The sequence below is a fragment of the Nocardia sp. NBC_00881 genome (assembly GCF_045207455.1).
Taxonomy (GTDB): Bacteria; Actinomycetota; Actinomycetes; order Mycobacteriales; family Mycobacteriaceae; genus Nocardia.
This window is the reverse complement of sequence record NZ_CP108798.1, coordinates 8,104,939-8,220,281: the sequence shown is the minus strand read 5'-3', so window position 1 is coordinate 8,220,281 and position 115,343 is coordinate 8,104,939. Positions and strand designations below refer to the sequence as shown.

At 67.3% G+C, this 115,343-nt stretch carries 96 protein-coding genes and 2 pseudogenes (2 of these 98 only partly in view); 40 read left to right on the top strand and 58 right to left on the bottom strand.

The features are described 5' to 3' along the window. Positions 1-4,165 carry the 3' portion of a non-ribosomal peptide synthase/polyketide synthase gene (locus OH799_RS35000; RefSeq protein ID WP_406273447.1) on the top strand. The gene continues 14,723 nt to the left of window position 1, outside the view, so only the last 4,165 of its 18,888 coding nucleotides appear in the window; its start codon lies beyond the left edge, outside the window; its stop codon occupies positions 4,163-4,165. Positions 4,166-4,239: 74 nt separating this feature from the next. On the opposite strand, the gene OH799_RS34995 is transcribed toward OH799_RS35000, so the two are convergent. After that, positions 4,240-6,099 (bottom strand): hypothetical protein, encoded by a 1,860-nt coding sequence (locus OH799_RS34995; RefSeq protein WP_406273444.1) that lies wholly within the window; start codon positions 6,097-6,099, stop codon positions 4,240-4,242. Positions 6,100-6,449: 350 nt separating this feature from the next. On the opposite strand from OH799_RS34995, the gene OH799_RS34990 reads away from it, so the two are divergent. The 3 genes from OH799_RS34990 to OH799_RS34980 are packed head-to-tail and all read left to right on the top strand — an operon-like array spanning position 6,450 to position 9,395. Further along, positions 6,450-7,313, top strand: a complete 864-nt coding sequence (locus OH799_RS34990; RefSeq protein ID WP_406273441.1) for a carbohydrate ABC transporter permease — start codon at positions 6,450-6,452, stop codon at positions 7,311-7,313. Continuing rightward, positions 7,303-8,124 carry a carbohydrate ABC transporter permease gene (locus OH799_RS34985; protein ID WP_406273438.1) on the top strand — a complete coding sequence of 274 codons (822 nt, stop codon included), beginning with the start codon at positions 7,303-7,305 and terminating at the stop codon, positions 8,122-8,124. The genes OH799_RS34990 and OH799_RS34985 overlap by 11 nt, the downstream gene beginning before the upstream one ends. Beyond that, complete coding sequence (locus tag OH799_RS34980; protein ID WP_406273435.1) at positions 8,121-9,395, top strand: ABC transporter substrate-binding protein; 1,275 nt, start codon at positions 8,121-8,123, stop codon at positions 9,393-9,395. The genes OH799_RS34985 and OH799_RS34980 overlap by 4 nt, the downstream gene beginning before the upstream one ends. 219 nt (positions 9,396-9,614) lie before the next feature. Here OH799_RS34980 and nadC read toward each other — a convergent pair whose 3' ends face one another. The 3 genes from nadC to nadA all read right to left on the bottom strand — a co-directional run bounded on the left by nadC (position 9,615) and on the right by nadA (position 13,176). Then, on the bottom strand, positions 9,615-10,475 hold the full coding sequence (nadC, locus tag OH799_RS34975; RefSeq protein WP_406273432.1) for a carboxylating nicotinate-nucleotide diphosphorylase: 861 nt from the start codon (positions 10,473-10,475) through the stop codon (positions 9,615-9,617). Between the two features lie 69 nt (positions 10,476-10,544). Further along, positions 10,545-12,116 (bottom strand): L-aspartate oxidase, encoded by a 1,572-nt coding sequence (locus OH799_RS34970; RefSeq protein WP_406282886.1) that lies wholly within the window; start codon positions 12,114-12,116, stop codon positions 10,545-10,547. A 16-nt stretch (positions 12,117-12,132) separates the two neighbouring features. Further along, a complete protein-coding gene (gene nadA, locus OH799_RS34965; RefSeq protein ID WP_406273429.1) occupies positions 12,133-13,176 on the bottom strand; it encodes a quinolinate synthase NadA in 1,044 nt (347 codons plus the stop codon). 77 nt (positions 13,177-13,253) lie between these two features. Between nadA and OH799_RS34960 the strand changes: the two genes are divergently transcribed. Next, positions 13,254-14,012, top strand: a complete 759-nt coding sequence (locus tag OH799_RS34960) for an NUDIX hydrolase (RefSeq protein WP_406273426.1) — start codon at positions 13,254-13,256, stop codon at positions 14,010-14,012. An 87-nt stretch (positions 14,013-14,099) separates the two neighbouring features. On the opposite strand, the gene OH799_RS34955 is transcribed toward OH799_RS34960, so the two are convergent. The 6 genes from OH799_RS34955 to bioB all read right to left on the bottom strand — a co-directional run bounded on the left by OH799_RS34955 (position 14,100) and on the right by bioB (position 17,407). Beyond that, complete coding sequence (locus OH799_RS34955) at positions 14,100-14,279, bottom strand: hypothetical protein (protein ID WP_406273423.1); 180 nt, start codon at positions 14,277-14,279, stop codon at positions 14,100-14,102. A gap of 147 nt (positions 14,280-14,426) precedes the next feature. Then, on the bottom strand, positions 14,427-14,741 hold the full coding sequence (locus OH799_RS34950) for a hypothetical protein (RefSeq protein ID WP_406273420.1): 315 nt from the start codon (positions 14,739-14,741) through the stop codon (positions 14,427-14,429). A 112-nt stretch (positions 14,742-14,853) separates the two neighbouring features. Continuing rightward, positions 14,854-15,387 carry a DUF1353 domain-containing protein gene (locus OH799_RS34945; protein ID WP_406273417.1) on the bottom strand — a complete coding sequence of 178 codons (534 nt, stop codon included), beginning with the start codon at positions 15,385-15,387 and terminating at the stop codon, positions 14,854-14,856. Positions 15,388-15,480: 93 nt separating this feature from the next. After that, the gene (locus tag OH799_RS34940) at positions 15,481-16,134 is read right to left on the bottom strand and encodes a DUF2567 domain-containing protein (RefSeq protein ID WP_406273414.1); all 654 of its coding nucleotides are present in this window, start codon (positions 16,132-16,134) and stop codon (positions 15,481-15,483) included. Further along, positions 16,134-16,349, bottom strand: coding sequence for a hypothetical protein (locus OH799_RS34935; protein WP_406282883.1), 216 nt, complete (start codon positions 16,347-16,349; stop codon positions 16,134-16,136). Before OH799_RS34935 ends, OH799_RS34940 begins: the two co-directional genes overlap by 1 nt. Positions 16,350-16,393: 44 nt before the next feature. Beyond that, positions 16,394-17,407: a biotin synthase BioB gene (gene bioB / locus OH799_RS34930; RefSeq protein WP_406273411.1), complete on the bottom strand. Its 1,014-nt coding sequence runs from the start codon at positions 17,405-17,407 to the stop codon at positions 16,394-16,396. Between the two features lie 104 nt (positions 17,408-17,511). On the opposite strand from bioB, the gene OH799_RS34925 reads away from it, so the two are divergent. Continuing rightward, positions 17,512-18,096, top strand: coding sequence for a TetR/AcrR family transcriptional regulator C-terminal domain-containing protein (locus OH799_RS34925; protein ID WP_406273408.1), 585 nt, complete (start codon positions 17,512-17,514; stop codon positions 18,094-18,096). Here OH799_RS34925 and OH799_RS34920 read toward each other — a convergent pair. Both OH799_RS34920 and OH799_RS34915 read right to left on the bottom strand, forming a co-directional pair. Further along, positions 18,053-18,904: a zinc ribbon domain-containing protein gene (locus tag OH799_RS34920; RefSeq protein WP_406273405.1), complete on the bottom strand. Its 852-nt coding sequence runs from the start codon at positions 18,902-18,904 to the stop codon at positions 18,053-18,055. The two genes, OH799_RS34925 and OH799_RS34920, sit on opposite strands and share 44 nt — an antisense overlap. Continuing rightward, the gene (locus OH799_RS34915; RefSeq protein WP_406273402.1) at positions 18,873-20,036 is read right to left on the bottom strand and encodes an alpha/beta fold hydrolase; all 1,164 of its coding nucleotides are present in this window, start codon (positions 20,034-20,036) and stop codon (positions 18,873-18,875) included. Before OH799_RS34915 ends, OH799_RS34920 begins: the two co-directional genes overlap by 32 nt. Before the next feature lie 665 nt (positions 20,037-20,701). On the opposite strand from OH799_RS34915, the gene OH799_RS34910 reads away from it, so the two are divergent. Continuing rightward, positions 20,702-21,952, top strand: a complete 1,251-nt coding sequence (locus OH799_RS34910) for an MFS transporter (RefSeq protein WP_406273398.1) — start codon at positions 20,702-20,704, stop codon at positions 21,950-21,952. Positions 21,953-23,170: 1,218 nt separating this feature from the next. Next, positions 23,171-23,800, top strand: coding sequence for a hypothetical protein (locus OH799_RS34905; protein ID WP_406273395.1), 630 nt, complete (start codon positions 23,171-23,173; stop codon positions 23,798-23,800). Positions 23,801-24,206: 406 nt separating this feature from the next. On the opposite strand, the gene bioD is transcribed toward OH799_RS34905, so the two are convergent. From bioD to OH799_RS34890, 3 genes are all read right to left on the bottom strand, one after another. Beyond that, complete coding sequence (gene bioD / locus OH799_RS34900; RefSeq protein ID WP_406273392.1) at positions 24,207-24,881, bottom strand: dethiobiotin synthase; 675 nt, start codon at positions 24,879-24,881, stop codon at positions 24,207-24,209. 94 nt (positions 24,882-24,975) lie between these two features. Then, positions 24,976-26,130 (bottom strand): 8-amino-7-oxononanoate synthase, encoded by a 1,155-nt coding sequence (locus OH799_RS34895; RefSeq protein ID WP_406273390.1) that lies wholly within the window; start codon positions 26,128-26,130, stop codon positions 24,976-24,978. Between the two features lie 51 nt (positions 26,131-26,181). After that, entirely contained in the window at positions 26,182-26,664 is a 483-nt protein-coding gene (locus OH799_RS34890) for a MarR family winged helix-turn-helix transcriptional regulator (RefSeq protein WP_406273387.1), read from the bottom strand. 61 nt (positions 26,665-26,725) lie between these two features. Here OH799_RS34890 and OH799_RS34885 point away from each other — a divergent pair, with 61 nt between their 5' ends. Then, entirely contained in the window at positions 26,726-27,097 is a 372-nt protein-coding gene (locus tag OH799_RS34885) for a cupin domain-containing protein (RefSeq protein WP_406273384.1), read from the top strand. A gap of 13 nt (positions 27,098-27,110) precedes the next feature. On the opposite strand, the gene OH799_RS34880 is transcribed toward OH799_RS34885, so the two are convergent. Together OH799_RS34880 and OH799_RS34875 are read right to left on the bottom strand one after the other, a co-directional pair. Further along, positions 27,111-28,388 carry an adenosylmethionine--8-amino-7-oxononanoate transaminase gene (locus tag OH799_RS34880; protein ID WP_406273381.1) on the bottom strand — a complete coding sequence of 426 codons (1,278 nt, stop codon included), beginning with the start codon at positions 28,386-28,388 and terminating at the stop codon, positions 27,111-27,113. A 156-nt stretch (positions 28,389-28,544) separates the two neighbouring features. Then, on the bottom strand, positions 28,545-28,991 hold the full coding sequence (locus OH799_RS34875; protein ID WP_406273378.1) for a MarR family winged helix-turn-helix transcriptional regulator: 447 nt from the start codon (positions 28,989-28,991) through the stop codon (positions 28,545-28,547). A gap of 30 nt (positions 28,992-29,021) precedes the next feature. Between OH799_RS34875 and OH799_RS34870 the strand changes: the two genes are divergently transcribed. Genes OH799_RS34870 through treY form a run of 3 tightly spaced genes read left to right on the top strand, consistent with a single transcriptional unit; the run spans position 29,022 to position 34,193 of the window. Further along, positions 29,022-29,570, top strand: coding sequence for a cupin domain-containing protein (locus tag OH799_RS34870; RefSeq protein WP_406273375.1), 549 nt, complete (start codon positions 29,022-29,024; stop codon positions 29,568-29,570). 58 nt (positions 29,571-29,628) lie between these two features. Beyond that, positions 29,629-31,749, top strand: a complete 2,121-nt coding sequence (gene glgX, locus OH799_RS34865; protein ID WP_406273372.1) for a glycogen debranching protein GlgX — start codon at positions 29,629-29,631, stop codon at positions 31,747-31,749. 35 nt (positions 31,750-31,784) lie between these two features. After that, entirely contained in the window at positions 31,785-34,193 is a 2,409-nt protein-coding gene (gene treY / locus OH799_RS34860) for a malto-oligosyltrehalose synthase (protein ID WP_406282880.1), read from the top strand. 214 nt (positions 34,194-34,407) lie between these two features. Here the strand turns inward: treY and OH799_RS34855 are convergent, their stop codons facing one another. Beyond that, positions 34,408-34,653 carry a hypothetical protein gene (locus OH799_RS34855; protein ID WP_406273369.1) on the bottom strand — a complete coding sequence of 82 codons (246 nt, stop codon included), beginning with the start codon at positions 34,651-34,653 and terminating at the stop codon, positions 34,408-34,410. Positions 34,654-34,740: 87 nt separating this feature from the next. On the opposite strand from OH799_RS34855, the gene OH799_RS34850 reads away from it, so the two are divergent. Both OH799_RS34850 and ilvA read left to right on the top strand, forming a co-directional pair. After that, positions 34,741-35,175, top strand: coding sequence for a nitroreductase family deazaflavin-dependent oxidoreductase (locus OH799_RS34850; protein ID WP_406273367.1), 435 nt, complete (start codon positions 34,741-34,743; stop codon positions 35,173-35,175). Between the two features lie 60 nt (positions 35,176-35,235). Further along, entirely contained in the window at positions 35,236-36,591 is a 1,356-nt protein-coding gene (ilvA, locus tag OH799_RS34845) for a threonine ammonia-lyase IlvA (protein ID WP_406273364.1), read from the top strand. Positions 36,592-36,652: 61 nt separating this feature from the next. Here the strand turns inward: ilvA and OH799_RS34840 are convergent, their stop codons facing one another. Together OH799_RS34840 and treZ are read right to left on the bottom strand one after the other, a co-directional pair. Next, a complete protein-coding gene (locus OH799_RS34840; protein WP_406273361.1) occupies positions 36,653-37,897 on the bottom strand; it encodes a serine hydrolase domain-containing protein in 1,245 nt (414 codons plus the stop codon). A 115-nt stretch (positions 37,898-38,012) separates the two neighbouring features. Further along, the gene (treZ, locus tag OH799_RS34835; RefSeq protein WP_406273358.1) at positions 38,013-39,752 is read right to left on the bottom strand and encodes a malto-oligosyltrehalose trehalohydrolase; all 1,740 of its coding nucleotides are present in this window, start codon (positions 39,750-39,752) and stop codon (positions 38,013-38,015) included. A 614-nt stretch (positions 39,753-40,366) separates the two neighbouring features. On the opposite strand from treZ, the gene OH799_RS34830 reads away from it, so the two are divergent. From OH799_RS34830 to OH799_RS34820, 3 genes are read left to right on the top strand one after another with little or no spacing between them, the layout of a single operon-like run. Next, entirely contained in the window at positions 40,367-41,416 is a 1,050-nt protein-coding gene (locus OH799_RS34830; protein ID WP_406282877.1) for a tyrosine-type recombinase/integrase, read from the top strand. Between the two features lie 38 nt (positions 41,417-41,454). Then, positions 41,455-41,748, top strand: coding sequence for a helix-turn-helix domain-containing protein (locus OH799_RS34825; protein WP_406282874.1), 294 nt, complete (start codon positions 41,455-41,457; stop codon positions 41,746-41,748). Then, positions 41,745-44,609 (top strand): hypothetical protein, encoded by a 2,865-nt coding sequence (locus OH799_RS34820; protein WP_406273355.1) that lies wholly within the window; start codon positions 41,745-41,747, stop codon positions 44,607-44,609. Before OH799_RS34825 ends, OH799_RS34820 begins: the two co-directional genes overlap by 4 nt. A 265-nt stretch (positions 44,610-44,874) precedes the next feature. Here OH799_RS34820 and OH799_RS34815 read toward each other — a convergent pair whose 3' ends face one another. Next, on the bottom strand, positions 44,875-45,456 hold the full coding sequence (locus tag OH799_RS34815; protein ID WP_406273352.1) for a threonyl-tRNA synthetase editing domain-containing protein: 582 nt from the start codon (positions 45,454-45,456) through the stop codon (positions 44,875-44,877). Between the two features lie 226 nt (positions 45,457-45,682). Then, positions 45,683-46,417: a transposase gene (locus OH799_RS34810; RefSeq protein WP_406282807.1), complete on the bottom strand. Its 735-nt coding sequence runs from the start codon at positions 46,415-46,417 to the stop codon at positions 45,683-45,685. Between the two features lie 528 nt (positions 46,418-46,945). On the opposite strand from OH799_RS34810, the pseudogene OH799_RS34805 reads away from it, so the two are divergent. After that, positions 46,946-47,722 (top strand): annotated as a pseudogene (locus OH799_RS34805) (IS256 family transposase); the annotation flags it as partial. A gap of 9 nt (positions 47,723-47,731) precedes the next feature. Here the strand turns inward: OH799_RS34805 and OH799_RS34800 are convergent. After that, positions 47,732-48,508: a hypothetical protein gene (locus OH799_RS34800; protein WP_406273349.1), complete on the bottom strand. Its 777-nt coding sequence runs from the start codon at positions 48,506-48,508 to the stop codon at positions 47,732-47,734. A 120-nt stretch (positions 48,509-48,628) separates the two neighbouring features. On the opposite strand from OH799_RS34800, the pseudogene OH799_RS34795 reads away from it, so the two are divergent. Beyond that, positions 48,629-49,101: pseudogene (locus OH799_RS34795) on the top strand (transposase); the annotation flags it as partial. Between the two features lie 567 nt (positions 49,102-49,668). Here the strand turns inward: OH799_RS34795 and OH799_RS34790 are convergent. After that, positions 49,669-52,260, bottom strand: coding sequence for an ATP-binding protein (locus OH799_RS34790; protein WP_406273346.1), 2,592 nt, complete (start codon positions 52,258-52,260; stop codon positions 49,669-49,671). 696 nt (positions 52,261-52,956) lie between these two features. On the opposite strand from OH799_RS34790, the gene OH799_RS34785 reads away from it, so the two are divergent. The 3 genes from OH799_RS34785 (at position 52,957) to OH799_RS34775 (ending at position 55,673) form a co-directional block, all read left to right on the top strand. After that, the gene (locus OH799_RS34785; RefSeq protein WP_406273343.1) at positions 52,957-53,199 is read left to right on the top strand and encodes a hypothetical protein; all 243 of its coding nucleotides are present in this window, start codon (positions 52,957-52,959) and stop codon (positions 53,197-53,199) included. A gap of 569 nt (positions 53,200-53,768) precedes the next feature. After that, positions 53,769-54,341, top strand: a complete 573-nt coding sequence (locus OH799_RS34780; protein ID WP_406273340.1) for a TetR/AcrR family transcriptional regulator — start codon at positions 53,769-53,771, stop codon at positions 54,339-54,341. Between the two features lie 99 nt (positions 54,342-54,440). Then, positions 54,441-55,673 (top strand): Cmx/CmrA family chloramphenicol efflux MFS transporter, encoded by a 1,233-nt coding sequence (locus OH799_RS34775; protein WP_406273338.1) that lies wholly within the window; start codon positions 54,441-54,443, stop codon positions 55,671-55,673. Between the two features lie 2 nt (positions 55,674-55,675). Here the strand turns inward: OH799_RS34775 and OH799_RS34770 are convergent, their stop codons facing one another. Continuing rightward, entirely contained in the window at positions 55,676-57,226 is a 1,551-nt protein-coding gene (locus OH799_RS34770; protein ID WP_406273335.1) for a phthiocerol/phthiodiolone dimycocerosyl transferase family protein, read from the bottom strand. Between OH799_RS34770 and OH799_RS34765 the strand changes: the two genes are divergently transcribed. After that, a complete protein-coding gene (locus tag OH799_RS34765; RefSeq protein ID WP_406273332.1) occupies positions 57,173-57,649 on the top strand; it encodes a TetR family transcriptional regulator C-terminal domain-containing protein in 477 nt (158 codons plus the stop codon). The two genes, OH799_RS34770 and OH799_RS34765, sit on opposite strands and share 54 nt — an antisense overlap. A gap of 395 nt (positions 57,650-58,044) precedes the next feature. Here the strand turns inward: OH799_RS34765 and OH799_RS34760 are convergent, their stop codons facing one another. Beyond that, positions 58,045-58,458 carry a DUF6223 family protein gene (locus OH799_RS34760; RefSeq protein WP_406273329.1) on the bottom strand — a complete coding sequence of 138 codons (414 nt, stop codon included), beginning with the start codon at positions 58,456-58,458 and terminating at the stop codon, positions 58,045-58,047. Positions 58,459-58,674: 216 nt separating this feature from the next. Here OH799_RS34760 and OH799_RS34755 point away from each other — a divergent pair, with 216 nt between their 5' ends. Both OH799_RS34755 and OH799_RS34750 read left to right on the top strand, forming a co-directional pair. Then, on the top strand, positions 58,675-59,781 hold the full coding sequence (locus tag OH799_RS34755; RefSeq protein ID WP_406273327.1) for a sensor histidine kinase: 1,107 nt from the start codon (positions 58,675-58,677) through the stop codon (positions 59,779-59,781). Next, positions 59,778-60,440, top strand: coding sequence for a response regulator (locus OH799_RS34750; RefSeq protein ID WP_406273324.1), 663 nt, complete (start codon positions 59,778-59,780; stop codon positions 60,438-60,440). The genes OH799_RS34755 and OH799_RS34750 overlap by 4 nt, the downstream gene beginning before the upstream one ends. 113 nt (positions 60,441-60,553) lie before the next feature. Here OH799_RS34750 and dnaE read toward each other — a convergent pair whose 3' ends face one another. Then, complete coding sequence (gene dnaE / locus OH799_RS34745; RefSeq protein ID WP_406273322.1) at positions 60,554-64,102, bottom strand: DNA polymerase III subunit alpha; 3,549 nt, start codon at positions 64,100-64,102, stop codon at positions 60,554-60,556. Positions 64,103-64,489: 387 nt separating this feature from the next. Here dnaE and OH799_RS34740 point away from each other — a divergent pair, with 387 nt between their 5' ends. The 8 genes from OH799_RS34740 to acs all read left to right on the top strand — a co-directional run bounded on the left by OH799_RS34740 (position 64,490) and on the right by acs (position 73,634). Beyond that, a complete protein-coding gene (locus OH799_RS34740) occupies positions 64,490-64,969 on the top strand; it encodes a hypothetical protein (RefSeq protein ID WP_406273319.1) in 480 nt (159 codons plus the stop codon). Between the two features lie 140 nt (positions 64,970-65,109). Next, complete coding sequence (locus OH799_RS34735; RefSeq protein WP_406273317.1) at positions 65,110-66,300, top strand: sensor histidine kinase; 1,191 nt, start codon at positions 65,110-65,112, stop codon at positions 66,298-66,300. Positions 66,301-66,384: 84 nt separating this feature from the next. After that, on the top strand, positions 66,385-67,182 hold the full coding sequence (locus OH799_RS34730; protein ID WP_406273314.1) for a LytR/AlgR family response regulator transcription factor: 798 nt from the start codon (positions 66,385-66,387) through the stop codon (positions 67,180-67,182). After that, positions 67,179-67,544 (top strand): hypothetical protein, encoded by a 366-nt coding sequence (locus OH799_RS34725; RefSeq protein WP_406273311.1) that lies wholly within the window; start codon positions 67,179-67,181, stop codon positions 67,542-67,544. The genes OH799_RS34730 and OH799_RS34725 overlap by 4 nt, the downstream gene beginning before the upstream one ends. Positions 67,545-67,673: 129 nt before the next feature. Further along, positions 67,674-69,428 carry a cation acetate symporter gene (locus OH799_RS34720; protein WP_406282872.1) on the top strand — a complete coding sequence of 585 codons (1,755 nt, stop codon included), beginning with the start codon at positions 67,674-67,676 and terminating at the stop codon, positions 69,426-69,428. A 188-nt stretch (positions 69,429-69,616) separates the two neighbouring features. Further along, positions 69,617-69,973, top strand: coding sequence for a DUF485 domain-containing protein (locus tag OH799_RS34715; RefSeq protein ID WP_357268447.1), 357 nt, complete (start codon positions 69,617-69,619; stop codon positions 69,971-69,973). Positions 69,974-69,978: 5 nt separating this feature from the next. Continuing rightward, on the top strand, positions 69,979-71,607 hold the full coding sequence (locus OH799_RS34710; protein ID WP_406282869.1) for a cation acetate symporter: 1,629 nt from the start codon (positions 69,979-69,981) through the stop codon (positions 71,605-71,607). A gap of 50 nt (positions 71,608-71,657) precedes the next feature. Continuing rightward, positions 71,658-73,634, top strand: coding sequence for an acetate--CoA ligase (gene acs / locus OH799_RS34705; RefSeq protein WP_406273307.1), 1,977 nt, complete (start codon positions 71,658-71,660; stop codon positions 73,632-73,634). Between the two features lie 61 nt (positions 73,635-73,695). Here the strand turns inward: acs and OH799_RS34700 are convergent, their stop codons facing one another. From OH799_RS34700 to OH799_RS34675, 6 genes are all read right to left on the bottom strand, one after another. Next, positions 73,696-74,250, bottom strand: coding sequence for a dihydrofolate reductase family protein (locus tag OH799_RS34700; protein WP_406273305.1), 555 nt, complete (start codon positions 74,248-74,250; stop codon positions 73,696-73,698). A gap of 31 nt (positions 74,251-74,281) precedes the next feature. Further along, positions 74,282-74,452, bottom strand: coding sequence for a hypothetical protein (locus tag OH799_RS34695; protein WP_406273302.1), 171 nt, complete (start codon positions 74,450-74,452; stop codon positions 74,282-74,284). Between the two features lie 719 nt (positions 74,453-75,171). Continuing rightward, positions 75,172-75,432, bottom strand: a complete 261-nt coding sequence (locus tag OH799_RS34690; protein WP_406273300.1) for a hypothetical protein — start codon at positions 75,430-75,432, stop codon at positions 75,172-75,174. Positions 75,433-75,844: 412 nt separating this feature from the next. Next, on the bottom strand, positions 75,845-76,306 hold the full coding sequence (locus tag OH799_RS34685; protein ID WP_406273297.1) for a VOC family protein: 462 nt from the start codon (positions 76,304-76,306) through the stop codon (positions 75,845-75,847). Positions 76,307-76,387: 81 nt separating this feature from the next. After that, complete coding sequence (locus OH799_RS34680) at positions 76,388-77,122, bottom strand: hypothetical protein (protein WP_406273294.1); 735 nt, start codon at positions 77,120-77,122, stop codon at positions 76,388-76,390. Next, positions 77,110-78,000, bottom strand: a complete 891-nt coding sequence (locus OH799_RS34675) for a hypothetical protein (RefSeq protein WP_406282867.1) — start codon at positions 77,998-78,000, stop codon at positions 77,110-77,112. Before OH799_RS34675 ends, OH799_RS34680 begins: the two co-directional genes overlap by 13 nt. 186 nt (positions 78,001-78,186) lie before the next feature. On the opposite strand from OH799_RS34675, the gene lspA reads away from it, so the two are divergent. From lspA to OH799_RS34660, 3 genes are read left to right on the top strand one after another with little or no spacing between them, the layout of a single operon-like run. Further along, positions 78,187-78,783, top strand: a complete 597-nt coding sequence (gene lspA / locus OH799_RS34670; protein WP_406273291.1) for a signal peptidase II — start codon at positions 78,187-78,189, stop codon at positions 78,781-78,783. Next, positions 78,780-79,706: an RluA family pseudouridine synthase gene (locus OH799_RS34665; RefSeq protein ID WP_406273288.1), complete on the top strand. Its 927-nt coding sequence runs from the start codon at positions 78,780-78,782 to the stop codon at positions 79,704-79,706. The genes lspA and OH799_RS34665 overlap by 4 nt, the downstream gene beginning before the upstream one ends. Beyond that, positions 79,699-80,364: a hypothetical protein gene (locus OH799_RS34660; RefSeq protein WP_406273285.1), complete on the top strand. Its 666-nt coding sequence runs from the start codon at positions 79,699-79,701 to the stop codon at positions 80,362-80,364. Before OH799_RS34665 ends, OH799_RS34660 begins: the two co-directional genes overlap by 8 nt. Positions 80,365-80,771: 407 nt before the next feature. Here the strand turns inward: OH799_RS34660 and OH799_RS34655 are convergent, their stop codons facing one another. Beyond that, positions 80,772-81,590, bottom strand: coding sequence for a PhzF family phenazine biosynthesis protein (locus tag OH799_RS34655; RefSeq protein ID WP_406273282.1), 819 nt, complete (start codon positions 81,588-81,590; stop codon positions 80,772-80,774). A 63-nt stretch (positions 81,591-81,653) separates the two neighbouring features. Beyond that, entirely contained in the window at positions 81,654-84,092 is a 2,439-nt protein-coding gene (locus OH799_RS34650; RefSeq protein ID WP_406273280.1) for an HAD-IC family P-type ATPase, read from the bottom strand. A gap of 35 nt (positions 84,093-84,127) precedes the next feature. Here OH799_RS34650 and rarD point away from each other — a divergent pair, with 35 nt between their 5' ends. Then, complete coding sequence (gene rarD / locus OH799_RS34645; protein ID WP_406273277.1) at positions 84,128-85,057, top strand: EamA family transporter RarD; 930 nt, start codon at positions 84,128-84,130, stop codon at positions 85,055-85,057. Between the two features lie 150 nt (positions 85,058-85,207). Continuing rightward, positions 85,208-85,714 carry a PaaI family thioesterase gene (locus OH799_RS34640; RefSeq protein ID WP_406273274.1) on the top strand — a complete coding sequence of 169 codons (507 nt, stop codon included), beginning with the start codon at positions 85,208-85,210 and terminating at the stop codon, positions 85,712-85,714. Between the two features lie 242 nt (positions 85,715-85,956). Here OH799_RS34640 and OH799_RS34635 read toward each other — a convergent pair whose 3' ends face one another. The 3 genes from OH799_RS34635 to OH799_RS34625 form a co-directional block, all read right to left on the bottom strand. After that, a complete protein-coding gene (locus OH799_RS34635; RefSeq protein ID WP_406273271.1) occupies positions 85,957-86,457 on the bottom strand; it encodes a hypothetical protein in 501 nt (166 codons plus the stop codon). A 198-nt stretch (positions 86,458-86,655) separates the two neighbouring features. After that, on the bottom strand, positions 86,656-87,990 hold the full coding sequence (locus tag OH799_RS34630) for a DNA polymerase IV (RefSeq protein WP_406282866.1): 1,335 nt from the start codon (positions 87,988-87,990) through the stop codon (positions 86,656-86,658). A gap of 68 nt (positions 87,991-88,058) precedes the next feature. Next, entirely contained in the window at positions 88,059-88,280 is a 222-nt protein-coding gene (locus OH799_RS34625) for a hypothetical protein (RefSeq protein WP_406273268.1), read from the bottom strand. Positions 88,281-88,537: 257 nt separating this feature from the next. Here OH799_RS34625 and OH799_RS34620 point away from each other — a divergent pair, with 257 nt between their 5' ends. After that, positions 88,538-89,425, top strand: coding sequence for a UTP--glucose-1-phosphate uridylyltransferase (locus OH799_RS34620; RefSeq protein ID WP_406273266.1), 888 nt, complete (start codon positions 88,538-88,540; stop codon positions 89,423-89,425). Between the two features lie 153 nt (positions 89,426-89,578). Then, entirely contained in the window at positions 89,579-89,974 is a 396-nt protein-coding gene (locus OH799_RS34615; RefSeq protein WP_406273263.1) for a hypothetical protein, read from the top strand. Positions 89,975-90,112: 138 nt separating this feature from the next. Here OH799_RS34615 and OH799_RS34610 read toward each other — a convergent pair whose 3' ends face one another. The 20 genes from OH799_RS34610 to rsmH form a co-directional block, all read right to left on the bottom strand. After that, entirely contained in the window at positions 90,113-90,637 is a 525-nt protein-coding gene (locus OH799_RS34610) for an NlpC/P60 family protein (protein ID WP_406273260.1), read from the bottom strand. Between the two features lie 587 nt (positions 90,638-91,224). Continuing rightward, positions 91,225-94,392 carry an isoleucine--tRNA ligase gene (gene ileS / locus OH799_RS34605; RefSeq protein ID WP_406273257.1) on the bottom strand — a complete coding sequence of 1,056 codons (3,168 nt, stop codon included), beginning with the start codon at positions 94,390-94,392 and terminating at the stop codon, positions 91,225-91,227. Positions 94,393-94,662: 270 nt separating this feature from the next. Further along, on the bottom strand, positions 94,663-94,863 hold the full coding sequence (locus OH799_RS34600; protein WP_406273254.1) for a hypothetical protein: 201 nt from the start codon (positions 94,861-94,863) through the stop codon (positions 94,663-94,665). 76 nt (positions 94,864-94,939) lie between these two features. Then, positions 94,940-95,788: a DivIVA domain-containing protein gene (locus tag OH799_RS34595; RefSeq protein WP_406273251.1), complete on the bottom strand. Its 849-nt coding sequence runs from the start codon at positions 95,786-95,788 to the stop codon at positions 94,940-94,942. A 60-nt stretch (positions 95,789-95,848) separates the two neighbouring features. Next, entirely contained in the window at positions 95,849-96,151 is a 303-nt protein-coding gene (locus OH799_RS34590; RefSeq protein WP_357272264.1) for a YggT family protein, read from the bottom strand. 89 nt (positions 96,152-96,240) lie between these two features. After that, the gene (locus tag OH799_RS34585) at positions 96,241-97,023 is read right to left on the bottom strand and encodes a cell division protein SepF (protein ID WP_406273248.1); all 783 of its coding nucleotides are present in this window, start codon (positions 97,021-97,023) and stop codon (positions 96,241-96,243) included. Positions 97,024-97,211: 188 nt separating this feature from the next. Then, positions 97,212-97,973: a YggS family pyridoxal phosphate-dependent enzyme gene (locus OH799_RS34580; RefSeq protein ID WP_406273245.1), complete on the bottom strand. Its 762-nt coding sequence runs from the start codon at positions 97,971-97,973 to the stop codon at positions 97,212-97,214. Between the two features lie 237 nt (positions 97,974-98,210). Then, positions 98,211-98,939 (bottom strand): peptidoglycan editing factor PgeF, encoded by a 729-nt coding sequence (pgeF, locus tag OH799_RS34575; RefSeq protein WP_406273242.1) that lies wholly within the window; start codon positions 98,937-98,939, stop codon positions 98,211-98,213. A 242-nt stretch (positions 98,940-99,181) separates the two neighbouring features. Next, complete coding sequence (gene ftsZ / locus OH799_RS34570) at positions 99,182-100,414, bottom strand: cell division protein FtsZ (RefSeq protein WP_406273239.1); 1,233 nt, start codon at positions 100,412-100,414, stop codon at positions 99,182-99,184. A gap of 355 nt (positions 100,415-100,769) precedes the next feature. After that, the gene (locus tag OH799_RS34565) at positions 100,770-101,399 is read right to left on the bottom strand and encodes a cell division protein FtsQ/DivIB (RefSeq protein WP_406282863.1); all 630 of its coding nucleotides are present in this window, start codon (positions 101,397-101,399) and stop codon (positions 100,770-100,772) included. Positions 101,400-101,480: 81 nt separating this feature from the next. Beyond that, complete coding sequence (gene murC / locus OH799_RS34560) at positions 101,481-102,920, bottom strand: UDP-N-acetylmuramate--L-alanine ligase (RefSeq protein WP_406282860.1); 1,440 nt, start codon at positions 102,918-102,920, stop codon at positions 101,481-101,483. A 240-nt stretch (positions 102,921-103,160) separates the two neighbouring features. Then, entirely contained in the window at positions 103,161-104,273 is a 1,113-nt protein-coding gene (murG, locus tag OH799_RS34555; RefSeq protein ID WP_406273236.1) for an undecaprenyldiphospho-muramoylpentapeptide beta-N-acetylglucosaminyltransferase, read from the bottom strand. Beyond that, positions 104,270-105,718, bottom strand: a complete 1,449-nt coding sequence (gene ftsW, locus OH799_RS34550; protein WP_406273234.1) for a putative lipid II flippase FtsW — start codon at positions 105,716-105,718, stop codon at positions 104,270-104,272. Before ftsW ends, murG begins: the two co-directional genes overlap by 4 nt. Next, positions 105,715-107,157, bottom strand: a complete 1,443-nt coding sequence (murD, locus tag OH799_RS34545) for a UDP-N-acetylmuramoyl-L-alanine--D-glutamate ligase (RefSeq protein ID WP_406282857.1) — start codon at positions 107,155-107,157, stop codon at positions 105,715-105,717. Before murD ends, ftsW begins: the two co-directional genes overlap by 4 nt. 47 nt (positions 107,158-107,204) lie before the next feature. Next, on the bottom strand, positions 107,205-108,281 hold the full coding sequence (gene mraY, locus OH799_RS34540) for a phospho-N-acetylmuramoyl-pentapeptide-transferase (RefSeq protein WP_406273231.1): 1,077 nt from the start codon (positions 108,279-108,281) through the stop codon (positions 107,205-107,207). Further along, on the bottom strand, positions 108,278-109,819 hold the full coding sequence (gene murF / locus OH799_RS34535; RefSeq protein WP_406273227.1) for a UDP-N-acetylmuramoyl-tripeptide--D-alanyl-D-alanine ligase: 1,542 nt from the start codon (positions 109,817-109,819) through the stop codon (positions 108,278-108,280). Before murF ends, mraY begins: the two co-directional genes overlap by 4 nt. Beyond that, positions 109,816-111,399 carry a UDP-N-acetylmuramoyl-L-alanyl-D-glutamate--2,6-diaminopimelate ligase gene (locus OH799_RS34530; protein ID WP_406273224.1) on the bottom strand — a complete coding sequence of 528 codons (1,584 nt, stop codon included), beginning with the start codon at positions 111,397-111,399 and terminating at the stop codon, positions 109,816-109,818. The genes murF and OH799_RS34530 overlap by 4 nt, the downstream gene beginning before the upstream one ends. 202 nt (positions 111,400-111,601) lie before the next feature. Beyond that, on the bottom strand, positions 111,602-113,494 hold the full coding sequence (locus tag OH799_RS34525; protein ID WP_406273220.1) for a peptidoglycan D,D-transpeptidase FtsI family protein: 1,893 nt from the start codon (positions 113,492-113,494) through the stop codon (positions 111,602-111,604). Beyond that, entirely contained in the window at positions 113,491-114,330 is an 840-nt protein-coding gene (locus OH799_RS34520) for a hypothetical protein (RefSeq protein WP_406273217.1), read from the bottom strand. The genes OH799_RS34525 and OH799_RS34520 overlap by 4 nt, the downstream gene beginning before the upstream one ends. A 199-nt stretch (positions 114,331-114,529) precedes the next feature. Continuing rightward, positions 114,530-115,343 carry the 3' portion of a 16S rRNA (cytosine(1402)-N(4))-methyltransferase RsmH gene (gene rsmH / locus OH799_RS34515; protein ID WP_406273214.1) on the bottom strand. It continues 161 nt past the right edge of the window, so 814 of the gene's 975 nt are visible here — the last part of the coding sequence; its start codon lies off the right edge, out of view — the gene reads right to left on this strand; its stop codon occupies positions 114,530-114,532.

The following is a 115,343-nucleotide window of genomic DNA, read 5'->3' as shown; positions in this document are numbered from 1 at the left end:
GCGGTTCACCGTGTACCGCACCGAAGCGGAGGGACAAACGGGCCCGGAGACGGCACCCGACGTAACCACGAAGGGCCCCGTGGACGCCGCCATCGGCACGAATCGGTGGCGACTGGTGATAACCATCCATCACATCCTCCTCGATGGCTGGTCGATGCCGCTGCTGATGCGAGAACTGCTGATGTTGTATGCCGTTCGCGGCGATACCAGCGCACTGCCGCGGCCCGGCTCCTACCGCAGCTACCTCGCCTGGCTGGCCACGCGGGACCGGCAGGAATCGCTGAACACCTGGCGGCGGGCGCTGGCCGGGGTCGAGGAACCGACCCACCTGGCGCCGCGGCCCGCCCTGGACGAGACCTACGAGATCGGCAAGCGGGTCGTCGAGATCGATGCCGAGCGCACCCAGCAGCTGCAGCGGTTCTGCGCCGAGCTGGACGTCACGGTGAACACGCTGGTGCAGGCGGCGTGGGGTGTGTTGCTCGGTCGGATGACCGGCCGTGACGATGTGATGTTCGGTGCCACCGTATCGGGTCGCCCGGCCGAGCTGCCCGATATCGAGTCGATGGTGGGGTTGTTCATAAACACGCTTCCGGTGCGGGTGCACGTGGACGATCGGACGACCGTGACCGAGTTGCTGACCACGCTGCAGCGTGACCAAGCCGATCTGTTGGATCACCACTACGTAGGGTTGACCGATATTCAGCGGGCCGCCGGTAGGGATGTCCAGTTCGATTCGCTGCTGGTGTTCGAGTCGTATCCGGTGGACAAGGACTCGATCGCGGCGCTCAGCTCCATCGACGGCATATCGGTGGTCGATGTCGCCATCAACGACGACACGCACTACCCGCTCACGCTTCTTGTGCTGGCCGAGTCGACGATCGTGCTGACCATGAAGCACCTACTGAGCCGGTTCACCGCCGATGAGGTGCAGACACTCGCCGGGCGGCTGCTGCGGATCATCAACGAACTGCTGGACGACCCACAGAGACGGATCGGCGACATCGACGTGCTCGACGACGCCGAGCGCGATCTGCTCCCCGCACAGGAACATGCCGAGATCCTGCGCGTCCCGCAGGACAGTGGTGTCGATTCCGCGGACATCACGCTGGTCGATCTCCTCGATGCCAGTGTGACCACCCGTCCGCAGGCCATCGCGGTCCGGGCGGGTGCGACCGCGCTGACCTACGCCGAGCTGTCCACACGAGCGGATCTGCTGGCGCGACACCTGCTACGGGCAGGCGCCGGACCCGGGACCGTCATCGCGGTCGCACTGGAGCGAAGCGTGCAGCTGCCTATCGCACTGCTGGCGGTGCTGCGATCGGGAGCAGGCTACCTTCCACTCGATCCGTCCTCGCCCGGCCGGAGACTGGAATTCGTCTTCGCCGACGCGGCCCCCGCCCTCGTTGTCACGACCACCGATCTGGCCGCGGCGTTGCCGATCGGCGACCGGACGGTTGTGTTCATCGACGCGCCGGAGGAAACGGTCGCGGCCGGGTCGCCGGTGCGCGGAGCGGATCATGCTGTCCCAGTACGCGCCGACGACCTCGCCTACGTCATCTACACCTCCGGCTCCACCGGCACTCCGAAAGGCGTCGCGGTCACCCATCGCAATGTAGTGCAGTTGTTCCGAAACACACTGCTGCGCTTTGATTTCGGTGAGAACGAAGTGTGGACGGTGTTCCACTCGTTCGCCTTCGACTTCGCCGTCTGGGAGCTGTGGGGGGCCCTGGTCTCCGGCGGCACCGCGGTCATCGTCGACCATGCGACGTCCCGGTCCCCGGACAAGTTGCGGGAACTGCTGATCCATGAGCGGGTGACCGTTCTGAGCCAGACACCCACGGCGTTCTACCAGTTGATCGAGGCCGACCGCACCACAATGGCATCATCGCTCGCCCTGCGGTATGTCATCTTCGGCGGGGAGGCCCTGGACCTGCACCGACTGCGCGAATGGTACGACCGGCACGCCGAGTGCCGCCCGCGCTTGGTGAACATGTACGGGATCACCGAGACCACAGTGCATGTCACGATCCAGGAGCTGGACCGCCGCATGGTCGACGATCGAGTGCTCGGCAGCCCCATCGGCACCGCCCTCCCTGGTCTCTCCTGCCGTATCCTCGATTCCCGGTTGCGGCGTGTTCCACCGGGCGTCAGTGGTGAGCTGTACCCGGACGGGGCGCAGATCGCCCGCGGGTACCTGCACCACCCAGGACTGACCGCGACCCGCTTCGTCGCGAATCCCTACGGCCCACCGGGTTCGCGCATGTACCGATCGGGCGATCTCGCACGGTGGTGGCGCGAAAGCCTCCACTATCTGGGACGGAGCGACCAGCAGGTGCAGCTGCGCGGATTCCGCATCGAAGTCGGTGAGATCGAGGCAGTGCTGTCGCAATGCGATGGCGTGGGTGACGCCCGAGTCGTCGTGCGCGACGGTCGTCTGCTCGCCTATGTCCGTGGTACCGAGCCGGCCACGCTCGCGGATCTTCCGCAACGACTGGCCGAACACCTGCCGGAATATATGATTCCCGCGGCGATCACTCGTGTCGAAGCCTGGCCGCTGACCACCAACGGCAAGCTCGATCTACAGGCACTGCCGGAGCCCGATTTCGGTGCCGCGTCGACCGGCCGGCCACCGCGTAACGACCGGGAAAAGGCCTTGGTCGCGGCGTTCGCCGATGTTCTCGGTCTGCCGGCCATCGGCATCGACGACGACTTCTTCCGGCTGGGCGGCGACTCCGTGAGCGCGGTCCGACTACGCTCGCGCGCACGCACCGCTCTCGGTGCGGACATCACCATGCAGGATATCTTCGAGGCCCGCACAGTGGCAGCGCCTGCCGCCCTCTCGCCTCGGCCTGCCCGGCTGCCTGCTCGAACCGACGTCGTCCGTCCCGACACCGTTTCGCTGTCCTTCCCCCAGCAGCGACTGGCCGAGTTGAACAAGCGCGAACGAACCGATCGCGGCCCAGGCCGGGCCTACACGATCGTGCTTCGGTTGACCGAACCGATGAGTCCGGACACGGTGCGGGCCGCTCTCGTCGATCTGACCGCCCGGCACGAAGTGCTACGCACACTCTTTCCCGGGAACCAACAGGTCCTGGCAGTCGGTTCGGTCGATTTCGCCGCTACGACCACCTCGAACGCGTCAGAGGCCATCGCCACCTGTCTCGCACGGCCCTTCGACCTGCGGGCCGACCTGCCGTTGCGGGTCCGCATGTACGTGGATGCCGAGGGCTCGGTCCGACTGCTGATCCTCCTGCACCATATCGCCGCGGACGGCTGGTCGATCGCCCCATTGCTCCACGACTTCACCACCGCCCTGCTGGCCAGGCATGCGGATGTGCCGCCCGTATGGGAACCGTTGCCGATCCAGTACGCCGAGCACGCGACGTGGCAACGGAATCTGGTCACCGGGGCGGGTGGCAGCGAGTTCGACCGACAGCTGGCGTACTGGACCTCCCGTCTGGCCGCGCTGCCGGCAGCTCCACCAGCGCTGCGCCGCCGCCACGACGCACCACAGCCTTACGCCGCCGCGCGGCACCTGTACATCGACTCACACCGGTACCGGCGTCTGCAGGAGGTGGCCGATCGCCACGACATCGGTGTCTTCACGATCGTGCACGCCGCCTTCGCGCTGGTGCTGAAGCACTCCGGTTTCGGAGATGACCTCGCCGTCTGCGCACCCACGGCGGGCCGCACCGAAACCGGCCTCGAAAACGCGGTGGGCCGTTTCACCAACTTTCTCGTGCTGCGCACCGATCTCTCCCAGCGGCTGGACTTTCCGGAACTGCTGGCCGATCTCGGACGCCTCCGCGTCGAAGCATTGGACAACCAAGACATTCCGTTCGAATTCCTCACCGGCACCCTCGGAATCCGAGACCGGTTACGGATCCGGCTGGCTTTCCAAAACATCCCGGCCGCAGATCTCCGCCGATCCGGCCTGCCGGCCCAACTGGAGCCGGTAACGCCGGTCACGCCAGCCGATTTCGACCTGTCGCTGATCCTGTCCGAGCAGAAGAACGAGCACGGCCGACCGGAAGCACTGTTCGGAGTGCTGGAATACGCGAGGGATGTCATCGATACCGTCACGGCCGAGCGAATGGCCATCGAGTTCGAAGCGGTCCTCGACCGCAATACCGCCGGGGCCGAACCGATCGGCGAGAAACTGTGAGGCTTTGCCGTAGTTCGCATACCCGCCACACCGCGGCTCAACCCGAAACCAAACGCTTCGCGGTTTTCCGAAGCTCAGTTGTCATAGGACGCGACACCAACGGGGCCGACCCCAACACATAGGTCGAGACCTGTTGTGCGGGAATTGATTCGAAGCGCAGACCCGTCGCCGGCTACCCGGACGAATACTGTATTCAGACCTTTTCGAACCGGAGCCGCGACGGCGGCGCCGTGTTCGAAAGCAACGGTGATCTGACCATCCCGATTCGCGAGGTAGTTGAGTTGTACCGTCCATTCGTGTTCGAGCATCGGGCCGTCGAGGGGTAGGTAGACGGGCTCGGCACCGTGAATTCGATAACCACAGTCGGGCTCTGGTCCAGCGCGGATGCTTCGGTTCCACCAGACCGCCGCGTCGACGATCTCGCCGGTATCGGTGATCATCCGCAGGTGTGGCGTCGAGTCGGCGAATGTGCCTGGAGCTGCGATGGGTGCCAGCACCCGACTGGTCAGATTCTGTGGATACGCCAGCGGGTTCAGGACATTCCACGGCACCTCCTGCTCGAGCAGGGGCGCGCCATCCCACTCCGCCAGCACCGACGTCACGTTCGTGATATAGGTTCTGGTCGGGCCGGCGCGCCACGCTCGCGTGAAAGTGTAGGTGGACGCCATGCTGCTCACGAGGAACACCACCATCAGCGCAACCACCGCGCCCGGGCCAGGAAGCACCGTGCGTGTCCGACCACGCGGCAACCGCGGACGGGCACGCAACAACAGCGCACCCGCCGCGGTCGACACCACCCCGACGTCGGCAAAGTAGCGTAGGGACTGGGTCAGCTCCGCCGCGGTATTCGGTCCACTCCGGGCCAGCGCCACCGGTAGCTGGGCCACCAGAATGTACGCCGACACCATCAGCCAGACCGGCAGCACCCGGAGCCGGCAGCGTATCGACAGCACCACCAGAGCACCCAGCGCAACCCAGCCCGATACCACTGCCCAACCGGGGGCCACCGCCCATGGAGTCGACGGTAGCCACCGTTCCCACATCCATGGTCCGCCCAGCACCGTAGGCACGGCGCCCAGTGATGTCGCGCCGGGTAGCAAGTTCCGCACGTCATCCGGGCTGCTGTGTATGGCGGACACGTCCACCACCGTGAGATATCCGATCAACCAACAAGCGAGCACCGAGCCAGAGCCGATCCACAGCGCCGCACCACGTCGTACCACGACGCGAATCGCTGCCGCGTGACCGTCGACGTATCGAGCGAGTGCGGCAACCGCGAACGCGACGAACGGGACAATCACCGACTTCTCGAAGAACAGCAGTGCCACCATCAGCACCGCGATCCCCGAAACGGCGTACCGATGCCGACCACTGCCGACCAGCAGCACCGCGTCACCGATCACCCAGGCGAGGGCGAATTGCAACGGCAGCGCGTTCAGCGCAGCCGCCCACCACGCGAACGCCGGCAGCGTCAACGGGCAGAACAGGTAGAAGACCAGCGGAACCAAGATCGTCCACCGCGCACCCACCAGCACGATCAGCATGCGCAGGACGGCCACCGATGCCCCGAGTTGCAGTATCAGCAGCGACAGCACCGGTCCGGCCCACGCCAGCGGCGCCACTGCGGTCACCACCCACGCGGTGGCGAATGCCAATGGCATGAAATGCCCGTCATGGTTGTACAGCAGCAGATCCGTGGACCACAGCGGGTATCGGGCCGCCCTGCCGACCAGGATGAGATCGTCCCAATAGAAGTAGCCGCTGTCGGCAACCCACCATCGGATTGCCAGCTGCAGCACGATGAGGCACCCGGCCGCGACTACCACCGGCTGCGCATTCCGTATCTTCGACAGGAGCCGGATCCTCCCCGACGACGCCGGCGCCGGCGCCGGGGTACACGTATGCCCTGGTAGGGAGGCCGCGGCGGTGTCCATGACATCCCACCGTAGCGCCGATCGGGTACGGGAGGTGTCCACGCTCGAGCCGCGGCGTTTGCCTCCGGGATCGGCACAACCTCGACAATCGGCACGATCCACATCGAGATGTGGTCCGCTCGGCGACGCACCCGCAGCACAGTTCATGGGACACGCGCTGTAGGCGGCGAGGATGTAGTTCGGATGACGCTCGGGGTGGGTGCGGGCGCCGTCGTAGCGCACGGGGGTCCGTGGGTCGGTGTGCCGCGCGGCGATCTGGACATCGCTCAGATCGGACGCTGACGTCGAGCATGTTGTGACGAAGGTGTGCCGCGGCATCGGATTCCGGGTGACGGGTAGCGTAGCGGGACATGAATCGGCGTGGGGCTCGTGTCGTGACGAGCTATGTGTTGTTACTGCCGAGCCTGATCGGGGTCGGGGGGTTCCTGGTCCTGCCGATCGTGCTCGTGGCCTGGCTCAGTGTGCACAGCTGGAATTTGCTGGGGCCCATGGAGTTCGTGGGACTGCGGAACTGGCGCTCGGTGCTGGAGGATCGGGCGTTCGGCCACGCCCTGCTGGTGACGCTGGTGTTGACTGCGATCGTGGTGCCGGCGCAGACCGTGCTGGGATTCGCGGTCGCGGCGGCGCTGGCGCGACGGCGCGGTGCGACGGGGCTGCGGGTGATGTACGCGCTGCCGTGGATGTGCGCGCCGGTAGCGGTGGGTGTGGTGTGGCAATGGATGTTCGCGCCGACCGGGGGTGCGATCGACGCGGTGCTCGGCCACCGCATCGAATGGCTGTCCGATCCGGCGCTGGCGCTGCCCGCGGTGTCCGCCGTGAGCGTCTGGGCGAACTTCGGGTACGTGGCGCTGTTCTTCGTGGCCGGGATCCGGGCGATTCCGCGCGAAATCCTCGACGCGGGCGCGCTGGACGGCGCCACCGGCTGGCACCGGATCCGCTGGCTGATCCTGCCGCTGCTACGGCCCACCATGTTCTTCGTCCTAGTGACCGGCGTGCTGACCGCATTCCAGACCTTCGACATGGTCTACGCGTTGACCAAAGGCGGACCGGGCGATCGCACGGATGTGGTTGCTATGCGGATATTCTCCGAGGCGTTCGACGCGGCGCGGCCGGGCCGGGCCGCGGTGATGGCGATCGTGGTGTTCGCCCTGATGTTCGCGATCACCGTAGTGCAGCACCGCTACTTTCGGAATCGAACCACCCATGAATTCTGATCGTCTACGCTCGGCCGCGGTCTACACGGTGCTGCTGGCCGGGGCCTTGCTGACCGTGGCACCGTTATTGCTCAGCGCACTGACCGCGCTCGAGACGCCCGACCAGTTCGCCACCGGATCGCCGCTGGCCCTGCCACATCCGGTGACGGCGGACAATTTCCGGACCGTGCTGGACCACGGGCTCGGGCGGGCGGTGCTGGTGACCGCCCTGATGACGGCGTTCATCACCGGCGGTCAGCTGACCACGTCGGTGCTGGCAGCTTATGCGTTCGCCCGCACCGACTTCCCGGGCAGAGATGTCCTGTTCTGGGGCTATCTCGGCACCATGATGGTGCCACCCATGGTGACGCTGATCCCGCTGTATCTCATGTTCGCGAAACTGGGGTGGCTCAACACCTTCTGGGCGCTGGTGCTGCCGTACGCATTCGGCTCGCCGTACGCGATCTTCCTGCTGCGCCAGTACTTTCGCGCAATTCCGCAGGAGCTGATCGGCGCGGCGCGACTCGACGGCGCGAACACCCTCGACGTCATCGTGCACGTGATGGTGCCGATGAGCCGACCGGTGCTGGCGACGCTGACGCTCATCACGATCGTTTCGCAATGGAACAACTTCATGTGGCCGTTGGTCGCGAGTAGCGGGAGCAGGTGGCAGGTGCTGACCGCGGCGACGGCGAATCTGCAGACGCAGTACAACGCGCAGTGGACTCTGGTGATGGCGGCGACGACTCTGGCCATCGCGCCGTTGGTGGCGCTGTTCGTGATCTTTCAGCGGCAGGTGCTGCGCTCGATCGCGTGGACGGGGATGAAATGAGGACATCGACCCGCGGGGTCCTCGCCGTCGCGCTCACCGCGGCGCTGCTCGTCGCGGCAGCCCTGTGGCTCGGCCGCGTCGACGACGGGTCCGGCCGCACCGTGGTGGGGCTGCGGATCTGGGACGAGAATTTCGTGCCTGTCTACCGGGCCTCGCTCGAACGGTTCCAGCGCGCGAATCCGGACGTCGAGGTGCGAATCACGGTGGTGCCGTGGTCGTCCTATCAACAGAAGCTGCGCCTGGACGTGGCCGGTGGCACCGCAGACGACCTGTTCTGGACCAACTTGTACGAGGACTACGCCGACGCCGGGCGGTTGATCGACGTCGGGACAGCGCTCGGTCCCGACGCCACACAGTCCTGGGACCCGTCGGCGGTCGCGCAGTACACACGCAACGGAACCTTGTGGGCTGTGCCGCAATTCGTCGACGGCGGCACAGCGGTGTACTACAACCGCGACCTACTCGCAGCCGCACACGTCGATCCCGCCGAGCTGAATGCGGTGCGGTGGAGCCCCGGCGGCGACGACACGTTCCGCCCGCTGCTGCGCCGACTGGCCACGGTCGCGCCTTGGGCCTACAACGCGGCCCACGACTTCCAGTCCATCGAGCTGCCATATCTCGGATCAGCCGGGGCACAATTCCAGGACGACCGCGATCGCTTCGGCTTCGACAGCCCGCAGGGGATCACGGCGTTCGACTATCTGGTGCGGTTGATCGCCGACCGGCTCGCGCCCTCGCCGGCCGACACCAACACCAACCCCGACTTCGCGAAGAATGCCTTCCTGCGGGGCAAGCTGGCGCTGTTTCAATCCGGGACGTTCACTCTCGCGCAGATCTCCCAGCAGGCTCGTTTCGGGTGGGGTGTGGCGCTGCTACCGGAAGGGCCCGCAGGGCGGGTGAGTACGAACAACGCGGTCGGCGTCGCCGGAAACGCCGCGACTCGGCACCCGGATGCGGTGCGGCGGGTACTCGCCTGGCTGGGCAGCGGCGAGGGCAATCGTTATCTGGCCCGCGACGGCGCCACCATTCCGGCGGTCGTCTCCGAGCAGCAGGGCTACCGCGACTACTGGGCCAGGAAGGGTGTCGATGTGTCCCCGTTCTTCGATGTGCTCCGCGGGCCGCGCATCTCTTCCGGCGGTGGCGCTGGATTTCCGGCCGCGCTGCGGGCCATGGATCCGATCCTCGCCGAGATGTATCTGGGCCGGATTCCGGTGCCTGAGGCCTTGTCCGGCGCCCGCATCGCCGCCGAAGCCGCCGTCGCCCAGCGCTGAGCAGGGCCGATCACAGGAGCTGGCGAAACGCACCGCACGATGCCGGCAACCCCGCCGCGGCCCATCCGCCGATCGAACCGCTACCGTTCGGTTCACCCCTTCGCACCTGACTGCGGGACGACGTGGACCGCGCTGCCGACCAGGAACTGCCGCCGGTCCGGACGTGTCCCAGTGGCACAGCCGGAGCGGCGGCCGAGTCGGCGCACCGCCCGAGTGCGCCTACATGTCCAAGCCGAGGTCGAGCACCCGCACCGAGTGGGTGAGGGCGCCGACGGCGAGGTAGTCGACGCCGGTGCGGGCGTAGTCGGCGGCGATGTCGACGCTCAGGCCGCCAGAGGACTCCAGTTTCGTTTCCGGCGCCGCGGCGTTGCGGCGCTGCACGGCTGCCTGTGTCTGCCAGAGCGGGAAGTTGTCCAGCAGGACGAGTTCCACGTTCTCGGCGAGCACGGCGTCGAGTTGTTCGAGACTGTCGACCTCGACCTCGCAGGCGATGTCGGGAGCGACGGCGCGGACCGCGCGCAGCGCCTCGACCACCGACCCCGCGGCGACGACGTGGTTGTCCTTGATCAGTGCCGCATCACCGAGGCCCATGCGGTGGTTGACACCGCCACCGACCCGGACCGCGTACTTCTGCAGCGCACGTAGTCCCGGCAGGGTCTTGCGGCTGTCGCGGATACGGCATCCGGTGCCCGCGACCTCGTCGACCCAGGCGGCCGTCGCGCTCGCGATGCCGGACAGATGGCAGACGAGGTTGAGCATCGTGCGCTCCGCGGTGAGCAGGCCGCGGGTCGGCGCGACCACGGTCAGCACGGGCTGCCCCGGCTGCACTCTGGTTCCGTCGGCGACGCGGTCGGTGACCTCGTAGTCACCCACGCCGAGCACCTCGTCGAGCACAAGGAGCCCGACGTCGAGCCCCGCCACGGTCCCCGGTTGCCGCGACACCACCGACGCCTTCGCGACCGCGTCGGCGGGCACGGTGGCCGCCGTGGTGACATCCGGGCCGTAGCGCAGATCCTCATCCAGCGCCAGGCGGATGATCCGCAGGACCTCGTCACGATCCAAACCGGAATCCAGAGGCATCGAAGTGCTCCTCTCTCTGCCGAACGGAATGGGTGCACGCCACCGCGAAGTCCCGCTCGACGGCTGTGGTCAGGGGGTTGGTGTGGTGTGTTCGGGGGCGCCTTCGGTGTTCAGGCGCATCGGGAGGCTGTGCCGGAGGGACCGAACGGGTTCCGGATGGTCCGATCGGGTGTGGCAGCCACGGCTTTCGGTGCGGGCGACGGCGGCAAGTAGCAGGGTTCGTGCCGCGAGGGTGAGCGCGGCGTCCTCGATCCCGGCGATCGGGTGCGCGGCGCCGGAGAGCGTTTGGCGCCGGGTCACCACGTCGTCCAGCCGCTTGAGCGCTTCGTCGAGACCGGCGCCGTCGCGGACGACCGAGGCGTGCGTGGTCATCAGTTGCTGCACCAGGTCGCGGTCGGCGTGCTCGGTCACGCGGGCGCCGACCTCGGTCACCATGGCCCGCTCACCGAGCCGCTCGGCCGCGGCGGCGCCGGCGCGCTCGCCGACGACCAGGCCCTCCAGCAAGCTGTTGGAAGCCAACCGGTTCGCACCGTGCAAGCCGGTGCGCGCCACCTCTCCCGCCGCGTACAGACCCGGCACGCCGGTGCGGCCGTGGGTGTCGGTCACGAGGCCGCCGCACTGGTAGTGCGCGGCGGGTGCGACCGGGATCAGGTCCGTGCGCGGATCGATGGCCGCGGCCAGACAAGAGGCGGTGATCGTCGGAAACCGTTGCGGGAAGCCGTCGATCGCGCGCGCGTCGAGATAGACGTGGTCGGTGCCCAGGGCTCGCATCCGTGCGGCGATGGCGCGGGACACCACGTCACGTGGCGCGAGATCGCCGCGCGGATGAACGTCCGCGGTCACCGCGTTGCCCTCGGTGTCGACCAGCGTCGCGCCTTCACCGCGCACCGCCTCGCTGATCAGCGGCCGACGCCCGACCCCGCCCGGCGAGTACAGCACAGTCGGGTGGAACTGCACGAACTCGAGATCGGCCACGCTCGCGCCGGCCCACAGTCCGAGCGCGAGGCCATCCGCGGTGGCGCCGGGCGGGTTGGTGCTCAGCGCGTAGAGTTGGCCGAGCCCACCGGTGGCCAGCAGCACCGCAGGCGCGTGGACTACGCCGAATCCCTGGTCGGACACCGCGACAACACCCTGCACGCCACCGGGCCCGGTGACGATCTCACCGACCGCGGCGCCGAACAGCACCGGCAGACCAGCCTCGTTCAGCGCCCGCTGCACCTCCGCGCCCGTGGCGTCGCCACCGGCGTGGATGATCCGGCGCGTGCTGTGCCCGCCCTCACGGGTTCGCGAAATCTGGCCGTCACGGCCCAGATCGAAGACCGCGCCCAGGTCGGTCAGCGCCGTCACCGCGGCCTGACCGCCCTCGACGATGGAGCGGACGGCGTCCACGTCGCACAGCCCGGCGCCCGCCTCCACGGTGTCGTGCATGTGCGATTCCACCGAATCGCCGTGCGGTGCGACGACGGCGATACCGCCCTGTGCGTACTGCGTGGACGTGTCGGTGGGTCCGCCTTTGCTGAGCGTGAGCACCCGCAGGCCACGCAGTGACGCGGTCCGCGCCGCGGTCAACCCTGCGACGCCGCCGCCGATCACGACCAGGTCGGCCTCTGCCTCCCAGTCGATCGAAACCCGGGTGGTCATCGGCCCGGGCCCGGGCTCATTCACCACCACCCGGATTACCGATCTCGATCATCCGCTGCACGGAATTACGGCCGAGTGCCGCGGTTTCCGGATCGACGTGAACCTCGTCACGGCCCTCCACCAGGCAGCGAAGCAGCGCCGCCGGGGTGATCATCTTCATGTACTTGCACGAGGCCCGGTCGTTCACGGCTTGGAAGTCGATCCCCGGGGCGGCCTTGCGCAGCTGGTGCAGCATGCCGATCTCGGTGGCCACCAGTACCTGGGTCGACTTCGCCGTCTTGGCCGCGTCGATCATGCCGCCGGTGGACAGGATGTGCACCCGTTCGGCCGGAAAGGCGCCCTCGCCCGCGAGGTACAGCGCCGACGTCGCGCAACCGCATTCGGGGTGCACGAACAGCTCCGCGCCGGGGTGGGTGCGTGCCTGCTCGGTCAGCTCGTCGCCGTTGATGCCCGCGTGCACGTGGCATTCACCCGCCCAGATGTGCATGTTCTCCCGGCCGGTAACGCGCTTGACGTGCGCGCCGAGGAACTGGTCCGGCAGGAACAGCACCTCACGGTCGAGGTCGATCGAGGCGACCACGTCGACCGCGTTGGACGAGGTGCAGCAGATGTCGGTGAGCGCCTTCACCTCGGCGGTGGTGTTCACGTACGAGACCACCACCGCGTCCGGGTAATCGGCCTTCCAGGCGCGCAGGTCGTCGGCGGTGATGGAGTCGGCGAGCGAGCACCCCGCCCGCTGGTCCGGAATGAGGACCGTCTTGGCCGGGCTCAGGATCTTGGCGGTCTCGGCCATGAAGTGCACACCGCAGAACACGATCGTGTCCTCGGGCGCCTCGGTGGCGATCCGCGACAGTGCCAGTGAATCGCCGACGTGGTCGGCCACGTCCTGAATCTCCGGCAGCTGATAGTTGTGCGCGAGAATGGTCGCGTTGCGCTCCCTGGCCAGCCGCTTGACCTCCTGCGCCCATTCCGGCGTCGCCTCGACTCCGGCGAATCCCGCGGGTCCGTCGAATACCTGCCCCATCAGCGGGGGCGCAAGTTTCGCACCCATCGTCGCCATGGATGGCTCCCTTCCTCGTGCGGTCGGCTTCACCACCGATTCGCACCAAACCAGGTTTTCGACTTATAATCGAAAACGTGCCCCATAGTAGCACCATCCACGAATCGCTCACCGCGGTGTTCCAGGTTCGCCGCTTCCCGACAAAAATCGCCGCAGGTCCGAGCTCTGCTGACGGCGCTGAAGGCATGCTGCGGCGCTGCCCGCCCGACCAGAGGACCGAACTGGCGGTGTTGCTGTGGGAACGCGCGCTCGACCCGCAGAAGGGCACCTGGTCACTGCCCGGCGGACGGCTGCGCAACGACGAGGATCTCGACACCTCCGCGCGCCGCCAGCTCGCCGAGAAGGTCGACGTGCGCGAGCTGACCCATCTCGAACAGCTCTCGGTGTTCAGCGCCCCGGATCGGGTGCCGAACCCCCGTCGCATCGCCTCGGCCTACCTCGGCCTCGTGCCGCTGACCGCCGACCCGCAACTGCCGTCGGACACCGCGTGGCATCCGGTCTCGGCGCTGCCCGCAATGTCCTTCGACCACGGCACGGTCGTCGACCACGCCCGCACCCGGCTGGCCGCGAAGCTCTCGTACACCAATATCGCCTTCGCGCTGGCGCCGGACCGGTTCACCATGTCGACCTTGCGCGAAATCTACTGCGCCGCGCTCGGATACGACGTGGATACCACGAACCTCCAGCGAGTCCTCTCCCGCCGCAAGGTGATCACCCCCACCGGCGCGACCACCGCTCCAGGCCGCGCCGGCGGCCGCCCCGCCGCGGTCTACCGCTTCTCCGACTCCGGCCTGCGCGTGACGGACGAGTTCGCGGCGCTGCGCCCACCCACTTGAACGGGTTTCCGGCCTACCGCTTCACCGACTCCGACCTGCGCGTGACGGACGAATTCGCGGCCCTCCCTACCCAAGGGGCCTTCCGCTCTACTCAGTCACCGCTTTGCGGTGCTTGCGTTCGCGCCGATACTGCCGCTTGCTCGGCACGGGCCGTGCGGCATTGCTGCGCCGCAACGCATCCCGGCGTCGCCAACCGACCAGATCGGCCCGCTCACCACCCGTCACGGAGGGCGCATCCGCCGTAGCCCGCTGTATGCGATTTGCCACCGGACCTCCCTTCGACGCGTTCTCAACCAATTCCGCCAGACTACGGTACCGGCGAAATTCCCCGCCTCCACCCATTTTTCGCCGCCGAGTGACGACTGACCTGACCCCTGCGGTTCGGTCCTGGACCGATCGACGGGGTCCCGTCAGTCACCGCTTCGACTTTCGGCTGCGTTCGCGCATCGTCTTGCGGTCCCGGAGGTACTCGAAGTCGTTGCGGATCACGATAATTGCCGCGATGAGCGTGGCACACTGCGTGTGGTCGCAGTCGCGGTGGATCCGCCACGCCCGCACCGCGCTCTCGCGGCTCGAGACCGCCCATGCCGGATTGTCTTGCGCCAGCTTGGACCGCGTAGTCGTTGCACCAGACAGCCCCGCCTCCCGATGCCGTGCTTCGAGGTCGGCGGGGCTCTGCGCGTTGCCGATGTCCCCGAGAAGGGCCCTCCACCATGTGCCGTTGATCATGAGGCAGTTTCGGGGAACTGCCTCGTTTCCAGTAAATTCCGCCGCTCAGTGCCCACTCGAATCATCTCCGCTGTTCAGGGGACCATCACATCCCGACGGCGCACAGGGCAGGTCAGGCCGCCTTCATCTGCGGCTCAGGCGGCGGGGTCTCGGTGCGCTGACCCATCCGGCTCCCCGCCCAGAACAGCAGCTCGACCGCCCAGAACAGCGCGAGGAACACCGTCACCACGACCGCGGGGACGGCGAGGAAGATCACCGAGGGCACGGCGGTGAGGACGAACAAAGCGATGTCCCGGATGCTCGCGCCGCGCAACCGGCTGGCCGCACGCACAGCCGCCCACATCATCCAGCGTCGCGGCACCGACACCCCGAGTTCGCGCAGGCAACGGCGGAAGAGACCGTCGGCGTCGGCGACGCTCACGGCGCGTGAACTGAGCAGATAATCGTGCAAAATGGCGGCGCGGGTATACAAACCGTAGCGCGGAATCAGCCAGACCAGCGGGCGCGGCACCGAGGCGAAGTCGGTGCGGAACCCGGCGGGGATCACGAATTCCTCGGTCTCGCCGCTATATACGAGCGGCTCGGTTACCCGCCAGAATTTAGCGTCGAGTTCCTCGACAACCGGCCCGCTCCCGACGAAGGTCACGTCTTTTTCCTTCCCGCCCACCGCATCATTCCCCACTCTAGGGTGGTTTCGATACCCATACGACGCCACCGCGGCAACGGTTCGGACAATGCGTCAGCGGCGGAACTCGGGCAGTGTCTCGACGGCCGGTTCATAGCCACGATAGGGCAACTCGCCAGCACGCGCGGCGTCACCGTAAGGCGTGAACGCGCCTGCGGTGTCGAAGGATCCGCCTTCGACTCGACCGGCCCGGGTTCCGCTGCCGAGATCCGCCGAACTGCTCAGCGCGGCGAGGAACAGTATGACCAACGACGCCACCAGCGGCTGCACGATCAGTGCCAGCGCGCTGCCCAGCTCGATCGGCAGCGTGATGATCTGCCCGACCGGCGGGTTGTGCGGGCGCGGATGCAGCCACTCGGCAACCTGTTCGCCGAGGCGCGCCATCGCCATCGCACCCACACCTGAACCGACCAGCAACCCGATCTGCAGCAGGGGGCCGCGCGCCGACCGCCACCGCCATGCGGCAATCGCCGAGAGCAGACCCAGTACGGCCCCGGTGAGGACGAACAGCGCCATGGCGTCGAACTGGTGCGCGCTCTCCCCCGTCAGCACAGAGCCGCGGCCGGGTTCGACCACGAGCAGCCGCTCGGTCGGCGCCAGCAAGCCCCACCCGACGCCGCTTACCGCGCTCGCCACCACCACCGCGACGGCGATCATCGCCGCGGCACGCATCTCGCTCCGCATCCCGTAGCCCGTCGGCGCTACCATCAGCGGCGTTCCAGTTCGGCCGAGTCGATCACTCCGTGCCTGGAGCACTTCGCCCACCAGCCGTCCGGGCTCACCTGCACGATCATGCGGCGGCCGCACTGTTCGCAGAAGCGCGGCGGCTCCAGCCCCAGCGCGGCGGCCGCCGGGATCGCGTCGTCGAGCCCCGGCACGATCCGCTTGCCGGTGAACGGGTTGTAGCGCTCGTCCATGTCCATGACAGTACTCACGGTCGGAGCCTCTTTCGTCGCGACGGACCGGGTCAGAGGGTTTCGTTGAGCGCCTTGATCGGCATCTTCAGCTCGCCGAGCAAATCGAGGTCCTGTTCGGCGGGCCGGCCGAGGGTGGTCAGATAGTTGCCGACGATGACGGCGTTGATGCCGCCGAGGATGCCCTGCTTGGCACCGAGGTCGCCGAGGGTGATCTCCCGGCCGCCCGCGAAGCGCAGCATAGTGCGCGGCAGGGCCAGCCGGAACGCGGCGACGGCGCGCAGCGCGTCGGCGGCGGGGAGCACCTCGAGGTCGCCGAACGGGGTGCCTGGCCGCGGGTTGAGGAAGTTCAGCGGTACCTCGTCAGGCTCCAGCTCGGCCAGGTTCGCCGCGAACTCGGCGCGCTGCTCCAGAGTTTCTCCCATGCCGAGGATGCCGCCGCAGCACACCTCCATGCCCGCCGCGCGGACCATGCTCAGTGTCGCCCAGCGCTCCTCCCAGGTGTGCGTAGTGACCACGTTCGGGAAGTAGGAGCGGGAGGTCTCCAGATTGTGGTTGTAGCGGTGTACGCCGATGGCGGCGAGCTGGTCGACCTGCTCCTGGGTGAGCATGCCCAACGAGCACGCGACCTGGATGTCGACCTCATTGCGTATCGCCTCGACGCCGGCGGCGACCTGGGCCATCAGTCGCTCGTCCGGGCCGCGGACGGCCGCGACGATGCAGAACTCGGTGGCTCCGGTCTTCGCGGTCTGCTTAGCGGCCTCGACCAGGCTGGGAATGTCCAACCATGCGGCACGGACAGGCGACTGGAACAGGCCGGACTGCGAGCAGAAGTGGCAATCCTCGGGGCAGCCTCCGGTCTTGAGGCTGATGATGCCCTCGACCTCGACCTCGGGGCCGCACCACTTCATCCGCACCTCGTGGGCGAGGGCCAACAGCTCTTCCAGCCGATCGTCGCCCAGCCGGAGCACCTCGAGGGCCTGCTCCTGGGTCAGTCCTTCGCCGCGCTCGAGCACTTGCTCGCGGGCGATCGACAGAACATCGGTGTCAACGGGTGCCTGGGTCACTGCACGAATCCCTTCGTCCGGCCGAGGTGGCCGTGCAACTTGAACGGTGTTCAGGCTAGGGTAGCGGTAACAGTGAGTCAAAACACCACGGGGAAGGAATTCCAGTGCAGCTGCACCGGGCGGACGTGATCGACGGCGCCATCGCGATTCTGGACCGATATGGCCTCGCCGACCTCACCATGCGCAGGCTGGCGGGTTCCCTCCAGGTGCAACCCGGCGCGCTGTACTGGCACTTCCCGAACAAACAGGCGTTGCTCGGCGCGGTCGCGGACAAGATCCTCGCGCCGATGGAAGACCCGATCGTGGCCGAGGACTGGTCGGAGCAGGTCACCGAATTGGTGCACCGCCTGCGCGACTGCCTTCTGGCCTACCGGGACGGCGCCGAATTGGTCTCGGCGACATACGCTTCCAGGCTTACCACGAGCAAGGGCCGAGAACGCTTGGTGAGCACTACGATTCGCGCGGGTATGCCGCGGGCCGAGGCAGAGCTCGCGGCCTTCACACTGCTGTATTACGTGCTCGGCCAAACCGTGGACGAACAGTCCAGGATGCAGATGGACTCCGCCGGCGCGCTCCCCGACGACGCCTCGCCACTGGACGAAACGCCCGACGCCACCGCCCGTTTCGACTTCGGCCTGCAGCTCTTCATCGCGGGCGTGCGCCACCTGCTCGGCACCCGCGTCCGCTGACCCGACAGCAACGGGCATCCTGGAAGCCCACCGAACGCCCGGTGGGCACGTTCAACCCACCCGATTCCAGCACACGGTAGTGGAATTCGGCCAGCGCCTGCCAGCAGCGCGCTCTTGCCGGAGAGTGCCTTCCTTTCCACCGCCGCACCAGGAGACTGCCGAACAGGCCCAGCAAGCCGCAGATTGCCAGGCCGACCACGATAACGCCGGTCTGTCCGTAGGTGCGCGCCTGGTCATGAGTCAGCCGATCCCGCTGGTCGCGTTGACCTGCCCCCGAAGATGAGCGCCAGCCACGCGATCGTGACCGCGAGCTACAAACCGGTGAAGAACCCGGGCAGCGGCGGCGGCGCGATCCGGCGGACGAACCGTTACCTGAAATGTGAGTGTTTGTATGACGACCCATGTTCAGGCAGCCGTCCTTGCGGAGCGGCAGTCCCCGTCTGATCGGCCGGGTGGCCGTGCGGGGTAGACGCTTCCACGCCACCAGCCTGCCCCACCGTGGTGGTGGGGTGGGTCTTCCGGTCGGCTCCACGTCCTTGTCCAGTCGAAGCACTGGCGGCCGGGCTACTCCCGGTACCGGTCCCCGTTCCACGTTGGTGGTGTCGCCGAGGCGGGCGAGGTTGATCGCGGCATTGAGATCCCGATCCAGGACGAGACCGCAACCGCCGCAGTGGTAGACGCGTTCACGCAGCGGCAGCTTGGAGTACTTTTGTGGGTATTGAAGCAACCCGAAACCGGGGCGAACACCGTTTGTCTCAGCATGGTTCCAACCCGCCTCAGCGCGGCGCCGACGCCGACACCGTGGCACGGACCTGCTGCTGATAACGCTGGATGAACGGCAGAATCTGCTGCTCGATCACCGTGTTGTACTCGCGCGGACGCTGCATCGGGTTGGCGTGCCCCGTGTTTCGAGCGAGCACCACGAGCAGCGTGCCGTCCACGCCGCCGGACCGCTCGATCAATATTTGGTGCGAGTATTCGACGTCGACGACGCGGTCCCGGCCCGGGTCGCGTGGTCGGATGAAAACAATGGCCGGACGCGGCTTGTCGTCCGAGGACCTGGCCAGGGCGCGCAGGTCGTCGAGAGCGCCGCCCGCCACGATGGCGGTGAACTGGGATTCGATCAGACCGTTGCTCGCGGCGTCGCGCGAGAGAATCTTCTCCCGCATCACCGCCCCCAGAACCCCGCGCAGCTTGTCGAGCCGGATGCCGGGCAACCCGCCGCCGCGGTCGAGGAACTGATCCCGGCGGGCATAGGTCTCCACGGCCAGGCGCAAGATGCGGCTCTCGCGCGCCCCGGGCAGCCAGCCCATCCAGCGCAGCATGTCCTCGCCGCGGCCACGGCTCTCCGGGCGGACCGCGTTCAGATCCATCGGCGTGCAGTCCAGGATCACCCCGACCAGCCTGCGGTCACTGTCCAGGTGGATGTGTTCGGCGACCTCCAATGCGATCACGCCGCCCATGCTGTGCCCGACCAGCACGACGTTCTTCAGCCCGGACTGCTCGGCGGCGCGGATGATCAGGTCGGCGATCACCTTGGTGTCGATACCTTGATTGTCGTAGCGGATCGCCCACACCATGCCCATAGTGCGCAGCGAGGGCAGCGCGGCGGCGGTGTCGCCGGCGTCCAGGCCGCCGAGTCCAACCATGTCCACCACCACGGTGTCCCAGTCTTTCGGGTCGACGGGCGGTGCGACGGGAAGGATGGCCGGGTCGGTGCGCGCCAGCCGCACCTGTTCCGGCGCGACGTCGTACTTCCAGTACTGCGCGAACACCACCAGTCCGGCCAGTAGCAGTGCGGCGACCCGCAGCAGCATCACCCTGGTGCGGCGCAACGTCTTCCACTCATGCCCCAGGTGCGTGTCCCGCAGCCGAGCTCGGCGTCGCGCGTCATCCCAGTCGGAGACGGTGGACGGGTGCCGATCGTCCAACGGCGACATCTCTCCCACTGTAGGCACAGGTGCGGACGGCCGCCATTCCGAGGTCGCTGAGGCAGTGCGCGGTCTTGATCACTGGACGGTATTCACCGGCCTAACGCTTTCGCTCTACGACTCTGTCTCAGCCCACCTGTCGCAGCCGAGCTCTACGCCGGCGGTGCCCATCTCCGACCACCGACCGGCGTGCCTCGCGAATCTAATCGCACATCGTGCGACTGCCGCACACCTGGCCGGGCCAAATCGGCTCGGGGGGAGCCGCGTACAGCCCCGAACATGACAATCTGCGCCTGGAATACCCGGAGGAGACGAGAAGGACCGGTCGCCCGCGCTGGAACGGTAGTGGACCGCCGGCACCGCACTCCCAGTGATGGGAATCTGGTGTCGAGGAATGCGCCTGCGCCGCAATACGATCCGCACGCCAACTCACACCCTCTCTGCCCGTGCAGATCATCCCTCATCCTGGCGGCGGGAACTGCCAGGTGCCCCGGTCGGCGGCGGCGCGACCGGCGACGAGGGATCGAAGAAAGGCACTGGATGCGCCCGAAACGCCACCACCCAGGCGCTGTCGAGTCCCGTGTAATCGGACGGAGATCGAGCAGTCCGCTCGAAGACCGACGATGCGGAGTTCAGCGAACTGCCGTCGTGGTTGTGGAGCACCTCGGGCGACGATGAGTAGATCGCACATATACACGAACCGGAACTTCATGCTGTTGTGGTCCGGAAACGCTCTGTCGCTGACGGGGTTTCATGGTGTCCGAATCGCCTACCCGATGCTTGTGCTCGCAGTGACCGGTTCACCCGTGGCGGCTGGGTGGTCCGGTTTCGCGCTGAGTGTGCCGGGCCTGATCTTCCAAATCCCGGCAGGCATGGTCGCCGACCGGGCCGATAGGCTACGGATCCTTCAGCTGTGCCAAGTCCTCGGGTTGGCCGGAACATGTCTGGCCGCCGCGGCAGCCTCGGCCCGGCCTCCGGGGCTCGGCCTGATCCTCGCCGGTACCGCATTCGTCGAGGGCGGCGCGTACGTCTTCGTCAGCCTGAGCGAGCTGGGCATGGTGCGAGATCTGATTTCAGTCGAACAGCGGCCGGCCGCGTTCTCGTTCCTCGAGGCTCAGCAATCGATCGCCAATCTGGTCGGGCGCGCGACGGGGGCCGCGATGTACGGCGTCACCCGCTGGCTGCCGTTCCTCGCCAACGCCGCGTCCTACCTATATTGCTTGGCCGCGCTGTCCCGGATCCGATCGAAGTCGGCTACGTCGACGGACTCCGCGAAGTCCGAGGAGTCCACGGAGTCCACCGGCCGAACAAGCGGGCGGGATATCGCGGCGGGTGTGCGTATCGTGTGGGCCGAGCCGCTGCTTCGAACGTCGACTTTGCTGATCGGGGCCTCGAACGTCGTCATCCAAGTCGTGCTGCTGTTGATCCTGGTAGAGCTGAAAGCCAACGGCCAGCCGGCCTGGATCACCGGTGTAGTGCTCGGCATGTCCGGGGTAGGCGGAATGCTCGGCGCAGCCATGGGGACATGGATCACCGCCCGCTTCTCCGCGGAACGTGCCTATCGAGGAGCCCTCTGGATGTGGACAGCGCTGCTCATACCGATTGCGTTCAGCGCCAACCCTATTCTGCTTGCCATAAGTTGGTGTGGTATCGGCTGCGTCACCGTCGCCAGCCACATCGCCCTGACCGTCTACCGGGTGACCGTCATCCCCGAGCAGGTCCTCGGACGCGCGCTCGGGACGATATCGCTGGTCTCCGAGGGCGCCGTGGCGCTCGGCTCGCTCAGCGCGGGCTACCTGGTTTCCACCCTCGGGATCGTTGCCACCCGGTGGGCGATGCTTGCCGCGATGCTCGTCCTTGCGGTGCGCGGGAGTACCATCGCCCCTACCCCAACTCCGGAAATGGCAGTCGGTCGCGCGCGCTGACAGTACCGGGCCCGCGCCGAGGTGGATACCAAGTCGGAATGCCGTTTCCGTTGACGACGTCAGCGGCCGCCATTCGAGGATCGGCCGGCTTCGACAGCGAATGCCGACGCCGGCCGAACAGTCTCGGCTACCTCACCCGGCGGGCGGCGGCGCAAATGGTGGCGGCGTAACCGGCGGCGGGGCAATCGGCGGGGGGACGATCGCGTCGGGAGGAGGTGTCATTGTGCTGGGCGGCGGGGCAATCTCAATCATCGGAGGTTCCTTCCTCTTTGATCAGCCTGAGACCAGTCGAATCCCAGGCAGCCTCAGAACCCGGGCGGAATTTCCCGCCCGCGTACACAGGGGACCGGCGTCATGCGAAATGCCGCCGCCATGAAACGGCGATCAGGACCGCGGACACCGATGATGTCCTGGGTGATATTCGGTCGCTATCGATACTCGCCAGCGCGACGCCGAGCCGGCCACGACGACACCTCGCGCCGTTTTGCCCGAGGTAAGGTGCACTGCCGTAACGGACTGGCTCATCGAAGTCTCCGCGTTTCGCTCGGGCCAACGTGTCACCTATTGTGCCCCAGGCAATCTGGGCCCATTCCCACATCTGGGTACAGAAGAGCAGATCTTTCCGGTACGCCCAGCAGGTAGGTGACGCTCCGGCCCGTCGCCGGGTTCCCGATCCCGGGACTGCCTGGGGTGCTCATAGATCCGCCGGTATGGCATTGACCAGGCGAAGCCGTCGAGCGGGTTGCCGCAGTGCCGGTGTCCCATCGGTTACACCAGCGCCGCCGCGCAGTCACCTGCTGCGGCGAGATCGGCTGGCCGCATATCTATTCGAGCGCCGAGCCAGGAGTCCATCCGCCGGACAAGCAGCTTACGGCTACCCAGTAGGAGCGTCGTGAACCCCCTTACCGAGCCCGAGAGGCTTGGCCCCGACCGGAACGCGACGCCGCAAACCTGGAGTCTTGTTAAGAACAGGTTACGGCGTGCTCCCTGGATTTGTGGCGCCGGAACCTCCATGTGACGATATTTTCGGATCCCACACGAGCAATTCATCCCGAAGTGATCACCAAAGGCATTGTCCGGTCACCGTCGTCGCCCCGGCTTGTCTCCTTCCGTGTGTTCGTTTGAAAAATTTGTATCGTTGAGTCTTGCCGAAGTGACGAGATCCGCGAAGGGGCGTCTTGCGCATATCGGCGCAAAAATATGTGAGGAATGTTTCGGGTGAGTGAGTTTTGGAGCGTCAGCTCTTCTTTGGCGTGTCTCAGTATTGGTATCTCATTGTATGGAGTCATTGCGTATCTGGCGGGAATACTGGAAGGTGGCACGCGGCCGCGAATCGCATCATGGGCGGCCTGGTGCACCGCCAATACCGTTTTCGCGATCGTGGCATATCTCGAGGGCGCCTATCTTGCTGCGGGTATCAATGCCGCTTCGGCGGCCATGAATGTGGCGGTCATCGGCGTCGGCATAAAACATCGGGTAAGTCTGCGACCGGGAGATCATATTGATTGGGCTTGCCTGATTTCATCGATCGCGTGTGTGATGGTGACCGTCGGGGCGTCGGAAAAGGCATTAGGCGCACTCTTTGCCTTGTGCGCCAACATCGTTGCCACGATACCGACACTCAGGCACGCATGGTCGAAACCCCATGAAGAGACTTGGCAAATGTTCGCCGCGAATGCCTGCGCCGGAGGCCTGGGACTGCTCGGCGTACTCATGGCAAGCGGATTTCAATTCGCGTCGGCTGCCGGTCCGCTGATCACCGCCCTAGGCAATATCGGCTTGGCGGCACTCACCCTCGGTCGTGGCAGGTTCGCCGATGATGCTGCCGTCACCGCAAGAGCTGGTTGACCGCAATGCGATCGATCATCTCCAATATAGGCGACTGCTTCGCCGATCCCGGCGAACTCACCCGCGGGGAGGCCCAGCGCGCCCTCAGCATCCATAGCATCTGTTCCCGGCGATGCCTTGTCCTGCGGCAAGCCGAACGCATTCTCGATGTCGACGGCCGAGATGGATCATCGATCGGGGTTCCTGCCCCCGGAACGGATAGGGAAAAGTCGGCAATATTCGGCCGGCGGATCGACTGATCACCGCCAAGTGGTGAAAGCGAGCCCGCCGCCCAGCATGGCACTACAGCCGCGACCAACCGAGAAATTCCGTAGTCGGCAATAAGCAGGATTATGGCGAGGCCGATCGAGCCGCCGATACGAAGATGTCGAGGCCCGAATGATACGACGGACCGGCCGTCTTGCCGCTAGACCAAGGGCGACCAGGCGGGCTCGAACCAGCTGGCCGCGGCGGTCAGGAACCGTTCGCGGTCCCAGCGGCCCGCGCCCGCGGGCACCGCGCCGACCAGATCGATGCCGGTCACCCGGGGCAGGTCGGTCCGGTTGCACTCGGCCGCAAGGTCGGGCTCGGTCGGCCAGGCACCGATCACCAGGCCCACGCAGCGCACGCCCGCCGAATGCAGAGCACGAGTGGTCAATTCGGTGTGGTTGAGCGTGCCGAGCCCGGCCGCGGTGACCACCAGGACCGGTGCGCCGAGTTTCTGCGCGAGGTCGACGAGAGTGAAATCGCCGAGGCGGACCAGCAATCCGCCCGCACCCTCGACCAGGACGAGGTCGGCGTCGGCTAGGGAGTCGATGGCAGCGACGGTCTCGGCGAGGGTCAGTTCCGGCAAACCGGCCCTTCGGGCGGCGGTGTCAGGCGCCAGTGGGTCGGGGTACCGGGCGAGCTCGACCGTCCGCACTACACCGCTGAGACGCTCGATCTCGGTGAGATCGCCGGGTTCGCCAGGGGCGACGCCGGTTTGGCCCGGTTTGCACACCGCGACCGAACGACCGTCCGCCAGCGCGGCGGCGGCGATCGCGGCGGTGACGACGGTCTTGCCGACGTCAGTGGACGTTCCGGTGATCAGCAGGACGCTCATGCGAACAACACTCCCGTCCGGCGAATCGCACTGCGCGACAAAGCGACAACCCGGCTCGTCCCACGAACAGCGGGGAGTCGATCGCTACGCGCAATCATGCGGGCACCGAATCCAGATCACGTGCGGCGGCCAAGACTTCGCCGAGCACCATGGCGATGGTATCGAGTTCGACCGCGGTGAGATCGGCACGCGCCGTCAGCCGCAACCGAGACGTACCCTCTGGGACCGACGGAGGACGGAAACAGCCCACGTCGAGCCCCCGCGCCCGGCATGCCTGGGCGGCGTCGAAGGCTACCTGGGCGGCGCCGAGCACGACCGACACCACGGCCGAATCCGGGGCGGGCACACCGGCGATCCGGGCGATGTCGGCGGCGCGCTCGAGTACCCGCCCGGCGAGTTCGGGTTCGTTGCCCAGCAGGCGCAGCGCGGCGCGCGCCGCACCGACCGCGGCGGGCGCGAGGCCGGTGTCGAAGATGAACGTGCGCGCGGTGTCGATCAGGTGGGCGCGCACCCGTGCGCTGGCCAGCACCGCCCCGCCTTGCGCGGCAAGGGATTTCGACAGCGTCGCGGTGATCACCAGATCGGGTGCACCGGCCAGACCGACTTCCTGCACGAGCCCACGCCCGCCGGTGCCGCGCACGCCGAGACCGTGCGCCTCGTCCACGAGGAGCACCGCGCCGTTGGCCCTGGTCACCCGGTGCAGCTCAGCCAGCGGCGCGAGATCGCCGTCGGCGCTGAACACCGAGTCGGTGAGCACGAGCGCGCGCTCCTCTGTGCGCTCCGACAGCAGCCGGTCCACCGCCGTGACGTCGCAGTGCGGCGCGACCTCCACCCGGGCCCGCGAGAGCCTGCACGCGTCGACGAGCGACGCATGACTGCCCGCGTCGGAGACGACGAGCGAGCCACGCCCAGTCAGCGCGGTGACCGCGCCCAGATTGGCCGCGTACCCGGAGGCGAACACGAGTCCCGCTTCGGCGCCGACGAAATCGGCCAGTTCGGCCTCGAGCAGCTCGTGCTCGGCGGTGGTGCCGGTGACCAGGCGGGACCCGGTGGACCCCGCGCCCCAGCGCCGGACCGCCCCGATCGCGCCGTCGATCACCTCCGGGTGGCGCACCAGCCCGAGGTAGTCGTTGGAAGCGAGGTCGATCGACGGCGTCTGCGGGGCACGGGGGCGTAGCTCACGACGCAGTCCCGCGCTCACCCGCGCGGCGGCACGGTCGTCCAACCAGCTCAACGGATCGGTAGTCACAGCTCCGCAGCATACTTGAACACCGTTCAGGGCCGATAGCCACGGGCCGAGTCACTGACCGTTGAACCAGTTCGGCGTATCGAGCCGGAATACCTCGCCGGGGGTCAGCGTGCGGAGATCCCGCTCCATGGCGGCGAGCCGGTCCGCGCCGAGCAGGTCGGCCCAGCGGTCATGGATCCGGTCGAAGACGCGCGCCGACCGGGTCAGCGCGTCGAGGGCGCGATCGGTCAGTGTGTAGACCTTCCGCCTGGCATCGGCGGGATCGCTGCCCTGACGCACATAGCCCAGCCGGTCCAGCACCTCGATGTGCTTGCCCGCGGCCTGTTTCGAGATTCCGAGCGCGCGCCCGAGGTCGGCGGCCGTGCATCCGTTGGGCCCGCCCGCACGCCCGACGGCTTGAAAGAGGAAGCCGTGTATGGGCCGCAACTCGGGATGGCCATGCTGGACCAAGTCGGCATGCACCTCGTCGATCACCGCACGGAAGCCGAGCAGCATCCGCAGCGGCAGCTCGTAGCCGCCGGCGTCACTTGACATAGTGGACAACCTCGTTGACTATATGGACAACTTCATTGTCTATCTTAGAGGTGGTACCCCGATGGCTGTCATTCCCCATGCCGACACACGCCGCACCGAGACTCCCGGCGGGGTCATGACCACACTCGCCTCCCCCACACAGGGGGGCGCCTCGCTTGCGCTCTGGCGAGTCGACGTACCCGCAGGCACCACCGGCCCCCGGCACTTCATCGACGCCGAACAGGTCTGGACGGTCGTCTCGGGCCGGATCGACATTGCCCTCGACGGCTCGGAAATCACTGCCGCCGAGGGCGATACGGTGATCCTGCCGGCGAACGTGCTGCGGCAGGTGCGCACCGAGGAGGGCTTCGCGGCCATCGTTGCCGCACCGGCGGGTGCGCGGGCGGGCATGCCGGACAGCGACAGCATGGTCGTGCCGCCCTGGATCGCGTAGCGACTGCGGGCCACTAATCCGACGGCGTCGCGACAGCGGCGCGCATCCCGGCGGTGATCGTCGCGATGTCGTCGGACGTGCTGACGAACGGCGGCATCGTGTACACCAAGTTCCGGAACGGACGTAGCCAGACACCGGCCGCGACGGCGGCGTCGGTCGCGGCGCGCATGTCGACCGGACGGTCCAGCTCGATCACGCCGATCGCACCGAGCACGCGCGCCTCGACAACCCTGGGCAGGCCTCGCACCGGAGCGAGGCCCGCCTCCAGCTCGGCCTCGATCCGACCGACCTCCCCGCGCCAGTCGCGCGACCGGAGCAGTTCGATCGAGGCGACCGCGAGCGCGCAGGCCAGCGGGTTGCCCATGAAGGTCGGCCCGTGCATCAGCCCACCATGCCCCACGCTGATCGTTTCGGCGATCCGCGCGGTGCACAACGCGGCGGCCAGGGTCAGGTAACCGCCGGTGAGCGCCTTGCCTACGCACATCACATCCGGGCTCACCCCGACCCGGTCGGCCGCGAAAAGCGTTCCGGTGCGGCCGAATCCGGTGGCGATCTCGTCGAAGACCAGCAGCACGCCGTATTCGTCGCACAGCCTGCGCAAATCAGTGAGATAGCCGGGGTGGTGCCAGCGCATCCCGCCCGCGCCCTGCACCACGGGCTCCACGATGACCGCCGCGAGCTCGTCGGCGTGCGACGCGATCAGCCGCTCCAGCTCCACGACGTACTCGGGCCGGTACTCTCGCGGCGGCACCGGCGCGAAGAACTGGTTCGCCAGGATGTCTGTCCACAGCGAATGCATGCCGCCGTCCGGGTCGCACACGCTCATCGGGGTGAAGGTGTCGCCGTGGTAGCCGCCGCGCCAGGTGAGCAGCCGCCGCTTCTCCGGCCGGCCCGAGGAGCGCCAGTACTGCAGGCACATTTTCACCGCGACCTCGACCGATACCGAGCCCGAGTCGCATAGGAATACCTTGTCCAGGGCGGCGGGCGTCGACTCGACCAACAACTCGGCCAGGCGCGCCGCGGGCTCATGGGTGAGCCCGCCGAACATCACGTGACTCATCCGCTGCGACTGGGCCACGAGCGCGGCGTCGAGCACGGGGTGCCGGTAGCCGTGGATGGCGGCCCACCAGGAACTCATGCCGTCGACCAGTTCGCGCCCGTCCGCCAGCGTCAGCCTGGTACCCGCGGCGCTCGCCACCACCAGCGGCTCGGTCGTCGCAGGGAAACCGCCGTAGGGATGCCAGACATGCTTGGCGTCGATGGCGGTGATCTCATCAGGGGTCAATCCCACAGCAATCCTCGCGGTCGAGCGTCGGCCCCGGTCGGCCCGGAGCGGCTTGAACGGCGTTCAAGTTACCACTCGAGCTGGGCGAGCACGAACGGACATCCGAGCAAGGGGCGGTGTTCGGTTGCCCGTGCGCCCGGCGGCCGGACTCGGACGTGCCGGTCACCCGACACCCGCCGACTGCGTGAGGGCCCGGTCCAGCTGCGCCAGCGCCGTCCGCAGCTCCGCGAGACAGCACTCCCCCAGCGCCTGCGCCAGCGTCCGCTCGATGCCGCGAATCCGCTCGGACGCCACGCCCAGCGCCGTACGGCCCGCCTCCGTGACCATCACCACCCGCGCCCTCCGGTCGGCCGGATCGACCTCGCGCGTGACCAGCCCGCACCGCTCCAGATGGGTCACCAACTCCCCCATCGACTGCTGGGTCATCCCAGCCGCCTCCGCGAGTGCGGTAATCCGCGCCCCCGCGGGGTTCAGGTGCCGGAACACCGCGTAGTGCGCGGGACGCAGCTGATCATCGAGACGGGCGCGCAGCTCACGATTCAGCGCACGTTCATAAGCCGCAGTGGCCTGGCTGAGGAGTTTCAGAAGCGACGGATCATCCGTTGACATAATGCAAAGGTTACCTTTATATATTGAGACATGCGAGACGACCGGACACTCACCTTCCGCAACGGGCACCGCGTCACCCTCGTCGCGCACGGCACCGACGAGCGCGGTCCTTACCTCCGGCTCGAGCACGTCCTGCCACAGTCCGAGCGGCAGGCGGGCCCCCATTGGCATCCGGTGCTCAGCGAGCGATGGACGGTCCGGCAGGGACGGGTCCGATACCGAGTCGACGGCGCCGAGATCATCGCGAACCCCGGCGACACCGTCACGGCGCCGGCGCGCACCGTCCACGAGTTCTGGAGCGAGGCCCCCGACACCGTGGTCGACCACGAGATCCGCCCTCCGCTGCGGCACTGGGAGATGTTCCGGCTCTGGCACAACCTCGACCGCGCGGGCAAGACCACTCGAGCCGGGGTGCCGCGCGATCCGCTCGCCCTCGCGTTGCTGTGGGATTACCAGGACGGCTACCTCGCGGGCATCCCAGCCTGGCTGCAACGCGGGGCACTCGGCAGCCTCGCGCGTGTCGCGCAGCGCTGCGGCTACCGGCGCCGCTGGCTGGAAAGCGGCTCCGACCTCCGCTGACTCACCTGGTCACAACCACCCCCGAAAGCACGACGCCGCTGCCGCTAGTGTCGTTGCCATGGCTCAGTCCGACGCAGCGCCCAGCGACGCGACACCACTGGGTGTCTGGCCGGGCACCGCCTATCCCCTGGGTGCGACCTACGACGGCGCGGGTACCAACTTCTCGGTGTTCTCGGAGGTTGCCGACGCAGTCGAGCTCTGCTTGATCGCCAGGGACGGCACCGAAAGTCGGGTCGAGCTCGACGAGGTCGACGGCTACGTCTGGCACGCCTATCTGCCCGCGGTCGGCCCCGGTCAGCGTTATGGCTTCCGAGTGCACGGGCCGTACGACCCCGAGCGTGGATTGCGCTGCGACCCGAGCAAATTGCTGCTCGATCCCTACGGCAAGGCGTTCGACGGCAACTTCGATGATCATCCCTCGCTCTACACCCATGGGCTCGACTCGCTCGGGCACACTATGGCGGGCGTGGTGATCAACCCATACTTCGACTGGGGCACCGACCGATCACCGAACCGGCCCTACCACGAGACGGTGATCTACGAGGCGCACGTCAAGGGCATGACGATGACCCATCCCGAGGTGCCCGAGGAACTGCGCGGCACCTACTCGGGCATCGCGCACCCGGCGGTCGTCGACCATCTGAAAGCGCTGGGCGTCACCGCGATCGAGCTGATGCCGGTGCACCAGTTCCTGCACGACCGGGTCCTGCTCGATCAGGGTCTACGAAACTACTGGGGCTACAACAGCTTCGGGTATCTGGCGCCGCACAACGAGTACGCCGCGATGGACCGCGCCGGTTCGGCGGTGACCGAGTTCAAGGCGATGGTGCGGGCGCTGCACGTGGAGGGCATCGAGGTGATCCTCGACGTGGTCTACAACCACACCGCCGAGGGCGACCACCGGGGGCCGACGCTCGGGTTCCGCGGTATCGACAACGCCGCCTACTACCGCCTGGACGACGAGGACCCGTCGCGCTACATGGATTACACAGGCACCGGCAACAGCCTCAACGTGCGCCACCCACACACTCTGCAGCTGATCATGGACTCACTGCGCTACTGGATTCTGGACATGCACGTCGACGGGTTCCGCTTCGACCTGGCCGCGACGCTGGCACGCGAACTGCACGACGTGGATCGGCTGTCCACGTTCTTCGATCTGGTGCAACAGGATCCGGTGGTGAGCCAGGTGAAGCTGATCGCCGAGCCGTGGGACGTCGGCGAGGGCGGGTACCAGGTCGGGAACTTTCCCGGGCTGTGGACGGAGTGGAACGGCAAATACCGCGACACCGTGCGCGACTACTGGCGCGGTGAACCGGCGACGTTGGGCGAGTTCGCCTCTCGACTCACCGGCTCATCGGACCTGTACGAGGCCACCGGGCGCAGGCCGAGCGCCAGCATCAACTTCGTCACCGCGCACGACGGATTCACCCTGCGGGACCTAGTGTCCTACAACGAGAAACACAACGAGGACAACGGCGAGGACAACCGCGACGGTGAAAGCTGGAACCGGTCGTGGAACTGTGGCGTCGAAGGTCCCACCGACGACGAGGAGATCTGTACCCTGCGCGCACGGCAGAGCCGCAACCTGATGGCGACGCTGGTGCTCAGCCAGGGTGTGCCGATGCTCGCGCACGGAGACGAGATGGGCCGCACCCAGTACGGCAACAACAACGTCTATTGCCAGGACTCGCCGCTGGCGTGGATGGACTGGTCACTGCGCGAGACGAACGCGGACCTGCTCGCATTCACCCGCCGCGTGATCGCGCTGCGCACCGAGCACCCGGTCTTCCGGCGCCGCCGCTTCCTCGCGGGCGGGCCGATCCGCTCGAAGGACCCTGCCCGCGACATCGCGTGGCTCACCCCGTCCGGCAAGGAGATGACTGCGGCCGACTGGGACAGCGGATTCGGCAAGTCGCTGGCGGTCTACCTGAATGGTGCGGGCATTCCCGAGCCAGGGCCGCGCGGCGAGCGAATCACCGACGAGTCGTTCCTGCTCTGCTTCAACGCCCACGACGCGGCAATCGACTTCGCCTTGCCAGGAACCGATTACGGCGCTGAGTGGTCGGTCGCGCTGGATTGCTCGACGCCCACCGGTCTGGCCGAAGCCACCTATCCGGCGGGCGCCACTGTCACCATCGAATCTCGCTGTCTCCTCGTCCTCCGCCACGCCGCATGACCGAAATGCCGATGACCACACCCACCGCCACCGAGATGCACGTGACCAACCCCGTCTCGCAGCGTCGCAGGCCGACGCGCCAGACGACGATCCGCAGCACCTACCGGCTGCAGCTGCGTCCCGACGCGCTGACCTTCGCCGACGCTCGCGCTATCGCGGAATACCTGCAGCAACTGGGCATCTCGCACCTCTATCTGTCGCCGCTGCTGACCGCGGCGCGCGGTTCCACACACGGCTACGACGTCACCGATCCGACCACGGTGTCGGCGGCCCTCGGCGGACCGACCGGGCTCAAGGCTCTCGCCGACGAGGTGCGCAGCCGCGGCATGGGGCTGATCGTCGACCTGGTGCCCAACCACGTCGGCGTCGCGGACCCGCAACAGAACCCCTGGTGGTGGGATGTACTGCGGTACGGCCGAGAGTCCAGGTTCGCGCGGTACTTCGACATCGACTGGAGCCAGGGCAACGGTGCGGGCGGCAGGCTGGCGCTACCGGTGTTACAGAGCGAGAACGACCCAGCCGCGTTGACCGTCGACCGCTCGGGCGCAGAACCCATGCTGGCCCTGCACGAGCTGCGTTTCCCGATCGCGCCGGACACCGACGGCGACAACGCCCTTCGCATCCACGACAAGCAGCATTACCGCCTGGTGAGCTGGAAGGCCGGGCTGTGCACTTACCGCAGGTTCTTCGCGGTCAGCAGCCTGGCCGCGATCCGCCAAGAGGACCCCGAGGTCTTCGAGATCACCCACCGCGAACTCGCCGCTTGGTGCGAGCACGATCTGATCGACGGCGTGCGGGTCGACCACCCGGACGGACTGTCCGATCCCGCCGGGTATCTCACCCGGCTGCGCCGCCTCATCGGCCCGCACCGGCTGCTGCTGGTGGAGAAGATCCTGGCCAACCGCGAGCCACTGGACGCGACGCTCCCGGTCGACGGCACCACCGGCTACGAGGCGCTGACCGACGTCAGCGGTGTGCTGATCGATCCAGAGGGCGAACAGGCGCTCACCGAGCTGTCACGCCGTGTCGCCGGGCACGGCAGCGATCGCGCGTGGATCGGCGAGACGGAGCACCGGATCAAGCGGGCGGTCGCCGAAAGTGTTCTGGCGCCGGAGATCCGGCGACTGGTGGCCGCGATCAAGCAGGACGCGAACGTCGAGTGCTTCGACACCATGGCACTGACCAACGCCACCATCGAGGTGCTGGCGTTCATGCCGGTGTACCGGGCCGACTACGCGCCGCTGGCCGGCATGATCGGCGCGGTGATCGCCGAGGTGGAAAAGCGCAACAGCGAACTCACCGCGCCGCTCGCGGTGCTGGTCGCGGCGCTGTCCGGCGCCGGCGCCGCCGCAGTGCGATTCAGCCAGGTCTGCGGTGCGGTCACCGCCAAGGCGGTCGAGGACACCATGTTCTACCAGGCCGCGCGGCTGGTCTCGCTCCAAGAGGTCGGCGGCAACCCGGCCAGGTTCGGCCACTCACTCAACGAATATCACCTGTCCAACAGTGAACGCGCACAGCGCTGGCCCGCGACCATGACGACGCTGTCGACGCACGACACCAAGCGCGGCGAGGACGTGCGCGCCAGGATCGGCGTGCTCTCCCAGGCCGCGGAGACCTGGGCGCGTAGCGTCGACTCCTGGTTGGAGACCACACCGGCCCCGGACGGCGCCACCGCGCTGTTCCTGTTGCAGAACATGTTCGGCGTGTGGCCCGCGGACGGCCGGCCCGCCGCATCGGTGCCCGGCCTGCGCGAGCGCCTGCACGTATTCGCCGAGAAAGCGATCCGCGAGGCGAACACCAAGACCTCCTGGGAGGAGCCGGACGCCGAGTTCGAGACCGCCGTGCACGGGTGGCTGGACGCGGTGATCGACGGCCCGGTCGGCTCCGAACTCGGCGACCTGGTGCACGAACTGGCCCCGCATGCGTGGTCGGATGCCTTGTCGCAGAAGCTGTTGCAGCTGTGCGGCCCCGGCATTCCGGACGTCTACCAGGGCTGCGAACTGTGGGAGGACTCCCTCGTCGACCCGGACAACCGCCGTCCGGTGGACTTCGCCGCACGCGCGGGCATGCTCCAATCACTCACCGGCACACCGGCACTGGATACCACCGGCGCGGCGAAAATGTGGATCGTCGCCTACGCGCTGTGGTTGCGCCGGGAGCGTCCCGATTGCTTCGTCGGCGGCACCTACCTGCCGCTGTTCGGCTCCGGCGAGCAGGCGGACCGGGTGGTGTCCTATGCCCGTGGCCGCGTGGGCGAAGCCCCGGAGGTGATCGTTGCGGCCACCCGACACAGTGTGGGCCTGGCCGAAAGCGGTTGGGGCGATACGTTTCTCGACCTGCCCACGGGTACCTGGACCGACCGGCTGACCGGTCACACGTTCCAGGGAAAGGCCCGGCTGGAGAAACTGTTCACGCGGCTGCCGCTCGCGTTACTGATTCGCTAGAGCTTGGGCACGGTCGCGGCGGTCACCACATCGACCTTCTCGAAAAGGTCCTTCGGGAACATGCCGCCGAGCTGGCTCACGCCACCGTCGCAGGTTCACGGGGTGGTAGTTCGCGAGGACGTGATGCGGGCGCCGTCGCAGCGATGCGGCCGGGTAGAGGTTGCCGCCAACCACGATGGCGGATCTGCGCGACGAGCGCCCAAGGGGCGGAGATCTAGCGGGTACCGAAAACCCGAGCGGCCCGGGGAGCTTGCCGACGGGTGGCCAGCAGACCGACGATCCAGCGTGTGGCGCCGATCGCGGCCGCGGCCAGCACCGCGATCTGCGGCGAGCCGGTGACGAGCGCCAGGATCAGGCCGACCACCAGGCCGGCGGCGAGCGCTTCGAGCTTGTATACGGGCCATGCAGTACCGGCGATCTCGATCGTCGCCGAGGGAGCCGAAGGGTGCACAACCGCCATGTACTCAGGGTAGTCGGAATCAGAAGTTCGGGCCAGCGAACTTCTATCGCCGGGAACACAGCCGACCACTCGCGCGTTTCCGCAGACATGCCACTCACAGGTCAATACGAACCGAGTACATCCGACTGGGCCCGCGAGCAAGCCGAGAAGTACGAGAACTCCGGCGGCACCGAGGGCGCGACACTGCAGGGCAAACCCATCATCCTGCTGACCACCAAGGGCGCGAAGACCGGCAAACTCCGCAAGACCCCGCTGATGCGGGTGGAGCACAACGGGGAGTACGCCGTGGTCGCCTCGCTGGGCGGTGCGCCCAAGCACCCGGTCTGGTACCACAACATCAAGGCGGAACCGCACGTCGAACTGCGGGACGGCACGGTGCACAGGGACTACACCGCGCGCGAGGTCTTCGGCGACGAGAAGGCGCTGTGGTGGCAGCGGGCGGTCGAGGTGTGGCCGGATTACGCGAACTACCAGACCAAGACCGACCGGAAGATCCCTGTTTTCGTCCTGACACCCAGGTAACCAGCGTGTCACTGCCACCCGCCGCAGCACGCCGACACGGCGGGTGGCAGCATATTTCGGGTGTCCAATCCGCTTGGTGACCTCGACGCACTGTCCGATTCTCGTCCCGCACTCAGCGCGGACGAGATCGATGCTGCCGCCAAGCGAATTGCCGACATCATCGACCCGACCCCGTTGCAGTACAGCGAACGGCTGTCCACGCTGACCGGGGCGAAGGTCTACCTCAAGCGTGAGGACCTCACCGCAGTCCGCTCCTACAAGCTGCGCGGCGCCTACAACCTGGTGATGCAGCTGTCCGAGGTCGAGCGCGCGGCGGGCGTGGTCGCGGCCAGCGCGGGCAACCATGCGCAGGGCGTGGCGTTCGCGTGCCAGGCGATGGGGATCGCCGGCCGCATCTATGTGCCGGCCACGACACCGAAGCAGAAGCGCGATCGCATCCGGGTGCACGGCGGCGAGTTCGTGGAGCTGATCGCCGTCGGCGATACCTACGACGCCGCCGCGGCGGCAGCCGCCGCCGACGTCGTCCGCACCGGTGCGACCATGGTGGCCCCGTTCGACGACACGCGCACCGCGGCCGGCCAGGGCACCATCGCCCCGGAGATCCTGGAGCAGCTCGGCACCTCCCCCGACCTGGTGGTCATCCCCGTAGGCGGCGGCGGCTGCCTGGCCGGCGTAGGCACCTACCTGCGCGAGCGATCCCCACGCACGGCCCTCCTCGGCGTGGAGCCCGCGGGCGCGGCCTCGATGACCGCCGCGCTGGTGGCGGGCGGCCCGGTGACACTGCCGGAGATCGACCCGTTCGTGGACGGCGCGGCGGTGCGCCGGATCGGCGCTGTGCCATTCGCCGCGGTGTCCGGCTTCGGCGGGCAGGTGGTTTCGCACGCCTCGCTGCCTTTACTGACCACCACCGAATCCCCCAGTGGCGCTGGTTCTTTCAGGATGATGCAGGTCAACGAGGGCGCGATATGCACGACCATGCTCGACCTGTACCAGAACGAGGGCATCATCGCCGAACCGGCGGGAGCGCTCGCGGTGACGGCGCTCGCCGAGATCCCGGTGGAGCCGGGCTCGACGGTGGTATGCCTGGTGTCCGGCGGCAACAACGACGTGTCCCGCTACGGCGAGATCATCGAGCGCTCGCTGGTGCACCGCGGCCTCAAGCATTACTTCCTGGTCGACTTCCCGCAGGAGCCGGGCGCGCTGCGCCGCTTCCTCGACGAGGTACTCGGCCCCGACGACGACATCACGCTGTTCGAGTATGTCAAGCGCAACAACCGCGAGACCGGCGCGGCGCTGGTCGGCATCGAGCTCGGCGCGCCGGAAGGGCTCGGGCCACTGCTGGAACGGATGCGGGAGTCGCCGATCCAATGCGAGCGGCTGGACCCCGGCTCGCCCGCCTACCGCTATCTGACCTGAGCGAACCACCACGACGACCGCGCGGACTATCCACGCGAGCTTGCGCCTCGCCGGCGCTGGCTCACGCCGCCTTCGGCATCTCCTGCACCGCCACGCGGTGCGTCGCACGCAGGCAGTTCAGCATGAGCGGCAGCAGCCAGAAGGCCGCGGACTGGTCGTAGCTCAGCTGGCTTGCCGAGAGCCGGTTGTGCACGAAGCCGACCGACAGGCCCAGGCGCGGTTCGGCCCAGCCGAACGAGCCCCCGAGGCCGATGTGCCCGAAACCCGCTCGGGCACCCGGCATCGGCATCGAGTGGTACCCGAGGCGCCACAGCATCGGGACGTAGAACAGCGCGCGGTCGAGCTGATAGCTCTCGATGCGGCGCAGCGCCCTGACAGTGTGGCTGCCGAGGTACCGGCGCTCGGCAACGAGACCGCCGTTGGCGAGCGCGCCATACATCGTTGCCAGCGCGGGCGCGGTGCACACACCGTTGCCAGCGCCGAGTTCGGTGTGCAGGATCGGCGGATCCGCGCCTTCCAGAATAGCTTCCAGACCGGGCAGGAACAGGCAGCGGGTCGCGGCGCCCAGCGCACCCGGAATCCGATGACTGCGACCGAGAACCGCGGCGCCGAGCGGCTTTCCGAGCATGCTCAGCTGAGAACCCGCCAGCGGCGCGTAGCTGATCGACGCGTCCGCCGGTGGCCTGCCGAGATGAATGCCGTCGATGCCGAGCGGCTCGGCAACCTCGGTGCGGAACAGATCCGCCATGCTCATCCCGGTGATCGCGCGGGCCAACCCGGCCACCAGCCAGCCGAAGGTGAGCGCGTGGTAGGTGGGAACACCGAGCAGGCGATCGGGTTTCGCGGCGGCCAGGCGCTCCTCCATGAGCTGGTGGTCGAGCACGTCGGCCAGGCAGGTCGCGATCGGGGCCAGCGCGGACAATCCCGCTCGATGCGTCATCAGCTGGCGGACAGTGATCGCGTCCTTGCCGTTGGCGCCGAACTCCGGCCAGTACTCGGCGACCGGGGCGGAGTAGTCGAGCAGCCCGCGATCGGCGAGGCGGTGCACGACCGTGGCGGAAATGCCCTTGGTGGCGGAGAAGATGATCGTGCCGGTGTCCTTGGTCCACGGGGCGTCGCCTCCGGAGCCGATCCAGATGTCCACCAGCGGCTCTCCGTGCAGGTGCACCGCGAAGGCGGCGCCCGCCCCCCGGCGGTTACCGAATGTTCGAGCGAAAGCTCGAACAAATGGTGCGAATTCGGCGGCGGCGCTGCCACCCATCCCCGGGGGCAGAACCGCTAGGTCCCCGGAAGCTTCGTTGCTCATCTATCCACGGTAATGGCGTAGATCACACACGGCAATAATTCTGTCTCGGACAGTTGCGGGCCCGTTATCGGGGTGGCCGCCGAAAAAGACGCCGCGTCTACGCCTTCCACCGAGCTCACTGTGGTCCGGGCAGCGCCGTCTCCAGCAGTGCGAACGAGTGACCGGGAAGGGTTGTCACGGAAGGACCTACCGTCGGAGGCTCCCAGGACAGCACCGGTATGCCGGCGATGGGCACGGCGACCTGGTCCTCGGTGAGATTGCACAGCAGAGCCAGAGTGCCGCGGTGCACGACGATCCAGCGCGCCGCCTCGTCGTAGTCGACCGAGATGTGTGTCAGCCACGGGTCGCTCAACTCCGCCCGCTCCCGGCGCAGCGTCAGCAATGCGCGATAGCAGGACAGCAACCGCGCATGACGTGGTTCATCCGGTTCGTCCCAGTCCAGCTTGGACCGCAGGAACGTCCGCGGGTCCTGGGGATCGGGGATCTCGCCGGTGTCCCAGCCGTGTTCGGCGAACTCCTCCTTGCGCCCGGTGGCGGTGGCGGCGGCGGCCATCGGATCGGTGTGTGAGGTGAAGAACAGGAACGGTGTGCCAGCGCCCCACTCCTCCCCCATGAACAGCATCGGTGTGAACGGCGCACACAGCACGAGCGCGGCCTTGATCGCGAGCTGACCCTCGGTCAGGTAGGCACTCGGCCGGTCGCCGATCGCGCGGTTGCCGATCTGGTCGTGGTCGCAGGTATAGGCCAGCAACGCGCTGCCCGGGATCAGGCGCGGGTCGACCGGGCGGCCGTGTGTGCGCCCGCGGAAGCTGGAAAATGTTCCGGCATGGAAGAAGCCGTGGGTGAGCGTCTGGGCCAGACAGCGCAGCGAACCGAAATCGGCATAGTAGCCCTGCCGTTCGCCGGAGACCGCGGTGTGCACGGCATGGTGCAGGTCGTCGTTCCACTGCCCGGTCAGCCCGAAGCCGCCCGCCGCGCGCGGGGTGATCAGTTTCGGATCGTTGAGGTCGCTCTCCGCGATCAGCGTCAGCGGCCTGCGCACATGGGCGGCCAGGCGTTCGGTTTCGACGGCGAGCTCGGCGAGCAGGTGGGTGGCGGTGCGGTCGACCAGGGCATGTGCGGCGTCCAGACGCAGCGCGTCGATGCGGAACTCGCGCAGCCAGCGCAGCGCGTTGTCGATGATGTACCTGCGCACTTCGTCGGACCGGGGTCCGTCCAGGTTGACGCTCTGCCCCCAGGTGTTGCGACCGTCGGTGAGGTAGGGCGCGAAACGCGGCAGGTAGTTGCCGGACGGGCCGAGATGGTTGTAGACGACGTCGAGGCAGACGGCCAGTCCGCGGGCATGGCAGGCGTTCACGAACCGCTGCAGCCCGTCGGGCCCGCCGTAGCTTTCCTGTACCGCGTACCAGAGCACGCCGTCGTAGCCCCAGTTGTGCGTGCCGTCGAAGGCGTTCACCGGCATCACTTCGACCACCGTGACGCCGAGCCGGACCAGATGGTCGAGCCGCTCGATCGCGGCGTCGAAGGTGCCTTCCACCGTGAACGCACCGATGTGTAGCTCGTAGTAGACCGCACCGGCCAGTGGCCGCCCGGTCCACTCCGCGTCGGTCCAACCGGCCGGGTCGAGGGCGTGCAGCGCCGAACGGGCGTGCACCCCGTCGGGCTGGCGCGCCGAGCGCGGATCGGGCAGCACGGTGGGATCGTCGTCGAGCAGAAACCCGTACCGGGCTCCGATCGCGGCGGGTAGGTCGGTGCGCCACCAGCCGTCCGGCGACCGGGTCATCGAGTGGACGACTCCGTCCAGGTCCAACCGCACCAGTTCCGGCCGTGGTGCCCACACCTCGAACAGTGTCACCGCGCCAGCATCCCATGCGCGCCACCGGTCCGCGCGGCGCGGATTCCGCGTTCCGGCGACTGAACGACACAGAGGCACCGCGCTCCGGCAGCGGCACGGCAGCGCGGCGCACACAACACCACGGCGATGCAGCGGACGTGCGACATAGCGGACTGCGGCGTGGACCGGTCTCGCTTGCCTGCGGCTCCTGCGCGCCACCGTATCGCGGGTGTCGGCGGAATATCGCGACGGCGGGCTGCCTGCGGTGCGCGCCTCTGACCGGGTCCGAGGTACCTGACCGATCCGGCGAGGATGGGTTGAGAGTTGCACGCGATCGCCTCGTTTGCCGGTCACCGCAACACCGAGTCCACTCTCACCTACATCCATCAACCCTTGGGAATTGCATCTGACGGGCGAGAAATGCCTGATGGTGTGGTAGAGGCCTGTGTCTGTCCTGTCGTTTTGGCGGCTTGAGAAGTGTTGGTGGCCTGCTGATTTGAACTTGCGATCCCGTTGGGTGCATGATTCGCCCGTCGTTCGATGGCGCGGGAGGCGGGTTGCGGCAGGTCGATTTGGCGGGCGCGGCGCATCTGGAGTTGGTGTCCGGTGTGGTGCAGTTGCGTCCGGAGGACGCGATGGTCGAGGCGATGTTGCGGGGGTGGCAGGCGCAGCAGGTCTCACGGGGGTTGCGTGAGGACACGATCGTCGCGCGGGATCGGCTGGTGCGGCGGTTTATCGAGTTCACCAATGAATATCCGTGGTGCTGGACTCCGGCGCATGTGGACGAGTGGTCGCTGTCGCTGACCGGTGAGCGGCGGCTGGCTCCGTCCACGATTCGCAGTTATCAGTGCGGGTTGCGGTTGTTCACCGAGTTCGTGACCGACAATGCCCGATACGGTTGGGCGACAGCGTGTGAACGCGAGTTCGGGCCGGGCGTTCATCCGGTTCCGATTGTGCACGAATGGAATTCGATCGCACACCTCAACGGTTATGAGGGAAATCCTGAGGCGCGGGCGTTCAGTCGTGCAGAGTTACAGCGGTTCTTCGACTACGCCGACGACCAGGTCGATCGGGCGGTGCGGTCGAAACGAAAGGGCGCGTTGGCTGCCTATCGGGACGCGACGCTTTTCGAAGTGATTTACGGATGGGGCCTTCGGAGGACCGAATCGGCGCGATTGGACGTTCTGGACTGGGGCCGCAACCCGGCTGCTCCGCAGTTTGGCAGGTTCGGGACGCTGAATGTGCGGTACGGCAAGGCCAAACGAGGCGGGCCGCCCCGGCGCCGCAACGTCGCCTCGGTGATGGACTGGGCGGTCGAGGCCGTGGCCGACTACCTGGACAATATCCGTCCACGGTTCGGCTGCGCGGACCATCCGGCGTTGTGGGTTACCGAACGCGGTGGGCGGATCAAACCGGCGGAGATCAACGCCCGCTTCGAAGCCTATCGGGATGCGTTGCGATTTCCGAAAGTGTTGTCGCCGCATTCATTTCGTCATTCGTATATTTCCCACCTTACCGAGGATGGGGTTGATCGGAGATTCATCCAGGTCCAGGTCGGTCACGAATGTGACAGTTCCACCGCCATTTACACCCATGTCAGCGACGACTTCATGAATACCGTTCTCCGCAAGGCGCTTTCACCCGCGCTCGATACTACCTCCTCCGAGGAAAAGGACGACCGGTGACTGCGAAATTGGACTACCAGTGGCATTTGCGCAAGGTGATGGCCGATCGCGGCTACTTCCAGACCACCGATCTGATCGAGCCGCTGGACAAACGGGGAATCACGTTGTCCTCGAGCCAGGTCTATCGCCTCGTCGTAGACCGCCCGGAACGACTGAGCTTGAAGATCCTGATGGCACTGCTCGACATCCTCGACTGCACGATGGACGACCTCATCGAACCGATCACCTCAGCCGCGACCGGGAAGACGCGGACCAGGAAGGCCGTCGGCGCCGAGACCGGTGTCGGCGAGCTGCGGCCCAAACGCGCCCGCATTCACGGTGTCGAACGGTGACGACAGCGGACAGGGCCATCGACCGCGCCGTGTCCGACCCGATCGGACTGATCGTGGACATAGTCACCGCGATCGAGCCCGCACTGACGCGGGAGACGATTCGGGCAGTCGTGCAGGACATCGCGGGCGGCCGCGCGAAGTCGCGGCGCCTGGCAGCGGCGTTGGCCGAACGCCCCGAGGTCCTACTCGACGGGCGATCACCGGCACCACGCGTGATCGGTGACCTGCTACTGGCGCTGCGAAACGCTGGGGCCTCGGCGGTCTCACCGCCGGTCTGCGCCGAGTGCGGCAAACTGCTGCGCACAATGCAACGCCACGGTCAGGACTGGCTCTGCGCCGTCTGCGGACACACCACCGCACCCTGCGCAATCTGCGGAAAACTCAAACAGACCGTGACTCGGGACCTAGCAGGGCGACCGCGATGCGCCCAATGCCCCGAGGTCGACGACCGCGATCCGGTCGAGGTGATCTGCGCCGTCATCGCAGTCTGGAACCCGGAAGTCGATCGTGAGGTAATCGCCGATGCCCTCGCTCGATGCTGCCGGAGACCGTCATATCGGCGACAGCTGGCCTGGGCGGTGGAAACCGACCCCGCGCTGCTGACCGGAGATGGGCACCGCGCACCGCTGCGTGTGATCCCCCGGTTCATCGAGGCCCTGCACGCCGCAGGAGTCGCCGGCATCGTCCTCCCGTCCTGCCCGGGCTGTCACCGCGTGGTTCGCATCGACAAACCCCTTGACGGACAACGGGTCTGCCGCACCTGCATCGCGCACTCCCGCTATGAGGCCTGCGCGCGCTGCGGAACCCGCCGCGAACCGGTCACCCGCGACCGTGACGGCGGCGGGATCTGCGCCAACTGCTTCACCAGCGACCCCGCCAACCTCGAAACCTGCATCAACTGCGGTCGGCTACGCCCGGTCTCCCGCCGGACCACCGACCGGCCACTGTGTTCACCATGCCCGGGTGTGAAACGGCGGCGGTGTTCGATCTGCGGTGAGACCACGCCCTGCGGAATCTCACGGGTCACGGGCCTGCCATGGTGTCCGCCATGCCAACGCCGGACCGCGACATGCTCATCCTGCCACCAGACCACCGCGATCGTCTCGGGCACCACAACCGAACCGCTCTGCCGCGACTGCACCCAGCGCCCGGCCTGGCTCGCAGACTGCGTCACCTGCAACGACCCCGACTACCCCAACCCCGGCCAATGCCGCAGATGCCTGGTCAACAAACGTCTCGACGACATCATGGGACCCGACACCGACAGGCTCCCTGCCGGGCTGCGAACCCTGCGCGAGGACATCGCCACCACTGAACACCACATCACCGCGATGCGATGGGTCACCAAAACCTCTATCGCACCGATACTTTCCGACCTCGCAACCGGACGCAGGCCCCTCACCCACGAAGCACTCGACGAACTGCCCGACACCGCACCACTCGCGCACCTTCGTCAGACCCTCGTGACCGTCGGCGCGCTGCCCGAACGCGATGAACAACTGGTCCGGCTCGAACGCTTCCTCACAGGGTTCATCGCCGCGGAGGATGACCGCGATCGTCGGAAATTGTTGCGCCGCTACGTGATCTGGCATCTGCTGCGGCGTCTGCGCAGCCGTAACAACGGCCGCCACACCTCCCGCCAGCAGTTCTTCCGAGTCCAAAACCACGCCCGCGCCGCCGTCGCGTTCCTGGACTGGCTCGAAGCCCGCAATCTGACCCTGGCCACCTGCCGGCAGGGCGAGCTCGAGCGTTGGCTCATCGACGACTCCGGCGCCTACCGCTACGAAACCGGCACCTTCATCCGCTGGGCGCACGCACACAAGCTGACCACGGCATACATGCCCGCACACCGCTGGCATGGTCCCGTCGGCCCACTCGACGACCAGCACCGCTGGGACACCGCACGCCAGCTCCTGCACGACACCAGCCTCAAAACCGACGACCGCCTCGCCGGACTACTGCTACTGCTCTACGCCCAAGGACCATCCACCCTCAGCCACCTCACCGTCGACCAAATCCACATCGACGACCACCCCGGTCAGCATCCACCTCGGCCGCGCCCCCATCCACCTGCCCGAACCCGTCGCCGAACTCGCCCGCACCGTCGTCACCAACCGCAAAGGACACGCCACCATCGGCGCCCGAACACCCTCGCCCTGGCTGTTCCCCGGAGGGCAGCCGGGCCGCCCGATCAGCACCGAACGACTAACGCTCAGACTCAACCAACTCGGCATCCGCCCCAACCAGGCACGCAGCACCGCCCTGTTCCAGCTGGCCACCGAGATCCCCGCCGCGATACTCGCCCGCACCCTCGGAATCAATATCGAAGCCGCCGTCCGATGGCAACGCCTCTCCGCAGGCGACTGGGCCACCTACGCCGCCGACATCAGCCGCCGAAACCCCCAATCACCAAGGCATTCCGACAGTTCGAATACCTGAGGTCACCATTATGTGGGCGGGATCTGTCGGCGAAACCACCCGAACCCGGCACTGACCCCGCCGCGCAGCGTTGCCGCCCTGATCGGCACCAATCCCGCATCATCGCCGACGACGTCTGGCCGAACTGCTGTGGGCCGGACTCAACCTCGCTGCGCGCCGAATACCGCCGCCGGACACCGATGCCCGCGACGGTAACCATCTTCGCTGTCCACGGCCTCGCGCCCGACGACCAGCGGTGGCGCGCGCGAAACGGTCGACTCGACCGATCCACCCCGCGGCAAACAGTGCTCGCCGCCGCTGCCTTGCAGGGGATGGGCCACAACCCGCCCTCGACCCACTTCGAAACGCGGCTTGGCAACCGCAGGGACGAAGCTCGTCCCGGACAAAACCCGAGGTCGGCGGCGAAATATTCACCGGCGTAGGTGAAATACGAGGTGAAACCTTCCCGCAACCCCGCAGGTCAGCGGTCAATGGTCAATGGTCAATGGTCAACCCGCGTATGTGCTTGCTGGTGGCGAAGCTCAACCATGCGGCCAGGCGCAATCCTGCGCGGAGGGCCGGAGAACCGCCAGGGCCAGGCACGAAACAAGAAGGGCGAGAAGACCGGGCGGCTCAGGAACTCGTCGACTTGGTTAGCCGTACCAGGCGACGCCATCCTTAACAGGCCTTCTGACCTCGTCAAGGCGATCAGGTCCGGACAACTCGGTCCGGCGACTGAACCGAAGGCCGGACCGGGCCAGACGGCCCGGATCCAGCAGGATGGTCGTTCTGGGGTCCTAGCCCGGTCATGATCCCTCCCGGTCGGTGCCGAACCGTCGGCGTGGTCACCGCCTCGGACTGGTTGTTCGAGGCCGAGAGATGCGTGACGCGTTGCTCCCACTCGCCATCGAGCACGTGGACTGTCCATTCCTTGTTCCAGCCGAAAGGCATCGGGTGCGCATCCCAGCCACGCGCGGACAGCAGTTCGGCCAGCACCGCCAACACACGCTGAGCAGTAGGCCCATCGCAATGCTCATACGGGTCGGCCATCTGAGAAAGGCCGTTGATCACGATCCGAGTCGCACCGGTCTTGTTCGCGATCCGGTTGATCACCTTCGCCGCCTGCCGAGCCACCCCGAGGTCGCTGCGCTCGACACCCACCAGCAGAAAGAGGCAATCGGAAAACTCTTGCAACACACCGATATTCACCGAATCGAGCGTTATTGCCGCCGAACTCGCAGTTGTCACCGCGTATTCGAGCGTGGCACAACGCTGGCTCAGGATTTTCATAAAGCACCTCATGCATATATATGTGCGGGTCGTTGCTCGATGCGGGATCGCTGGGAGTCGCTCGATCCGGATGCTTCACTGTCGGCGCCCGGACCTGCTTTTCCTGTACGACAACCACCCTGCGTCGGTGACAACAACCCCACATCGGTGACATACCGATACCGCTACCTAAGGGTTGTCCCGTAAGTCTGGGATAGTGACGTCAGCCGGTTCACCGGCCAAGACGTCAGTGGGCGTGGGCGAGGTTGGCCAGAGTAGCGATACCAGCAATCGCGACAGCGACACCGTCGCCGCGTAGACGACAGTCGCGCAAGATCTTCCAGGTCTTCATCCGGGCGAAAGCGTGCTCGACGCGGGCACGGACCTTGCGGTGAGACTTGTTGTGGGCCTGTTTCCATTCCGGCAACTCCCCGCCAGGCGGGCGACGATGCGGGATGATTACACCGGTGCCCTGATAGCCACCATCAGCGATCACCACCGCGTTGCGGCAGGCATGAGCGGTACCGGACTCCGCCCAGGCCCGGCAGTCGTTACGGTTACCCGGCAACGGACGCCCGAGCGCGACGACGAGTTCGGTGTCGGCGTCGATCACGACCTGATGGTTGGTCGAGTACCGGTAGTTCTTACTCGGCGCGGCCACCTCGTGATCACGGGTCGGGACCAGGGTGCCGTCCACGATCAGCACCGCACCACGCGGAAACCGGGTCCGGGGCCGTAGCTCCAACGCAGGTCCCAGGTCCTCGATCACACGGGCCGCGGCCGACTTCGACACTCCGAACACTGCAGCGAGCTGGCGCATCGTGAGGTTGGTCCGCCAGTAGGTGGCCACCAGCAACACTCGGTCCTCGAAACACAACCCCCAGGGCCGGCCCCGCAACGGCCGGTCGGCGCCTTCGCGCCGCAACCGGGTGATCAGACGAGCGAACGTGCGTGGCCGCAGCCCGGAGAACAACTCCACCATCACCGGATCAGCCGCCGAGATCACCACTCGCGACACGATACCGTTGCCGCTCAACAGCTTACGGGACAACCCTTACAGAGCTGTCCTGTGACAGCGGAGGTGAGCCACTGGCAGCCCTCTGACCTGCGGTGGCTCATCTTCAGCGGCAGAGCAGGTCGAGGCTTTTGCCACCGGCGAACCTCACGCTCGACAGCACCGCCGGAGTGAACTTCCGCCAATACGAATCCCGGCGCGGGTAATCCGGCCGGGCCCGGTGACGGTGGTGGAGCGGGTTGCGCATTCCCGTGTGCTGCAGCCCGCACCAGCGCTTGCCCTGAAATCATCGGACCACATCAGAACAGCCACGGGCAGTACTTCAACGAACCTCAGCACGGCTACCGCCCTTGGTGGTCGTGGTTGAGTCCAGGAAGATGGTGTACGACCTGAACGCCCTTGCAGCGCAAGGTGTGTCGCAACCAGGAAGTAGGTGGTCACCGCGTGATCCTTCAAGAGACCGACCAAAGTCACTCGAAGGAACAAGACCACGCGATGACCAATATTCAGCCTATCGACCCGAGCAAGATGCTGTCCGACCAACTCGCGGTCGCCAGCCCGGACCTGCTGCGCGACATGATGTCGACGTTCATCCAAGCCCTGATGGGCGCCGAGGCCGACACGCTGTGCAGTGCCGGTTACGGCGAGCGTTCCGATGATCGGGTCAATTCCCGAAACGGATACCGGCACAGGGATTTCGACACCCAAGTCGGCACGATCGATGTCGCCATCCCGAAACTGCGCCAAGGCAGCTATTTCCTGGATTGGCTGCTCGAGCGCCGCAAACGCGCCGAACGAGCACTCACCTCGATGGTGGCGACCTGCTACCTGCTCGGCGTCTCGACACGCCGAATGGAGAAGCTGGTCGAATCACTCGGTGTGACAAAGCTTTCCAAATCGCAGGTGTCGATCATGGCCGGCGAGCTCGACGCCCAGGTCGAGGCGTTCCGCACCCGGCCACTCGACCAGGGCCCTTACACGTTCGTCGCTGCCGACGCCCCGGTGTTGAAGGTCCGCGAGAACGGCCGTGTGGTCAACGTCCACGCCCTGATAGCGACCGGTGTCAACGCCGACGGCTACCGCGAAATACTCGGCATCCAGGTCACCAGCGGCGAGGACGGAGCCGGCTGGCTGGCGTTCTTCCGCGACCTCGTCGCCCGCGGCCTGTCCGGTGTCGAGCTGGTCACTTCCGATGCCCACGCCGGGTTGGTCGCCGCGATCGGCGCGACCCTGCCCGGCGCGTCCTGGCAACGCTGCAGAACCCATTGGAGTCGTAAAGATTCAACTTGGCGATTCATGGTCGTTGTCCGGGCGAACGAGGGCGAAGATTTCGGCGGCGGTGGCGAATTGGCGTTCGGAAGGGGTGATGACAGAGCCGTCCTGGTGGAGCAGTGGCAGGACGTCGTCGATGGCGTTGCGGATGGTGCCGCGGCTGACTCCGAACAGTTCCGCCAGGGTCTGTTGGTGGCATAGCCTCCGCTGATCCAGCACGGTGGCCAGAATCCGGTCGGCGTCGGTGATCTTTTGGCGGAATAGGCCGCCCCGGGTGCCGGGCCGGCGGTCGCCGCCGCGTTGATCGTGGCGGCGTCGTTCGATCGCGGCGCGGTGGCCGACCGAGATCCGGTCGACCATGGCTTGGAAGTCGTCGCTGGTCATGCCCGTCAGCGCGGGGTGAGACAACGTCCGAGATGCTTCGATCTTTGCTGTCGCAGTGTCGTTTTCGAGCCAGCCACGTAGGTCTTGGACGGTGGAGTAGTGCGAGGTCTGGGAAATGGCGATCTGCCGTTCCTCGATCAAGGCACGGGTTTCCCTGATCGCTTGGCCGATGGTGTTCGGATTGATTCCCAGCAGCTCGACCATGACCTTCTGGGGGCAGACCCGTCGCAGATAGGCCGCGGCGATCAGCACCTTGTCGGCGGGCGTCAGCAATGGGCGGCCGTGGTCTCCGAGTTCTTTGCGGCGTGGTCCGCCGCGTTGCAGGTACTTGCGTTGCTCGGCCACCGCTGCTTGCGCCGGTGCCAGTCGGGCGCACAGTTTCTGCAGTTCGCCGTCGGTCATGCCGGTCACCTTCGGGCGGCGACAACACCGCCCACCGCTCGGCCAGACCACGAACTCCACTCACCACCGCCATAGCACACCCAAATACACTGCAACCCAACACAACAAGTTATTACCTTACGACTCCATTACACCGTCAACCTGATGTCGATCACCCGAAAACATCGTGGCCATGGGTGCGCACGCTGCTGCACTCGGTGTTCGACCAAGCAGATTCTGAATCCGTTGCTGCCCAATATGATCGGATGCTCGACGCCCTGTCGGAGAAGCTGCCGAAAGTCGCCGCGCACCTCGACACAGCCCGCGCCGACCTGCTCGCGTTCACTGCCTTCCCCAAACAGATCTGGCGTCAAATCTGGTCCAACAACCCCCAAGAACGGCTGAACAAAGAGATCCGCCGCCGCACCGACGTCGTCGGCATCTTCCCCGACCGACAAGCGATCATCCGCCTCGTCGGCGCAGTCCTCGCCGAACAACACGACGAATGGATCGAAGGCCGCCGCTACCTCGGCCTCGACGTCCTCGCCCGCTCCCGCGGCACCGCCGACCCCACCAAACAGGAGGAAACCACCACCGCAGCCCTCATCGCATAACCGAAACCGGATCATGCGGTGACCACCCCCGCTACACCACGCATTTAGACTTGACCTTGGTCTCGTTCGGTTGTTGGTCAAGACCCGACACCACCAAAGCCGTCTCACGCTCCCACATCGACCGGCTCTGCGGTCGCCGCGACGTGCCGCTGCGGGAGAAGACACTGTGGCGGATGCTGTATGAGTCAGCCAGCAGAGCCAGCGCCGTGCTCGCGCTCAACCTCAACGACCTGGACCTGCCCAACAAGCAAGCCAAGATCACCGCCAAGGGCGGCCACACCATGTAGATCACTTGGGGCACCGAGACCGCCCCCCTGTTTGCCCAGCCTCTCGCCGGCCGCGACCACGGGCCGCTGTTTCTATCCGAAAACCGGCCCGGACCGCACCGCTGCGTGACGACCGACCCCGCTACATCTGCCCCCCAGACCGGCTGCAGCAGGCTCGGCTACGACCGCGCCAGCATACTGCTCGGCCACTACGGCGACGGTGGCCTACGCCTGCACCAACTCCGCCACAGCTCGGCCACACACCTCGGCGACGCCAACATCTCTCTCCGCGAAGGTCCCCTCAGTGTGGTTGTGAATTGCGGATGTTTCGTTGTGGTCGTCGGATGGTTTCGGTGCGGACTTGTTCGATGATGTCTTTGGGGATGTGGTCGATGATGTCTTCGCGGGAGGTGATGGCTAGTTTATGCAGGATTGCGGCCATTTGGGCTTCGATGGTTCTGGCCGATTTCCCGCGGCGGACGGCGATGGCGGGGTTGGTCCATCCGGCCGTGGCCAGGATGGCGACCTGCCGCTCAGCAGCAGTCAACTCGTCCCACTGCGAGGTGAGGGGCTTGCCCTGTGGGGCGTCGATGGTCAGTTTGCCCAAGGCGAGCCGCTGTACCTCGTTGTGTTCCGGACGCAACCGTGAACCCTGCGCTTCCGCCGCAGCGAAGGCGGCGGATCCGAGCACCCGACGGGCGACATCAACAGCGTTATCGGATTCATCGGCCCACGGGCCCATCTGTTCGAGGTTGATGCCAAGTCTGGTTCGCAGGGTTTTGGCCCCGCCGGCCAAGCGGGCGATCTCGGTGGCCAGCGCCATCAGCCTGCAGCGGTCGGGGTTTCCGGCAGCGATCGCATCGGTGATCAAACGCGCCAACGACCACATCCGGCACTGCACCGTCAGCCATCCGACCCACTGATCACCCACGGTGAGTTGATAGGTCAGCGAGGCCCGTTGGAGAGCCAACGCCTCGGTCGGATCGCCGCCGTGCATGGTCAAGGTGGTCGCCATGACGATTTGGGCCATGCACTTTTCCCACAACAATCCGGAAGCGTTCGCGCGGTCGCAGTAGCGCCGGGTGAGCTCGTAGGCCTGGTGCGCGGTTCCCACCAGACCCGCGGCCGCAGCCGCGCCCGCTTCGCTTCGCGACGCGGCGACGTAGTTGCCGAGAGCCTCGAATTTGTCCCGGGCGCGAGTGTAGACGGTGATAGCGCGGGCATCGCGACGAGCGAACAGCAGCGCTATCCCCCACGCGTCTTCGACAGAGGCGGGCAGACCGAGATCGATCTCGGGGGTGTCCCACCAGTTCCGTCTGCTATCCGGGTCGGGAACGCAGGCGGCAACACAGTCCTCGAGCATCCGCTCGGCATCCTCGGGACAGCCCTGAAGCAGGGCGAGCATGCCGATGGCGGCCATGGCGTCGATCTGCAGGTCGGTGGGTTGCGGGGTCGCGGCCCGGGTGGCGTCGAGGCTACGTTGGATCCAGCGCCGCAATTCTCCTACCGCGCCGCCGGCGCCGACTGTTCCCAGGGCAGCGAGCCCGAGGCAGATTTCCAGGCCGATGGTGGCCTGGCCGGGGGTGGTTATGCTGGTTTCGATCGCGGTCGCGATGTTGGCCCAGGCTGTTCGGATCCAGTCCAGCAGACCCTGTCCTTCCGGGCGGAGCCAGTGGGCCGCGGCGTGAGCGACTTTGTCGTAGTAGTAGTGGCGGTGCAGGTCGGCCATCCGGGCGGATTCATCCACCTTGTCCGTGGTGCGCAGGCACAGCCGGTGCTGTGCGAACACTCGCAGGCTCTCCACCAGGGAATACCGCACCGTCGTGGATGTCATATGCACCGACACCAACGACTGATCGACCAGACGCTCGAGCACACCCTCGACCTCATGACGAGCCAACACCACACCAGCATCACCGCCGTTGTCGTAGCCGGTTGCGCTGTCGTCGTGGTCGCGGTTCTCGCCGTTGTCAGTGGTGGTGGTGTCGGAGCAGATGGTTTCGATGGCGTCGAGGTCGGCTCCCACATCCAATACGACCTTGTTGTCGGTGTCGTCGGGGTTGGTGGCATAGCCCGCGGCGAACACCGACAGCCGGTCGAAGAGCAGCCGTTCTTTGTCGCTGCACAGGTCGTAGGACCAGGTGATGACGTCGGTGACCGCTCGATGCCGGGGTTCGGTGCCCCTGTAGGGGCCGCGGGACCAGCGCAGTCGGGTGTCGTCGGCGTGGCCGGTGAGTCCTTGCAGGATCATCGCCAGTGGTTGGCGGCGCAGTCGTGCGGCCGCCAACTGGATGTAGAGGGGGTGGTTGTCGATGTGGTCGCAGATCTCGGCTGCCGTGGCGGTGTGTTCTGCGCTGGTGATGGTGTGGCCGGTGAGTTCGGCGCGGTGCCGAAACAACGCCACAGCATGGTCTCTGGACAGGGGTGGGACGGTGATCAGGTGTTCGTCGAGCCAGCCGACGGGCTCGCGGCTGGTGGCCACCACGGTCAGCTCTGGTACCGCGTCGAGCAGACCGGGGGTCAGGTCGGCGACCCCGGCGAGGACATGCTCGCAGTTGTCCAGAACCAGCACCGTGCGAGGGACATGCCCGGCCGGATCGGTCCGGGTAAGGGTGTCGAGGAGGGCCTCTCGGGCTGAGCGTCCGGAGAAGTCGGTCTCGATCACCACGTGGGCGACTTCTTCTTCGATCGCGGTCGTGTCCGCGCCCGTGGCCAACCGTGCCAACCGCACCCAGTACACGCGTAGCTCCCCGGTCGCGGCTTTACCGAACCGGGCGACCGCTTCGGCTGCCAGCCGGGTCTTGCCGATCCCGCCCGCACCGGTCAGGGTGATCAACCGGGCCGGGCCCAGTAGCAGGGTGCTGATCTGCTCCAACTCACGATGCCGGCCCACGAAACCGTGAGCCGGGAACCCGCCAACGCCTTCCCCGCGCCTAGCACGCACACTACGGAATCGTAGTCCCCGCACCCGAGCCCCGAGCCATCCAAACCACGACCAAACGTCGCGGGACTGTGGATTTAAGCTTGAGATTCAATCTCAGGGCTGGGCGTCCCGCAACGACAACATGAGCAACTACGAACACCAGTTCGGCCCATCACCCAACCCGGCCTCTACCAATCCCCCGTGCCTACCCGCGTTCGCGGCCATCGTAGGCATTCCATCGGTATAGCTCATACGTATTTACGGATGCGGGGTCTGTACCTACTCGCGCATGCTGGTTGTCGTGAGGAAACGAATGCCCGGGTGACGACGGCGTCGCCCGGAAACCGCCCCCGACAACGGCGTTGGCAGGTCGACAACGAAGTCGACCCTACAGGCGGAACCCCCAACCCAGCAGCGAACTTCCAAGAAAACGATCCTGAACAGGACCTACGACCTATTCGTTGACCGACCGGATCTCGATCACCTCTAATCGTCACGAGGGAGTCCGGAGCAGGCACGGCCCGACACCGCGGGACCTCCCTCATCAGCCCGCGGTGTCCTCCAGTGCGGACTTCAGAGTGGAGAACCACCCGCACAACCGCGCCGCTACACAAGGCCTCCTCGTGATAGATCGTCCCTGTCCCCGAGCCAGAAGATCTGACCTTCATGCACACCAACCCCTTCAGCGGGCTCGACTTGGTCGTCGCCCTCGACATCGCCAACCGCGAAGCCCACCTGACCGGCGCCGTCGAAGGCTGCACGGCCTGCACTACTGTGTCCAGCCCACACACCGCCTGCCCGGCCGGCCGCGCCGTCGAGATCATCCGCGCCGCCGCAGCACAGGCCGCAGACGCCAGGGCGCGGGCATTGACGGCCACCGAAATCGTCGAGCAACTCGGCGCGCTGTAAATTCCCACCAGCGCCGATGCCTCCGTCCCCACAGGGAGTCACGAGGACTGCAATCACAGGCGCAACCGTTGTCGGCGGGGTGCGGTCACCATGCTCCACCAGCTCCCAAAGGGTCACTGAAAAGTGATCAAGTCGCTGAGCAGCACTCGGCGTCGACAATGCCGCGGAGACCGAATCCCGGAGTCGCTATCGGGCTGCGGCCGAGCCCGAGCGCAGTCAGGGAGGTGATGAGGCAGAGGAATCCCGATCCGGCCAGTCTCAGATGCGTTCTGAGACCCAACAATGAGATCCGCCCGGTCGTAAGTGTCGAACTTCGAATCTATACGTACCCAACTCAACTGGGGCTGGATTCACGCTACCTCGGGCCGATCGGCACCCATGGCATGCGGCAAAGTGCTGGGCACGCATTCGGGTTTCAGCCCTTCGACGCCGCCTATCGAATGCTCAACGTCCGCTCGACAACCGGAAAGCCCGGGTCCCAGTCGGATGCGTACCGCAGCGAACGGCAGGATCGACCGATCCCGACCACAATATTGAAACATTCGGTCCAAAACTGCTATCTTGGGTCCATGGCACGACCGAGGCTGTTCGACGAGGATCGCGCGGTGGACGCGGCGATGCGGGCGTTCTGGCGCACAGGATACGAAGCGACCTCCACCGAGGACCTCTGCGCGGCTACCGGGCTGGGCCGCAGCAGCATCTACAACGCCTTCACCAGCAAGCGCGATTTGTTCCAGCGCGCGCTGCGCCGCTATATGACGGCCAAGAACGCCCCGACCTTCGACCTGCTCGACGGGCCGGGCGACGTATCGACGAAGATTCGCACGCTACTGTGGCAGGTCGTGGATTCTCCGGACGACGACCCACTGGGCTGCCTGGTGGTCAACTCGACCATCGAGCTGGCCCCGCGCGACCCCGAAGTAGCCGCCACCCTGCGGGCCGATCACGAACGGCGGCTCGACGCGCTCACAGCGGCATTCGACAGCGGCAGACACGCAGGCGACGTCGCACCGGACAAGGACCCCCGCACGATGGCCCATTTCGTGATCGCCACGATCGGCGGTATGCGGGTAGCCGCACGTGGCGGTGCCGACCGGGAGACATTGGCGGCCATCGCGACCACCGCACTCGGCGCGCTCTGAGCGACCTGTCCCGCACACCCACCTTCTGACACCTTTCCACCGCGGCGTCGCTGCCGCATCCTCATTTTAGATTGATCAGTACAAAATAAGGAGGTACCGATGCCTGTGGCGATCTACGTCCTGGGTCTCTCGATCTTCGCCCAGGGCACCTCGGAGCTGATGCTCGCGGGCCTGCTCACCGAGATGGCAGGTGACCTGGGCGTCTCCGTGCCGCAGGCCGGCCTGCTCATCTCGGCGTTCGCGCTGGGCATGCTGGTCGGCGCGCCCGTGCTCGCGGTAGCGACGCTGCGCTGGTCGCGGCGCACAGCGCTGCTCGCCTTCCTCGCTGTTTTCGCCGCCACGCACGTCGTCGCCGCGCTCACCTCGGACTACCGAATACTGTTCACGACACGGGTGATCGGTGCCTTCGTCTACGCCGGATTCTGGGCGGTGGCCGCGACCACGGCGATCAGCTTGGTCCCGGCGACCGCGCGCGGCAAGGCGATGAGCATCGTCGCGGGCGGGCTGACCATCGCCACCGTCATCGGCCTCCCCGCGGGCACCGTCATCGGGCAGCACCTGGGCTGGCGCGCGGCCTTCTGGGCAGTCGCGCTCCTGTCGGCGGCCGCCATGTTCGGCGTACTGGTGAAGATTCCCGGCGGGCGACCGGCCACGGCGCCGCGGATGCGGAAAGAGTTGCGCACCATGGTTCGGCCGCAGTTGTGGCTGTCCTATGGCACCACCGCGCTAGCCACCGGTGCGCTGTTGGTGAGCTTCGCCTACCTCGGCGCGTTGCTGTCGGACACCACACGGCTGGCCGACGGCTGGATCCCCGTGGTGCTGGCGATCTACGGGCTCGGCGCCTTCGTCGGCATCGTCGCCGGCGGCCGGACCGCCGACGCCCATCCGCTCACCAGCCTGTACGTCGGCATCGCCGGGGTGGTCGTCACCTCCGCACTGCTGGCCCTGACCGCCCAGTACGCTGTTCCCGTCGTGCTGCTGTCATTCCTGTTGGGCGCCTTCGGTTTCGGCATAAATCCGACCCTGAACAGCCGAGTCTTCACCCTCGCGGGCGACGCGCCGACCCTGGCCGCCGCCACCAACATTTCGTCGTTCAACGTCGGCATCACCGCGGGCCCCTGGCTCGGTGGCCTCGCCATCGGGGCGGGCCTGGGCTATGCCTCGGTAGCCTGGATCGGCGCGGCCCTCGGTGTTGCCGCACTCGGAACCGTCGCATGGAGCCATGCCCTGCAAAGCAATCGGACCCCCCAGCCCGACCTCGCGGTGGCCGATGCGGGCCACCAGTCGCAATCAGCACCGCGACGGGCAGTCGCCGAAAGCACTACACCCTGAATCTATTCGGCGCAGATCTCCTGCAGTGCCGCGAACAAGGCGAGGCCGATCTTGCCCATCTGCGCACGACTGTGCAGGGCGGTGTCGTATTCCACCTGAATGGTGAGTCGTCCACCGACGGTGAAGATGGTGAGCTTCGGCGGCATTCCAGGCCCCATCGCGTAGATGTCGTCACGGATGATTCGAATGCCTTCGGGTACCGAATGCGCCGGCAGCCTACCGATATTGGAGAGGGCAAGGGATGGGGCGGCAGCCAGGATCGCCGCGGTCACCTCGTCGTGGACGCGACGAGCGACGAGCGTGAAACGCGCCGGTTCGCGCCGCTCGAGCGCGGCCTGCATGCCTGCCGAAACCTGATGTCCAACTTCGACCGGGCTCGAGTCGTGCGAAACGATCGCGGGCGTGCCCAACCCCGAGGCGCAATTGAGGATCGTGTGGACGGGCAACGGCGGAACCAGCTCGGATCGCACATCCACCGCGTGCCCACAGACCATCCGCAGTGGGCCCGTCGCCGGCTCGAGTTGCGAACGAACTGCGACCAGAGCGGCGCCGCTGAGCAGGCTGTTGACCGAAAGATCATGCGCGCGAGCGGCCTCGATGAGGACATCGGTTTCCTTGGCGTCCAGCTCGATCCGCTGCACGGCAAAGCGGCCGAGCGGATCGTTGCCGACGCCGTCGTTCGGGAGGGTACGCGGAGCCGATTCCAGGCCCATCAGCGCGACACTCGCCCGCACCTGCTCGAGCCACTCGGTGACCTCCGCGTCGCCGATTACGGCGGCCAGCTGGTCGTCGATGGCCTCGGGCAGGTTTCGATCGAAATCCGACTGCGGCACCGCGGTGCCAGTCGCATGCGCCGTGTAGCGCCGCCACATCTCTTCCAGGAGCGCGAAAGCCGATCGGCCGTCGGCGATCCCGTGATGAATGACCAGAACGAGCTGATCGCGGTCACCGTCGCGCAGCAGATGGGCGCGGAACAGCCCGTCACGCCAATCCCTTGGCCCATTCACCAGATTCAGGTATTCGACTTCGCCACCATCGGTGATGTCGAGCCGAGGGCGGTATCCGTCATCTCGGTGGAACCGCATCGTGCCATCCGGATCGGCCACCGGTTTACTGCACAGCAGCGGATGCTGCGCCGCCAGTTCATCCAGCACCCGGCGGAGGATCTCGACGTCGAGCGAACCATGCACCGTAGAGCCGATGAACAGTGGCATTCCACCGGTTGGCACGCTGCCGAGCTTGGTGCCAGAGCCGAAGAAGCTGATCTCGAAGGGGGAAATCGGTCGCTGCGCGGTCATCTCGTTCTCGTACTTCCGTGTGTTGGAGCGGATCGCCTTCAACATACATACGTTTAAAACGTTTGTCACAGACAGTTGTTTTAAACGATAGTCCCAAACGTATGTATGCCGCGCTGATAAGGTGCGAATGTGGGAACCCGAGAAGATCTGCTCGCCGCCGCCAAGCGATGCCTGGCCGAACGCGGATACGCGCGCACCACGGTGCGGGATATCGTCGCCGCCTCCGGCTCCAACCTGGCGGCCATCAACTACCACTTCGGCACCCGAGACAAGCTGCTCAACCAGGCGATGATGGAATCCAGCGCGGCCGCCGTCCAACAGATCCTCGACTCGCTCCCCACCGACGCCGACGACCCGACCGACCGCCTACATACCTTCTTTCAGCAGCTCATCACATCGTTCACCGAAGACCACGCCCTCTGGTCGGCCAACGTCGAAAGCTTGGCTCAGGCCCTGCACTCCCCCGATCTCCGTAGTGAATTCGGCTCTGCCCAAGCCCTCGCACGCACCGAGCTCGCACGCCGATTCGCCGCGGCCGACAAGGACTCCCACCTCGGCGCCGTCCTGCAAACCATGATCGGCGGCCTACTCGCCCAGCACCTCGTAGACCCCGACAACGCCCCCACCGCCGCCGACATCATCTCCGGCCTCCGCGCCCTTGCCCAACTCGCGAACTAGATCCGATGCCGCCTCGAGGTGGCGGGCTTGTCGTCGAGATGAATCCACCCCATCCACACACAGCTCGAGTCCGCGGCGCCGGAAGTTCCGGCGGATACGGACCCGAGCCGGTCTTTGCGTGCCGCCTCAGGCGGTGAGGCGCGGGTGCACATCCGAGGTGCCTGTACAAGGCCCGCCTTCTCGGCGGCCATGACGGCGTCGATGGCGTCGGAGTGGAGCAGCAGACCCTTGCGCGCGTGCCCGAGCGAATCGAAATCACTCGCCTCGATGAGAGATTCGGTGAACTTCTCACTCGCGATCGCATCGATCTTGTTCAGGTAGTCGGAGAAGTCGGTGTACTTCGACCGGTGGGCGGACTTCAGGCAGACCCGAACGCTCGCCCGTTCTCGTTGCGTTCAGCCGGTGCGGCGGGAGCGGCGGCCCAGAGCCAACCCACCGAGGGCCATACTGATCAGTCCCAACACCACGGCCGCGAAGGCCCCGACTATCCCGTTGCCGGTGCCAGGGCCACCGTCGGCGGTGGCCGCGAACAGCCCACCGAGGACTACGCTGATCAACCCCGCCGCCAGGGCCATGATGGGCCCGCGCCCCCCGGATCCCATACGACCGGCGGGGCGGAGAGCCAGCCCGCCGATGACCGCGCCGGTCAGCCCCACCAGTGCGGTCAGGGTGGGCCCGAGTCGCCCGGAGGTCATGCCGTAACTGGTGGCGGCCGGCTCGACCGAGACGGCTGCGGCCGCCGGTGCGGCAAGCGCGAGACCTGCGAGCAGGGCGGCTGCTGTGGCGGCGAGCAGGTGACGGACGGACATGGGGCGCTCCTTCATCGTAGGACTGAACGTCGCTCGATCATGTCCGCTGGACCCACCGCCAGTCGTCCTGTGGATGCGGGCAATTCGCCCTGCCACCGATGCCGTAGCCGGCTGCCGCGGACGCCGCAGGAGCCGCGAAGGTACCGCGTGTGCGGTAGGCGGCTGATCATCCGTGCGCGGGAGTTGCCTGCGCGAAGATCCAGCTAGGGTGCATGCATGAGCAGGGGACGGATCGGAGACTGGGCGATCGCCCTCGGCCTGTCGGCTATCCTTCTGGTCGCCGGGCTGTCGACGCAACACTCCCCCGCAAGTCTGGATCCGCTGGGCTACACGTTGTTGATAACCAGCGGTCTGGCACTGGCTGCGCGCCGCTGGGCTCCGGTCACCGTGCTGACCGTGACCGGGTTGTGCGCGCTGGGTTACCAAGCCGTCGGTTTCGACGTCCCTGCCGTCGCGTTCCTGTTCGCGGTATATGCCGCCGTGCGGGCGGGACACCGCATGACCACGGCGGCGGCGTCGGTGACCATGCTGGCCGCTCTCCCGCTCGCGGCCCTGGCCTCCCTGCACAACACGGGCGAGGCGTTCGCGCAGGCCCGAGGCGCCCTCGAGCTGGCCTGGTTGATCGCGGCCGGTGCCGCGGGGGAAGCGCTGCGGCAAGCTGAGCGGCGGGCCGAGGAAGCCGAGCACACCAAGGAGGAGACCGCGCGACGCCGCGCCGACGAGGAACGGCTGCATATCGCGCGGGAGCTGCACGATTCGCTCACCCACCAGATCTCGGTCATCAAGGTGCAGTCCGAGGCTGCCGTTCACGTGGCCGGCAAGCGGGGCGAAGAGGTGCCCGAGGCCCTGCTGGCGATCCGGGAGGCCGGTCGTGAGGCGGCCCGGGAACTGCGAGCGACCCTGGAGGCGCTGCGCGACGACGGCAAGAACCCGCCGCAAGGGCTCGCCCACGTCCCGGACCTGGTGGCACGGGCCCGTACGACCGGCCTGGACGCCACGTTGACGATCGAAGGACACCACCAGGACGTGCCAGCCGCGGTGGACCGGACCATCTACCGAATTGTTCAGGAGTCGCTGACCAACGTCGCCAGGCACGCCGCCGCCGCGACTGCGTCGGTCCGGATCGATTATCGCCCTGACGCTCTGGTCATCCGGGTCGACGACGACGGCAAGGCCACCTCGGATACCGCGTCGGTGCCCGGCGTCGGGCTGCTCGGAATGCGTGAACGAGTCACCGCCCTCGGCGGTCGCCTGCGGGCGGCACCACGCAGCGAAGGCGGCTTCTCCGTACATGCCGAACTGCCCGTGGACCCAACGCCATGATCCGTGTCCTGCTGGTCGACGACCAGCCGCTCATTCGCAGCGGATTCCGCGCGCTCCTCGACCTCGAGGACGACATCGAGGTCGTGGCCGAGGCCGCCGACGGGAGCGAGGGCCTGGCGCTGGCCAGGGAACACCTGCCCGACATCGCGCTCATCGACATTCAGATGCCGGTCATCGACGGCATCGAGGCGACGCGGCGCATCGCCGCGGACCCGACCCTGGCCGGGGTGCACGTCGTCATCCTGACCAACTACGGCTTGGACGAACACGTCTTCCACGCGCTGCGCGCCGGCGCGGCCGGATTCCTTGTCAAGGACATCCAGCCGGAAGATTTTCTCCACTCCGTCCGCGTCGCCGCACGCGGCGACGCCCTGCTCGCACCGTCGATCACCCGCCGGCTGATCAACCGGTACCTCACCCAGCCGCTCGATATCGGCATCGGCGCGGGGCTGAAAGAACTGACCAACCGCGAACGCGAGGCCGTAGCCCTGGTTGCGCAGGGCCTGTCCAACGACCAGATCGCCGACCGCATGGTGATCAGCCCGCTGACCGCGAAAACCCACATCAACCGAGCCATGACCAAGCTGCACGCCCACGACCGCGCCCAACTCGTGGTCCTCGCCTACGAATCCGGCCTGGTAACCCCGCGCAACTCCTGACATGCACAGTCTGCCTGCCTGAGCAGGTCTCGAGGTTGTTTCCGAGGTCATCGTTTCAGCCATGAGTCCCGAGCAGATCGAGTAGCAGTTGATTCGTGACCGTGCGGAACCCGTCAGCTGGCCAGGCAGCTCGGGCCGAGCAGCGCCTTGAGGTCGCCCATCAGTGCTGATGACGGCGAAACACGCAGGCTCTCATCGAGTTTCCACAGCGTGGTCTTGTCTCGGGCGCCGACATGTCGGACGTGGACATCTGAGGTGCCGGGGTGCCTGCACAAGACCCGCTTGAGTTCGCCGATCTTGTCCGGTGTGCACATCCGAGTGGTGACGGTGACCGCGAGCGGCTTGGCGACGCCGATCGCCGACAGGTCGGGGACGGCGAGATCGTTGGCGATCAACGAGATCCGATCGTCGCGGACCGAGACGCGGGCCTTCACCAGCACCACCGCGTCCTCGACCACGTCCATGCCGTACACCGAGTAGGACTGCGGGAAGAACAGCACCTCGATGCCGCCGGTGAGGTCCTCCAGCTGCGCGGACGCCCAGGCCAAGCCGTTCTTGTTGATACGACGGTTCACCGAGGCGAGGATGCCGCCGATAGTCACCTGGGTGCCGTCCTTGATGTCGCCTTCCAGAATGGCGGGGATCTGCGTATCCGCCTGTGCCGCCAGCACATGCTCGATGCCGTTGAGCGGATGCCCGGACACGTACAGCCCGAGCATCTCCCGCTCCAGCGCGAGCCGGTGCTTGGATTCCCACTCCTCGTCGGGCACCTTCACGTTGAACACCGAGGTGACCGACTCGTCCGCGTCCAGACCGCCGAACAGGTCGAACTGACCGATCGCCTCGGCCTTCTTGGTTGCCATGACAGCGTCGATGGCGTCGGAGTGAATCAGCAGCAGGCCCTTGCGCGGATGCCCGAGCGAGTCGAAACCGCCCGCCTTGATGAGAGATTCGGTGACCTTCTTGCTCGCCGCGATCGCGTCGATCTTGTTCAGGTAGTCGGAGAAGTCGGTGAACTTCGACTTCTCCTTGCGCGCCTGGATGATCGAGGCAACGACGTTCGCACCGACATTGCGCACCGCGCCGAGGCCGAAGCGGATGTCTTTGCCGACGGAGGCGAAGTTCTGCTCGGACTCGTTGACGTCCGGCGGCAGCACGGTGATGCCGAGGCGGCGGCAGTCCGAGAGGTAGACCGCGGCCTTGTCCTTGTCGTCACCGACCGAGGTCAGCAGACCCGCCATGTATTCAGCCGGGTAGTTGGCCTTGAGGTAGGCGGTCCAGAACGAGACGAGGCCGTAGCCCGCGGCGTGCGACTTGTTGAACGCGTAGCCGGCGAACGGGAGGATGGTGTCCCACAGCGCCTTCACCGCGCCCTCGGAGAATCCGTTCGCGGTCATGCCCTCGTGGAAACCCTTGTACTCGGCTTCGAGGACCTCGAGCTTCTTCTTACCCATCGCCTTGCGCAGCGCGTCGGCCTTGCCCATGGAGTAGGAGGCGACCTTCTGCGCGATGAACATGATCTGCTCTTGATAGACGATCAGACCGTAGGTCTCGGCGAGGATGTCTTTGAGCGGCTCCTCCAGCTCCGGGTGGATCGGTTTGATCGGCTGACGCTCGTTCTTGCGGTCGGCGTAGTCGTTGTGCGCGTTCATGCCCATCGGGCCGGGACGGTACAGCGCGAGCACGGCGACGATGTCGTTGAAGCCGGTGGGCTGCATGCGGCGCAGCAGATCGCGCATGGGGCCACCGTCGAGCTGGAAGACGCCGAGAGTATCACCGCGGGAAAGCAATTCGTAGGTGGCCGGATCGTCCAGCGGCAGGTTGTCCATGTCGAGATCGATGCCGCGGTTGGCCTTGATGTTGTCCAGCGCGTCACCGATCACGGTGAGGTTGCGCAGGCCGAGGAAGTCCATCTTCAGCAGGCCGATTGCCTCGCAGGACGGGTAGTCCCAGCCGGTGATGATCGCCCCGTCCTGCGGCCGCTTCCACACCGGGATGGCGTCCATCAGCGGCTCGGAGGACATGATCACCGCGCAGGCGTGCACGCCGGCGTTGCGGATCAGACCCTCCAGCCCGCGCGCGGTCTCGTAGATCTTGGCGACATCCGGATTGTTGCCGATGAGCTCGCGGACCTCGGCGGCTTCCTTGTACCGCTCGTGGTCGGGGTCCATGATGCCCGAGAGGGGAATGTCCTTGGCCATGATCGGCGGCGGCAGCGCCTTGGAAATCTGGTCGGCGATGGCGAACCCGGGCTGGCCGAACTGGACGCGCGCGGAGTCCTTGATCGCGGCCTTGGTTTTAATCGTGCCGAACGTGATCACCTGGGCAACCCGGTCCGTGCCCCACTTCTCGGTGGCGTAACGGACCATCTCACCGCGACGGCGATCGTCGAAGTCGATATCGATATCCGGCGCGGACGGGCGCTCCGGATTCAGGAACCGCTCGAACAGCAGGCCGTGCGGCAGCGGGTCGATATTGGTGATGCCCAGCGCGTACGCCACCAGTGAGCCAGCCGCCGAACCACGGCCGGGGCCGACCCGAATGCCTACCTCCTTCGCGTGCGCGACGAGGTCGCCGACGACGAGGAAATAGGCCGGGAAGCCTTTTTGCTTGATGACGTCGAGCTCGAAATAGGCGCGGCTGTAGTACTCCTCGGGCACCCCGTCGGGGAAGCGACGCGCCAAACCGCGGTCGACCTCTTTGCGCAGCCAGGAATCCTGGTCCTCCCCCTCGGGCACGGGAAACACCGGCATGCGGTCCTTGAAGGCCCACACGTCGTCGTAGGACTGGACCCGCTCGCCGATCAGCACCGTGCTGTCGCACGCGCCGGGCACCTCGGCGTCCCAGAGCGCGCGCATCTCCTCGGCGGACTTGAGGTAGTAGCCGTCACCGTCGAACTTGAACCGGGTCGGGTCGGAGAGCGTTTTGCCGGTCTGCACACACAGCAGCGCCTCGTGGTTGCTGGACTGATCCTTGGTGACATAGTGGCAGTCGTTCGTGGCCAGCGGCCGGATGCCGAGCTGCTTGCCGATGTTCAGCAATCCCTCGCGAACCCGGCGCTCGATGGACAGCCCGTGGTCCATCACCTCGAGGAAGAAGTTGTCCTTGCCGAAGATCTCCTGCCACTTGGCCGCGGCCTCCAGCGCCTCACGGTCGTGGCCGAGGCGAAGGCGGGTCTGCACCTCGCCGGACGGGCAACCCGTCGTCGCGATGATGCCCTCCGCGTACTGGGCGATGATCTCCTCGTCCATGCGCGCCCACTTGCCGAGCTGGCCCTCGATCGAGGCCAGGGAGGACAGTGTGAACAGGTTGCGCAGGCCGGTCGCGGTCTCGGCGACCATCGTCATGTGGGTGTAGGCGCCCGAACCCGAGACGTCATCACCCTTCTGGCTGGGGTCACCCCACTGCACTCGCTTGGTGTCGAACCGGGAGCCGGGCGCGATGTAGGCCTCGATGCCGATGATCGGTTTGACGTCGTGCTTCTTGGCGGAGTTGTAGAACTCCGACGCCCCGTACATGTTGCCGTGGTCGGTCATTCCGACCGCGGTCATGCCCAACCGTTTCGCCTCGGTGAACAGCGGGGATATCTTGGCCGCGCCATCGAGCATGGAGTACTCGGTGTGGTTGTGCAGGTGAACGAACGATCCGGACGAGGCGGCCAAGACGGTCCTTCCTCCCAAGGTCTCGACGGGGGTTGGCTGGACCGATTCTAGGGGTCGCCACCGACTGGTTCGTCCAGGCTCGCTGTCGCATCGCAGGCGCCCGGCGTGTCGGTGGTGAAGATCACCGGCGCGTCCTGCCGACTCGCGGTTTAAGCGGCTGATTTCCGCGAGTGTCGGGTGTCCGGGCGTCTTGCGCCGGAGGAATGTCCGGCCGGACCGATCGTTGTCGAGCACCGGCACCTGCACGTCGACCACACCGGTCGGCAGCAGTCCGCGCGGATCGCTGGGAGTTCCGGCGGACCCGGCCATGGTCGTGGCACGACTGTAGGCTCGGTCTCCCTCCCCGACGACGGTATCGGGTGCGTCGTACGGGGATGGACGCATGGCATGACAGACACTGATGTCCCCAAACTTGTGGAGGTGTCCATGAATTCGACGAAAGCACTGTTCACCGTTTCCGCCGCGGCCTTCGCGGCCCTGCTCGCGGCGGCCGCGCCCGCCGCGGCGGCCCCGGAGGGCAAGTTCGCCACCATCTACACCCTCGCCCAGGGACCATGCGTGGGCCAGGTCGACGCCTCGGTCAACGGCAACGCCTACCCGAACCAAGCGGCGTTCACTGTGAGCTCGACGCTGATCGGCGTCGGGCCGTGCACCCTGCCGATCACGCTGAACTGGCGAAACGTCGACACCGGTGCCGCGGGCGTGTTCGCGGTGACTGCGCAGGGGCCGGGATACTGGGGCAACAGCGGGCACTCCGCGCTGTTCGCGCCCGGCTCCGGACGGTTCGCAGCGACCGTCACCATCGGCGCGGTGCATATGCCCGAGCTGGGCCCGATCGAGTTCACCGTGCCGGCCTACCAGGGCTAGCCCACTCCATACCGAACCGCGTCCGCGGCGTCGGCGGGGTCGGGGTTCCGCCGCCGCTTCGTGCGGCGGAACCCGACCCCGCGCCGCGCACGGGTCCGCTACCGCGATAATCGGCGTATGGACCGCCGCCAGTGCCCGCGATGACCACCGCGCTCGCCGCCGTGGTCGCCGCGGCGCTGATCACCGGTGCGCTGCTGATCGGGCTGCGCACCCGCCGGGTGGTGACGACGCCGGCCGAGCGGGCGGTGCATTCGGCGCTGCACACCGCGTCACTCGCTGCGGTCCCGCTGCGGCGCGGGCTCACGAGGGAATCGGCGCGCGAGGCTGCGCCGCATCTACGCGCACTCACCGGCGCCGAGGCACTCGCCATGGCCGACGCCGACGGCACGCTGCTGGCCTGGGAAGGACCGCACGCCGAGCTGGCGGAGTACTTCACCGAAGCCGCCGAGCGGGCCGTCGCCGGTGAACGGCCGGCGCTCATAGCCGGGCCCGGGCGCGGCGAGCACGCCGGACGCACCCTGATTACGCAGCCGCTGCTGATCGAGTCCACCGGGGTGGCCGGGGTGCTCGGCGTGGTGACCAGCGGACAACCCGGTCCCGGCTGGCTCGGTGCGGTCGCCGAGGTGGCGCGGTATGCCTGCGGCCAGCTCGAATTGGCCGAGCTGGACGCCTCGCGGGCCCGACTCGACCGCGCCGAGGTGCGCGCGCTGCGCGCCCAGATCAGCCCGCATTTCATCTACAACGCGCTGAACACCATCGCCTCATTTGTCCGCACCGACCCCGCGCGGGCCCGGGAGCTGATCCTCGAGTTCGCCGACTTCACCAGGTACTCCTTCCGCGCCGCGGGCGAATTCACCGTGCTGGCCGACGAACTGCGCAATATCGAGCGATACCTGGCACTCGAGCGGGCCCGCTTCGGCGACGCACTCGAGGTGCGCCTGCGGATCGCACCGGAGGTGCTCGGCGTCGTCCTGCCCTTCCTCGCGCTGCAGCCGCTGGTGGAGAACGCGGTGCGACATGGGCTGGCCGGTACGACGCAGGGCGGCGGCACCGTCAGCATCGTCGCTGCCGACGCCGGCACCGACTGCGTGATCAGCGTCGAGGACGATGGCGTCGGCATGGACCCGGACCTGCTGCGTTCCGGTGCGCTCGACGCCGAAACGGACGCGGCAGGGTCCGGCGAGTCCGCGCACGTCGGGCTCGCCAACGTCGACGACCGGCTGCGCGCGGCGTTCGGCGACGACTACGGCCTGGTCGTCGAAACCGCGCCCGGTGCAGGCACGAAGGTCAGCCTCCGCGTCCCTAAATTCCGCGCGGGCATCCGCGCGTGAGTCCGGCACGCCCCCATGAGCGGCGGATCGTGGCATCGATACCCGATCCATGGCCGGAAACCCAGCGCATACGATGGACCGATTGTGACCCGCGCGACCGGAAACTCGACGGGCGCGCTGCGCGTGCTCGCCGTGGACGACGAGAAACCCGCTCTGGACGAGCTGGTGTATCTGCTGCGCGCGCGAGCCGAGATCGGCGAGATCCACGCGGCGGGCGACGCGACGAGCGCACTGCGGGTGCTGCGTGCGCATCCGGTCGACGCCGTGTTCCTGGACATCAATATGCCCGGGCTCGACGGTATGGAGTTGGCCGGGATCCTGTCGGAGTTCGCGAATCCGCCCGCGGTGGTGTTCGTGACCGCGCACGACGACCGTGCTATCGCGGCGTTCGACCTCGGCGCCGTGGACTATCTGCTCAAGCCGCTGCGTGAGGTGCGGCTCGCGGCAGCGGTACGGCGGATCGCCGTGACGCGCAGCGCGTCGCACCACCCCACCGGGGAAGCGCAGGCCGATCCGAGCGAGGTCATTCCCGTCGAACTGGGCGGGCTGACCACGCTGGTGCCGCGCTCGACGGTGAGCTGGGTGGAGGCGGATGGGGACTACGCGCGGCTGCACACCAGCGGCGGCTCCCATCTGGTGCGGATCCCGTTGTCGGCGTTGGAATCCCGATGGCAGAACGCGGGGTTTCTCCGGGTGCACCGGTCGTATCTGGTTGCGCTGCGACTGGTGACCGGGATGCGCACGGTCGGCAGCGGGACCGTCGTGTGCCTGCGCGCCGAGGGCAACGCGGTGGCGGTCGAATTGCCGGTCAGCCGCAGGCAGGTGCGTGAGTTGAAACAGCGGCTGGTGCACGACCCCCGGCAACGGTGGGGCAACCAGTGACCGGGCCGCAGCGTCCGGCGCGGCAGCGAGTAGTGCTGTCGCAGCGGCGCGGAGCGCGGCGAGTGCGTACCCGGGTGGAGGTGGCCGAACAGACCGGGATCGGCGAAGCGCTCATCGGTGGTCTGATCCGCGCACAGCTCGGGCTGGCACTGCGGCTGGGCCTGGTGCCGGTCGCCGTGTTGTGCGCGCTACCGGTGCTGTTCCAGATCGGCCCGGTCGGGTCGGTGGTGCTGCTGGGGGTGCGGTTGCCGTGGCTGCTGCTCGGCGGCGCTGTGTACCCGCTGCTGTTTCTGATCGGCCGGTCGTATGTGCGCCAAGCCGAGCGCAACGAGCAGGATTTCCTCGAGCTGGCCGAGGATTGACATGCGCTCGTACCGAACCGTGATGCCGCCGACGCGAACCACCGGATACCTCCGCGGTCTCGCCGGCACGGAATCTGCTTGGATCGACGACTCCGTTTCGGCGCGGGCCGCGGTGCGCCGGGCTTCGGCGTGACCGCCGGGCCCGCCCCCGTGCTGACGGTGGCCGCATTGGTACTCGCGGCGCTGGCCACGGTCGCGATCGGCGCGTACGGAGTACGCCTCGCGCGCACCACCTCCGACTTCCTGGTCGCGTCGCGCAGCGTGGGACCGCGCTGGAACGCCGCCGCCATTTCCGGCGAATACCTGTCGGCTGCTTCGTTCCTCGGTGTCGCCGGGTTGATCGCGAAGTACGGCGCGGACGCGCTGTGGTACCCGGTGGGCTTCACCGCCGGATATCTCGCGCTGCTGTTGTTCGTCGCGGCCCCGCTGCGGCGCTCGGGCGCGTACACGGTGCCCGACTTCGCCGAATTTCGATTGGGCTCACTGCGCTTGCGCAGGCTGGCCGCGACCGTCGTCGTGCTGGTGTGCGCGGTGTATCTGATCCCGCAGTTCCAGGGGGCGGGATTGACGCTGCACTTTTTGCTCGGCGTCCCGGATTGGGTGGGCGCGGCAGCGGTAGGCGGGATCGTGATCGCGAACGTGGTCGGGGGCGGGATGCGGTCGATCACGCTGGTCCAGGCTTTCCAGTACTGGTTGAAGCTGACCGCGGTGGCGATTCCGGCGCTGGTGCTGCTCGGGCACTTCCTTGTCGAGGACCGTGCGCTCGGCGCGCCCGCTCCCCCCGTGGTGGCCGAACGCACCGTGGTCGACGTGACCACCGACGTGGTGGTGCAGGTCGGCGCGCCGCAGCAGGTTTCGATCTCGGGTACCTTCGACGGCCGCACGGTCGACGGTCCGGTCCAACTGACGGCGGGTGCGCACGAGCTGGCGGCGGGCACGCGGCTGGTACTGGACGCGGGTGCAGCGGTACCGGTCGTCGCGGGCGCTCCCGCGGACGGCGCGGGCTGGCTGGCGCCGGGCGGTGGCCTCGGCGGGCCGCATCCGACCTACCAGGTGTACTCACTGATCCTCGCCACTTTCCTCGGCACCATGGGGCTGCCGCATGTGCTGGTGCGCTTCTACACCAACCCCGACGGAAGGGCTGCCCGCGCGACAGCGCTCGCGGTGATCGGCCTGGTCGGGCTGTTCTACCTGTTTCCGGTGCTGCTCGGCGTCTTCGCGCGGCTGTACGTGCCGCAGCTTCTGATCACCGGGACCTCCGACGCCGCGGTGGTGTTGCTGCCGGGGTCGGTGCTCGGCGGGCTGCCGGGACAACTGCTCGCGGCGCTGGTGGCGGCGGGTGCGATCGCTGCGTTCCTGTCCACCTCCTCGGGACTGCTGGTGAGCATCGCGGGTGTGCTCAGCACCGACATGCTGCGCGGGCGGATTCGCGACTTCCGCGCCGCGGCGCTGGTCGCCGGCACGGTGCCGCTCGCGCTGTCGCTGACGGTCGTTTCGCTGGATTTGTCACGCACCGTGGGCTTGGCGTTCGCGGTGGCCGCATCGACACTGTGCCCGCTGCTGGTGCTCGGTATCTGGTGGCGCGGGTTGACCGCGACGGGCGCGGCCGCCGGTCTCGGCACGGGTGGAATCGCGGCGGGCGCGGCGACGGCCGTCTCGGTCACTGGCGGACTGTCGGACGAGGTGGCGGGCGGATGGCCCGCGGCGATGCTCGGCTACCCTGCGGCGATCAGCGTTCCTGCGGCGTTCGCCACCATGGTGCTGGTCAGCAAGTTCACCCGCGGGCTCGGCAGCAGAAGCGTCGGCCACATCTTCGTCCGGATGCACGCGCCGGAGCGCCTGGGGATGGGCGCCGACCGCGAGCGCGGCCTGCGCTCCGACTGACCGACCGCGGCGCCTTTCCAGGCTCCCTGCCGAATACGACCCGCGCTAGAACCGTTCGTCGCGCCGTATCGACCGCTCACCGCAGATTCGGCCACCTTCATGGAGTGACTCACACCACATATTCCGGTCTATGGGCGTGGCTGGCTACCGTCCTGAAGACGCAAGCCATGTCACACGCTAGGACCATCATGACCAGTATCAATCTCGACAACACCGCCAAGCGGCGGGCGCCGGGCGCCGCAGCCTTCGCCGAAGTCCAGGCCGGTCCCCAGTTCCAAGAACTGCGAACACGGCTGCGCCGCTTCGTGTTTCCGATGACAGCGCTCTTCCTGGTCTGGTACCTCGGCTACGTGCTGCTCGGCGCGTACGCGCACGATCTGATGTCCCGCGCGGTGGTCGGCGACATCAACGTCGGATTGCTGCTCGGGCTCGGCCAATTCGTGTCCACCTTTGCCATCACCGCGCTGTACGTCCGGTTTGCCAATCGGGAACTGGATCCGCGTGCGGCCGCCATCCGTGGTTACCTCGAGGGGGATCGGGCGTGAACACCGTGCACATCTACGCGGCGGCGGCGACGGTCGGCAACCCGGTCGCCAATATCGCCATCTTCGCCGCCTTCGTCGCGATCACCATGGTCGTGGTGATCCGGGCCAGCCGCAACAACGCCACCGCCGCCGACTACTTCACCGGAGGGCGCGGCTTCTCCGGACCGCAGAACGGCATTGCCATCGCGGGCGACTACCTTTCGGCCGCAAGCTTTCTCGGCATCGCGGGCGCCATCGCGGTCTACGGCTACGACGGCTTCCTCTACTCCATCGGTTTCCTGGTCGCATGGCTGGTCGCTCTGTTGCTCGTCGCCGAGATGCTCAGGAACACCGGCAAATTCACCATGGCCGACGTGCTGAGCTTCCGGCTGAAGGAAGGGCCGGTGCGCACCGCTGCCGCACTGTCCACCCTCGCGGTTTCGCTGTTCTATCTACTCGCGCAGATGGCGGGCGCGGGCGGACTGGTCGCGCTGCTGCTGGACATCTCCGACAAGACCGGGCAATCCATCGTGATCGCCGCAGTCGGCCTTCTGATGATCGTGTACGTGCTGGTCGGCGGCATGAAGGGCACCACATGGGTGCAGATCATCAAGGCGGTGCTGCTGATCGTCGGTGCCGCACTGATGACGGTGATGGTGTTCGCCAAGTTCGGTTTCAATTTCTCGGACATCCTCGGCTCCGCACAGGCCGCGGTGTCCGGCTCGACGAACAAGGGCGTCGCCGCCCGCGACGTGCTCGCGCCGGGAGCGCAGTACGGCGGCAGCGAAACCTCGAAGCTGAACTTCGTCTCGCTCGGGCTGGCGCTGGTGCTGGGCACGGCGGGCCTGCCGCACGTGCTGATGCGGTTCTACACCGTGCCCACCGCCAAGGAGGCGCGCCGGTCAGTGGTGTGGGCGATCGCACTGATCGGCGCGTTCTACCTGTTCACCCTGGTGCTCGGCTACGGAGCGGCCGCGATCGTCGGCCCGGATCGTATCCTGGCCGCCGCGGGCGGGCAGAATTCGGCGGCACCGCTGCTGGCGTTCGAACTCGGCGGCGTCGTACTGCTCGGCGTGATCTCCGCGGTCGCCTTCGCCACCATCCTCGCGGTGGTCGCGGGCCTGACCATCACCGCGTCGGCGTCGTTCGCGCATGACATCTATGCCAACGTCATCAAGCGAGGCAAAGCCGGTGAGCGCGAACAGGTTCGGGTCTCGCGGATCACGGCCGTGGTGATCGGCGTGCTGGCCATCGCCCTCGGCATCCTCGCCAACGGGCAGAACGTGGCCTTCCTGGTGGCGCTCGCTTTCGCGGTTGCCGCGTCCGCGAATCTGCCGACCATTCTGTACTCGCTGTTCTGGCGGCGGTTCAACACCAGCGGCGCGCTCTGGAGCATGTATGGCGGTCTCCTCTCCACCATCGTGCTGATCGTGTTCTCCCCCGCGGTCTCCGGCACCAAGTCCTCGATGCTGCCCGGGTCGGATTTCGACTGGTTCCCGCTGTCGAACCCGGGAATCGTCTCCATCCCGCTGGCGTTCGCGCTCGGCATCGTCGGGACTTTCGTCGGAGGCAGGTCCGAGGACTCGGACAAGGCCGCCGAGATGGAGGTTCGCTCGCTCACCGGCGTGGGCGCCGAGAAGGCGGTGGTGCATTGATCGCTGCCTGATATTCCTGTCCCCCCTTGCTTTTTCGTTAGGAGATTCGTGTGACCCGCGCTACCACCGATGACCGCGACACTGTCCCTGCCGCGTACCCGCCCAGCGCGGACTTCGCCGCCGACGCGAACGCCGACGCGACGTCGTACGACCGGGCGCAAGCCGATCGGCTGGACTTCTGGGGTGAGCAGGCCGATCGGTTGCAGTGGCATCGACCGTTCGACCAGGTACTGGACTGGAGTGCCGCGCCGGTGGCGAAATGGTTTGTCGGCGGCACTCTCAACGTCGCCTACAACTGTGTGGACCGGCACGTCTTGGACGGACACGGCGACCAGATCGCTATTCAGTGGGAAGGCGAGCCCGGCGATTCCCGCGCCATCACCTACGCAGAACTGCTCGCCGAGGTCTGCCGGGCCGCCAACTACCTCACCGAACTCGGGCTGCGGGCCGGTGACCGCGTGGCGGTATACATGCCGATGGTGCCCGAGGCCATCATCTCCATGCTCGCCTGCGCCCGCCTGGGCCTGACCCACTCGGTCGTGTTCGCCGGATTCTCCCCCACCGCCCTACGGCAACGAGTCGACGACGCCGGTGCCCGGCTGATCATCACCACCGACGGGCAGTGGCGACGCGGGACGGCCACACCACTCAAAGCCGCGGTCGACGAGGCGTTGAGCGGCGACCCATCGACAGTCGAGCATGTGCTCGTGGTCCGCCGCACCGGTATCGAGGTGCCCTGGACCCAGCACCGCGACCTGTGGTGGCACGACACGGTCGAGCACGCCTCACCCGAACACGAAGCCCAACCCTTCGACGCCGAACACCCCCTGTTCATCCTCTACACCTCCGGCACCACCGGAAAACCCAAAGGCATCCTGCACACCACCGGCGGCTACCTCACCCAAACCTCCTACACCCACCACATCGTCTTCGACCACAAACCCGGACAAGACATCTACTGGTGCACCGCCGACATCGGCTGGATCACCGGACACAGCTACATCGTCTATGGACCGTTGTCCAACCGCGCCACCCAAGTCGTCTACGAAGGCACCCCCAACTTCCCCGACGAACACCGACACTGGCAGATCATCGAAAAATACGGCGTCACTCTCTACTACACCGCACCCACCCTGGTACGCACCTTCATGAAATGGGGAAGAGAAATCCCCGCCGCCCACGATCTGACCTCGCTGCGGCTGCTCGGATCGGTCGGCGAACCGATCAACCCCGAAGCCTGGCGCTGGTACCGCGAGGTGATCGGCGCCGACCGCACCCCGATCGTGGACACTTGGTGGCAGACCGAAACCGGCGCCATCATGATCTCCCCACTGCCCGGGGTCACCACCACCAAACCCGGCGCCGCCATGACACCACTGCCCGGCATCTCCGCACGGGTGGTCGACGAAGACGGCAAACCAGTACAGAAAGCCGAGACCGACGCTGATTCCCCGGACCGCTCCGCGGTCGTCGGCTACCTCGTACTCGACCAGCCATGGCCCGCCATGCTGCGCGGCATCTGGGGCGATACGGAACGCTTCCACGAAACCTACTGGACACGCTTCGCCGAACAAGGCTGGTACTTCGCCGGCGACGGCGCCACCCTCGACACCGACGGCGACCTCTGGATACTCGGCCGCATCGATGACGTCATGAACGTCTCCGGCCACCGCATCTCCACCGCCGAAGTCGAATCCGCCCTCGTCGGACACAGCGGCGTCGCCGAAGCCGCGGTCGTCGGCGCCACCGACGCCACCACCGGCCAAGGCATCGTCGCCTTCGTCATCCTCACCGCCGAAACCGAGAACACCGGAACCGAGCTGGTCGACGAGCTCAAAGCAGAAGTGACCAAACAAATCAGCCCGATCGCACGACCCAGACAAATCCACATCGTTCCCGAACTACCCAAAACCCGCAGCGGCAAGATCATGCGCCGCCTACTCCGCGACATCGCCGAAGGACGCGAACTCGGCGACACCTCCACCCTGGTCGACCCGAAAGTATTCGAAGCGATCGCCCGCGGGTAACCCGAGAGAACGGCGGACCCGGCCCCAGATGAGGGGTCCGGGTCCGCCGTTCGGCCATGGCTCAGTCGGCCGTCACGGGACCGTAGGTGGCGATGATGATGCCGGTCTCCAGGATGGCGGTGTCCAGCAGCCGCAGCGGGGTCTTGCCGGTGTCACGGTAGATCAAGTGCTCGGGTTCGGCGCGGCCCGCGAAGATGGGGTGGATCCACAGGCGGATCTCGTCGAGCAGACCGTATTCCAGGAGCAGGCGGGCCACCGGCCCGTGCCCGTACATCAGGATATCGCCCCGGGTTTCAGCCTTGATGCGAGCGATCTCGGCGGGAATGTCCGCGCCGAGCACGACGGTGTTGGTCCATTCCGGATCGGTCAGCGTGCTCGACACCACGTATTTCCGCATGGCATTGAACTTGTCGGAGAACCAGTCGCCGGTGCGCTGCGGCCATGCCGAGGCGAAAACCTCGTAGGTCCTGCGCCCCATCAGCAGCGCGTCGGCCGCTTTCAACTGGGCGCCCGCGAAGTCCATCGCGCCCTCTTTGAAATAGTCGAAATGCCAGTCCTGCATGTTGTCCATGAGCCCGTCGAGGGACACATTGGTGCTTTCGACGATCTTTCCCATGCGCTCGTCTCCTTGTCTGTTGCGTTGCTTTCTACCGCACGAAGGAGGTCATGGCCCGCGTGTCACGCAGCGCATGTGCACCAGAGGAGCCGACCAAGCGCGCGTCGAGTTCGGCGTCGCGCCGCAGCCAGCTGCCGTCGGCGGCAAGGGCGGGCGCAGCCTTGCTCGAACAGCTCCACCGCTTGCCACCGCCAACCGACATCGATCTCGGCGAAGTGGCGCCGTTTGTCCGGCTGGACGAGCGGATTGCTGCCGCAGCCACCTTGACCGAGAATGACCGGCGTTGGCTCGTGAGAATTCGGCGCGAACTGCCCATGACCACGGTGGCGGTGCAAGCAGCATTGAAGCCGCACTACCACCACACACGGTCTTCGGCTTCGACACCACGCCGCATTCGGGAGAGTCCGAAGCGCCGGTAACCGAAATCGCGGGATGCTATGTAATCGCTGGGATTTCAAGGCACAGTCCGGCCATTTAAACAATTTCGGCATCGGTTGCAGAAGACAGATTGGTGCCCGCACTGAGAGACGCCGCTGCCGCGACGCTTCAGTCGGCCGACAGATTTCCCCTGTCGTACCCAGGCGGTGCAGCTGGATGATCGAGCCGTTCGATAGTTGCGCGAATTACTTTTGAGGCGGCGAGTTTCCGCCGCAGGCACCTGTTTTGCGAGATACAGCACGAGTTGGGCCCTGCGATTACACGGATGCTGCCGCCTCGGAGCTCAACCACTCCTGCCGCGGACTCGGTGACCGTCAGCTGGCGAACGATAGGGCGCCATTCGCGGCCTGGCAGCCAAAGCTACCGGCGAAAACGTTGACTCCCAGGCAATTCTGAACATCGGTGAGCATTCCAAACCTCCGTCGCGGCGTATGTCGACCGATTATCGTCTGGGTGGCGAAATCGCCAGGCGTGGTCGTTCCGTTACAAGCCAATGATCACGCGGGCGGTGGTCCTGCTCAGTAAGTACTTTTGGTACTCCGATTCCCGTCGGCGCAAGGCCGCTTCTTCATCGGACACAACGGCATTCAATCCCGGTGCCCCAGTGTCCGGATAACCCTCGTCGCCAAAGGTGTCGACCAGCCTGTTCAGAAGATTGACAAGCATGAAGAAACCTCCGTCGCGGAATATGCCGATCGATTGCCGATCTGGCCAATCGGTAGGTAAATCGCCAGGTTTGATCATTCCGTTAACAAGTTGCCGGTTCCCATACGAACCCCTGTCATTTCCGCAGGCTTTCGCGCGAAACCATGGCGCATGTCACTTTTCACGGCATGGGTCGGTGGCAGTGACGATCCTCCCGAGGTGCGCAGTGTTTCGGTGTAACGACGACCGACAGCGCGGCGTGCACGGTGACTGCGGACAGTCCGACCGATCTCGTGTACACCGTCGCACCACTGCGCCGGGTCCGGGTGACTCTGCCGTGTCGAGCACGCCGACGTTGATCTGCTCGATAGAGCCGCGAGCGTGTTACCCGATCCGGCCCCAGATCCGGCCCGGTGAACAATACGGTGTCGCGAGCACCCGGCCGCCGCGATGCGCCAGCGGCTACAAGATTCGATTGTTGCCGGATGACCCAGCCACTCGATGAACCGGCTCAGCCGAACAGCTCGGCCATTCGGCGGTCCATCTCGTCGGGCGGCACGTCCTCGACGTGCGTGGCCACGGTCCAGCGATGTCCCCACGGGTCCTCGAAGGCGCCGCTGCGATCGCCGTAGAACTGGGTGGTCATCGACGTGAGTTCGCTGGCGCCCGCGGCCAGCGCCGCGGCGAAGGCGGCGTCGGCGTCCTCGACGTACACGTAGAGGTTGACGGGGGTGCCGCCGACCGTCTTCGGGTCCAGGAAGTCCATATCGGGGTCGGGGTCGCCGAGCATGACGACAGAATCACCGAACATCAGCTCGCAATGCGCGATCTTGCCGTCCGGGCCGGGCATGCGCATTCGCTCCGTGGCGCCGAATACATTCTTGTAGAAATCGATCGCGGCCGCCGCACCGTCGATCGCGAGCCCCGGCGAGACCACCGGATATCCGTCGGGAACGGGTTTGACATCAGACATGGGAACCTCCGCTCGAGGCGTTGTGTCGGACCATATCGAGCCTATTCCCGGCACCCCCGCAATAGGCCGGATCGCCGGAAATCAGGACCCTGCGACGCCCTGCAGCCGACGCACCTGGGCGGCCGTGAGATCGCTGAGGACGCCGGGGTCCACCGACTCCGGCGCGGTCACCGCGACCTGCGCCAGGGTGCCGCCGACCTGCACGATCGCCACCGACGAGCTGAGCGTCATGCCGTCGCTGCTCGTGCGCACCTGGAAGGCGGTGGCAGTGTCGCCCGCAGGCGGCTGGGCGAGCCCGCCGACCTGGTAATCCACCGGGATGTCGGTGGCATCCGCTCCGGAATAGTGCGTGCAGCGGCGCAGCATCGCCTGCACGACCGAAAACACCTCGGCCAGCGCCTCGCTCGGATAACTCGCCGCATCGATATCGATACTGGAGAAATTCGGTCCCGCGTATTGAATGGACGCCCGGGCGAGCGCGCCAGGACGCAGTGCGGCCAGCGGGGTGAGCACTTTCGCGCATTCCGCCGGATTCGTCGGTGCAGAAGCGGCGTCGCCGGCGCCGTCGGGCAGGTCGGCGCGCGGCGGCAGGGCAGTGAAATTCTGCGGCAGGTTCGCGCCGCCGAGCAGCAGGCCCCGCAACCGCTCCGAATCGGATTCGGGTACGGCGCTCACCGGGGCCGCGGCGACCACGGGGCCGAGCGGCGGCAGCTCGGCCGGTTCGGGTGCGGCGGGCTCCGCGGACCCGCATCCCGCGGCGACCGCGATCGACGCGGCCGCGAGCAGCAGGCCGCGCACTCGAATCACTCGGTCCACGACACCTGCGTATCGATCGTCTGCTGCAACATGCTTTCGCTGCGCGGATCGCGATAGGCCTGGTGGCCGCCGACGGTGATGGACCCCGACACCGGAAGCGGCAAGCCGAGGTCGACCGTGATGGTGCCGGCGCCCTGCATGACATAGTCCCGGATGTCCAGGGTTCCCGCGTTGTTGGGCAGGTTCCACGCCGGGGACTTCGGCTTCTGGATGACGTTCAGCTCGATGGTGAGCCGGTCGCCGTCTCGCTTGGTCAGCGTAGCGGTGGTCACCTGGTCGAGCGTGACGCCGCCGGTGACCTCTTGGCGCACCGTCCACACCGCACCCTCGCCGACGGGCTGGTCGGGGAACGCGATCGAGCGGTAGACCGCCTGGTAGAAAGCCTGCTCCAGCGCAGAACGTGCGGTGTTGGAGGTATCCGGCGACGGCTCGAGCCGCAGTGCGGTGATCGCCCCGAGATCGCTGAGGTCGAAGCCCGCGTGCGAGCCGCCGATGTTGGTGAGCGCCTTGGCCAACGTCGGGTCCGGGGAGGTGACGGTGCCGAGAGTCAGATCGATGCCCTCGGCGGTGGTCTGCGCGGTCATCGGGATGGTCAGCGCGGGCGTGGAGAAGTCGCGCATCGGCTGCTCGTTGATCTTCTGTTCGATCCGGTGCGCGGTGTGCAACGTCACCCGCTGCACGGTGCCCGCCGGGTAGTCCGGCCGCAACAACGAGCGCGGCTCCTCTCCGGTCGAGAGGACTGTGGTCACCGCCGCCGGAATCGGCACGGTCACTTCCTTACCGATCCCCAGCGGCTCGGTGCCTTCGGTCTCGCTGCGCGATTCGGCGCCGTTACCGCAACCGACACCGAACGCGGAGAGTCCGAGCGCGAACACCATGAGAAGCACACCCGAACGCGCGATCCGGGGGATGTGGGGGGAAGACAACACCGTCACGAGCAACAGGGTACGACCGCTTCCTGAGTGTCAGCTGGGACATCCGCGCCGCGCGCCGCGCGCGACCGCGAACCGCCCCGAGAAGCGCGACAATCGGACTCGCGCATCGGCCCTGATCGCGCTCGAGAGATGATAGTCGTCGTGAGTGACGACCCGCCGCCCGAGGAGAGCCCAGCAAACACCGCTGATCCGACGACCCCAGCGACTTCGCCGCAGCGCCTGCGGACCTTGCTCGTCATCGCCGCGGTCCTGCTCGGCCTGGATCTGCTCACCAAGACCGTCGCGGTCGCGAAGCTGACGCCGGGCGATCCGGTGCCGATCATCGGCGACTTCGCGCGACTGAGCCTGGTACGCAATCCCGGCGCGGCATTCTCCATGGCGACCGGCATGACCTGGCTGCTGACCCTGGTCGCCGCCGCCGTCGTGATCGGAGTGGTGCGCATCGGCCGCACCATGCGCTCGCTGTGGTGGGCGATCGGCCTCGGCATGGTGCTCGGCGGCGCACTCGGCAATCTGGTCGACCGGCTGTTCCGCGCGCCGGGCCCGCTGCAGGGGCACGTGGTCGACTTCGTCGCGATCGGCTGGTGGCCGGTATTCAACGTGGCCGACTCCTCGATCGTGTGCGGCGCGATCCTGCTCGTGGTGCTCACCGTGTGCGGTTTCGAGCCGAACGGAACCCGGGTCGGCCGCGGCGCCGAGCACAGCGGCGGGGAGAGCGCGGCATGAGGGAGACCAGAACCATGCCCGTGCCCGACGGCCTCGACGGCATGCGCGTGGACGCCGGACTGTCCCGGCTGCTCGGCCTGTCCCGCACCGCTGTCGCGGCGCTCGCCGAAGAAGGCTCGGTGCAGCTCGACGGCGTGGCCGCGGGCAAGTCCGACCGGCTCGCGGCGGGCGCATGGCTCGAGGTGATGTTCCCGGAACCCGAGCGGGAGCTGACGATCGAGGCCGAACCGGTGGAGGGCATGAAGATCCTCTATGCCGACGACGACATCGTCGCGGTGGACAAGCCGATCGGTGTGGCCGCGCACACCGGTGTCGGCTGGAGCGGGCCGACCGTAGTGGGCGGGCTGGCCGCGGCCGGATACCGCATCTCCACCTCGGGCGCCCATGAGCGGCAGGGCATCGTGCACCGTCTCGACGTCGGTACCTCCGGGGTGATGGTGGTCGCGCAGTCCGAGCACGCGTACACGGTGCTCAAGCGCGCGTTCAAGCAGCGCACCATCGATAAGCGGTATCACGCGCTGGTGCAGGGACATCCGGACCCGAGCAGCGGCACCATCGACGCACCGATCGGCCGGGCCCGCGGCAACGACTGGAAGTTCGCGGTCACCGCCGACGGACGCCCGAGCATCACGCATTACGACACGGTGGAGGCGTTCCAGGCGGCGAGCCTGCTCGACGTCCACCTGGAGACCGGCCGCACCCATCAGATCAGGGTGCATTTCTCCGCGATCCGCCACCCTTGCTGTGGCGACCTCACCTACGGTGCGGACCCCCGCCTTGCCCAGCGGCTCGGGCTGGAACGGCAATGGCTGCATGCCCGCGCGCTGGGATTCCAGCATCCCGTGGACGGCCGCTATCTGGAGATCACCAGCGAGTACCCGGACGATCTGCGGCACGCCTTGGACGTCCTGCGCAATGCCTGACCGGCGCACACTGCCATGGCGGGGCATCATCCTCGCCGCGGCGAGCGTCGCACTGGTCGTGCTGATCGTCGCGCTCGGTGCGCTGAATCCGCCGCGCAAGACGGGGGTTTTCACCGACCGGCTCGGGCCGGACCGAGGTGAGCAGGTCGCGGACTACCTCGCTCGGGCGCGGGGTTCCCTGACCGGATCCGACAGCGATCAGCACTGGGCCCTGCTGTCGTTCACCGAACCTTTGGGGCCGGAACGGATTCCGGACTACACCGGTGGCCTGCGCGTCGCGCAGGTGCTGTATCGGGTGCCGATGCCCAGGGTGCAGACCCCTCTCGTCGCCGTACCCGTCCCGGAAGACGTGGGCGCGGCCGTGGATTCGGCAGGGTACGCGGCCTGGCTGCTCCCGCATCCCTCCGACGACCGTTCCGCCCGTATAGTCGGCGTCTCCGCCGCACGGCTGCGCGCAGGCTGTGCGTGCGTGGTCGGCCTCGTCGTCCGCGGACCGCTGACGACTCTGCGAAACGTCGCCTCCCAGAATGGCGTCCGTGCCGTCCAGGCACTTCCCGCCGACGCGCTGGCCGGCCGCTTCGCCGTGGTCCCGCTCCTGCCCGATTACCTCGACGTGGTGCTGCCCGGTCCCGACGACGGGCCGGTCCCCGACCGGTGATGCGCAGCCCTCTCAGCGCCTCGCCAGCCACTCCACGACGTCGGTGACCACCGCTGGGTCGAGGTGCTGGCCGACGAGGCCGCGCCGGGACGAGCACAGTACCTGCTGAACCCAATCCTGTTTTCGATCGGCGAAGCAGGATTTCGGCCTGCCGAGGGACCATAGGGCACGGAGGCGATGGTGACGAGTCGAACAGCATCGCGACGCCGTCACGGTTCCGCACCGCCACCGGAATGCGAATACCGAGCGGCACAGGAGGACTCGGTGCCCCGGTGCGCGACCCGCGCCGCCATCACGTCGACGTCGGCTCCGCATCCATCCGTTCGAGTGCGACCAGTCTCCCGACCACCGGTTCCACCACCGTTGGTGCCGACGGACACGGGCACCACGGCGATGCTGACCTCAGGTCAGTCCGGCAGAGTGACAACCCCGTCGAGATAGCGGCGGCAGCGGCCGAGCAGTAGGACGCGGTCGTCGACGAGTTCGCAGCGCAGGGTTCCTCCACGGCGGGAAAGCTGTCTGGCGTGCAGTTCCGTGCGCCCCAAGTGCTCGCTCCACAGCGGAACCAGTTGGGCGTGCGCCGAGCCGGTCACCGGGTCCTCGGGTATGCCCGCGCTCGGAGCGAAGACTCGGGAGACGAAGTCGGCCGAATCACCGGGGGCGGTGACGATCGCGGCGCGCGGCAGCGCAGGAAAGGCGGAGAGCACCGGCGCGGCATCGCGGACCTCCTGTTCGGTCGCGACGACGATCACCTCGTCTGTGCCGGAGTACGCCCGCACCGGGCGCACTCCGAGCGCCGCGACGAGCGCCGGATCGGGCCGCACCGGGATGCTGTGCACGACCGGCAGATCGAGGACGAGCTCGTCGGCGTCGGTGCGGTCGACGTGCAGCCAGCCGCTACGCGTGAAGAAGCTCACCCGGTCGCTCCCCGGGTGCACGTCGGCCAGGATTTGGGCGGCACTGGCCAAGGTGGCGTGCCCGCACATGGCAACCTCTACCGTCGGCGTGAACCAGCGGAGGTGGAAGGCGGGCCAGTCGCCGGGCGGCGCACCCGCCTCGGAAGGTAATTGCGAGGTGTAGAAGGCGGTTTCGGCGAGGTTGTTCTCCTCGGCCAGATGTTGCAGCAACGTATCCGGGAGCCACGACGGGAGCGGCATCACCGCGGCCGGGTTGCCCGAGAACGGTGCGTCCGCAAACGCGTCGATCTGGTGCAGCAGTACCTCCATAGTCGAGAAGGTACCCCAACCATGAATGACCGCCTCGCACAAGGGTTCTCGCTGCGCCGCGGATCAGGCGTCCAGTTGGTCCGCCGCCCCGCCTGGCGAGCTCGGGAAAAGTTGCCGCCGCTCTCCCAGCATTGCCGCGCTCACCCACCAGACGACCTCGACAAGCACGATGCCGACCGTGCCACAGGCCACCGCGGCACCCGTCAGCGCGACGTTGGACGGATCGAGTTTGAAGAACTCCCGGGTGAACGGAACGGTGAACAGGAACACGTACGCCGCGACAGACGCCGCGAGCAGCAAGACCTTCCACCACACGTAGGGCCGCGCCACGATGGCCAGCACCCACACCGCGATCATGATCAGCGTGATGAGCGCGGTAGTGCCCGCCTGGATCTTCTGCTCCTCGCCGGCGTGCGGACCGGCGTAGGCGATCAGATAGGCGACGAAGGTGGCCACGCCGATCACAACGCCCGACGGGATGGCAAGGCGCATCACGCGCGCGACGAACCCCGTGCGGGCGCGCTCGTTGTTCGGCGCGAGCGAGAGGATGAACGCCGGGATGCCGATGGTGAACCAGGCCGCGATCGTGACGTGGCGCGGCAGGAACGGATAGCCGATCGGCTCGTAGTCGAAGATCTGCGAGCCGACGCCTGCGAGGCCGACCAGGAACGCCAGCAGCACGGAATAGACAGTCTTGGTGAGGAACAGGTTCGAGACCCGCTCGATGTTGCCGATCACCCGGCGCCCCTCGCCGACCACGTAGGGCAGCGTGGCGAATCTGTTGTCCAACAGGACGATCTGAGCGACCGCGCGAGTCGCCGGGCTGCCCGAGCCCATCGCGACACCGATATCGGAATCTTTCAGCGCCAGAACATCGTTCACACCGTCACCGGTCATCGCCACGGTGTGCCCGCGCGATTGCAGTGCCGACACCATGGCGCGCTTCTGGTCCGGGCGAACCCTGCCGAAGGTGGTGCTGCGCTCCAGCACGTCGGCCAGCTGGCCGCGGTCCTCGGGCAACTCGCGCGCATCGATAGCGTGGTCGCCGCCCGCCAGGTCCAGCGAGGAGGCCACCGCGCCGACCGATACGGCGTTGTCGCCGGAGATCACCTTGATGGAAACATCTTGGCTCGCAAAGTATTCGAGGGTGTCGCGGGCGTCGGCCCTGACCTTCTGCTCGAGCACGACCAACGCGGCGGGCCGCACCGCGCCCGGGGCGTCCGGCGCGTCCACCGGACGGTCACCGCGAGCAAGCAACAGGATGCGCAAACCGGAGGAACCGAGCTCCTCGGCGACGCGCGCGTCCTCGGAGCCGGCGTCGAGCAACACGTCCGGCGCGCCGAGTAGCCAGTCGCCGTGCGCACCGTAAGAGCAGCCGCTCCACTTGTTGGCCGAGGAGAACGGCGCCACGGCCGTCCGCTGCCAGCCGGGGCCGTCCGGCAGCGCCTCCGCGATCGCCTGCACGCTCGCGTTCGGACGCGGATCGTCGGCGGCCAGCGCGGCCAGCGCGGTGCGGACCTCGGTGTCGTCGAAGGCCTCCAGCGTTTTGATATCCGACAGCCGCATCCCGTTCTCGGTCAGTGTGCCGGTCTTGTCCGCGCACACCACGTCGACGCGGGCCAGGCCCTCGATGGCGGGCAGCTCCTGTACAAGGCACTGACGTCGGCCCAGGCGCACGACGCCGACCGCGAACGCGATCGAGGTCATCAGCACCAGCCCCTCGGGCACCATCGGCACGAGCGCGGCGACCATGCCGGTGACCGCTGGCCGCCACGACTCCTTACTGGAGACCAGCTGGTTGTAGATGCTCAGCAGGCCGGCGGGAATGAGCAGGTAGGTGATGAACTTCAGGATTTTGTCGATTCCGGTGCGCAGCTCGGAGTGCACCAGGGTGAACTTGCTCGCCTCCTCGGCCAGTCGCGCCGCGTAGGCGTCCTTGCCGACCTTGGTGGCCCGGTAGGCGCCGGACCCGGAGACCACATAGCTGCCCGACAGCACTGTGGCGCCGACCGCTTTGTCGATCGAATCGGCCTCACCGGTGAGCAGCGATTCGTCCACCTCGAGCTGTGCGGACTCCTCGACGGTGCCGTCCACGACGATCTGGTCGCCCGGGCCGAGCTCGATCAGGTCGTCGAGTACCACTTCGCGCGGCGCGATCTCGACGGCCGCGCCGTCGCGGCGAACAGTCGGCTTGGCTTGGCTGACGATGGCCAGCTGGTCCAAGGTGCGTTTGGCACGGATCTCCTGGATGATGCCGACCGCGCTGTTGGCGACGATCAGCAGGCCGAACATACCGTCGATGATCGAGCCGGTTGCGAGCACCAAGATGAACAGGACGCCGAGGATGGCGTTGATCCTGGTGAAGACGTTCGCACGGATGATGTCGCGGACCGAGCGGCTCGCGCGATCCGGTACGTCGTTGGTGCGGCCGTCGCGGCGCCGTTGCTCGACCTCGGCCGCGGTGAGTCCGGTGGCGCCCGAAGCCTGCACGGTAATCGACATGACCGCAAGGCTACGTGACAACTACGGTCGTCAGGGTGCGGCAAAGCAGGTCTATCCCCGGTGTGACGTTCGGGACCAGCGCATTTTTCCTGTGGGGTCTGTTCCCCGCGTTCTTCGGTTTGCTGGCGTTCGCCCGACCGGGCGAGGTTGTGGCCCAGCGAATCCTGTGGACGCTGGTCGTGGTGCTCACGGTACTCATGGCAAGCGGGCGACTACGCGAGCTGCGCGACATCGGCAAGCGGGTCTGGCGGCTCGCGGCGGTCGCTTCGGCCGCGATCGCGCTCAACTGGGGGGTGTACGTCTATGGAGTCACCTCCGGGCACGTTGTGGAGTGCGCGCTCGGGTATTTCATCAACCCGCTGGTCACCGTCGCTTTCGGCGTAGTGTTCTTCCGCGAGCGGCTGGCGCGGGCCCAGTGGGCGGCGCTGGCCCTCGGCGCCACCGCGGTGACAGTGCTCACCATCGACTACGGCAGGCCTCCCATCATCGCGTTGGCACTGGCCTGCTCATTCGCCACCTACGGCCTGGTGAAGAAGGTAATCCCGCTGGACGCGTTGCGTGGTATTGCCGCGGAAGGGGTAGTCGCCGCACCGTTCGCGCTGGCGTTCGTGATCGCGCTCGCAGTAACCGGGCGCAGCGAATTCGGTTCCAGCGTGAAACATGCCGCACTGATGATGTCCACCGGCCCGGTCACCCTCGTTCCGCTGCTGCTGTTCGCGGTTGCGGCCCAACGGGTTCCGCTGTCCACCATGGGCCTACTGCAATATCTCACCCCCGCCCTGCAGATGGCCTGGGGCCTCGCCGTCGCGCATGAGCCGATGCCCGCCTCCCGCTGGGCGGGTTTCGCGCTGATCTGGGTCGCATTGGCGATTTTCACCACCGATGCCCTACTGCGCGCCCGGCGCCTCCGGCGGATTCCGCGCGACGTCGCCACCGAAGCCGCCGCGCGTACGAGCGGTACATAAGTCCGCGCGGCGAGCTACGTTCGACTGCCCGGATCGCCCCTGACGATGCTTGCGTTCGCGACTATTTCAGACACTGCATTGTCTGAAATAGTCGCGAAAGTGTCGGATCCGACACTGTTGCCCGATTCGCGACGCTCGTAGCGTCAACGCATGACAGCGCCCCAACCTCTTCGCTCCCACACCCACGCTTGGCGGCCACCTCCCGAAACAACCACGGACATCCTGGACATGACCGGCCGTGAGATCTTGCAGGAAGCGCTCGACGGACGGTTTCCGGACGCCCCGATCATGAGGACGCTCGGCATCCGGCTGGTACAGGTCGGCGACGGGACCGTGGTGTTCGAGGGCGAGCCGGGCGATCACCTGCTCGATCCGATGGGCAGCGTGCACGGTGGCTTCGTGACCGCTCTGCTGGAATCGGCACTCGCCGCAGCGGTGATGACGAAGCTGCCCAGCGCAACGAGATCCACCTCGGTCCAGATCGGCATCCATATGCTCCGCCGCGTGCGCACCGACACCCGAACGCTGCGCTGCGAAGGCACCGCAATCCACGTGGGGCCCACCACCGCCAGCGCGGAGGCCCGCCTCCTCGGCGTCACGGACGGCGACCTCTACGCGCACGCCAACGCGACGTGCGCAATCCTGCGGGTGATGTAGTCGGCTGGTATCGCATCACCGGTCAGTGGCGCCGACAAGCTTGACATTCGGATCGATCTCGGCCGCGCTGCCAGCCGGACCGGACGTATTCCCGGGCGCCACAGGGAATTTCGATCAGGCCAGGGCTGGAACACCAGCCGTGCCCGCCCGGAGCGCACGGTGACCTCGGATGGTCGGCCGAGCGACGACGACGGGCCGGCGACCGGGCAGATCCCGGCGGCCGACCCGACCAGTCGAGCGAATCAGCCGCAGGCAGCCGACTGCTGGCCCAGGTTGGTCAGCATTGTGCAGGCCCATGCCTTCTGGATCTTCCACTTGCCGTTGTCGGCGACGAACGGCACCTCGACGATATTGTCCTGACCGTTCAGTGTGAACTTGGCCTTGGCGTTCACGCTGTCGCCGAACGAGGTGACGTCGGTGACCTCGATCTTCACGTCGGCGCCCGACACGGCTTGCGACAGCCGGTCCGGCAGCGTCGGATCGCTTTCGGCGCCTTGGACGTTGTCCAGCTTCTCCGAGGCGGGCACCGCCGGGTCCAGTGCCCGCGTCATGGCGGTGTTCAGCTCCGCGACCGTGGGGACCGGCGGCAGGTTCGCACTCGCGGCCGCCGACGCCTTGGCGCTGGTCGACGTCTTGGCGGCGGGCTTGCTGTCCTTGTCGTCACTGCCGCAGGCTGTCATGCCAAGCGCGGCGACGATGGCCAGGCCGGCGATCGCGATGCGTCCAGTCTTACGAAGCTTCAACTGCTCGTCCTTTGCGTTCGAGTAGGTCCGTGTCGTGTTCCACCATGGCAGCCGTCACCCGAAACCGGCGGCGCTGCACGAGGCCCCAGGCTACCCGGCGGCGGGAACCACCGCCGAGATCCACACGGGACAGACGGATGTCGTCGGCAGCGAACGTACGCGTCCGACCGGGCAATGTCGAGCCGTCGTGGGCGTTCGTCAGAGCAGACTGCCCAAGGGGTCGGCCCGGGTGAGCGCGGCGTCGGCGGCGGCGAAGGTACGCGCGGGACCCGGTCCGGTCGAACGGGTTTCGAAGCGGACGGTCACCACGCCGAGCCCCGCGCCCTGCACCCAGCCGTGACCGTGCTCGGGATGCGTCACGTCCATGCCTGGATGCCAGACGCTGACCGGCAGGGTGGTCGCGGCGACGGCTTGCGACGCACCAACCGTGTCGTCGAATCGCGGAGGCTCGGCAGCTTCCGGCTGTTCCTGGGCGATCTCGGCAGCTGGACCGCGATCGAGTTCCGGAAACAGCGATTCCTGGCGGACCGTCGACAGCCCGCCGTAGCTCACCCCGACCAGCCGGATCGGACCCAATTCTTGTGGGTCCAGCGCAGAACGCTGCGCGGCGGCGGCGAGTGCGGCCAGATCTTCGGTCGCGTAGGGCAGCGTGTAGGACCGGGTGACGATGCTCATGTCGGACTTCTTCAGCTTGAGCACCACGGTGCGGGCGGCGCGTCCGTCACCGGCCAGGCGCCGGTGCGCGGCGGCGGCCATGTCCTCGATGGCCGGGCGCAGCTGGGCGAGGGTGACGATGTCGGTCTCATAGGTGGTTTCCGCGCTGATCTGCTTGGCCTCGGCGCGCTCGGCGACCGGGCGGTCATCGATGCCGCGTGCCAGCCGGTGCAGGGCCGCGCCGACGCTTCCGCCGAGAATCGACACCGCCTCCGATTCCGGCAGTGCGGCAAAGGCGCCCACGGTTTCGATGCCCAATGAACGCAACCTGCTCTCCGCGACCGGTCCGATCCCCCACAGCTTGCGCACGGGAAGCCCCGCGAGTAACCGCTGCTGCTCGACCGGCGAAATCACCCGAATGCCATCCGGTTTGGCCAGCCCGGAGCCGATCTTGGCCAACTGCTTTCCCGTGCCCGCGCCGACCGATGCGGTCAGCCCGGTGCGCTCGCGCACCAACGCGCGCAGTTCCGCGCAGAACTCATACACCCGCGCCGCCGTCGCGCCCACCAACTCGGCGGGCTCGCCGAACGCCTCGTCGAACGAGAGCGTCTCCAGCACCGGAATCCGACTGCGCAGCGCGTCGAAGACCTGGCCGCTCAGCACGCCGTAGACCGCGCCGCGCGGCGGCACCACCACCGCGGTCACGCCGACGAGTCTGCGCGCCTGGTGCATCGGCATCGCCGAGCGCGCGCCGAACACCCTCGCCTCATAGCTGGCTCCGGCCACGACGCCGCGTCCGCCGATACCACCGACCAGGACTGGGCGGCCGCGCAGTGTCGGGCGGGTCAGTTGTTCGACCGACGCGAAGAACGCGTCCATATCGACGTGCAGAACCCACCGCCGCGCCGCGGTGTCCGCGTCGGCGAGCACAGGCGGATGCTGCCCGCTCACCGCGGTTTCGCCGCACGTTGTCCGAACCCGAGAATCCGGGGGCGCGACAGGGCGGTGCGCCGCCCGAGCGACATGGTGTCCGCGATCAGGCCGGCCAGCTGGTCGGCGCCGTGCCGGCCGCCCTCCCAGAACGCGGCCCCGACTCGGAGCGCAGCCCCGGCCAAGCGCTCGACGATGCCCGCGACGATCCCCGCGCCGGTCGCCTTGTCGGTGCTCACGGCGAGCAATGTACGCCCGGCCACCGACAAGGTCCCGACAGGCGGCGACGCTGTCAGGTGGCTGTGCGCTAGCTGCTTGTTCCCTGGCGAAAGCAGCGTACGCCCGTGCGTGCCGCCTGCCCGCCACCTTCCTCGATGAAATGGCCCTGATCTGCCCTTTTGACACACCGAACGATGTACCACTCAGTATCGATGAACCGCCGACGAACCGCGGGGACCGGGCTTGTGACGCGCCGCGGTATGTGATGATCGGACCCATGAAGATCCGTAAGGCCGTCATCCCGGCCGCCGGTATCGGCTCCCGGCTGCTCCCGCTGACCAAGGCCATCCCCAAAGAGATGCTGCCGGTCGGCGACCAGCCGGTGATCGAGCACACGGTCCGCGAGCTGGTCGCCTCGGGCATCACTGACATCACCATCGTGGTCAGCGGCGGAAAATCGTTGATCCAGGACCACTTCCGCCCCAACCCGGCGCTGGTGGCCCAGCTGCGCGCGGACGGAAAGACCGCCTTCGCCGACGCGGTCGAGGAGGTCGGTGAGCTGTCCCGGCTCGGCCACATCACCTATCTCGACCAGCACGGCCCGTACGGCAACGGCACCCCGGTGCTCAACGCCGCCCGCAATCTCGGCGACGAGCCGATGCTCGTGCTGTGGCCCGATGACGTGTTCGTCGCCGAGGTGCCGCGCGCCCAGCAGCTCATCGACGCCTACGAGGCCACAGGAGCACCGGTGCTCGCATTGATGCCGATGGACCCCGCCGAATCCCAGCGCTACGGCGTTCCAGTGGTCGCCGACGACCACGGCAGCGGCCTGCTGCGCATCACCGGACTGCGGGAGAAGCCGAAGCCTAAGGATGCGCCGTCGGATTTCGCGGCGATCGGCGGCTATGTGGTCACGCCCGGCATCATCGAGGAACTGCGCATCCAGACCGAAGCGTGGTACGAACACCGCACCGGCGAGGTGTATCTGACCGACGCGATCAACGTGCATGCCGCGGGCAACCCCGTATTCGGCCAGGTGATCCGTGGCCGCTGGTACGACACCGGTAACCCGGGGGACTACTTGGTCGCGCAATTCGCCTCAGCGCTGGCGCATCCGCAGTACGGACCGCTGCTGCGCACGCTCGCCGAGGACCTCGGCAACTGACGGGCGCCCCACCTCCCGCCGTATGCCATAGCTTACGGCTATGCTGTCGCCGATTGCGATCGGTGACGGTTGTTACACCACGCATTACTTCTCGTCGCCGATCCGGGAGCTCGCCGTTTCTCCACGTTCCTGTTCGAGCAGAGAGGTGCGTTCGTGAGCATGATTCCGAGTCGTCGTGTGCGTCACCTGGCCCTGGCCGGCGGTGCCGCAGCAGCCCTGATCTCGGCCGCCGCGGGCCCCGCGGCGGCCGAGCAGCAAACAGTGCAGCTGGGCTTCGCCAACGGCAACTGCAGCAAGACCGTCATCCAGGCGAAGGCGGGAACCCATGTCATCCTCGACGTCGTGACCGCGGGCAACCCGACATCCGGGGCGGCGCTGGCGATCCCGGACAAGGATGTTCAGCTGCCGCTGCCGGACACCTTCTACTGGACAGTGACCCGAGTGGACCTCGGCGTGAACCAGCCGGGGCCGCTTCCGTTCCAGGTGGAGTCACCCGCGTGGTCCGGGAGCGCGGGCAGCGGCTGCCAGGGGGTCATCCAGTTCGACTGAGCCGGATGCGGCGCCTCGTCACCGCCTCGATCCGCAGCCGCGGCGGGTCCGGGTCGTTCTCGTGCCGGCCAACGAGCACTCGGTCCTGATAACGCCGACTTCCGTTCGAGCGACATTGCTTCCGCCCGTACGGTGTACTCAGAACCGACGGATGGCGTAGATGTCGAACCGCTCGAGCGGGGTGAAGCCGACCGGCACTCCCCAGTCGTATGCGTTGAGCACCTGGCCGAAGCCCGCATAGATGCCGACGTGCGAGCCGTCGCTGTTCAGCACGACCACGTCGCCGATCGAGAGCGCGCTGCGCGGAACCGCCACACCCACCTTCGCCTGCTGCCAGGTTGTGCGCGGTAGGTTGACCCCGACCTGCCGATACGCCCACTGGACCAGACCCGAGCAGTCCCAGGCGAACGGCCCCGTGCCGCCCCACTGGTAAGGTTTTCCGATCTGCGTCACGGCCGCCGCCAGCGCGCCGAGGCCGTAATAGCTGGGCACCGGCAGAGCCGCAGAGCCGCTGGCACTGCCGGATCCCGAGCCGGACTCGCCACCCGGCCCACTGCCGGAGGCACTGCCGGTGTCAGACCAGACCGGTCCGGCGAGGACAAATGTCGCGAGGGTCGATACCAAGAATCCGAGAACGATGCGGCGCAGCAATTTCCTCGTCACGTGCTCGCCCTTCCGTCGGCCTTGCTGACGGGCCGCCGACCGACGGCCCCGGCTAACGCACGGCACCAGGATGATCACGCTGGAGCCGCAGTCACCACGCCCGGCGAATGCACGCCCGGCGCAGTGCATTTCAGATAGGACAACTCCGCGAACAGGCGCTGCCGCCCCAGGAGTTCACCCGAGTAACAGCAGCAACATGGCGATTATGCCGCGTGCCCATGCTCTAAACCTCAGGATCAGCAAACTTTCAGCATGTGATCTAGATCACATATCATGCGCGTTCCGATCCCCTTCCGGATATCCGGACGGCCGCGGACAGCACCCCAGCGCGCACGACAGACGAGATGATCCAGAGCCGCGACACCACTGCGCATGGTCGAAGAAGACGACGCCGAACTGGCCATCGAAGCGCAGCTGGCCGCCGGCGAGCCGATCCGGATGGCCGCCGGCGAGGTCTTCGTGATGCGTGACGCCCTGATCTGCGAGCGGCGCGCATACCTCATCCGGCTCGAGGAAAAGGGCACGACCGCTCATACAGCTCGGGGCGGGACCTTTCGGCCCCGCCCCGACTCGTTCACCCTCGACCGTCAGGCCTTGGTGACCTTCGCCCGCGCGCCACCGACGAGATCGACGGCATCGGGGCCGGCGTCGCCGAATATAACTGTGGTGGCGAGGATCTCGCCCGCGATCAGATCGCGGTGGGTTTCGGCCCACGCCGCCCGTTCGGTGGGGACGTCGAGGACCACGGTGATGCGGTCGGAGACGTCCAAGCCGGAAGACTTCCTGGTCTCCTGCAGGTCTCGGATCAGGTCACGAGCCCAGCCCTCCGCCTCCAACTCCTCGGTGACCACCGAGTTCAGCACCACCAGGCCCGCGTTGCCGGGCAGTGCCGAGGTGGACTCGGGCTCGGCCGCGACCAGGCGCTGGGTATATTCCTCGGGCAGCAGGGTGATTCCGGCCGCGGCGACCACACCGTCGGCGTCCTCGGACCACTCCCCTGCCTTGACCGCCTTGATCACCGTCTGCACGTCCTTGCCCAGGCGCGGACCCGCGGCGCGGGCGTTGACCACCAACTCGAAGCGGCCGTGCACATCCACGTCGGTGGTCAGATCCACCTTCTTGACATTGACCTCGTCGGCGATGATGTCCGCGAACGGCGCCAACCGCTCGGCGTCGGCCGCGGCGATGGTGACCTCGGCCAGCGGCAGCCGCACCCGCAGGTTCTGTGCCTTGCGCAGGCTCAGCACTGTCGAGCACACCACACGCGCCTCATCCATGGCGGCGACCAGTTCCGGATCATGTGGAAGCACACCCGCTGCCTTTTCTGATCGCTCCGCAGGCTCCGCTCCCGCCGGCCAGTCGGCCAGATGCACCGAATCGCCGCCGGTCAGGCCGCGCCAGATCACCTCGGTGAGTAACGGCAGCAGCGGCGCGGCCAGCCGGGTGACCACCTCCAGCACCGTGTGCAGGGTGTCCACCGCGTCGCGGTCCTCGCTCCAGAACCGCGAACGCGACCGGCGCACATACCAGTTGGTCAGCGCGTCGGCGAACGAGCGCAGCTCCTCGCAGGCGCCTGCGATGTCGTAGACCTCCAACGCCTCGGTCATCACGTCCCTGGTCTGCGCCAGCTTCGCCAGGATGTAGCGGTCCAGCACATTGGTCGAGTCCGTTCGCCAGGCCCCTGGCTTCGACGCGTACAACTGCAGGAAGGTCCATGTGTTCCACAGCGGCCGCAGCGCGTGGCCGACACCCTCGCGGATGCCACGCTCGGTGACGATGAGGTTGCCGCCACGCAGGATCGGCGAGCTCATCAGGAACCAGCGCATGGCGTCGGAGCCATCCCGGTCGAACACCTCGTTCACGTCCGGGTAGTTGCCCTTGGACTTGCTCATCTTGAGCCCGTCGTCACCGAGCACGATGCCATGTGCGGCAACGGTTTTGAATGCGGGACTGTCGAACAGCGCCGTCGCGAGCACGTGCAAAGTGTAGAACCAGCCGCGGGTCTGGCCGTTGTACTCGACGATGAAATCGCCGGGGAAGTGGTTGTCGAACCACTCCTTGTTCTCGAACGGATAGTGCACCTGGGCGTACGGCATCGACCCGGACTCGAACCAGCAGTCCAGCACCTCCGGCACCCGGCGCATGGTCGATTCACCGGTCGGGTCGTCGGGATTCGGCCGAGTGAGCTCGTCGATCATCGGCCGATGCAGATCGACGGGCCGCACGCCGAAGTCGCGCTCCAGCTCGTCCAGCGAGCCGTACACGTCGATGCGCGGATAGGCCGGATCGTCGGACATCCACACCGGGATCGGGCTGCCCCAGTAGCGGTTGCGGCTGATGTTCCAGTCCCGCGCGCCCTCGAGCCACTTACCGAACTGGCCGTCGCGGATGTGCTCGGGCACCCAGGTGATCTGCTTGTTCAGCTCGACCATCCGGTCGCGGAAGGTGGTCACCGCAACGAACCAGGACGGCACCGCCATGTAGATCAGGGGCTGGCCGGACCGCCAGCTGTGCGGGTAGGAGTGCTCGATCGTCTCGTGCCGCAGAAGCTTTCCCGCCGCCTTGAGGTCCTTGATGATCACCGGGTTGGCGTCGAACACCATCAGGCCCTCGTACGGCGGCACCATCGAGGTGAACTTGCCGCCAGGATCCAGCGGCTGCACCAGTTCGATTCCGTTGGCCGTCGCGACCTCCATGTCCTCCTCACCGAAGGCCGGTGCGAGATGCACGATTCCGGTGCCGGAGTCGGTGGTCACGTAGTCGGCAGTGAGCACACGGTGTGCGTGCGGGTGGCCGAGAAAGAAGTCGAACGGCGGAGCGTAGGACAGGTCGACCAGCGCTGCGCCGTCGTACTCGCCGAGCACCTCGGGGTCCGCGCCGAACTCCCGCGCGTAGTGCGAGACCCGCTCGGCGGCCAGCAGATAGCGCTTGCCGTCGACCGCGCGCAGGTGTACGTACCGGATGTCGGGGTGCACCGCGATCGCCAGGTTCGACGGCAGCGTCCACGGCGTGGTCGTCCAGATCAGTGCGTTGGCACCGTCGAGTTCGCGCAGCGGATGGTCGGTGGGCACACTCAGCACCATGTCGACGGTGACCGCGGGGTCCTGACGCATCTTGTACGCGTCATCGAGCCGAGTCTCCTGATTCGACAACGGCGTCTGCTCGTACCAGCTGTAGGGGAGCACTCGGAAGCCCTGATAGATCAGGCCTTTGTCGTAGAGCGACTTGAACGCCCACATCACCGACTCCATGAAGTCGGTATCCAGCGTCTTGTAGTCGTTGTCGAAGTCGACCCAGCGGGCTTGGCGCGTCACGTAGTCACGCCATTCCCCGGTATAGCGCAGCACCGACGATTTACAGGCCGTGTTGAATTCCGCGAGACCCATTGCGTCGATCTGTGATTTGTCCGTGATACCGAGCTGCTTTTCCGCTTCGATTTCCGCCGGCAATCCGTGGCAGTCCCAGCCGAATCGGCGATCGACCCGCTTGCCGCGCATGGTCTGGAAACGCGGGACGAGGTCCTTGACGTACCCGGTGAGCAAATGGCCGTAATGCGGCAGACCGTTGGCAAAGGGCGGACCGTCGTAGAAGACGAATTCCGATGCGCCGGAACGATTTTCGATGCTTGCGCGGAAGGTGTCGGCGGCCGCCCATGCGTCGAGCACGCGGCGCTCCATCTCGGGGAACGACGTCCCGTTGCCGACGCCGAGGTCGACCCGCGGATACGCGCTGGTGCTGGAAGTGTGGTCCGCCATCGCGGATGCGTCTCCTCGTGCCGTGTCGTTGGCACGGGGACGATGACAGCGCCCGGTGCGCCGAAACCGCGGTACCACCCCGCTTGTCCGGCGCAGGACTCGCCGGACCTCTCGTTGGGAGCTGTGACGGGCTCACCCGTTCGGTTCTACTGAGCGCCCGACCCGAGGGCCGCACCGCCGTTCTTCCGAAGACTCCCCGGTGATGGCCGGATCGACGCCGTATTCATGTTTGATTCTAGCCACAGCGGTCAACCCAGTTCGCAGGGCAGGTTAACGTTTGGCATGACGACCAGGAGGCGGCGTGGATTCACCATCCGGCCTCCGCATAGACAGGGCGCTCACCAGCAGCAGAACAGCACCGATGACACACACCACGATGCATCCCCACGCCCAGAACACCGATCCGGTGGTGAGCGCGGCCACGAGCAGGGCGAAGCCGATCGCGGCAAGGACGAGCGTCAAGACGAGCATGATGACCCCCAAGGCATGCCAGGCGGCTCGACAGTTCCTCTAATGGTATGAACTGCTGCGCTCGGAGCGAGGCGCGCTACTTGCCACCCTTGGCGAAGGAGGCGGGCGCGAGGTTGTTCGCCGTGTTGGCGTCGGCGAACGCCTCGCCGCCGTCGACCGGGACGGCCGAGCCACGGTTCTCCAGCTCCTCGAGCTGCGACTCCAGGTACGACTTCAAGCGCACCCGATATTCCCGCTCGAACGTCTTGAGCTGCTCGATCCGGCCTTCCAGCACGGTGCGCTGCTGGGTGATGGTCGCCATGATCTCGGTGTGTTTGCGCTCGGCGTCGGCCTGAAGCGCGTCGGCCTTCTCCTTGGCCTGGCGCAGCTGGCTGTCCGACCGCGTCTGCGCGTCCGACAGCATCGCATCCGACTTCTGACGGGCGTCGGCGATCATGGCCTCCGACCGAGTTCTGGCGTCACCGACCAAGCGCTCCGAATTCGCCCGTGCATTCGACAGCAGGTTCTCCGCCTCGAGCTTGGCATCGCTGGTCAGCCGATCCGCCATCTCCTGGGCGAGGCTGAGCACCTTGGCGGCCTGCAGGTTCGCATCCGCGCCCGGCGCCTCCTTGGCCACCGGCGCCTGCATCGGAGCGGGCGGCGGGACCGGAACCGGAGGCTTGATCGGTTCCGGCGGTGGCGCCTGCGGCACGGGGGGTTTTGCGGTGTTCACCGCGCCGGGACCCCGGTTCTTCTTGGCGTCGGCCAGTTCCGCGTCTAATTCGGCGACCCGCTGGCGCAGATCGGCATTCTCCTCGATCAGACGCGAGAGCTCCTGCTCCACAAGATCCAGGAAGGCGTCGACTTCATCCTCGTTGTAGCCGCGCTTCCCGATCGGTGGTTTGCTGAACGCGACGTTGTGCACATCGGCTGGGGTCAGCGGCATGGAAGGATCCCTTCACGCGTCTTTTGGAGATCTAGCAAGCTGTCGTCTCGGCCTATTCTGTCACACCGGAGCTACCGGTTGCCCGAGCCTGCCCACGATCGACATCAAGATGAACACGATGAAAAGCAGGACCATTATCGACAGATCCAGTCGAATTCCCCCCAGTGACACGGGGGGAATCAATCGCCTCAGAAGTTTCACAGGAGGGTCCGTGATCGTGAAGATCCCCTCCAGTACGACGACCACGACACCGGTCGGCCGCCAGTCGCGGGCAAAGCTACGGATGAACTCGATGATCACTCGGCTGATCAGCAACAGCCAGAAGATGAACAGTACGAAGTACAACACCGCGAACAAGGCCACGACTTCACTCTGCCGCAAAAATCGCCTCGCGCAAAATGACCGCGCCGAACCACCGGCAACCGGTCTGCTTCACCCCCCACATCACGACCTTATTTCTGGTTGTAGAAGCCGGTTTCGGCGATGCGTCGGCGTTCTTCGGCCGATACATCGACATCGGCCGGTGAGAGCAGGAACACTTTCGTCGCGACTTTGTCGAAGGAGCCACGCAGGGCAAACGCCAAACCTGCGGCGAAGTCGACCAGACGCTTGGCGTCGGCGTTGCTCAGCTCGACCAAGTCCATGATCACCGGGTTCCCCTCGCGGAAGCGCTCGCCGATGATCCGTGCCTCGCTGTAGTCGCGCGGGCGCAGCGTCGTGATCTTGGACAAGGGGCCTCCGTCCTCGAAGATCCCGGGCCGCCGCACCGGGGCGGGCTCGGGACGCACGCGCTCCTCCAGCCTGCGCTCCTCGGCGTCGGGATCGACGGCGAGCGCACCCCGGGTCGCTCCGCGCAGCACCGGCGCGCTCCCGCCCGCACGGAACCGGCCCGACGGGGCGGACTCGATCCGGGTGGGACGTCGCGACGCCTCGTACCGATCGGCACCGTAGGGCTCGTCGGCGTAGTCGTCGCGCCGCGACACCGGATACCCCGCCTTGTACGGCGACTTGTAGGCGGGCTCCGGGTATTCGACGTCGTCGAAACGGTCCGCTCCGTAACGATCTTCGCCGTAACGATCGGCATAGCCGTCGCGGTCGGAGTAGTCACGGGGCCTCGGCCGGCGCGCGCCGCGCTCGTCCACGCCCCGGGGGGCGCGATCGTCGACATAGTCGTCTTCGTAATCCTCGAGCGGAACCATGCCGAAGTACGCCTTGAACTTGTGCAGCGTGCTCATGACTGCGCCTCGCTGTCGCTCGGCTCCGTCATGACCACGATGGTGGCTGCGTCGATTACTCGCTCGCTGCGCTCGCTCATTCTGGTCGACCTTCCTTCGGCCCCGGTGGCGGCCGGGTGTTGAAGTCTTGCTCAGCCCCTCGTCAGTCCCCAGCATATGTGTCGAATGTGACTGATGAGGTTTCTTTGCTACGCCGAGGTTATCGGCCGAGCGCCCATCAAGGCGGTACCGACACGCACAACCGTCGAACCGTGTTCGATCGCCGATTCCAGATCGCCGGACATTCCCGCGGAAAGTTCCGTCGCGTCCGGATGATCCGCCATCAGCAGAGTGTGCAACGTCGCAATTCGTGCGAATGCCGCATCAGACTCCGCCCCCAAGGGCGGAATCGCCATCAGACCGGACAGCCGCAGCCCCGGCGCGGAAGCGACCTGTTCGGCGAGCGCGGCGAGATCGTGCGCAGGTACACCGCCGCGCGTGGCGTCGTCGTCCAGGCTCACCTGGAGCAATACCCGAACCGGACCGGTACGATCCCCAGCGTCCAACGCGGCCCGCGCGCCGGCGTCAAGGGCGGTTGCCAAACGTTCGCTGTCGACCGAGTGGACGGTGTGCGCCCAGCGGGCCACGACCTTCGCCTTGTTCCGTTGCAGCCGCCCGATCATGTGCCAGCTGATGTCGGCGAGTCCTTCGTCACGCAATGCCGTCACCTTGGTGGTGGCTTCCTGTTCACGCGACTCGCCGAACTCGCGTCGACCGAGCCGATGCAGGATCGCCACGTCGGAGGCCGGGAAGAATTTCGTCACCGGCAGCAGCCGCACAGAGCCCGGAGCCCGGCCCGCCGCCGCGCAGGCCGCGTCGACCCGCGCAAGCAGACCCGACAGGTTGGCTTTCAGCTCAGCGGTTCTGGCCGCGGGCGCCTCGGACACCACAGCTTCGGCCTCGGCGCTCATGACTCCACCTCGCGGGGGCTCGGCTCCGCCATGACCGCCATGGCGGCTGCGCCTATAGACCGCTCGCGGCGCTCACTCATGACTCCACCTCGCGGGGGCTCGGCTCCGCCATGACCGCCATGGCGGCTGCGCCTATAGACCGCTCGCGGCGCTCACTCATGCGGGGCACCTCGCTGACGCTCGGCTCCGGCGGGCGCGACTGCGCCCGGTGCCCTCGGCTTACTCGCTGACGCTCCCTCACGCTATGGCCTCCCGCCAAATCACCCCGCCGATCCGGCCGGTCGGGGCTCCACGCCGATGGCTGAACAGGGTGCGGTCCTCGATGGTGCAGCGCGGGTCGATGGCGACCGCGGCGACACCGGCCTCGGTGAGCTGCCGGGAGATTCCCGCGCGTAGGTCGAGCGCGGGCGTGCCACGGACGGTGGTGGTCGCGCTGCCGGGCAGGTGCGCCTCGACGTCGTCGCGCATCGCGGCGGGAACTTCGTACTGGCGGCCGGAGGCGGCGGGCCCGAGGAAGGCGCCGATTCGGTCCAGGCGTGCACCGACGGACACCATGGCGTCGAGCACGCGCGCAACGATGCCGATACGCGCGCCGATGCGTCCGGCGTGCACCGCCGCGATCACGCCCGCCTCGTCATCGGACAGCAGAATGGGGACGCAGTCGGCGGTAAGCACCACGAGCGCGAGACCTGCCACGGTGGTGACAAGGGCATCGGTCGCGGGAATCGGCTGTTGCCGCGGGCCGTCGACGATTTCGACATTGCGACCGTGGATCTGTTCCATCCACACCAGGCGGTCGGGCGTCAGGCCGATCCCCTGAGCCAGCCGATCCCGATTGCGCCGCACCGCCGCCGGATCGTCACCGACATGGTCGCCTAGGTTGAACGAGTCGTACGGCGGCGCCGAGAAGCCCCCCGCCCTGGTCGTCGTGACCCGTCGAACAGTCGTAGTCGCCGCAACAGTCATGCGACGAGCCTAGTGGCGCTGGGCGAGCGCCTAGGAAATGACCACGTAGGGCCGGACGATCCCCCGCACTATCTGCGGATCAAGAAACGTACTCCCCTGCACCGACGTTTAACGGTATCGCTTGCCCCGCCGGGGACACCGACCGTTGTGCTCCGCCTACCCTGCGCGTCCCGGCCGAGGCCGGGAGCTCACCACCATTCCGAACTCCGGTCCCGGCCTTCGCCGGAACCACTATCCAGCTGTCAGCCCCTCCGCATGAACGACGGCACGTCCACGTCGTCGTCATCGTCGTCGTCGGCGTCCGGCGGCTGGATATGCGAGCGCGAGTTGTTCGCGACCGTCGGCTCGGACAGCGGGCGCGGCCGTTCGGTGTCGCGATAGCTCGGCACCGCGCCTCGACTGCCGGTGGCTGCCGGTGCGTCGGTGCTGCGCGCCGAGACCTCGCTGCTGCGGCTCTGCCCGATCTCGCCGGACCGCGCCGAACCGATGGTGCTGCGGCTCGTCGTGTCGAACGTGCGGCGGGCGGGTCCGCCGCCGTCGAAGCCCGCGGCGATCACGGTGACCCGCACCTCATCGCCGAGCGAGTCGTCGATCACGGTTCCGAAGATAATGTTGGCCTCGATGTGCGCGGCCTCCTGCACCAGCGATGCCGCCTCGTTGATCTCGAACAGGCCCAGATCCGACCCGCCAGCGATCGACAGCAGTACACCGTGCGCGCCGTCCATCGACGCCTCGAGCAGCGGCGAATTGATCGCGGACTCGGCCGCTTTCACCGACCGGCCTTCACCGCGCGCCGAACCGATGCCCATCAAAGCGCTGCCCGCGCCCGACATCACGCTCTTGACGTCGGCGAAGTCGACGTTGATCAGGCCGGGGGTGGTGATCAGGTCGGTGATGCCCTGAACACCATTGAGCAGCACCTCGTCGGCGGAGCGGAACGCGTCCATCAGGCTCACCGCCGCGTCGCCGAGCTGCAGCAGCCGGTCGTTCGGAATAACGATGAGTGTGTCGCAGGACTCACGCAGCAGGTTGATGCCCACCTCGGCCTGATTGCCGCGCCGCTTGCCCTCGAACGAGAACGGACGCGTCACCACACCGATGGTCAGCGCGCCGAGTTTGCGCGCGATCTGCGCGACGACCGGGGCGCCGCCGGTACCCGTGCCACCGCCCTCGCCCGCGGTGACGAAGACCATGTCGGCGCCCTTGAGCACCTCTTCGATTTCGTCCTTGTGGTCCTCGGCGGCCTTGCGGCCGACCTCGGGATCGGCGCCGGCTCCGAGGCCGCGGGTGAGTTCGCGGCCGACGTCGAGTTTGACGTCGGCATCGCTCATCAGCAGGGCCTGCGCGTCGGTGTTGACCGCGATGAACTCGACACCTTTTAGTCCCTGTTCGATCATCCGGTTGACGGCATTCACACCGCCGCCGCCGATACCGACGACCTTGATCACCGCAAGGTAGTTGTGCGGGGGCGTCATGGGCTCTGGCCTTCCTTCGATCTAAAGCCTGTCGTTTCCGGATTCTCGGCACGCTGCCTTTTCGACCCGCTCCTGTGGGTCGGGTCGCTTCAGGGAAGCGAACCGCGGCTCGGGCAAACCCTAAACCTGAACCATAGGGTTAGCGTAATGTCAAGTATCCGACTGGTGCGGAACGCTATTCGCAGCCGACGCGATACGCGCGCAGGCGCGCCGAAACGGGAGTCAGAATCTTGTGTGATCCCGCTCGTCTCGCCGCTCCACACGTCGTATGGTGAACGGTTGCCCCCCTGGCCCCTTCTCGGCGTCGGAACTCGTCCCGGACCACCGAAAATTCCCTGGGCACAATGGGTGTAGATCACTTTACCGTGACCAGATTCGGACTCGAAACATCGAACACCGTTCCGGGGCGCGTCAACAGCGGCAACACGACCGCCGACTTGCGTTCGGCATCATTCGCCCCGCCCCAGAGTACCGTGCGACCGTCCTTCAGATTGAGCGAAATATCCGAAATGGACCGTGCGACAACCTCCCCCACCTGGATACCCAGTGCAGCGGGCATAATGGCGAGCACCGAAACCGCGGCGCGAGTCACCGGGTCGTCGCTGCCCGGATGATCGGTGACCAACTTCGGTACGCCGATCGGCACGGCCTCGATCGCGAATTCCACGTTCTGCGCGTCCACCAGATGCGCGCCCCGCGGGCTGCCGTAGAACAACACCGGAACGCGCTCCACGACCGTCACCCGGACGGTGGACGGAAATACCCGCTGCACCCGCGCCGTATGCACTTTTGGAATACCCGCAACCCGCCGGGCGATCGCGGTGGTATCGATCCGCAGCATGGAGCGACCGGACGGAATTTCGACTAGATCGCGCACCTGTTGCTCGGGCACCGCGGACACCCCCTCGATCCGCACGGAGCGCACCGAGAGCACCGGCGTGAACCAGCCGACGACACCGACCACTGCAAGAACGCACACGCTCAGCAATGCCCACCATCGAATTCGGCGCCATTCGCCCGCGGCGAACCGATCAGCCGCGGATCGCCCGACCCCGCGCACTCCGGGTCACCGTCCGTGCTGGGGCCGCGCCCGTAGCCCGTCGAGGATCTGGCTGCCGAGCATGGTCACATCTCCCGCACCCATGGTGATCACCACATCGCCCGGCAGGGCAAGCCCCGCGACCTGACGACCGACCCGAGACATATCCGGCTGGTAATGCACCGGTTTCGTGACCGCCTGGGCCACCAGTGCGCCGTTGACGCCGGGCAGCGGCTTCTCCCGCGCGCCAAAAACGTCGAGCACGACAACCTCGTCGGCCAAGCTCAGCGCAGTGCCGAAGTCCTGTGCGAACGTCGCGGTGCGGCTGTAGAGATGCGGCTGGAAGACCACGATCACCCGCCCCTGCCGGGACCGGGCGCCGTCGCGGGCTTCCTGCTGGACCAGTTCGGCGGCGGCACCGAGCACGGCGCGCACCTCGGTCGGGTGATGGGCGTAGTCGTCGAAGACCCGCACGCCATTCTCCCGGCCGGCGAACTGGAATCGGCGGTGCACGCCCCCGAAACCCTCCAAGCCCTGGATGATCTCGCCCATGTCCGCACCGGCGGCACGGGCCGCGAGCAGGGCGGCAAGCGCGTTGAGCGCCATGTGCCTGCCCGGCACCGACAACCGCAGCGTGCGCGGCGCGGCCTCGTCGGCGAGCTGGAACTGGGCGATGCCTCCGACATCACGCGGCTCCCAGCTGTGCAATCGGGCGCCCACCGCGACCGGTGCGTCGGCGAGATCACCCGACCCGTAGCCGAGCACTTGGACGTTCTTCGCGGCCAGCCGCGCGCCCACCCGTTCGACCAGCGCCCGTGAGCCAGGATCGTCCAGGCACACCACCAGCAGTCCGCCCGCGGCAAGGCGGTCGGCGAAGTCGTCGAAGACCTGGACGTAGGCCTCGTCAGAGCCGAAGAAATCCAGGTGATCGGACTCGATGTTGGTGACCACCGCGACGTCCGGGTCGTACTGCAGCAGCGAACCGTCGCTCTCGTCGGCCTCGGCCACGAAGATGTCCCCGGTGCCGTGGTGTGCGTTGGTGCCCGCCTCGTTCAACTCGCCGCCGACTGCGAAGGACGGGTCGAACCCGCAGTGTTGCAATGACACGATCAGCATCGACGTGGTCGAGGTCTTGCCGTGCGTGCCGGAGACAAGCAACGTGCGATGCCCTCGCATCAGCGCGGCTAGCACGGTTGGGCGCAGCAACACCGGGATGCCGCGCCGATTCGCTTCCACCAGTTCCGGATTGGTCTTCGGGATGGCCGCGTAGGTGGTGACCACCGCGGTCGGGCCACCCGGCAGCAGGTCGAGCGCCGTCGCGTCGTGGCCGATTCGCACCTGCGCGCCCCGGGCGCGTAGCGCGAGCACGCCGCGGCTCTCCTTCGCGTCGGAACCCGAGACCGCGCCGCCGCGGGCGAGCAGGATGCGGGCGATCCCGGACATCCCGGCCCCGCCGATGCCCACCATGTGCACCCGCGCCAGCTCCAGTGGCAAAGCGGAGCGTTCGGTGGTGGTCTCCGATCCCACCCTGTTCGCCGTGGTATCGCTCACGACTGCACCTCGCTGGCGCTCGGCTCCGTCGTGCGCGACTGCGCGCTGCTTCCTCGGTTCACTCGCTGACACTCGCTCACGACTGCACCTCGCTGGCGCTCGGCTCCGTCGTGCGCGACTGCGCGCTGCTTCCTCGGTTCACTCGCTGACACTCGCTCACTGGCGTGCCACCTCCATCGCGATCCGCGCCACCTCGTCGGCGGCGTCGCGGTGCCCGGCGCCTGCGGCGGCCCGGCCCATCTCGATCAGCCCTGCGGGATCCATGAGCAGCGGAATCACCTCATCGATCACATACTTGGACGTCAATTCCGAATCGGGGACAATTCTGCCACCCCCCTGGCGCACCACCGGTCTCGCGTTGAGTTCCTGCTCCCCGTTGCCGTGCGGAAGCGGCACGTAGAAGGCGGGCAGCCCGACCGCGGACACCTCCGCGACCGTCATGGCACCCGACCGACAGACGACCGCGTCGGCGGCGGCGTAGGCGAGGTCCATCCGGGAAAGGTATGGCACGGCCACATAGCGGGAGCCGCCCGCACCGGAATCGGCTGAGTCGGCGAGCGCGAGCGTGTTCTTGGGCCCATGCGCGTGCAGCACCGAGATGCCTGCCGCGGCGAGCTGCGGTGCGGCGGCGGAGACGGCCTCGTTCAGGGTTCGCGCACCCTGAGAACCGCCGAACACCAGCAGCACCGGCCCTTCGGCGGGCAGCCCGAAGTGGGTGCGCGCCTCGGCGCGCAGCGCGGCACGGTCCAGGCTCGTGATCGATTCGCGCACCGGAATACCGATGACCTGGGCGTTCCCCAGGCCCGAATCCGGAACGGCGGCAAGCACCCGCACAGCGCGGCGCGCACCGATCTTGTTCGCGATGCCCGCCTTGGCATTTGCCTCGTGCACCACTACCGGTACCGCTCGCCGACGGCGCAGCACGCCCGTGCCCGCGGCGAGATACGCGGGCAAGGCCACGTATCCGCCGAAGCCGATGATCACGTCGGCGCCGACCGCGTCGATCACCGCTCGGGTCCTGGCCACCGACGCCCGCACCCGCCCGGGCAACCGCAGCAGATCGGCGGTGGGCTTGCGCGGCAACGGAACTGGGGGGATCAGCTCGAGGCGATAGCCACGGTCGGGAACCAAGCGGGTCTCCAGCCCGCGTTCGGTGCCAAGCGCCGTCACCCGGATCGAATCGTCGAGCCGCCGCAATGCGTCCGCCACCGCCAGTGCCGGCTCGATGTGGCCCGCCGTACCGCCGCCCGCGACGATTACCGAGATCACCTAGATCTTCCCCGTTCTCTTGCGTGATTGACCGGATAACTGGGTTCCCATGCCCTGGTGGCGCGTGCCGAGCTGGTGCCGCGGCTTTCCGGCGACCGGCGCCGCGCCGGTTCCGCGCCGTACGCCGCGCGCCCTCCGGGCGGTAGCGCCGACGACCTGCGGGCGACAGGCGACCTGCCGCGCTGGGCTGTCCCGCGGGCCGCGCTCGCCCTGCCCACCGCGTAGACCTCGGGTTTGGGCAGCCGCAGCAGCCTGCTGAACCGACCGTCCTGCCCGGCGTGCAGTGCCGCTACCGCCTCCGGCTCGTGTCTGGCCGCGTTCGCGATGATGCCGAACATGAACAGCGTGATGGCCAGTGACGACCCGCCCGCGGAGACCAGCGGCAGCTGCAGGCCGGTTACCGGTAGCAGGCCGACCACGTAGCCGATGTTGATCAGCGCCTGTGCGGTGATCCAGGTCGTCGCGGTCGCGGTAAGCAGCCGCAGGAACGGATCCACCGAACGGGCGGCGATGCGCAGACCGGTGTAGACGAACAGCGCGAATAGGCCGAGCACCAGCGCGCAGCCCAGATAACCGAGTTCCTCGCCGATGATCGCGAAGATGAAGTCGTTGTGCGAGTTGGGCAGGTAGCTCCACTTGGCGCGGCTCTGTCCCAGGCCGCGGCCCCAGATACCGCCGTCGGCCAGCGAGTAGAGCGCTTGGCGCGCCTGGTAGTTGATGCCCTGCGGGTCGTCACCGGGATTGAAGAACGCGCGCATCCGATCCGAGCGATAGCCCGCGGACAGTGCGAGCACCCCGGCGGCGATCGCGCCGGACAGCGCGATCGTCACGAACAGCCGCACCGGCAGACCGCCGAACCACAGCAGTGCCGCGAGCACCACGCCAAGCGCGATGGTGGTGGACAGATTCGGCTGTAGCACGACGAGCAGGCACACCAGCAGACCGGCGGGCACCAGCGGAACCAGCATGTCCTTGAGGCTCGCGTGCTCGGAGCGGCGGGAGACTAGCAGGTGCGCGCCCCACACCACCAGCGTCACCTTCACGATTTCCGACGGCTGCACCGAGACCGGCCCGAGCATCAACCACCGGCGGGCGCCCTGCACCTCCGACCCGATGCCGGGAATGAGCACCAGCAGCAGTGCCAGCACCGACAGGGCGAACAGCGGGAACGACCACTGCCGCAGCCGGCGCAGCGGAATACACAGCGCAAGATAGAACAGCACGGTCCCGACCGCGGCGAACATGGCCTGCTGGATGAACAGCGAGTAGGCCGATCCGCCGTCCGCGTACGCCTCGACACTGGAAGCCGACAGCACCATCACCAGGCCGAGCACGGTGAGCAAGGTGGCGATGGTGACCACCAGGTGGAACGACGCGAGCGGCCGCGCGAGCCAGGCCCCGAACCGAGTGGCCGCCGTCCGTTTGCGCCGCGCCGATTCCGTCATAGCTGCCGCCCGACGTCCCCGTCTTCCAGGGCGTGCACCGCCGCGGCGAAGCTGCGGCCCCGGTGCGTGTAGTCGGCGAACATGTCCAGTGACGCGGCGGCGGGAGCCAGCAGCACGGTGTCGCCGCGGCGGGCGAATCCGGCTGCCGCGCGCACGGCACGGGCCATCACGGTGTCGGCCGCGGCGGTTCTCGACGCTTCGTCACCCATCCCTGCATCGTCTCCCGCGAGCAGCTCGACGACCGGGACCTCGGGCGCGTGTCGCGCCAACGCAGCCGCGATCACCGGCGCGTCGGCGCCGATCAGCACCGCCGCGACCAGTCGGTCGGCGACCTCCTCGACCAGGTCCTCCACATGCGCGCCTTTGAGCTGTCCACCGGCCACCCAGATCACCTGCGGGTGCGCCAGGATCGATGACCTTGCGGCATGCGGGTTGGTGGCCTTCGAGTCGTCGACGAAATCGACCCCGCCCAGCTCGCGCACGAACGCGGCACGGTGCGGGCCGACCTTGTGCTCGATCAAGCCCTCGCGAACGAACTGTGGTGTGACGTCGATCGCCCTGGTCAGCGCGGACGCGGCGAGCGCGTCGGCGACACCGGCGGGGCCGGGCGGGCTGATGTCGCCGACCTCGGCGAGGATGGCGGCCTTGGTGAACGCGCGATCGAGCAGCTTGCCGTCGACCACGCCGAGTTCGCCGTCGGCGGGCACGCCGATACGGAAGCCCACCGTTCTGCGCGCCTTGGATTTGCGCGCCAGCGACGCCGCGACGGGATCGTCCAGACCGACCACCCCGACCCGGCCGATCAGCGCCCGCGCCTTCGCCGCGGCGTAGGCGTCCAAACCGCCGTGCCAATCCAGGTGATCCTCGGCCACGTTGAGCACCACCCCCGCCTCTGGTCGCACCGACGGCGCCCAATGCAGCTGGAACGATGACAACTCGACCGCGAGTACCTGCGGGCCGGGATTGCGCCGCAGCGCGTCCAGGATCGGAAGGCCGATGTTGCCGCAGGCGGCACTGGCGATACCCGCCGCGCGCAGGATCGCGTGGGTCATTTGCGTGGTCGTGGTCTTTCCGTTGGTTCCGGTGACGACCAGCCATTTGCGGACCGGGCCGTAGATCCTGGCCTGATCGACCCACCAGGCGAATTCGACGTCACCCCACACCGGCGTGCCTTCGGCCACCGCGGAGGCGAGCACCGGCGAGTCCGGCCGCCAGCCCGGGCTGGTGATCACCAATGCGAACCGGCTCCAGTCCGCGGATTCCAGCTCGGCGCAGGTGGCCACATCCAGTCCGAGCTCCGCGGCTTCGGACAGCGCCGCGGCGCCGCCGTCGGTGACGACCGGACGCGCGCCGATATCGTGCAGCGGTTCGACCAGCGAGCGCCCGGACACGCCCCAGCCGGCGACCAGAACATCACGGCCGCGGAGGAATTCGAGCATGGGCCCCGGTGAACGCAGTGCTTTCGGAGAATGTTCGACCATCTCGTTCACCCGACCGCAGAGAGGTATTCGCTGTAGAACAAACCGAGACCGACCGCCGAGGCCATCGCGGCCAGCAGCCAGAACCTGATGATCACCGTCGTCTCGGCCCACTTGCTGAGCTCGAAATGATGATGGAACGGCGCCATCTTGAACAACCGGTTACGCGTCGTACGGAACACCGCGACCTGCAACACCACCGACGCCGTCTCGGCGACGAACAGCGCACCGATGACGATCATCAGCAGCTCGGTCCGGGTGGTGATGGACAGACCGGCGAGCATTCCACCCAACGCCAGCGAACCGGTATCACCCATGAATATTTTGGCCGGGGCGGCGTTCCACCACAGGAAGCCGACGCACGCCGCGGCGCCCGCGGCGCACACCAGGGCGAGATCCAGCGGATCGCGAACGTTGTAGCAGCCGGTCTCCGGCTTGGTCTCACACGCGTGGTAGTACTGCCAGAACGTGATGATCACGTACCCACCGAGCACCAGGCTCATCGATCCGGCGGCCAATCCATCCAGTCCGTCGGTGAGATTCACTGCGTTGGACCAGGCGACCACCACGAAGCACACGAAAACCAAGAACACGACAACGCCCATGGTCACCGTGCTGATGTCGCGCACGTAGGACAGGTGCCTGCTGGCCGGGGTCAGCCCGCCCGCGCCGCGGAACTGCAATGCGAGCACGCCGAACAGCACGGCCGCTGACAGCTGGCCGAGATACTTGCCCGCCGCGGTCAACCCCAGGTTGCGCTGCTTACGGATCTTGATGAAGTCGTCCACGAAGCCCACCGCACCCAGGGCGGTTGCCAGACCGAGGACCAGTAACGCCGATGCCGACGGTCCCTCGGCGTCGTAACCGATGCCGATCAGATGAGATCCCAGATACCCGGCCCAGAGTCCGACCAGAATGGCGACGCCACCCATGGTGGGAGTGCCGCGCTTGGATTGGTGGCTGGCGGGGCCGTCGACCCGAATCTCCTGGCCGAAACCCTGCTTGGCGAACATCTTGATCAACAGCGGGGTGAGCAGGATCGAGACCGTCAGCGCGATCGCCGCGGCAAAGAGAATCTGCCTCATCCTGCTGCCTCCGTGTCATGTCCCGCCCCGCTGCCCGTCGCGGCGCCGCGACGGTCTGCCACGGAACCCGCCTCGGTCAGATGTTCGGCGACCTCCCACAGGCCCACCGACTTCGATGCCTTGACCAGCACCACGTCACCCGCCGTGACTTCCTCGTCGAGCAGAGCGATCGCCGCCTCGATATCCGGTACGAGAACCGACTCCTCGCCCCATGACCCTTCCATCACCGCTCCCTGGTGCAGCGCGCGGGAGGGCCTTCCGGTGCCGACCACCACCACGCGGCTGACATCCAGTCGCACGGCGAGCCTGCCGATCGCGTCGTGTTCGAGAACGGATTCCGCGCCGAGTTCGCCCATCTCGCCGAGCACGGCCCAGCTGCGTCGCGGCGTCTCGCCCGCGCGCGCCATACTTACCAGTGCTTTGAGTGCGGCGCGGACCGAGTCCGGGTTGGCGTTATAGGAGTCGTTGACCACGGTGATCCCGTCGGCGGTGGTCCGCACGTCCATCCGGCGGGCCGAGGCGGCGCGCGCACCGGACAACGCCCGCGCGGCGGTGTCCGGATCCGCCCCGCATTCCAGCGCGACCGCGATCGCGGACAGCGCGTTCCCGACGTGGTGTTCGCCGTGCACGGCCAACCGCACCGGGACGAGACCCGCGGAGGTGTGCACGGTGAACTCGGCCCGAGCCTGGTCGTCGAGCCGGACATCGGTGGCACGGATGTCGGCATTGCCGGCCTGCCCGACGGTCAGCACGCGTGCCGATGTGCGCGCGGCCATCGCGGCGACCTGGGGATCGTCGGCGTTGAGCACGGCGAGCCCGGTCGAGGGCAGCGCCTCGACCAGCTCGCCCTTGGTCTGGGCGATGGCTTCCCGGCTGCCGAACTCGCCGAGATGAGCGGTGCCGACGTTGAGCACCACGCCGATGCTCGGTGGCGCCACCTCGGCCAGCGCGGCGATATGGCCCGGACCGCGGGCGGACATCTCGAGCACCAGGAAGCGCGTCTCGGCATCGGCGCGCAGCGCGGTCCAGGGGTGGCCCAGCTCGTTGTTGAACGATCCCGGCGGCGCGACGACGGGCCCGAGCGGGGCCAGCACGGCGGCCAGCAGATCCTTCGTGGAGGTCTTGCCGGAGGAGCCGGTGACGCCGACGACGGTGAGACCGCCGTCCGCGACGAGGCGCGACACACTCGCACGCGCCAACGCGGCAAGCGCTGCGAGCGCAGCAGCGCCGGAACCATCCGAATCATGGGATAGCGCAACCGAGTTCGCGGGCACCGAACCGGGGTCGGGAGCGACAACGATGGCGGGCACACCCACCGGCCGTGCCGCGAGCACCGCGACCGCCCCCGCGGCGGTCGCCGCGCCCGCGTAATCGTGGCCGTCGGAGCTCGCACCCGGCAGGGCCAAGAAAAGATCACCGGAACTGATTCGGCGCGAATCGAATTCGACCGCGCCGGTCACTCGCACCTCCGGGTCGGGAACGTCGTACAGCGTGCCGCCGACGACGCCCGCGATCTCCCGCAGTGTCATCTCGATCATGAAACCGTCAAGTCCTCCGCGTGGTTATCTTGCGGACTTCGTCTTTCCAATGCGGCCGCGAGCACCTCGCGGTCGTCGAACGGATGCTTCACGCCCTGGATCTCCTGCCCTGCCTCGTGTCCCTTGCCCGCGATCAGCACCACGTCGCCGGGGCGCGCCCATGTCACCGCTGCCGCAATGGCTTCGGCCCGATCGCCGATCTCGCACACCTCACCACGCTCGGCCTCGGGCATGTCCGTCGCTCCTGAACGCACGGCGGCGCGGATGGCCGCCGGGTCCTCGGTACGCGGGTTGTCGTCGGTGATGATCAGCAGATCGGCGCCGCGCGCGCCGACCGAACCCATCAGCGGTCGCTTGCCCGCGTCGCGGTCACCGCCCGCGCCGACGACCACCGCGAGCCGTCCCGCGGTGTCCACCGCGAGATGCCCACGGAGCGTAGCGATCACGGACTCCAGCGCCGCGGGCTTGTGCGCATAGTCGACGATCGCCAGGAAGTCCTGTCCGCGCTCGACTCGCTGCATCCGGCCCGGCACGTCCACGGTGGCCAGGGCGGGAGCGGCGACCGACGGCTCGACCCCCGCCGCGGCGCACACGGCGACCGCGAGCAACCCATTAGCGATGTTGTAGTGGCCGGGAAGCCGCAGCCGCACGGAAACATTCCCCTCCGGACCGGAGGCCGTGAAATCCTGCTCGCCGCCGTGCGCCGACACCGCGCCGGAAACGCTCCAGTCGGCGGATCGCTTGGTGGACACGGTGATCGGGCTCGCGACGACGTCGGTGAGCCGCCGCCCCCACTCGTCGTCCACGCAGATCACCGCGGCGCGCGCCGCCATCGGCGAATCCGGTTCGAACAACCGGCGTTTGGCGGCGAAGTAGTCTTCGAAATCGGCGTGGAAATCCAGGTGATCCTGGGACAGATTAGTGAACGCGCCGACCGCGAACCGCACACCGTCCACCCGGCCCAGCGCGAGTGCGTGACTGGACACCTCCATGACCACTGCGTCCACGCCCTGCTCGACCATCAGTGCGAACATCGCGTGCAGCTGGGGCGCCTCCGGGGTGGTCAGCGCGCTGGGCACCCGCCTGCCGCCGATCCTGGTCTCGATCGTCCCGATCAGCGCCGTGGACAGCCCCGCGGCGGCCAGACCGGCCTCCACCAGGTAGGAGGTCGTCGTCTTGCCCGAGGTCCCGGTGATGCCGATGATGCGCAACCGCTCGGACGGGTTGCCGTAGATCGCCGCCGACAGCTCCCCGAGCACCGCGCGCGGGTTCTCGCGCACCAGCACCGGCACATCCAGTTCCCGCGCCGACTCCGCACCCGCCGCGTCGGTCAACACCGCGACGGCGCCGCGCGCGACCGCGTCCCGCACGAAGCGGGCGCCGTGCGACCGGGCACCGGGCAGCGCGGCGAACAAGTCACCGGGCAGCACGGCGTTCGAGCGCTGCTCGATACCGGTGACCGACACCCCACGCGCAGTCGGATCGAGGCTCGTTCCTGCCCCGATGACGGCGGCCAGCGACGCCAGCGGCGTTGTCGGCGAGTGCTCTGGCCGCAATGCGCGCGGTTGACCGGACTGCACAGAAACCAGGCTCCTTTCGGGGGCAGCGATCGACGTGTCAGGTTACCGGCGACCGATCACGGCGGGACCATGCGCCCCACCGCAAAGTCGTAGGTCACCACCGACCCTACGGGCTCTGCCATCCCGCGTGTGCCGCGCCACGCTGCACACAAGAGCCCCCCGGCAAGGCGGGGGTGAGCACGGATCGTGCGGGGTAGCCGAATCACCCCGCCTGCAGGACGAAACGCTTGGAAGGCTCCGGTGACGGAGGAATGCGATCCCGCTGTAGCGCCCACGAGGCGATGTTGTGGAACAGCGGAGCCACCGAACCACCACCGCTGCCGTCGGAGCTGCGTTCGGGGGCATCGAGCATGAGGCCGATTACGTAGCGCGGATTGTCGGCGGGGACCATACCCGCGAAAGTGATCCAGAACGACGACGTCGAATAGCATTGGCAATCCGGGTCGACCTTCTGCGCGGTACCGGTCTTGCCCGCCACCTGGTAGCCCGTGATGGCCGCGGGCCAACCCGTGCCGTTCTGGTTGGCGTTCATCGGGTCACGCTGCACGACCGCCTGGAACATCGTCCGCAATGTCGCTGCGGTCTTCGGATTCACCACCTTCACCCCGTCCGGCTGTAGTTCCTCGGTTCGCCTGCCGTCCGGTGCGATCTCGGCTTTGACGATCCTCGGCGGTATGCGCACGCCGTCGTTGGCAATGGCCTGGTACATGCTCGCCATCTGCAACGTCGTCATCGAGAGGCCTTGTCCGATCGGGAGATTCGCGAACGTGCCACCTGACCACTGATCGCGGTCGGGTACCAGCCCCGGGCTCTCCCCCGGCAAGCCGATCCCTGTGCGCTGGCCCAGCCCGAACCGGTTCACCAGGTCGGCGAATCGGTTCTCGCCGACCCGTTGCGCGAGCATCAGCGTGCCCACGTTGGATGACCGGCCGAAGATGCCGGTGGTGGTGTAGGGCTCTACGTCGTGTGACCACGCGTCGTGGACGGTGACGCCGGCCATCTGGATCTCACCGGGAACCTGAAGCACCTCGTCGGGATCGGTCAAGCCGTACTCGATGGCCGCGGACGCCGTAATGATCTTGTTCACCGAGCCCGGCTCGAACACGTCCGACACCGACGGATTGTTCAACTCGGCGCCTGCCCAATTCTGCGGTCCCAGCGCCGGGTTGAAGGTGTTGTCATTGGCCATCGCGAGCACCTGGCCGGTCTTGGCGTCGAGGACGACCGCCGACGCGCCGTTCGCGCCGGACATCTCCTTGGCCTGCTGCACCTGCTGCTGCACGTGGTACTGCAGATCCGAGTCCAAGGTGAGCTCGACGGCGGAACCGTTCACCGCCGGCTGTTCATCTCGCCAGCTCCCGGGGATGACCGCGCCATCGGAACCGCGATCGTAGGTGTGCGACCCGTCGGTACCGGCCAGCGCGGAGTCCATCGACGACTCGAGTCCAACCTGGCCGTGGCCGTCCCACCCCGTGGCGCCGACGACGTTCGCGGCCAGCGCGCCACCGGGATACACCCGGATGCTCTGTTGGTCGGAGCCCACTTGCGAGAACTTCTCGGTGATTTCCGCCGCGATTCGCGGATCGACATTTCGGACGAGGTAGACGAACTGTTCGTCGCTGCGCAACTTCGCGAGCAAGTCCGATTCCGCGGGCGCGTCCTTACCGAGCTTCTCGTGGATCGTGCGCGCGATGGCACGCAAGCGCTCATCCGGATCAGGCGCGCTGTCGCTCTTGGCTTTGGCGTCCGACAACTCCTTGCGAACCCGGACCGGTTGGAAAGTCAAGGCTTTGGCGGAGATGGTGAAGGCGAGCGACTTGCCATTGCGATCGGTGATCGGCCCGCGGGTCGCCTGGTCGGGCTGGTGGGTGGTGCGCTGACTGGCAGCCTGCGCTGACAGTCCCGGCGCCGCGACGCTCTGTACCCACAGCAGTTGCAGCGCGACGACGGCGAGCGCGACCAGCATGACCACCCGGCCGACACCGAGGCGCAGCCGCAGCGGCCCCTCCGAGGCGGGCGGCGCGGACTGGCGCGGTCTGCCGGCACCGGACGCGGCGGGCCGGCGCCGGCGCGGCGCCGGCCTGGTTTGCGTCATCGTGGAGATCCGTCAGGTACGGCCTGGGGCTGCGGCGTCTCGACCGGCGACTGTGGTGCCTCCACCTCCACCTCCGCCTCCGCCGGCTGGGGCGCCTCCGCCTGCGGCGACGCTTCCGCCTGCTGCTGCGGGCCCGCTGCCTGCGGCGGCGCCGGTTCGGCGGGCAGTGGACCGGTCTGCGCCGGACCGCCCGGACTCGCGGGCGCGGCGTTCACCTGGACGTCGTTCTGCTGCCCCGTGTTCGTCTGGTCCCGTGCAGGCACGGCAGGCGTGGTGGTGACCGGGACCACCCGCTCGCCCCGAGCTTGCACGCTACTCGGCTGCGCCGACGGCGAAACGTTCAGCGGCGGCACCGGAGCGCCCTGGGCGGGAGTCGGTTTGCCGATCACCGTGACAGTGCCATCCGGCGCGATGACGAGGCGGGCCGGGTCCTTGGCCGGGATCATGCCGAGTTCGCGCGCTCGCGCGGCCAGCTCCGGCGCCGAGTCGGCGGCCTCCACCTCTCGCTGCAGCGCGGCGCGCTCGTCGGCCAGCTTCCGGTTGGTCGCTCGCGCGTCGCCGAGCTGGTAGCTGTCCTCGGCGGCACGGGTGGTCAGTAGCAGAGTCAGCGCGAGGCCGCAGCCGAGCAGTGCGATGATGGCCGTGACGAACGGGATGCGCGCGGCCATCGCCGAGCGCCGCATGGCGGGCAGAACCGCCCGGTCCGAACGGCCTTCGGCGCGCATCCGCCGCCGGGCGTAAGCCCGCTGCGCCGCACCGGATTTCACCCGCTCGGCATCGTGAACCCGCCGGGCGATCCGGCCCGGCGCATCGGCGGTCCGTGTCCGCACGCTCATCGGTTCCCCTCCTCTGTCCGCACGGGACGCCGGGTCGACGCAGCGTGATGCTGTCTCATCCGGCCTCCTGTGTCTCTGCGGGACACCCACACCCGGTCGGCGCGGTAAGGCGCTGCGCGATGGTTCCTCACCGCGCCTCCTGCGTCTTTGCGGGACACCCGCACCCGGTCGGCGCGGTAAGGCGCTGCGCGATGGTTCCTCACCGCGCCTCCTGAATCCGCTCCGCTGCGCGCATCCGCACCGGAGCCGCCCGCGGGTTCTCCTCGATCTCCTGCTCGGTCGCCTTCTCCGCACCGCGGGTCAGCATCCGGAACTCCGGCCCCATGCCGGGTAGTTCGACCGGCAGATCCACCGGGGTCCTGGACACCGTGCGCGGCGCTAGCTCCTGCTTGACCACCTTGTCCTCCAGCGACTGGTAGGACATGACGACGATGCGGCCGCCGATCCGCAGCGCCGCGAGCGCGGCGGGCAATGCCTCCCGCAGTGAGTCGAGTTCCCGGTTGACCTCCACCCGCAACGCCTGGAAAGTGCGCTTCGCCGGATGCCCGCCGGTGCGGCGGGTCGCCGCGGGGATCGTGGCGTAGAGCACTTCCACCAGCTCGCCGCTGGTGGTGAACGGCTTCTGTCGGCGGCGGCGGACCACCTCGGCGGCGATCCGGCCCGCGAAGCGTTCTTCCCCGTAGGTTTTCAGAACCCGGGCCAAGTCGCCGTGGCTGTAGGTGTTGAGCACGTCGGCGGCGGTGGGACCGGTCGTCGGGTCCATCCGCATGTCCAACGGCGCGTCGACGGAGTAAGCGAAGCCGCGGTCGGTCTCGTCGAGCTGCATGGACGAGACGCCCAGATCCATCAGGATCGCCGAGACCGAGCCGGTGGTCGACAGCCCCGCCTGAGTCAGCGCGTCGGCAATGCCGTCATAGCGGGTGTGCACCAACGTGACTCGATCAGCGAACGGCTCGAGCCGCTCGCCCGCCAGCTTCAGCGCGGTGGTGTCGCGGTCCAGGCCGACCAGGCGA

Excerpts from the sequence above, each read along its gene's own strand:
- OH799_RS34995 (WP_406273444.1), bottom strand. The coding sequence starts at position 6,099 with ATGGACACCGCCGCGGCCTCCCTACCAGGGCATACGTGTACCCCGGCG.
- OH799_RS34990 (WP_406273441.1), top strand. The coding sequence starts at position 6,450 with ATGAATCGGCGTGGGGCTCGTGTCGTGACGAGCTATGTGTTGTTACTG.
- OH799_RS34985 (WP_406273438.1), top strand. The coding sequence starts at position 7,303 with ATGAATTCTGATCGTCTACGCTCGGCCGCGGTCTACACGGTGCTGCTG.
- OH799_RS34980 (WP_406273435.1), top strand. The coding sequence starts at position 8,121 with ATGAGGACATCGACCCGCGGGGTCCTCGCCGTCGCGCTCACCGCGGCG.
- nadC (WP_406273432.1), bottom strand. The coding sequence starts at position 10,475 with ATGCCTCTGGATTCCGGTTTGGATCGTGACGAGGTCCTGCGGATCATC.
- OH799_RS34970 (WP_406282886.1), bottom strand. The coding sequence starts at position 12,116 with ATGACCACCCGGGTTTCGATCGACTGGGAGGCAGAGGCCGACCTGGTC.
- nadA (WP_406273429.1), bottom strand. The coding sequence starts at position 13,176 with ATGGCGACGATGGGTGCGAAACTTGCGCCCCCGCTGATGGGGCAGGTA.
- OH799_RS34950 (WP_406273420.1), bottom strand. The coding sequence starts at position 14,741 with ATGATCAACGGCACATGGTGGAGGGCCCTTCTCGGGGACATCGGCAAC.
- OH799_RS34940 (WP_406273414.1), bottom strand. The coding sequence starts at position 16,134 with ATGGTAGCGCCGACGGGCTACGGGATGCGGAGCGAGATGCGTGCCGCG.
- OH799_RS34935 (WP_406282883.1), bottom strand. The coding sequence starts at position 16,349 with ATGGACATGGACGAGCGCTACAACCCGTTCACCGGCAAGCGGATCGTG.
- OH799_RS34915 (WP_406273402.1), bottom strand. The coding sequence starts at position 20,036 with ATGTCGCCGTTGGACGATCGGCACCCGTCCACCGTCTCCGACTGGGAT.
- OH799_RS34910 (WP_406273398.1), top strand. The coding sequence starts at position 20,702 with ATGAGTAGATCGCACATATACACGAACCGGAACTTCATGCTGTTGTGG.
- bioD (WP_406273392.1), bottom strand. The coding sequence starts at position 24,881 with ATGAGCGTCCTGCTGATCACCGGAACGTCCACTGACGTCGGCAAGACC.
- OH799_RS34890 (WP_406273387.1), bottom strand. The coding sequence starts at position 26,664 with ATGTCAAGTGACGCCGGCGGCTACGAGCTGCCGCTGCGGATGCTGCTC.
- OH799_RS34885 (WP_406273384.1), top strand. The coding sequence starts at position 26,726 with ATGGCTGTCATTCCCCATGCCGACACACGCCGCACCGAGACTCCCGGC.
- OH799_RS34875 (WP_406273378.1), bottom strand. The coding sequence starts at position 28,991 with ATGTCAACGGATGATCCGTCGCTTCTGAAACTCCTCAGCCAGGCCACT.
- OH799_RS34870 (WP_406273375.1), top strand. The coding sequence starts at position 29,022 with ATGCGAGACGACCGGACACTCACCTTCCGCAACGGGCACCGCGTCACC.
- glgX (WP_406273372.1), top strand. The coding sequence starts at position 29,629 with ATGGCTCAGTCCGACGCAGCGCCCAGCGACGCGACACCACTGGGTGTC.
- treY (WP_406282880.1), top strand. The coding sequence starts at position 31,785 with ATGCACGTGACCAACCCCGTCTCGCAGCGTCGCAGGCCGACGCGCCAG.
- OH799_RS34855 (WP_406273369.1), bottom strand. The coding sequence starts at position 34,653 with ATGGCGGTTGTGCACCCTTCGGCTCCCTCGGCGACGATCGAGATCGCC.
- OH799_RS34850 (WP_406273367.1), top strand. The coding sequence starts at position 34,741 with ATGCCACTCACAGGTCAATACGAACCGAGTACATCCGACTGGGCCCGC.
- OH799_RS34840 (WP_406273361.1), bottom strand. The coding sequence starts at position 37,897 with ATGAGCAACGAAGCTTCCGGGGACCTAGCGGTTCTGCCCCCGGGGATG.
- OH799_RS34830 (WP_406282877.1), top strand. The coding sequence starts at position 40,367 with ATGGTCGAGGCGATGTTGCGGGGGTGGCAGGCGCAGCAGGTCTCACGG.
- OH799_RS34825 (WP_406282874.1), top strand. The coding sequence starts at position 41,455 with ATGGCCGATCGCGGCTACTTCCAGACCACCGATCTGATCGAGCCGCTG.
- OH799_RS34815 (WP_406273352.1), bottom strand. The coding sequence starts at position 45,456 with ATGAAAATCCTGAGCCAGCGTTGTGCCACGCTCGAATACGCGGTGACA.
- OH799_RS34810 (WP_406282807.1), bottom strand. The coding sequence starts at position 46,417 with ATGGTGGAGTTGTTCTCCGGGCTGCGGCCACGCACGTTCGCTCGTCTG.
- OH799_RS34800 (WP_406273349.1), bottom strand. The coding sequence starts at position 48,508 with ATGACCGACGGCGAACTGCAGAAACTGTGCGCCCGACTGGCACCGGCG.
- OH799_RS34785 (WP_406273343.1), top strand. The coding sequence starts at position 52,957 with ATGCACACCAACCCCTTCAGCGGGCTCGACTTGGTCGTCGCCCTCGAC.
- OH799_RS34780 (WP_406273340.1), top strand. The coding sequence starts at position 53,769 with ATGGCACGACCGAGGCTGTTCGACGAGGATCGCGCGGTGGACGCGGCG.
- OH799_RS34775 (WP_406273338.1), top strand. The coding sequence starts at position 54,441 with ATGCCTGTGGCGATCTACGTCCTGGGTCTCTCGATCTTCGCCCAGGGC.
- OH799_RS34760 (WP_406273329.1), bottom strand. The coding sequence starts at position 58,458 with ATGTCCGTCCGTCACCTGCTCGCCGCCACAGCAGCCGCCCTGCTCGCA.
- OH799_RS34755 (WP_406273327.1), top strand. The coding sequence starts at position 58,675 with ATGAGCAGGGGACGGATCGGAGACTGGGCGATCGCCCTCGGCCTGTCG.
- OH799_RS34750 (WP_406273324.1), top strand. The coding sequence starts at position 59,778 with ATGATCCGTGTCCTGCTGGTCGACGACCAGCCGCTCATTCGCAGCGGA.
- OH799_RS34740 (WP_406273319.1), top strand. The coding sequence starts at position 64,490 with ATGACAGACACTGATGTCCCCAAACTTGTGGAGGTGTCCATGAATTCG.
- OH799_RS34735 (WP_406273317.1), top strand. The coding sequence starts at position 65,110 with ATGACCACCGCGCTCGCCGCCGTGGTCGCCGCGGCGCTGATCACCGGT.
- OH799_RS34715 (WP_357268447.1), top strand. The coding sequence starts at position 69,617 with ATGACCAGTATCAATCTCGACAACACCGCCAAGCGGCGGGCGCCGGGC.
- OH799_RS34700 (WP_406273305.1), bottom strand. The coding sequence starts at position 74,250 with ATGGGAAAGATCGTCGAAAGCACCAATGTGTCCCTCGACGGGCTCATG.
- OH799_RS34695 (WP_406273302.1), bottom strand. The coding sequence starts at position 74,452 with ATGTCGGTTGGCGGTGGCAAGCGGTGGAGCTGTTCGAGCAAGGCTGCG.
- OH799_RS34690 (WP_406273300.1), bottom strand. The coding sequence starts at position 75,432 with ATGATCAAACCTGGCGATTTACCTACCGATTGGCCAGATCGGCAATCG.
- OH799_RS34685 (WP_406273297.1), bottom strand. The coding sequence starts at position 76,306 with ATGTCTGATGTCAAACCCGTTCCCGACGGATATCCGGTGGTCTCGCCG.
- OH799_RS34675 (WP_406282867.1), bottom strand. The coding sequence starts at position 78,000 with ATGGTGTTCGCGCTCGGACTCTCCGCGTTCGGTGTCGGTTGCGGTAAC.
- lspA (WP_406273291.1), top strand. The coding sequence starts at position 78,187 with ATGATAGTCGTCGTGAGTGACGACCCGCCGCCCGAGGAGAGCCCAGCA.
- OH799_RS34665 (WP_406273288.1), top strand. The coding sequence starts at position 78,780 with ATGAGGGAGACCAGAACCATGCCCGTGCCCGACGGCCTCGACGGCATG.
- OH799_RS34660 (WP_406273285.1), top strand. The coding sequence starts at position 79,699 with ATGCCTGACCGGCGCACACTGCCATGGCGGGGCATCATCCTCGCCGCG.
- OH799_RS34655 (WP_406273282.1), bottom strand. The coding sequence starts at position 81,590 with ATGGAGGTACTGCTGCACCAGATCGACGCGTTTGCGGACGCACCGTTC.
- OH799_RS34650 (WP_406273280.1), bottom strand. The coding sequence starts at position 84,092 with ATGTCGATTACCGTGCAGGCTTCGGGCGCCACCGGACTCACCGCGGCC.
- OH799_RS34640 (WP_406273274.1), top strand. The coding sequence starts at position 85,208 with ATGACAGCGCCCCAACCTCTTCGCTCCCACACCCACGCTTGGCGGCCA.
- OH799_RS34630 (WP_406282866.1), bottom strand. The coding sequence starts at position 87,990 with ATGGACGCGTTCTTCGCGTCGGTCGAACAACTGACCCGCCCGACACTG.
- OH799_RS34620 (WP_406273266.1), top strand. The coding sequence starts at position 88,538 with ATGAAGATCCGTAAGGCCGTCATCCCGGCCGCCGGTATCGGCTCCCGG.
- ileS (WP_406273257.1), bottom strand. The coding sequence starts at position 94,392 with ATGGCGGACCACACTTCCAGCACCAGCGCGTATCCGCGGGTCGACCTC.
- OH799_RS34600 (WP_406273254.1), bottom strand. The coding sequence starts at position 94,863 with ATGCTCGTCTTGACGCTCGTCCTTGCCGCGATCGGCTTCGCCCTGCTC.
- OH799_RS34595 (WP_406273251.1), bottom strand. The coding sequence starts at position 95,788 with ATGCCGCTGACCCCAGCCGATGTGCACAACGTCGCGTTCAGCAAACCA.
- OH799_RS34585 (WP_406273248.1), bottom strand. The coding sequence starts at position 97,023 with ATGAGCACGCTGCACAAGTTCAAGGCGTACTTCGGCATGGTTCCGCTC.
- OH799_RS34580 (WP_406273245.1), bottom strand. The coding sequence starts at position 97,973 with ATGAGCGCCGAGGCCGAAGCTGTGGTGTCCGAGGCGCCCGCGGCCAGA.
- pgeF (WP_406273242.1), bottom strand. The coding sequence starts at position 98,939 with ATGACTGTTGCGGCGACTACGACTGTTCGACGGGTCACGACGACCAGG.
- ftsZ (WP_406273239.1), bottom strand. The coding sequence starts at position 100,414 with ATGACGCCCCCGCACAACTACCTTGCGGTGATCAAGGTCGTCGGTATC.
- murC (WP_406282860.1), bottom strand. The coding sequence starts at position 102,920 with ATGGTGGGCATCGGCGGGGCCGGGATGTCCGGGATCGCCCGCATCCTG.
- ftsW (WP_406273234.1), bottom strand. The coding sequence starts at position 105,718 with ATGACGGAATCGGCGCGGCGCAAACGGACGGCGGCCACTCGGTTCGGG.
- murD (WP_406282857.1), bottom strand. The coding sequence starts at position 107,157 with ATGCTCGAATTCCTCCGCGGCCGTGATGTTCTGGTCGCCGGCTGGGGC.
- mraY (WP_406273231.1), bottom strand. The coding sequence starts at position 108,281 with ATGAGGCAGATTCTCTTTGCCGCGGCGATCGCGCTGACGGTCTCGATC.
- murF (WP_406273227.1), bottom strand. The coding sequence starts at position 109,819 with ATGATCGAGATGACACTGCGGGAGATCGCGGGCGTCGTCGGCGGCACG.
- OH799_RS34525 (WP_406273220.1), bottom strand. The coding sequence starts at position 113,494 with ATGACGCAAACCAGGCCGGCGCCGCGCCGGCGCCGGCCCGCCGCGTCC.
- OH799_RS34520 (WP_406273217.1), bottom strand. The coding sequence starts at position 114,330 with ATGAGCGTGCGGACACGGACCGCCGATGCGCCGGGCCGGATCGCCCGG.